Here is an 83,804-nt window from a genome sequence, read left to right as displayed (position 1 = left end):
GGTGTTCAAGTTGGAGGCAGTGGGAGGAAAAACGAAAAAAAAAAGAAGGGAACCTTACCATTTTCCCCCTTTTTTTCTTCTTTTTCACGAATTCCCCCCCCCCCCCCCCCCCCAGGACACGAGAGAGCGTGGGCATGGGCGACATCCGTATCGGCATTTCAGGCTGGCGTTACACGCCATGGCGCGGGGATTTCTATCCCGTGGGCCTGACGCAGAAAAACGAGTTGAAATTCGCCTCCAGAGCCGTGAACAGCATCGAAATCAATGGCTCGTTCTATTCGCTGCAATCGCCTGACCTGTACGCGCGGTGGTACGAAGATACGCCCAAAGGGTTCGTGTTCAGCGTCAAGGGCCCGCGCTACATTACCCATGTCCGCCGTCTCAAAGAGATCGACGAACCCGTCGCCAACTTTTTCGCCTCCGGTGTTTTTCAGCTCAGGGAAAAGCTGGGGCCGATCCTCTGGCAGTTCGCGCCCAACTTCAAATTCGACGCCGAGCGCTTCGAGCATTTTCTGAAACTGCTGCCCCACGACGGTAAAGCCGCGAAGGCCTGCGCCAGCCAATGCGCAGAACGGCTGCAGCAGCCGGGTTATCTGGACATTCCTGCGCGGCTGAAACTGCGTCACGCCGTCGAGATCCGCAATGAAAGCTTCCTGGTGCCGGCGTTTGTCGCGCTGCTGCGCAAGTACAAGGTCGCGCTGGTGGTCGCCGACACCGCCGGCAAGTGGCCCCACGTTGAAGACCTCGCCACCGATTTCGTCTACGTGCGCCTGCATGGCGACAAGGAACTCTACGCCAGCGGCTATACCGATGAGGCGATCAAGCACTGGGGCGATCGCATCGATGCCTGGCAGCGGGGCGCGCAACCCGGAGATGCTCAACTGATCGTGAACAAAGCCCCCCGAGCGCGGAAGTCCCGCGACGTCTACTGCTATTTCGATAACGACATCAAGGTCCGCGCCCCCTACGACGCACGCCGGTTGCTTGAGCGTTTCAAACTCACTGAAAACCTGGAAGTTGCGCCAGGCGATTTGCATGGAGCCACGTTGTGACCAGTGCCCTGATCCCCGAAGACCTCAACGGCCGACGACAAAGCGCGTCGACTTCAATCACGCTCAATGTGCTGACCATGAACATGCACATGGGCTTCGGTTTCCTCAACAAACGCTTCATCCTCCCGGAGCTGCGTGACGCGGTACGCACGGTGTCCGCCGATATCGTTTTCCTGCAGGAAGTCCACGGCGAGCATCAGGACCACGCGCAGAACGTGAAGAACTGGCCGACTACTTCGCAGTACGAATTCCTTGCCGACAGCATGTGGAAGGATTTCGCCTACGGCCGCAATGCCGTGTATCCCCATGGCCACCACGGTAATGCGTTGCTGTCCAAATACCCGATCAGTCGCCACGAAAATCTCGACATTTCCATTCACGGCACCGAAGAGCGCGGCCTGCTGCATTGCGTGCTGGATGTGCCGCATTTCGGTGAGTTGCACGCGGTGTGTGTGCACCTGGGCCTGAAAGAGGTTCATCGCCAGCAACAGCTGAAGTTGATCGCCGATCTGGTGGGTCGCTTGCCCGCCGACGCGCCGGTGATTGTGGCGGGGGACTTTAACGATTGGCGGCAGAAGGCCGATAGCGTGTTGAATCCTGCCGGGCTGCGCGAGGTCTTTGTTGAATCATTTGGTGCGCCGGCGAAAAGCTTCCCGGCGCGCTTTCCGTTGTTGCGCCTGGACCGCATTTACGTGCGCAATGCGCACATCCGGTCGCCCAGGGTGATGTCCAATCGCCCCTGGTCGCACCTTTCCGATCATGCGCCGTTGGCGGTGGAGGTAACGCTATGAGGGGTATGAGAGCGATGGGCGCCATGTGCGGCCTTTGGCGGGACGGCAACTCGGTGGAGTTGCTGATCAATGGCGAAGACTTTTTTGCCCGGGTGTTCGACGCCATTCGTGCGGCGCGCGAAGAGGTGCTGATCGAGACCTTCATCATCTTCGAAGACCGCGTCGGCGAGGGTTTGCAACAGGCCGTGATCGAAGCGGCCAGCCGTGGCGTTCGCGTGATTATCACGGTGGACGACTACGGCACCAGTGACCTGAGCACGGCGTTCGTCAGCAAGATGATCGAAGCCGGCGTGCAGATTCAGCTGTTCGACCCGCGCCCTAAACTGATGGGCATGCGCACCAACCTGTTCCGGCGCCTGCACCGCAAAGTGGTGGTGATCGACGGCGAGACCTCGTTCATGGGCGGAATCAACTACAGCGTCGACCACATGGCCGACACCGGCATCACCGCCAAACAGGACTACGCCGTGCTGGTGCGCGGGCCGATTGTTGCCGACATTTATCGCTCGACCCTGGGCATGCTCGGCCCGGCCGTGCGCAAAACCTTTACGCCGCTCAAGCCGGTGACGCGTCAGGCCGGCAGCGCGCGGATGCTCCTCGCCGAACGGGACAACCGTCACCACACCACCGACATCGAAGAGCAATACCTGCTGGCGATGCGCAGCGCGACGCAGCGCATCACCATCGCCAACGCTTACTTCTTCCCCAGCTACCGATTCTTGCGTGAACTGCGCAACGCGGCCCGTCGCGGGGTGAAGGTGACGCTGATCCTCCAAGGCAAGCCGGACATGCCGTTCGTGCGCGTGTGCTCGCGCCTGACCTACACCTGGCTGTTGCGCGAAGGCGTGATCATCCACGAATACAAACAACGGGCGCTGCATGGCAAAGTCGCGCTGATCGACCACGAGTGGTCAACCGTGGGCTCCAGCAACCTCGACCCGCTGAGCCTGGCGCTGAACCTGGAAGCCAACCTGTTCATCCGCGACCACGCCTTGAACCAGCGCTTGCACGAACACCTGCGCGACCTCGCCGTGGCCCACAGCAAACAGGTCAATCTCAAAGGCCTGGCGAAAGGGCAGTGGTGGCGCGCGCCGATGATCTTCCTCAGCTTCCACTTCCTGCGGCACTTCCCGGCGATTGCCGGCCTGTTCCCGGTCCACGGCCCACGCTTGAAACCCCTGCGCGCACCGGACACCGTGCCGGAGGCCGCCGTGCTTAAAAACGAGCTGCCGGCCGATCAGGAGAAATCCCTATGACCGGCGTCTCCCAAGCGTCCACCCACGAGCAGAAACCGGCCGACTCGGGCAAAAATCGTCCGTGGCTGACGTGGGCCAAGCGCGCTTTCACGCTGTTCTTCTTCATCGCTGTGCCGGTGCTGCTGTTCACCCTCATGAAAAACCTCGACTGGAACGAGGTCATGCACGCGCTGGAGTCCTACAAGCTCAGCACCCTGGCGCTGGGTTTCGTCATCGCTGCGGGCAGTTATCTGACGTATTGCTGCTTTGACGTTCTGGCCCGGCGCTACACCGAACACAAACTGGCGGTAAAACAGATCATCCCGGTGACCTTCGTTTGCTACGCCTTCAACCTCAACCTGAGCTCCTGGGTCGGCGGCATCGCCCTTCGTTATCGCCTGTATTCGAGGCTGGGCCTGGACGTGCCCACCATCACCCGCATCCTCAGCCTGAGCCTGATCACCAACTGGCTGGGCTACATGCTGCTGGCCGGCTTCGTGTTCGCCGGTGACTTCGTCGACTTGCCCGAAGGCTGGAAGATCGGCGACACCACGCTGCAACTGATCGGCTTTGTCCTGTTGGCGGTCTGCCTGGCGTACTTCCTGGCCTGCCGCTTCTCGAAAAAACGCACCTGGACCGTTCGCAAGCAACAGTTTGTCCTGCCCTCGCTGAACCAGGCGATGCGCCAAGCCTTGCTGGGCGCGCTGAACTGGGGACTGATGGCGCTGCTGATCTACGTGCTGCTGCCGGAAAAAGCTTTCTACCCGGCCGTACTCGGAATCCTGCTCATCAGCAGCATCGCCGGCGTCATCGCCCACATCCCTGCCGGGCTGGGGGTACTGGAAACCGTCTTCATCACATTGATGCAACACCAATTCAGCAAAGGCCAATTGCTGGCCGCGCTGATTGGCTATCGGGTGATCTACTTCCTCATCCCGCTGATGATTGCGCTGGTGGTTTATGTGGTGTTGGAAAAGCGGGCGAAGGCCATGCGGAGCAAGAACGAAGGGAATTTGTAGGCGGGCGATCACCGGCGAGTCCCCTAAATCGTAGGAGCCGGCTTGCTGGCGATTGCGGCGGATCAGTCAATATCTCTGCAGCTGGTCCACCGCGTTCGCCAGCAAGCCGGCTCCTACAGTGGGTGTGCATTCAGTCAGTGGGACCGGCTTCAGACGGGAAGCTTTTGATCTGCTTTAAAAGCGCTTGTGATCTTCATACGCAAAAAGTTCAGGCACCGCCAATCGCGACTTGGGTGCAGGCTGAACGCAGGTTTCGCGTAGTGGGTCGAGCCGCATGGATGCGGCGAGAGCGCCGTCAGGACATGGATGTCCGTTCGGCGCGGGCCCACGGAGCGAGACCGGAGTGAAGGAACCCTGACGAAGGAAGGGCCAAACCAGGAGCAAGCACCCTTGGTTACTTGGGGTGCTTTTCCAAGTAACTCGCCGAAGGCGAAACTGTCTGCCCCCAGGCAGACGCTGTTGACGTTAAAGATCAATCCCGCCCAGCGAACATCCTCACGGCATCCACCGCATCGTTCGTCCCCGAACTGATCTGCACGATCGCAGCCCCCGCCTGATCCGCCAGATCCACACCCTTCACCGCCGTGCTCCGCGTATTGTCCATACTCACAATCGCCTGACGTGTCTCGGTCTGAATCACCTGAATCATCTCCGAAATCTCCTGGGTCGACCGACTCGTGCGCCCCGCCAGTTGCCGAACCTCATCGGCCACCACCGCAAAGCCACGGCCCTGATCCCCGGCCCGAGCCGCCTCGATCGCCGCGTTCAAAGCCAGCAAATTCGTCTGATCCGCAATACTGCGAATGGTATTCACGATCGCCGTGATCTGCTCCGACCGCTCCCCCAACTGGCCAATGATCCGCGACGAATCATCAATATTCTGCGAAATCTGACGCATCTCGCTGGCCGCTTGCTGAATCACCTGCGTGCCTTGCTCGGCATATTTCTGCGTCTGCACCGAAATGTGATACGCCTGGGCGGCACTCTGGGAGTCCGCCTCGTGCTTCTGGATACGCGCAGTCACATCCGAAGCAAACTTCACCACCTTCCACAGCTTGCCGCTGGCGTCATACACCGGGTTATAAGACGCTTCCAGCCAGAGCGTCTGGCCCTGCTTGCCGACGCGCTTGAACTGATCACTGAAAAACTCGCCCTTGTTCAACCGACGCCAGAAGTCCTGGTACTCGGCGCTGTTGGCCAATTCCGGTGGGCAAAGCATCTTGTGGTTCTTGCCCAACAGTTCCTGCCGGTTGTAACCCAACAAACGCAACAGGTTGTCGTTGGCGGCGATGATCGTGCCGTCCAGATCGAACTCGATCACCGCCATGGCGCGGTCGATGGCCTGCAATTTGTTGCGCGTTTCGTTCTCGGCCTGAAGCTTGGCGGTCACGTCCATCGCGTACTTGACCACCCGTATGACCTTGCCGTCCGAGTCCCTGACCGCGTTGTAACTGGCCTCCAGCCACACCGTGCTGCCATCGCCGGCAATGCGCTCGAAGGTCGACGACACGAACTCGCCGTTACGCAAGCGCGACCACAACTGCGCATACTCCGGGCTGCGCCCATGCTCCGGCGTGCAGAACATGCGGTGTTCCTTGCCGATGACTTGTTCGGGCCGGTAGCGCATGGTTTTGAAGAAGTTATCGTTTGCCTTGAGCACCACACCGTTCAGATCGAACTCGATGCTGGCCATCGAGCGATTGATCGCCTCCAGCAGACTGGCCTGATGGGCGACGGTCAGTTGCAGGTCCTGGATGATTTTATTTTTGGACGAGTCGAAAAACATGATGGCGGCTCACGCAGGTGGATAAGGGATGGTCCAGATCCATGACCTCGCGAGCGAAAAGAAGCTCAGATGCGTATTCCGTTTGCAGTGCAGACGATCATCACGTAGGTGATGTTAAAAAGCTATGTCAACGTTGTACAGCTCGTCGGGTTTGTACAAGTTGTCAGTTGTCAGTCATCGAAACCGGCCTGCTCGGAGATCTCGTCCACCTTCAGCTCAAGGCGATAGGCGACGGCAATGAACAGCGCCTGGCACAAACACAACGTGGCGCTGAGCGAACGAAACGCGAACGAGCTGCCTTCGTTGACCAGCAGCACCGCATTGGCGCGTTTGGCCAGCGGCGAAAGATTGCTGTCAGTAATGATCAACGTCTTGGCCTGATGATGCTGGGCAATGCGCAGGCAATGCTGGGTTTCTTTGCCATAGGGCGTGAAGCTGATGGCAATCACCAGGTCATTGGCGCGCACGCTGCGCATCTGCTCGCGGTAACTGCCGCCGAGGCCGGAAATCAGGTGGATGCGCTTGTTGGTGTGCTGCAGGTTGTAGACCAGATAATCGGCGACGGCGAACGAGCGACGCACCCCGACCACGTAGATATTGTCGGCGTTGACCACCAGGTCCACGGCTTTCTCGAACGCCTCGTCGTCCAGTTCCAGCGCCAGCCGCTCAAGCCCCGACAGCGTGGCGTTGACGCATTCGCGGGCCAGGTCACCGGCGCTGGCCTTCTGGGATTTGTTGGCGATCATGCTGCGAATGCGTTGCTGGTAGTTCTGCACCGGCGTGGCTTTGTGGGTGTACGCCTCGCGAAACAGCGCCTGCATTTCGCTGAACCCGCTGAAGCCGAAGCGTTGGGAAAAGCGCACGATGGCCGAAGGATGCACCTCGCATTCCCGGGCGATGTCGCTGATGCGGTCGACCATGATCCGGTCGCTCTGCTGGCTCATGTAGCTGGCGATGCGCTTCAGCTGGCGCGGCAGGCTTTCGTATTCGGCCGTGATCAGCTTGAGCAGTGCATCGGCGGTCTCCGGCGCGGCTGTGACGGGCGTCAAACCGTCGGTTCCGGTGTCGGGAGAGCCTGGCTGATCGAGGCTGGGCATGAGTGCGAATCCTTTGGCGGGTGGTGGCGTGGCGGACGGTCTGGGAATTCAGGCGGCCAGTTTTGCAGGCTGCGACCCGCAATGCAAAGTGGAATAAATATTCCACCTGAAAATAATTTAGAAAAATTCATTGATCAAGGCCCGGCGCCGTTCTAGTCTGCATCCACGAACTCGCTTGCAAGCATCGCGCTTGTGGGCAAGGGCATCAGTAATCAAACCCATAACAATAAAAGAAGAGGGGCCGGCATGGGCCAGACTCGTTTTGCCACCGGGCGTCAGCTGGACGTGATTTGTCTCGGGCGCCTGGGCGTCGATCTCTATGCGCAGCAGATCGGTGCGCGTCTGGAGGACGTCAGCAGTTTCGCCAAATACCTCGGCGGCTCCTCCGCCAATATCGCGTTCGGTACCGCACGGCTGGGCGTGAAGTCAGCCATGCTGACCCGCGTGGGCGACGACCACATGGGCCGTTTTCTGGTTGAATCCCTGGCGCGTGAGGGCTGCGACGTCAGCGGCATCAAGGTCGACGCCGAACGCCTGACCGCCATGGTCCTGCTGGGCATCAAGGACCGCGAAACCTTTCCGTTGGTGTTCTACCGCGAGAACTGCGCCGACATGGCGCTGCAACCGGACGACATTGATGAACCACAGATCGCCTCCAGCAAGGCGCTGTTGATCACCGGCACGCATTTCTCCACCGATCAGGTGTTCCGCGCCAGCAGTCAGGCGCTGGACTACGCCGAAAAGCACAACGTCAAACGTGTCCTCGATATCGACTATCGCCCGGTGCTCTGGGGCCTGGCCGGCAAGGCTGACGGCGAGACGCGCTTTGTCGCCAACGACACCGTCAGCCAGCACGTGCAGCGCATCCTGCCGCGCTTCGACCTGATCGTCGGCACCGAAGAAGAATTTCTCATCGCTGGCGGCTCGACCGATTTGCTCAACGCCCTGCGCCGGGTCCGCGAGCTCAGTGCCGCGACTTTGGTGGTGAAGCTCGGCCCCCAAGGCTGCACGGTGATTCACGGGGCAATTCCGGCGAAACTTGAAGACGGCGCGATCTACCCCGGCGTGCGCGTGGAAGTGCTGAATGTGCTGGGCGCAGGCGATGCGTTCATGTCCGGTTTTCTCAAGGGCTGGCTCAACGACGAGAGCGACGAGCGCTGCTGCCAGTTGGCCAATGCCTGCGGCGGTCTGGTGGTGTCGCGGCATGCCTGCGCGCCGGCCATGCCGACGCTGGTCGAGCTGGAATACCTGTTCAACAGCCCGGTTCCGATTACCCGACCCGATCAGGATCCGGTGTTGCAACGCCTGCACCGGGTCAGCGTGCCCCGGCGCGAATGGCAGCCGCTGTTCATCTTCGCCTTCGATCATCGCGGGCAACTGGTGGAGCTGGCGCAAAAGGCCGGGCGCGATCCGGCCTGCATCGGCCCGCTCAAGCAGTTGTTCGTTCAAGCGGTCGCGCGGGTCGAGGCCGATTTGCACAAGCGCGGCATCGCAGCCGATGTTGGTGTGCTGGCGGATCAGCGCTTCGGTCAGGATTCATTGAATGCCGCCAGCGGGCGCGGCTGGTGGGTGGCCCGTCCGGTGGAAGTGCAGGGCTCGCGCCCGCTGGCGTTCGAACACGGGCGTTCGGTTGGCAGTACCCTGCAAAGCTGGCCTCAAGAGCAGATCATCAAGTGCCTGGTGCAATACCACCCGGACGACGAGCCGATGCTGCGCCTTGAGCAGGAAGCGCAACTGCTGGGCCTGTATCAAGCCGCGCTGGCCAGCGGTCATGAACTGCTGCTGGAGGTTATTCCGCCCAAGGATCATCCTTCGACCCATCCGGACGTCATCTACCGTTCCCTCAAGCGCCTCTACAACCTTGGTATTTACCCGGCCTGGTGGAAAATCGAATCGCAGCCCGCCGAGGTCTGGGAACAGCTCGACGCGCTGATCCACGAGCGCGATCCGTACTGCCGGGGCGTGGTCTTGCTGGGGCTGAACGCGCCCGCCGAAACCCTGGCGGAAGGCTTTCGTCAGGCGGCGAAAAGCACCACCTGCCGGGGGTTTGCCGTGGGCCGCACGATCTTTCATGAGCCCAGCCGAGCTTGGCTGGAAGGCGAAATCGACGACGCTGACCTGATCACGCGGGTGCAGAGCAACTTCGGTTTCCTGATCGAATCCTGGCGCGACGCCCGGGCCTGAAGCCAGAACCCGAGGCCTGTGTGTTCAGTTGAACGAGATAACAACAATAAAGGTGCAGCCATGCCCGCTTCTGCAATTCGAATTGGCATCAACCCGATTTCCTGGAGCAACGACGACCTCCCGGCCCTCGGCGGCGAGACGCCCCTGAGCACTGCGCTCAGTGAGGGCAAGGAGATCGGCTACGAAGGCTTTGAGCTCAACGGCAAATTCCCCAAGGACGCCCAAGGCGTCGCCGATGTGTTGCGCCCGTATGACTTGGCGCTGGTGTCGGGCTGGTATTCCGGGCGACTCGCCAGCCGTTCGGCGGCCGAGGAAATCGACGCCATCGCCAGCCACGTCGAACTGCTCAAGCACAACGGCGCCAAGGTGCTGGTGTACGGCGAAGTCGCCGACTCGATTCAGGGCCAGCGCATTCGACTGGTCGAGCGGCCGCGCTTCCACAGCGCCAGCGCCTGGCAGGCCTACGCCGACAAACTCACCGAGCTGGCCCGGTTCACGTTGTCCCAGGGCGTGCGTCTGGCCTATCACCACCACATGGGCGCGTACGTCGAATCGCCGGAGGACATCGACACGCTGATGGACCTGACCGGCGACGAGGTCGGCCTGTTGTTCGATTCCGGTCACTGCTACATGGGTGGCGGCGACCCGCTTCAAGTGCTGAGCAAACACATCGATCGCGTCTGCCATGTGCATTTCAAGGACGTGCGCAAACCCGTGGTGCAACTGGCGCGTAACAACTTGTGGAGCTTTCCGGACTGCATCGTCAACGGCACCTTCACCGTGCCCGGCGATGGCGACATCAATTTCGCGGCGCTGCTGGACGTATTGATGCAGGCCGGCTACCAAGGCTGGCTGGTGGTCGAAGCGGAGCAGGACCCGGCCGTTGCGCCGAGCTATGCCTATGCGAAGAAGGGCTACGAGACCCTGCGCGCGTTGCTGGCCGCCGCACAACTGCATCACCCGTCTGAACAACTGCCTGAACACAGGAGCCTGTGAACATGAATCTCTTGGTCAAGAGCAAAGCAGAAGGGCGCGACGTGGTCGCGCTGGCCGACGGCGTGTTGACGTACGTCGGCTTCTCCGCCCACCGATTGAGCGTCGGCGAACGTCTGCCGGTGAGTGCGGGCGACAAGGAAATCTGCCTGGTGCTGCTCAGCGGCCGCATCAGCGTCAGCGGCGAGGCGCCGGGGCAGGGCGGTTTCAACTGGGAAAACCTCGGCGATCGTCAGTCCGTGTTCGAGGACAAATCGCCCTTCGCCGTGTACCTGCCGCCCGGCAGTCAGGCTGAAGTCACGGCGTTGAGCGCGGTGCAGATTGCCGTGTGCGCCGCGCCGGGCGATGCGTCCAAAGACCTGCCCGCGCGGGTGATCACACCCGACACGATGAAACGCAGCGTGCGCGGCCGGGCGGCCAACACCCGTTACGTCTGCGACATCCTTCCCGATTCCGAACCCGCGCATTCGTTGCTGGTGGTGGAAGTGCGCACGCCCTCCGGCCACTCGTCGAGCTACCCGCCGCACAAACACGACACAGATGATTTACCGCACCAGAGCTTTCTCGAAGAAACCTATTACCACCAGGTCAACCCGCCCCAGGGCTATGTGTTCCAGCGCGTGTACACCGACGATCGCAGCATCGATCAGGCCATGGCCGTGGAGAACAACGATCTGGTCACGGTGCCCAAGGGGTATCACCCGGTCACCGTGCCGTACGGCTACGAGTCCTATTATTTGAACGTGATGGCCGGCCCGAAACGCGCCTGGCAATTTCACAATGATCCGCAGCACAGTTGGCTGCTGGATCTGTAACCCCATTTTTTTGAAGGAGCCCGTCATGAGCAACGCCCCGATCATCGGCCACTACATCAATGGCCAGATTCACGACAGCGCCGAGCGTTTCAGTGATGTGTTCAATCCAGCCACCGGCGCCGTGCAGGCCCGGGTGGCGCTGGCGGAACTGAAGACCGTCGATGAAGCCGTTGCCGCTGCCCAGGCGGCGTTTCCCGCGTGGGCGGATCAGTCGTCCCTGCGCCGTGCGCGGGTTATGTTCAAGTTCAAGGAATTGCTCGACCAGCACCATGACGAGCTGGCGGCCATCATCTCCCGTGAGCACGGCAAGGTGTTTTCCGATGCCAAGGGCGAAGTGGTGCGTGGCATCGAGATCGTCGAGTTTGCCTGTGGCGCGCCGAGCCTGCTGAAAAGCGACTACAGCGACAACATCGGTGGCGGCATCGACAACTGGAACCTGCGCCAGCCGCTGGGGGTTTGCGCCGGCGTCACGCCGTTCAACTTCCCGGTGATGGTGCCGCTGTGGATGATCCCCATGGCGCTGGTCACCGGCAACTGCTTCATCCTCAAACCGTCCGAGCGCGACCCGTCGGCAAGCCTGCTGATGGCGCAGTTGTTGAAACAGGCCGGCCTGCCGGATGGCGTGTTCAACGTGGTGCAGGGCGACAAAGTGGCTGTGGACGCGCTGTTGCAGCACAAAGGCATCGAGGCGATTTCGTTCGTCGGCTCCACGCCCATCGCCGAATACATTCATCAACAGGGCACGGCCCACGGCAAGCGCGTGCAGGCACTCGGCGGTGCGAAAAACCACATGATCGTCATGCCCGATGCCGACCTGGATCAGGCCGCCGACGCATTGATCGGCGCGGCCTACGGTTCGGCCGGCGAGCGCTGCATGGCGATTTCCATCGCTGTGGTGGTGGGTGACGTGGGGCAAAAGCTCATCGACAAGCTGCTGCCGCGCATCGATGCGCTCAAGGTCGGCAACGGCATGAACGCCGATTCGGACATGGGCCCGCTGGTCACCGCGGTGCACAAGGCCAAGGTCGAGGGCTACATCGCCCAGGGCGTGCAGGAAGGCGCGAAGCTGATCGTTGACGGGCGCAACTTCAGCGTGCCGGGAGCGGAACAGGGTTTCTTCGTCGGCGCCACGCTGTTCGATGACGTGACGCCGGAGATGACTATTTATAAGGAAGAAATTTTCGGGCCCGTGCTGGGCATCGTCCATGTGCCTGATTTCGCTTCGGCGGTGGAGCTGATCAACGCCCACGAATTCGGCAACGGCGTGTCGTGCTTCACCAGCGACGGCGGCATCGCCCGGGCCTTTGCGCGCAACATCAAGGTCGGCATGGTGGGCATCAACGTGCCGATCCCGGTGCCGATGGCCTGGCATTCCTTCGGCGGCTGGAAACGCTCGCTGTTCGGCGATCACCATGCCTACGGCGAAGAAGGCCTGCGCTTTTACAGCCGCTACAAGAGCGTCATGCAGCGCTGGCCGGACAGCATCGCCAAGGGCGCGGAATTCAGCATGCCGACGGCGAAGTAACAAGCGCCGAACGCCGATGTTCGTTTGGGCCTGTACGGACACACTGGAGGGTTCGCGTTGTAGGAGCCGGCTTGCTGGCGAACGCGGTTGATCAGTGCCAAATGTGTTGACTGACCCAGCGCATTCGCCAGCAAGCCGGCTCCCACAGATCGCGTAACGAGCCCGCCGACAGCGGAGTCAGCACAGCGGGGCTTCATCACCTCAAATAACAACAAGGTGCAAGCATGACCACGACTCGATTGACCATGGCCCAGGCCCTGGTGAAGTTTCTCGATAACCAGTACGTCGAAGTCGACGGCGTGCAGAGCAAGTTCGTCGCCGGGGTGTTCACCATTTTCGGTCACGGCAACGTGCTGGGCCTGGGCCAGGCGCTGGAGCAGGACAGCGGCGACCTGATCGTCCATCAAGGCCGCAACGAACAAGGCATGTGCCACGCTGCCATGGGGTTTGCCAAGCAACACCTGCGGCGTAAGGTCTACGCCTGCAGCTCCTCGGTCGGCCCCGGCGCCGCCAACATGATCACCGCCGCTGCCACCGCATCGGCCAACCGCATTCCGCTGCTGTTGCTGCCCGGCGATGTCTACGCCAGTCGCCAGCCCGATCCGGTGCTGCAACAGATCGAACATTTCCACGACCTCAGCATCAGCACCAACGACGCCTTCAAAGCCGTGAGCAAATACTGGGACCGCATCAACCGGCCCGAGCAACTGATGAGCGCGGCCTTGAACGCCATGCGCGTGCTCACCGACCCCGCCGAAACCGGCGCTGTCACCCTGGCGCTGCCCCAGGACGTGCAGGCCGAAGCCTACGATTACCCTGACTCATTCCTGCAAAAGCGCGTACACCGCATCGACCGCCGTCCGCCCACCGAAGCGATGCTCAATGATGCCGTGACACTGCTCAAAGGCAAACGCAAACCGCTGCTGATCTGTGGCGGTGGCGTGCGTTATTCCGGTGCGGCTGCCGAGTTGCAGGCGTTCGCCGAGCGCTTCGGCATTCCGTTCAGCGAAACCCAGGCGGGCAAGAGCGCCATCGTTTCCGCCCATCCGCTGAACATGGGCGGTATCGGCGAGACCGGCACCCTGGCGGCCAATACCCTGGCGCGGGAAGCGGACCTGATCATCGGCGTCGGCACCCGTTACAGCGACTTCACCACCGGCTCGAAATCCCTGTTCCAGAACCCTGACGTGCAATTTCTCAACCTCAACGTCGGCGCATTTGATGTGCAGAAACTCGATGGCGTGCAGGTGCTGGCCGACGCGCGCCTGGCGTTGCAGAGGCTGGCGGATCAGTTGGGTGACTACCGCGCGCAATGGGGCGATCAGCCGCGCGAGGCAAGGGCTGTCCTGGACGCGGAAGTGGATCGGCTGTACGCCGTGGAATACCAGACCGAAGACTTCGAGCCGGAAGTCAGCGGCCATCTCGACCCGCAGGTGCTGCGCGATTTCATCGAGATGACCGGTTCATGCCTGACCCAGAGCCGGGTGCTGGGCGTGCTCAATCAGCAATTGCCAGCGAACGCGGTGATCGTCGCGGCGGCCGGCAGTCTGCCCGGGGATTTGCAGCGGGCCTGGCGCAGCACCAGTGTCGACAGTTATCACGTTGAGTACGGCTATTCGTGCATGGGCTATGAGGTCAATGCCGCGTTGGGCGTGAAAATGGCGGCGCCGGAGCGTGAGGTGTACGCGCTGGTGGGCGACGGTTCCTACATGATGCTGCACTCGGAACTGGCCACGTCGATTCAGGAGCGGCGCAAGATCAACGTGGTGTTGCTGGACAACATGGCCTTCGGTTGCATCAATAATTTGCAGATCGGCAACGGCATGGGCAGTTTTGGCACCGAGTTCCGTTATCGCAATGCCGAGACCGGGCAGCTGGATGGCGACTTCGTGCCGGTGGATTTTGCGATGAGTGCCGCGGCCTATGGCTGCAAGACCTACAAGGTCAGTAACGCCCAGGAGCTGGAAGCAGCGCTGGCCGATGCGCGTAGGCAGACCGTTTCGACGCTGATCGACATCAAGGTGCTGCCGAAAACCATGATCCACGGCTACTTGTCCTGGTGGCGCGTGGGCGTGGCGCAGGTGTCGACCACCGGCACGACCGCCGAGGCGTATGAGCGGCAAAAAGCAGCGCTGGCCAAGGCCCGTCAGTATTGAACACAGTCCATGTAGGAGCGTGGCTTGTCCCGCGATCTGCCGGGAACCGGCAGCACATTCAGGCAATGCGATGTGTCTGATGCACCGCATTGGCTGGATTGACGACGACTGCGTCGCCGATCGCGGGACAAGCCACGCTCCTACAGGCAAGGAGATTACACATGAAAATCGGACTCATCGGCTACGGCAAGGGCGGGCGCTATTTCCATGCACCGCTGATTGCCAGCCAGCCTGGCGTGACCTTTGCCGGCGTGGTCACCCGTTCGCCGGAGCGCCGTCAGGACCTGCGCAACGATTACCCCAAGGTCCCGGCTTTCGACAGCCTGGCCGATCTGGTCGCCGCCGGTATTGATGCAGTGGTGATCTCGACACCGCTGGCCTCCCGGCGTGCATTGATTCTGGAGGCTATCGAACTGGGCGTCCCCGTGGTCAGCGACAAGCCGTTCGCGCCGGATGCCCAGGCTGCAAAAGAGCTGGTGGACGCCGCCGAATACCGAGGCGTGTTGTTGGGCGTTTACCAAAACCGCCGCTGGGACTCGGATTTTCTCACCGTGCGCAAGTTGATCGATCAGGGCGTCTTCGGCGACATCAGTCGGTTTGAGTCCCGGGTCGAGCGCTATTCGCCGTCCTCCGTGGGCAAGGAAAGCGGCGGTGGCATTCTGCGCGATCTCGGCAGCCATCTGGTGGACCAGGCGCTGCTGCTGTTCGGGCCGGTGAAGCGGGTGTATGCCGAGCTTGAGTTCGCGACGCCGGAGAAAAAGGTCGATCACGGCTTCTTTATGTCGCTGACCCATGACAGCGGCGTGGTTTCGCACTTGTGGGGTAATTGCCTGCAAAACGCTCAAGGCCCGAGATTTCGGGTCAACGGTTCCCAGGGCTGCTATACCGTGGAGGGCCTCGACGGTCAGGAAGCCGCCGCACTGGCCGGGTTATCCCCCAAATCCGAAGGCGACCGCTGGGGCGTGGAAGAACATCGACGCTGGGGCTGGTTCGAGCAGGGCGAGCACCGCGAGCGGGTCCCGTCGGAGCGTGGCTGCTGGACCGAGTTTTACCGGCAGTGGCAGGAGGCGGTGATGAATCAGGGGCGTAATCCGGTGGATGCAAACGATGCGGTGGCTTCGGCCAAGGTGCTGGATGCCGCGAGGATGAGCGCGATGGAGGGCAGGGTGGTGGTGCTGTGAGAGGTCTGCACGCATCTCACTCCGTAGGAGCCGGCCTGCTGCCGACGCGGTGGGTCTGCACCAGAAATGGAGATGACACACCCGACCCGTAGGAGCAGGCTTGCTGGCGAACCCACGATGGGCCTGTACCCGGGGAGGCGAATGACACACCGTGTTTGCCAGCAAGACGGCGCCTACAGGGAATCGTGTACACCCCCCGATAACTGAGCTTCAGGCGACCAAACATCAAAATAGAAATTAATTCTAAAAGCTGTTGAAGTAGAAATTATTTTCCAATAGAGTCATTTCCAGGTTGCCGACGATCGCCGTCAGTGCCTGGTGCCGGGTCTCCCGGCAGCAGGCCGAACGAGCGACACAAAAACAAGAAAGCCAATCGCAGACAGGTACCGCCGATGAACATCTTCAGATCAGCCGCCAAGGCTTGCCGTCCCTTCTTACTCGCGCTTCCCGCCATTCCCCGAGCTGTTTCCCACGCGCTTTTCCACACTGTAGCCCGCAGATTGATCGACGCTGCCCCCGCATTCGAATCCGCCCTTGAAACCATCGCCCACGTGCTCTGCGTCGAAAGCCGCGGCGTTGTGGTGTGCGGGGCATCGGGTGGCTCGGTCGCGCATCTTTCAGACACGGCGCCAACGGCTCCGCGCTAAACGCCAGCACCTCCAGCAGTCGTTATCCCGCTATTACAACAACAAGAATCTGGAGAAAGACCGTTCATGAATACCACACTCCGTTTCACCTCACTCGCCCTGGCCCTGATGCTCAGCAGCGGCGCCACCCTGGCGGCCGACCTGAAGATCGGCGTGTCCATGTCGCAGTTCGATGACACGTACCTGACCTACATGCGCGAGGACATGGACAAGAAAGTCAAAGCCATGGGCGGCGTCGATCTGCAGTTCGTCGATGGCCGCAATGACGTGAACAAACAGCTCGACCAGGTGCAGGAGCTGATCGGCAAGAAAGTCGATGCGCTCATCGTCAACCCGGTCGACACCGAAGCAACCAACCGCATCACCAAGATGGCCACGGCTGCCGGCATCCCGCTGGTTTACGTCAACCGCCGCCCGGACGATCCGAAGCTGCCCGCAGGCGTCGCCTCCGTGACCTCGGACGACAAAGAGGCCGGGCGCATGCAGATGGAATACCTGGCCAAGAAGATGGACGGCAAAGGCAACGTCGTCATCTTGCTCGGTGAGCTGGCCAACAACTCGACCCGCGACCGCACGGCGGGCGTGAAAGAAGTCCTGAAAAACTACCCCAACATCAAGGTCACCCAAGAGCAGACCGGTGCCTGGCAGCGGCAGAAGGGGATGGACGTCACTAATGACTGGCTGACCCAGGGCGGCGACTTCAAAGCGGTCATCTCCAACAACGACGAAATGGCCATCGGCGCGGCCATGGCGCTGAAGCAGGCGGGCAAGAAAGGTGAGGTGTTTGTGGCCGGTGTTGACGGCACGCCCGACGGCCTGAGTGCGGTCAAGAAAGGCGACCTCTCGGTCTCGGTGTTCCAGGACGCTAAGGGGCAGGGCGAGGGCGCCATCGATGCGGCCGTGAAGCTGGCGAAGAAGGAAACGCTGCCCGAACAGGCCATCGTGATTCCCTTCAAGCTGATCACGCCGGATAACGTCAACACCTTCAAATAACCGCTGACCTCACACCGACTGACACCCGGCAGAGCGCCTTCGTGCCTCTGCCGACCCTGTCACCCGAGGAGCCTGTGACCATGTTCGCTTCCGCAACCGCTTCGGCTTCAACGAACCCGCCCGTCTCCGGGACGGCGAACGACGCCGAGCACCCTTATCTGCTGGAAATCACCAACATCAGCAAGGGCTTCCCCGGGGTGGTGGCGCTGGACAACGTGCAACTGCGCGTGCGGCCCGGCAGCGTGCTGGCGCTGATGGGCGAGAACGGCGCGGGCAAGTCTACGCTGATGAAAATCATCGCCGGCATCTACCAGCCCGACACCGGCGAAATCCGCCTGCGCGGCAAGCCGGTGGTGTTCCAGTCGCCGCTGGCGGCGCTGCAGTCTGGCATCGCCATGATCCATCAGGAACTCAACCTGATGCCGCACATGAGTATCGCCGAAAACATCTGGATCGGCCGCGAGCAGCTCAACGGCCTGCACATGGTCGACCACCGCGCGATGCACCGCTGCACGGCGGAACTGCTCGAACGCCTGCGCATCAACCTCGATCCGGAAGAACAGGTCGGCAACCTGAGCATCGCCGAACGGCAGATGGTCGAGATCGCCAAGGCCGTGTCCTACGATTCCGACGTATTGATCATGGACGAGCCGACCTCCGCCATCACCGAGACGGAGGTGGCCCACCTGTTTTCGATCATTGCCGACCTGCGCGCTCAGGGTAAGGGCATCATCTACATCACCCACAAGATGAACGAAGTGTTCGCCATCGCCGATGAAGTGGCGGTGTTCCGCGACGGCGCCTACATCGGCCTGCAGCGGGCCGACAGCATGAACGGCGATAGCCTGATCTCCATGATGGTCGGCCGTGAACTGACCCAGCTGTTCCCGGAGCGCGATCAGCCCGTGGGCAAGTTGCTGCTGTCGGTGCGCGACCTGTCCCTGGACGGTGTGTTCGAAGGCGTGTCGTTTGACCTGCACGCCGGTGAAGTGCTGGGCATCGCCGGGCTGATGGGCTCGGGGCGCACCAATGTCGCTGAAACGATCTTCGGCATCACGCCGAGTACACGCGGGGAAATCCTCCTCGACGGCACGCCGATCCGTGTCAGCGACCCGCACTTCGCCATCGAGAAGGGCTTCGCATTGCTCACCGAGGATCGCAAGCTCAGCGGCCTGTTTCCGTGCCTGTCGGTGCTGGAAAACATGGAGATGGCCGTGCTGCCCCATTACGTCGGCAACGGTTTTGTCCATCAGAAAGCCCTGCGCGTGCTGTGCGAAGACATGTGCAAAAAACTGCGGGTGAAGACGCCGTCCCTTGAACAGTGCATCGACACGCTGTCTGGTGGCAATCAGCAGAAAGCCTTGCTGGCGCGCTGGCTGATGACCAACCCGCGAGTGCTGATTCTCGATGAGCCCACCCGTGGCATCGACGTCGGCGCCAAGGCCGAGATCTACCGGCTGATTTCCCTGCTCGCCAGCGAAGGCATGGCGGTGATCATGATTTCTTCCGAGCTGCCGGAAGTGCTGGGCATGAGCGACCGGGTCATGGTCATGCACGAAGGTGAAATGATGGGCACCCTCGACCGCGCCGAAGCCACTCAGGAACGGGTTATGCACCTGGCGTCCGGAAACCCTGTTCACTGATTTTCTGGCTGGTGAGCTCTGATTCGAGCACTGCCGACAGCCCGTAATGGGTCGAAAAAGAACAAGAGGCACACATGAAGATGAACGCGATGCTGGAAAACAAACCCGCGCTGGCGCCTCGCAAGCACAAGCGCCGGCTGCCCACCGAACTGAGCATTTTCCTGGTGCTGATTGGCATCGGCCTGATTTTCGAGCTGTTCGGCTGGATCGTCCGGGATCAGAGCTTTCTGATGAATTCCCAGCGGCTGGTGCTGATGATCCTGCAGGTGTCGATCATCGGCCTGCTGGCCATCGGCGTGACCCAGGTCATCATCACCACCGGCATCGACTTGTCGTCAGGCTCGGTGCTGGCGCTGTCGGCGATGATTGCCGCCAGCCTGGCGCAGTCGTCGGACTACACCCGCGCAGTGTTTCCGTCGCTGACCGACCTGCCGGTGTGGGCGCCGGTCATCGCCGGGCTCGGGGTGGGTCTGCTCGCCGGGGCGATCAACGGCAGCATCATTGCCATCACCGGCATCCCGCCGTTCATTGCCACGCTGGGCATGATGGTCTCCGCGCGGGGCCTGGCGCGGTATTACACCGGCGGCCAGCCGGTCAGCATGCTCAATGATTCCTTCACCGCGATCGGCCAGGGCGCCATGCCGGTGATCATCTTTCTGGTGGTCGCGGTGATCTTTCACATCGCCCTGCGTTACACCAAGTACGGCAAATACACCTACGCCATCGGCGGCAACATGCAGGCGGCGCGCACCTCGGGGATCAACGTCAAGCGTCATCTGATCGTCGTCTACAGCATCGCCGGTCTGCTGGCCGGGCTGGCCGGGGTGGTGGCATCGGCGCGGGCGGCCACGGGCCAGGCCGGCATGGGCGTTTCCTACGAGCTGGACGCCATCGCGGCGGCGGTGATCGGTGGCACGAGCCTGGCCGGTGGCGTCGGGCGGATCACCGGCACGGTCATCGGCGCGTTGATCCTCGGGGTCATGGCCAGCGGCTTTACCTTCGTCGGCGTCGATGCCTACGTGCAGGACATCATCAAGGGCCTGATCATCGTCGTCGCGGTGGTCATCGATCAGTACCGCAACAAGCGCAAGCTCAAGCGCTGAGTCGAGCATGCGTTAACCCAAAGGGCCTGTTCGCAGGCCCTTTTCGTTTTTTTCATCGGTTTGAACCGATCACGCCACGGCCGGTCAGACACCATCTGCCTCGTTTCGAGCGCACCTTTGCCGGGCGAGCCTGCATCGAAACCCCGGCGCGACCCAATGCCGCCGGGTATTCAAGCCCTTGTTGGACGAATCCTGATCAATTATGTTGCCGAGTACCGAACCCGGCCTTAGACTGCCGCCCCTCGTAAATTGAGTGCCAAGCGGCGCTTCGAGACTACGGCGCGTTTAATGCCAGGTTGAGGCGCACCTTTGAGATCGCCTTAATGCACGTTTTTTTATAGAGAAATCAATGACCAAGGAAAAGTTGCTGGCGATGCCGGCCGATGACTACATGAACGCCGAGCAGCACGCGTTCTTCGTCGACCTGTTGCAAGCCATGAAAGTCGAAATCCACGAGCGCATCGAGCAGAGCCGTATCGCGATCGAGAGCCTGGACACCCCGGCTGACCCTGCCGACGCCGCTTCCGTGGAAGAAGAGCGTCACTGGCTGGTGAACGTGATTGACCGCGACCAACGCATGCTGCCGCAGCTGGAAATGGCCCTGAGCCGCATCGCTGACGACAGTTTCGGCTGGTGCGAAGACAGCGGCGAGCCAATTGGCCTCAAGCGCCTGCTGATCAGCCCGACCACCAAGTACTGCATCGAAGCTCAAGAACGCCACGAGCAGATCGACCGCCACCAGCGTCAGGCGTGATCCCTCGGGTTCGACCGCCCGCAACGGGTGGTCGAGCCGTTCCCTTGCGCAGCGTTCAGGCGCCGACCCTGTAGCCCCGCCTTCGCAGCAAATTCCGACCGACTACCACCAATGACTCATGGCGCATGGCCGCTATTTGGGCGTTTAATGCTTTCACAATAATGAAAGCAGGGCAGGTCCCGGACATGGATGCGAAAGGTCGTCACGCCGCAACACCCTCTCAACCCGCTCACGCGGCTGCCGACAAGCAGATCGCCGCCGGTTCGCGCTGGCTGACGCTCGCCCTGCAAAGCCTTGGGCTGTGCCTGCTGTTCGCGGCGATGGCCTGGGGCACTGTGTCCGTTTACCTGTGCCTGCCCGTCGCGTTATTGATCCTGTGGTTACCGCCGCTGTTCGCAGGCCGAACGCCGGTGGCAGCAGCAGAGGCGGGCGAAGACAACATGACGCGTCTGACCCGGGATCTGTCCCGAAGCACCAGTCACAACGCGCTGTCTGCTGCGGCCGTGGCATTTTCAGTCAGGCAACTGGCGGGCAAGCTGCAGTCCCAGGTCAACGCCGCCGAGCAGATCGTCAGCAGCGCCGACGTGATGATCGCTACCGAGCGCGCCACCTCGACCCTGAGCCAGCAAGCGCTGACCGCCGCCAGCCAGGCGCGGGAGAGCAGCGGCGCCGGGCTCAACGTCCTCAACGCTTCCATCGGCCTGATGCACCAACTCAGTGAGCGGGCCGACAGCAGCCGCGAACTGATCGAAGCCCTTAGCCAGCGCAGCGAAGACATCCAGCGTGTCACGGCAGTGATCCAGTCCATCGCCAGCCAGACCAATCTGCTCGCCCTCAACGCCGCCATCGAAGCCGCGCGCGCCGGCGAACACGGCCGTGGCTTTGCCGTGGTGGCCGATGAAGTGCGCGGGCTGGCCGGGCGCACGGCGACGGCGACCAGTGAGGTCGGGGAGATGGTCGTTGATATTCAGCAGCGCACCCGTCAGGTGGTCGAGCAGATTCGGCAGCTGTCGGGTGACCTGAGTGGCGGCGTGGCGCAGGTTGAATCCACCGGTCAGCAGTTGGCGAGCATCGCTCAGCTGGCCGTTGGGGTGGAGCAGCAGGTCGGTGAAATCGCGCGGGGCGCCCAGACCAATCAGGAGCAATTGAGCAGCCTGTTCGTTGCCGTCGAGCAAATGCGCAGCGACCTTGCCATCAGCGATGACCAGACGCGGCGCCTGGCGCAGTCGGCGTTGCAGATGGAAGAACAGGCAGAAACCATCAGCGAACGCCTCGCCCAGGTGGGGCTTGATGACTACCACCAGCGCATCTACGACCTCGCCCGGGAAGGCGCCAGCCAGATCGCCGCGAAGTTCGAGCAGGACATCGATCAGGGCCGGGTCAGCCTGACCGATCTGTTCGACCGCTCCTATCAGCCCATCCCCAACACCTCGCCGGCCAAGTACCAGACGCGCTTCGACCGCTACACCGATCAGACGCTACCGGCCATTCAAGAGCCGCTGCTGACGCGGCATGAGGGGCTGGTGTTCGCCATCGCTTGCACCCAGCAAGGTTACGTGCCGACCCACAATCAGGTGTTCAGCCGGCCTTTGACGGGCGACACGGCCGTCGACGCGGTGAACAATCGCACCAAGCGCAAGTTCGACGACCGCACCGGCATTCGCTGCGGCAGTCACCAGCAGCCGGTGCTGTTGCAGACCTACACCCGCGACACCGGGGAACTGATGCACGATCTTTCCGTGCCTATTATCGTCAAAGGCCGACATTGGGGCGGGCTGCGGCTGGGTTATAAGCCGGAGAAAAGCTGAGCGGCAAGTTGTAAGCGGCAAGCTGCAAGCTAAGAGCAGGCGTCTTGTAGCTTGCCACTTGTAGCTTGCAGCTCCGGAAAACTATTTAACCGTCCGATAATGAAGTAGGACGCGTCTGAAGTGCAGTTCCATCGGTTGACGGGACGTTAACTGCGATCATCCTGTGAGTATATGTCCGAATATGTAAATGCCTGTTCGGGGCTCATGTCAGTACTCACGGATGAATCAAATGACAAAGAAAACTATCAGTCACGCGTCGGCCGATTCCCGCACCGACGCTCAGGAAGTTACCGTTCGCTTCGGGGTGTTCTTCGACGGGACCGGTAATAATCGGGTGAACAGCCAGATCGGCGCCGACTGCCAGGCGATGGCGGAGGTCTACGGCGGCGTGCATACAAAAGAATGTGGCGGCCGACACACTGATCCCGGCAGCAGCTACAGCAACAGCCTCACCAATATCGCGAGACTGGCCGGTTTATATAAGCAACAGCGCAAGGCAATTGTTAACGCAGACGGCCTGTATGTGTATGGCGCGGTGTATGTCAGTGGCGTTGGCACGACATCTGGCGGGCGCGATTCCCGCGTGTCGGGCCAGGGCTTTGGTCGAGGCACCACTGGCGTGGTGGCAAAAGTGTCGCGGGGCATCAAGAAACTTGCCGACGAACTCCAGATGTTTGAAACCAATAACCCGGGTTGCGTCATCGGGGCGCTGGAGCTGGACGTGTTTGGCTTCAGTCGGGGTGCGGCGTCGGCCCGCCATCTGGCCAACGAGGTGCTGAAAAAGTCCCGGGGCGCGCTCGACCCGGTTCTCGATCCCCGCAAACTGCCGCTGTCGGACAGCTTCTCATGGGCCGGCGGCAGCGTGCGGTTGAAGGTCATCGGGCTGTTCGACACCGTGGCTGCGGTAGGCGGGATTTCCGATCTGGGCAGCGTTCGCGATGCCGTCAATAAACGGGTTAATCTGTTTCTGCCTCCCGGGTGCGCGCAGCAAGTGCTGCATCTGGTGGCCGGCGATGAGCATCGGCGCAACTTTGTGCTCAATAGCGTCAAGCCCGACTGGCCCCGGGAAATCGTGCTGCCCGGCAGCCATTCGGACATCGGCGGTGGCTACCAGCCCCAGGAAGTGGAGAAAGTGTCGCTGTTCCGGCCTCGCCGCAGTCTGGTCACCGTCAGTACGCCGTACGACGCCACGGACGCCTGGCTGCAGGCCCACGCCGAGCTGTCCACCCTCGACGCCGGGCGCCTGCTCGACCCCACCGACGACAGCGCCTCGCTGGGCGTTGAATGTTTCGAACGGTTCGCCAGCAGCTCACGCGGGGTCAAGACGGTGGTCGCGACGGTGACGCTGGAGCGCCGCGTCTACAACCACCTGGCCCACGTTTACCTGCGGGTGATGCACACGCTGGCCACTGACGAAGGTGTGCCGTTTGTGCCGATCCGTGATTCAGCGGAGATCACCCTGCCACCGGAACTGCGTCCCATCGCCGCCAAGCTGATCAGCCATGCAAAAGGAGAGGGCGGGGTGTTGAACGACGCGGAGCTGAGTTTGTTGCATCAGCGCTATATCCATCGCTCGGCCCACTGGAACAACGCCCGGCGCGATGCGCTGGTGGATGGTCTTTTTGTGCACGCGCCTGCGCGCAACGGGCGGCAGACGTTTTCCAATATCGGCCAGCCTGGTTATCCACACTGAGCGGGCTGCAACGAGCGATCGGGTGACGATAATGGTGGATCAGGAAAAAAAAGGGCGGCCTCGAGGGGCCGCCTTTTTTACACGTGCGCCGGGTCAGGTCGGCGTGTGCAGCAATACGTTCAGCTCGTCAACGATAGGCGCCCAGTCATCATCCAGCTGGATCTTTTCCTTGAGCAGTGCCGCTTGATTGTCTGTCCAGAAATCGGCTTCGGACACCTTCACGCCTTCCGGCAATTGATGCGCAGCGACGAATCCATCGATGCTGGCCTGATCGGACTCCAGCCCCATTTGTTCGAACAAGAGCTCAAGCGACGGCGTCATGATTTCCATTTATTTCTCCCGAACGGGTCAAGGACCCGGATTGGCGTGTCAGTGAATAACCTTCTGTTGCATGGGAGTGCGCGGGGCCGGCAAGAGTTCTAACTGATTGCCTGAAGGTGTGGGCCCGGGGGGGGGGTCGGTATGGGGGCAGGTCGGAAACACAAATGCTGCTGGCTGGCGCGCATTCTGTAGCAGCGCGCTTGCACGCGAAGAGGCCGGTACATTCGACACATCTTCAGCGCCTGTGACAACGCTTTCGCGGACAAGCGCGCTCCTACAGTTGATCGTGTTCGGCCACAGAATTCCGAGGCGCACTCAGCCTCCTGTAGGAGTGAGCCTGCTCGCGAAGAGGTTGGTACATTCGACACATCTTCAGCGCCGGTGACAACGCTTTCGCGGGCAAGCGCGCTCCTACAATTGCCCGCGTTCGGCCACAGAATTCCGAGGCGCACTCAGCCTCCTGTGGGAGTGAGTCTGCTCGCGAAGAGGCCGGTACATTCGACACATCTTCAGCGCCTGTGACAACGCTTTCGCGGGCAAGCGCGCTCCTACAGTTGATCGTGTTCGGCCACAGAATTCCGAGGCGCACTCAGCCTCCTGCAGGAGTGAGCTTGCTCGCGAAGAGGTTGGTACATTCGACACATCTTCAGCGGCCCGAATGCCGCTTTCGCGAGCAAGCGCGCTCGTACAGTTGATCGTGTTCGGCCACAGAATTCCGAGGCGCACTCAGCCTCCTGTAGGAGTGAGCTTGCTCGCGAAGAGGTTGGTACATTCGACACATCTTCAGCGCCTGTGACAACGCTTTCGCGGGCAAGCGCGCTCCTACAATTGCCCGCGTCAGGCATCAGATCGTCAGTGAATTCAGTTAGCCAGTGCAGGCGCGAGTTTTTTATGTGGGACCGGCTTTAGCCGGGAGGGCGTCAGGTGTCACGCCGAAGATTTGAGGGTGTTCAAAGCGGCCTCTTCCCGGCTGAAGCCGGTCCCACCAAAACATCCCACGACGTCTTGTTGTGTCGGGCCAGCCCCACCGAAACATCGTATGGCCGCAAAAACCACGTCACTCCGGACGAATGGGATATAGCCCGTATAGACTGACTGCCGGTAGAATCCTTGTTCACGCCAGCGTCCGGCTTCAGGGCGCACCATTTCTCGTTTCTTTCTCGCCCGGTCCGCTGTCCGGGCGAGTTCCTATCAGGTTGGGAGTTTGTACATTGGCAGTAGGTAATCTGGATACCCACGCGTTATTCGTGCTCGGCGACGTGCGCGCGAAGTTGGTAAAGCTGTTCCAGGCGCGATTCGTTTATGTCATCGAACAATCCCCTGAAGGCATTTACATGTCGGAAATCGACACCGAAGCCGCACTGGTGGTCGATGACAAACCCGGGCTTGAACTGAAAGTGGGTGACCACTTCCGTGCCGCGGTATTGCCCAGCCGAGAAGGCGGCAAGTTCGAAATCCGCTTCCGCGACATCAAGATGACCATCTACGGCCTGGGCGAATATGCTTTTGTCGACGTGCCTGAAGGCCATGGCATCGTCTTCAAAGAGTCCCACAGCATTTTCATGGTGTTCGCCGCCCACGAACAGATTCAGTCCGGCCTGAGCAAAGTCCTCAAAGCCGCCACCGCCAAAGCAGCCAAATGGCGCAAGGGCGAGCTGACGTTCAAGGCCAGCGAGTAACAACAACGCTTCAAAAAAACCTGCACAAGGAACGCGCCCACATCCCCCCACGCGACAAGCGATGGGTGGCGGGCATGCGTGCGTCCGGTTATCGCCGACGGCATAGCATCAATGCCCCTGCTGTCTGCCATCGCTGACTTCAGGAGGCACGTCGTCACCGGCCATGCGCTTGCGGAACAGCCCGGTGCGCGCCAGCAGCAACGTGGTGACCGGCACGGTGATCGCCAGCAGGATCGGGATGAGCCAGGCGTGAAGCACAGGACCGTCCTTCAGCGCCGAGAAGTAGACGATCGACGCCAGCGCCACGCACCACGCGCCGAGGGTCGAGGCCAGTGCGGGCGGGTGCATGCGCTGGAAAAAGTCCTTCATGCGCAACAGACCCAGCGCGCCGATCAGGCCGAACAGGCTGCTAAGGACCAGCAGCACGGCGGTCAGGACTTCGATCCAGAACGGCAACACCTGCAACGAATTCATTCGATCACCTCGCCGCGCAACAGAAATTTGGCCAGCGCGAAGGAGCCGACGAAGCCGAACAGCGCGATCAGCAGCGCCGCCTCGAAGTAAGTGTCGCTGGCATAACGAATGCCCAGCACCAGCATCATCAGCATGGCCAGGATGTACAAATAGTCCAGCGCCAGCACCCGGTCCTGGGCCGACGGGCCTTTGAACAGGCGGATCAAGGTCAGGACCATGGCGAGGGTGAACGCCGACAGCGTAAACAGAATCGCGTTGGTGAGCAGGGCGCTCATTGGAAAATCTCCATCAGTGGCCGTTCGTACGTACTTTTGAAGTGCTCGATGAAGGCCGCTTCGTCGTCCAGATCGAACACATGCATGAGCAGCACGCTGCGATCCAGCGCCAGTTCAGACCAGACCGTTCCCGGCACCACTGTGCAAATCATCGCCAGCGCCGCCAGACCGTGGGCGTCGTGCAGGTCCAGCGGGACCTTGACGAACGCCGAGCGTGGCGGACGGCGACCGGCGCACAGCACGCCCCAGGCTACCGCCAGATTGGACGCCACCACATCGCGGCCCACCAGCAGGAACAAACGGAGGGCGACGCCGGGGTTGTGGATCCGCGCAGGGGAGGGGCGCAACGGCGCAAAGATGTAGGGCGCGAAAAAGCCCATCAAGGCACCCAGCAGCAGATTGCCCGGGCTCAGCGACAAGTTGAGCAACAGCCACAACCCCCACAGCGACAGCGACAACAGCGGCGCGGGAAACAGACGCTTCATGGCTGCACCTCCGCCGCTGCCGAAACGGGGCCCGGTATCGGCCGTGCCGCCATCACCGAGAGCACGTATTGCTGCGGATCATGCAACGCCTGGGCGGTGTCCTGGGTGTAATGCAACAGCGCCTGAGCCTTGAATGTCAGCACAACGGCGCAGCCCACCAGCAAAGCGATCGGCAGGCATTCGTTGAGCCGCAGCAGGGGCGCCGCGTGTTCCTGGGGCGTCCAGAACCGTTTGATGCCGATACGCACGAAGGCAAACAGCGACGTCAGCCCGGAAATAATCAGCAGTGCCACCAGCGTCCAGCTGTCGCCACGAATGGCTTCGTCCTTCGCCACATCAAGTCCCAGCGGATTGAGCAGGGAACTGATCAGCGTCAGCTTGCCGAGGAAGCCCGACAGCGGCGGCATGCCGATGATCAGCAGCGCGCAGGCAATGAAACTCAGGCCCAGGAACGCCATGGTCCAGGGGATGACATGGCCGACCACGGCTTTCTGCTCGTCATCCAGGTTGGTGCCCGGCACCGGATGCAACGACTCCAGCGCCTTGGGCAACTGATCGGCGTCTTCGTCGAGGGCGATGTCATTGGCCGAGCGCGAGCGTTCGATCAACTCCGCCAGCAGGAACAGCGCACTGAGGGCCAGGGTCGAGCTGACCAGATAAAACAGAGCACCCGCCGTCAGGCTCGGCTGCGCGAAACCGACCGCCGAGAGCAGAATCCCCGCCGACACCAGAATGCTCAGACTGGCCATGCGCTCGAGGCGCTGGGCAGCGACCACGGAAATAGCGGCCACGGTAACGGTGGCCATGCCGCCCCAGATCAGCCAGTCCCCGCCGAAGAACGCCGACGCGCCGGCCTGACCGGAAAACAACAGCGTCCACAACCGTAGCAGCGTGTAGAAGCCAACCTTGGTCATGATCGCGAACAGCGCTGCCACCGGTGCGCTGGCGGCGGAATAGGCCGGCACCAGCCAAAAATTCAGCGGCCACATGCCGGCCTTGGCCAGAAAGGCCACCGCCAGAATGGCCGCGCCCGCGTGCAGCAAGCCCAGATCGCCCTCCGTCACCTGAGGGATTTTCACCGCCAGATCCGCCAGGTTCAGCGTGCCGGTGACACCGTAAATCAGCGCGGCGCCGATCAGGAACAGCGACGAGGCCAGCAGGTTGATGGTGATGTAGTGCAGGCCCGCCGACACCCGCGCCCGTCCCGAACCGTGCAGCATCAGGCCGTAGGACGCGGCCAGCAGCACTTCGAAGAACACGAACAGATTGAACAGGTCGGCGGTGAGAAAGGCGCCATACAGCCCCATCAGCTGAATCTGAAACAGGGCGTGGAAACTCGCCCCCGCTCGGTCCCATCGCGCCAGGGCGAAGAGCAGGGCGCAGAAGGCGACGATGCCGGTCAGCACCAGCATCAGGGCCGACAGGTGATCAACCACCAGCACGATGCCGAATGGCGCCTCCCAGTTGCCCGGCAGGTACACGCCGATGGAGCCGGTGGTGCCGGTTTTCTGCACCCACATCATCAGCGTGATGGCGATGGCCAGGCCGAGCCCGGTGGAAAACAGGTTGATCCGCGCTTTCAGCGGACGGTGTTTCTCGCCAAGCCACAGCACCAGCGCAGCGGTCAGCACCGGCAGCAGGATCGGCGCGACGATCAGTTGGTTCATCACACTCATTCACCCAGCTCCCGACCGTCGACATGGTCGTTGCCGGTCAGACCGCGCGACGCCAGCAGCACCACCAGAAACAGCGCGGTCATGGCGAAGCTGATGACGATGGCCGTCAGCACCAGTGCCTGGGGCAGGGGATCGGTGTAGTTGAGCAAGTCCTGGGGCACGCCGTCCTTGATGATCGGCTCCTTGCCGATGAACAGGCTGCCCATGCTGAAGATGAACAGATTGACGCCGTAGGACAGCAGGCACAGGCCCATCACGACCTGAAAGGTCCGTGGACGCAGGATCAGCCACACGCCGGAAGCGGCGAGCACGCCGATGGCAATGGCGATGACTTCTTCCATCAGATGGCTCCTTGTGAAATCGGGCTGTCGGCCGGGACTGGTTCAATGGGTGGCGGCAACGAGGTCGGGCGATGGCTGCGCACCGATTGGTGAGCCAGTGCCGTGAGGATCAACAGGGTCGAGCCGACCACCACCGCGTACACGCCGATGTCGAAAAACAGCGCGCTGGCGATGTGCAGGTCGCCCAGGATCGGCAGGACCACGTGCGCGGTGTGGGTGGTCATGAACGGATAACCCAGGGCCATCGAGCCCAGCCCCGTGGCCAGCGCGAAGAACAGCCCGGTGCCCATCCAGCGCAACGGCCGCAGGCTCATATTGGCCTCGACCCACTGGGTGCCGGCGACCATGTATTGCAGGATGAATGCCACCGACATGACCAGCCCGGCGACGAATCCGCCACCCGGCTGGTTATGCCCGCGCATGAACAGGTACATCGAGACCACGAAGGCCACCGGCAACAGCAGGCGCACCAGCACCGCCGGCACCATCATGAAGCCCAGCGCGGTATCGGCGGCATGACGCGGGTTCACCAGATCGGTAACCACGTCACGGGCCAGCAAACGCTGTTGCGCCGGCAGGGCGATGCTTTCTTTCGGCGGCCGGAAGCGGCGCAGCAGGGCGAAGACCGTCAGCGCCACCACGGCCAGCACGGTGATCTCGCCAAAGGTATCGAAGCCACGGAAGTCCACGAGCATGACGTTGACCGCGTTGGTCCCGCCGCCCTGGGCCAGGGCGCGGCTCAGGTAAAACTCGGAAATGGCGTTCGGCGTCGGCCGCGTCAGCATCGCGTAGGACAGCACTGCCATGCCGCCACCCACCGCCACGGCGAGGACGAAATCGCGGATCCGCCGCACCTTGGCCCGGCGTCGCGCCTGGGACGGCGGCGGCACGTTTTCGTTGCGTCGCGGCAGCCAGCGCAGGCCGAGCAGGATCAACACCGTGGTGACGACTTCCACCGCCAGTTGGGTCAGTGCCAGGTCCGGCGCGGAAAACCAGACGAAGGTCACGCAGGTCATCAGCCCGCAGACGCTGACCATGGTCACGGCCGCCAGACGGTGGTACTTGGCTTGCCACGCAGCGCCGATGGCGCAGGCAATGGCGATCAGCCAGAGCATCACGAACACGCCGGAACCCGGGATCTTCGGTCGATCGCCCCAGCTCAGCCCGCTCTCGTACATCGGCACGAAGCCGGCGACCAGCGCGGCCAGTACCATCAGAAACAGCTGCGCCTGCAGGCGACGGGTCGTCAGCAGCCCCACCAGTCGCCGCGCGCCGCGCATCTTCAGCACCAGCACGCGCTCGAACATGCGCTTGCCGTTCAGACGCCACATCAGCGGCGGGCCATTGACCTGCTTGCGCTTGATCGGCCCGCGCAGCAGCAGGTACAGAACGATGCCGGCGGCCATGGCGATCAGGCTCATGATCATCGGCGCATTCAACCCGTGCCAGATCGCCAGGCTGTATTCGGGGAGCTCACCGCCCACCACCGGTTGCGCCGCGGCGGCGAGCAATGGGCCGACGGAGTGCGTGGGAAAAATGCCGACGATCAGGCAGGCCAGCACCAGCAATTCCACCGGCAGGCGCATCCAGCGCGGCGGCTCGTGGGGCGTGTGGGGCAGGCGCGTGGCTTTCGGGCCGAAAAACACATCGACGGTAAAGCGCAGGGAATAGGCCACGCTGAAAATCCCGGCGATGGTGGCGATCACCGGCAGGGCGATTTCCACCCAGTCGGTCGAGGTGATGAACACCGTTTCCGCGAAGAACATTTCCTTGGAAAGGAAGCCGTTCAGCAGCGGCACCCCGGCCATTGACGCGCTGGCGACCATCGCCAGCGTCGCGGTGTAGGGCATCAGCTTGATCAGCCCGCTGAGTTTGCGGATGTCGCGGGTGCCGCTTTCGTGGTCGATGATGCCCGCCGCCATGAACAGCGACGCCTTGAAGGTGGCGTGGTTGAGGATGTGAAACACGGCGGCGACGGCGGCCAGTGGGCTGTTCAGCCCCAGCAGCAGGGTAATCAGCCCCAGGTGACTGATGGTGGAATAGGCCAGCAGGCCCTTGAGGTCGTTTTGAAACATGGCGGAATAGGCGCCGATCACCAGCGTGGCGGCCCCTGCGCCGCTGACGATCCAGAACCACTGTTCGCTGCCCGACAGCGACGGCCACAGGCGCGCGAGCAGGAACACCCCGGCCTTGACCATGGTCGCCGAGTGCAGATATGCCGACACCGGCGTCGGTGCCGCCATGGCGTGGGGCAGCCAGAAATGGAAAGGGAATTGTGCGCTCTTGCTCAGCGCGCCGATCAGAATCAGCGTCAGCAGCACCGGGTACAGCGCGTGGGCGCGAATCGCATCGCCCGAGGCCAGCACGCGATCCAGGTCATAGCTCCCGACGACGTGCCCGAGCAGCATCATCCCGACCAGCAGCGCGAGGCCGCCGGCGCCCGTGACCATCAGTGCCATGTAGGCGCCGCGTCGAGCGTCGGCGCGGTGGTGCCAGTAGCCGATCAGCAGGAACGAGAAGACGCTGGTCAGCTCCCAGAAAAACACGATTTGAATGAGGTTGCCGGACATGACCAGCCCGAGCATGGCGCCCATGAACGCAAGAAAGAATGAAAAGAAACGCGGCACCGGGTCGTCCGGCGACATGTAATAACGCGCATACAGCGACACCAGCGCGCCGATCCCCAGGACCAGCATCGAGAACAGCCAGGCAAAGCCGTCCAGGCGCAGGACGAAGTTCAGGCCCAGGCTGGGCAGCCAGAAAAACTCTTCTCTGATGACCCCGCCATGGGCGATCTGTGGATACCACAGTGCGACCTGCACCGCGCCGATCAAGGCGATCAGGCCGGCGAGAATGGATTCACTGTTGCGTGCGTTGTGCGGCAAAAGCGCCGCCAGACAGCTGCCGATGAAAGGCAGAAGCAGTAGAACTATCAGGGACATAGGTTTCTAATCTGCGAATAAATGTCAAGGATCATACGTGCCGGGTCCGGGATGACCAAACGCCAAGATGTCGCAGAATCCTACAAAGTTTGTAGGCAGCAGCGTAGTTCATGCCTATTGACCCACCGGATTGCCCTGCGTATCCGGCTGCCGGATTTGGCGTACTTCATCAATTAAGCGACAATGCCGGCCTGTTTCCGGAGCGCCCCATGTCTGATTCCATTAAAAGCCCCGCCGTCGATGCCGTGCTCGACGCCACCGGCCTCAATTGCCCCGAGCCGGTCATGATGCTGCACCAGAAGGTGCGTGACCTGCACCCTGGCGGCCTGCTCAAGGTGATTGCCACCGATCCTTCCACCCAGCGTGATATCCCCAAATTCTGTGTGTTCCTCGGCCACGAGCTGGTGGACAAACAGGCGGGCGACGGCGAGTTCCTCTACTGGATCCGCAAGAAGCTCGACTGATTGGCTGCATACCGGCTGACGCTTTTCGCGTCACGCTGGCTCGACAGGGCGCTGGCGCCTACACTGCGGCCACTCCAGGAGCCCTGACATGCGCATAGTTGCCGACGAAAACATTCCCTTGCTCGACGCCTTCTTCGCAGGCGTCGGTGATATCCAGCGTTACCCGGGCCGCACCCTTGACCGCGCCGCCGTCGCCGAGGCCGAGATCCTGCTGGTGCGCTCGGTGACCCGGGTCGACCGCGCCTTGCTCGAAGGCACGCCCGTGCGCTTTGTCGGCACCTGCACCATCGGCACCGATCACCTTGACCTCGACTACTTCAAGGAAGCCGGCATTCAATGGTCCAGCGCCCCGGGCTGCAACGCCCGTGGCGTGGTGGACTACGTGCTGGGCAGCCTGCTGACCCTGGCGGAGATCGAAGGTGTCGAACTTGCCAGCCGTACGTACGGCGTGGTCGGCGCGGGGCAGGTCGGCGGTCGCCTGATCGAGGTATTGCGGGGCTTGGGCTGGAACGTGCTGGTTTGCGACCCGCCGCGTCAGGCCAGGGAAGGCGGCGATTACGTCAGCCTCGACGAGATCATCGCCCGCTGCGACGTGATCAGCCTGCACACGCCGCTGGATAAAACCGGCGACGCGCCCACCTGGCACCTGTTCGACCGCGCCCGCTTGGAGCAGCTCAAGCCCGGCGCCTGGCTGATCAATGCAGCGCGTGGCCCGGTGGTCGACAACACCGCTTTGCGCCATGTGTTGCTGGAGCGCGAAGACCTGCAAGCGGTGCTGGACGTCTGGGAGCAGGAGCCGACGGTCGACGTGGAACTGGCCGAGTTGTGCGTCATTGGTACGCCCCACATCGCCGGCTACAGCCTCGATGGCCGACAGCGCGGCACGGCGCAAATCTATCAGGCGCTGTGCGCGCACCTTGGCCAGCCGGCGAGCATCAGGCTTGAAGACCTGCTGCCCAAGCCCTGGCTGGCCGGGGTTGATCTGGATGCCGCCACGGAGCCGGTCTGGGCGCTGAATGCGCTGTGTCGCGGCGTATACGATCCGCGCCGCGACGACGCGGATTTCCGCCGCAGTCTGGTAGGGGGGGGCGACAGCCAACGCCTGGCCTTCGACGCGCTACGCAAGCATTACCCGCCCCGCCGGGAAATCGACAGCCTGCAGGTGCGCATCAACGGCGAGTCGGCGGCCCTGCGTCAGATCGTCGAGGCCTTGGGCGCAACGTTGATCGCCGATTGATTCACACGGTGTATTTCTTGATGTAAGACCACAACGTTTCGGGCAGTCGTTGCGGAACGTGCTGCCAGAATCGGCGCATCTTCGGGAGTGCGTTATAGGCCTCTTGCCACGCCTCCTCGCGATCTTCAGGGCGCGTCACCGGGGCTTCGATCAGTCCGATGAAGCTGGCGAAGCTGCAAGGGATCGGCAACGCCTCGCTACGCTCAATCCGGTGCACCTGTTCCTGCACGGTGATCGCCACACCTTTTTCGTCGGTGAACACGTAAGGGGTCAGCGAACTGACACGATCACAGCGGCTGCTGCACAGCTTCTTTCGGTTCTTCAGTTCACCGAAGCCTCGCTCGTACAGATTGATCGTAGAGCCACTGACCCTCATGCAGGCCTCTTCGAACGCGTTGAGAATGACCTCGGCGTTTTCGATGCTCGTTTCGATGGTCGCGATATCGACGAAGCGCTCCAGGGTCCCGGCTTCCAGCGCGTTGAAGGCGCGCTTGATGGTTGAGAGGTGAACGAAGTCCTTCTTGCATCCGATCAAATGAACGTCGAACTGGTAGTCAGCCAGTTCCTGGCCCGAGATCACCGTGGCGAACGCTTTGGTGTCCAGCGCGGTTTCCATCACGATGTTGAACTTGTTGCTGTGGGCATAAGCGAAGATGCGGCTGCACAGCTCCCAGATGAACGCCTCCGTATGTTTGTACCGGCGGGTCACGTCCTGATCGGCGAAGTCCGCATAGCGAGGGTGCAGCTCGCGGAAGTTTTCCTGGTACAGATGCACGTAGTTGCCGTAGCCCGGTGTTTTGAGGAGCGTATTGTTCAGCATGTACGTCTTGCCCGAGCCCTGCACGCCGGCGACCACCAGGATCTTCGGTGCAGGACTTCCATCGTCTGCAATGTCTTTAGGCACATCAAACATGGTGCCTACGATCGCCTCGAATACGGCATCCAGTTCTTTTGGCGTGTAGGCGTAGTGTGTTTCGGTCATGGCGGTTCTTCCTTGAGTTAAGTCGGATTGACTGTTGAAAGTCTCAAGGACGTAATCGCAGTGCCCGGCAATGAGCAACTGGATAAACGCGCTGTGTATTGCAGAATGTTTATAACGCCCATAAAAAACCCGGCGCCATGGCCGGGCTTCAATCAAAGCTGCACATCAATCTTGTTTTTCGGGCTGCACCCAGTATTTCTCGCATTCCTGGCAGGCGGCCTGGACCATTTCTTCAGTAATCAGAATTTCCTGCCCGTTTCTGTCGAGAATCGCGCCACCCAGTTGCAGTTCGGGTTGAGGGCGGAACACGGGTTCTTGATTGCTGCTGCTTTGCAAGCTCATGGGCTGTCTCCTCATCATGTAAGAGCGCGTCAATAGTAATCACGCCGGCATGACCGCGCCGTGACAGCATTCCTTGACTGACGACGGTGCGCGGAGTTCAGCGAAAGCTGACGAGCGTGTGCGAGAAGGGAGGTGTAGGCTCTGCGGCTGATTCGTCTCGTGAGTGTCCTCCATGGCTTCAGTGTTCTCAGGCCGTCAGCGGCATGCCATTCGCCTTGCCCTGCGCATGATCGCGCCGTACCGCAAGCAGGCCATCGGCGCGTTGCTTGCACTGGTGGTCACCGCGGCCATCACGCTGTCGATGGGGCAAGGCATCCGGCTGATGGTCGATCAGGGTTTCATGACCCGTTCGCCGACGCTGCTCAACGAAACCATCGGCCTGTTCATGGGGTTGGTGGTCGCCCTCGCCATCGGCACCTTCGCGCGCTTTTATCTGGTGTCGTGGATTGGCGAACGGGTGGTCGCCGATCTGCGCAAGCAGGTGTTCGACCATCTGGTCAGCCTGCACCCCGGCTTCTACGAGAACAATCGCAGCTCGGAAATCCAGTCGCGGCTGACCGCCGACACCACGTTGCTGCAGTCGGTGATCGGTTCGTCGCTGTCGATGTTCCTGCGCAACGCGCTGATGGTCATTGGCGGGATCATCCTGCTCTTTTTCACCAATCCCAAGCTCACCAGCATTGTCGTGGTTGCACTGCCGCTGGTGATCGCGCCGATCCTGATTTTCGGGCGCCGCGTGCGCAGCCTGTCGCGGGAGAGCCAGGACCGGGTGGCGGACGTCGGCAGCTACGTGTCCGAGGCCCTGGGGCAGATCAAAACCGTTCAGGCCTACAACCATCAGCAGCAGGATCGGCAGCGTTTCGCGCAGACCGCCGAAGACGCGTTCGAGACGGCGCGTAAGCGGATTCTGCAACGCTCGTGGCTGATTACCCTGGTGATCGTGCTGGTGCTGGGCGCGGTGGGTGTGATGCTGTGGGTCGGCGGCATGGATGTGATTGCCGGCCGCATCTCCGGCGGCGAGTTGGCGGCGTTCGTGTTCTATAGCCTGATCGTCGGTAGCGCGTTCGGCACCCTCAGCGAGGTCATCGGCGAAATGCAACGGGCGGCGGGTGCGGCAGAGCGCATCACCGAATTGCTGCAGGCGCGCAGCGAAATCACTGCGCCCGCGAGCGATCTGCTCACGCTGCCCACGCGTATCAGCGGCCGCCTGGCGCTGGAAAACCTGAGTTTCGCCTATCCTTCAAGGCCGGAGCGCAATGCCGTGGACGGCTTGAGCCTGACCGTCGAAGCAGGGGAAACCCTGGCCCTGGTCGGGCCTTCCGGCGCGGGCAAGTCGACGCTGTTCGACCTGCTGCTGCGCTTCTATGACCCGCAACAGGGGCGCGTGCTGATTGAAGGCATGCCTGCCGAACGCCTTGATACGCTGGATCTGCGCCGTTGCTTCGCCTGGGTGTCACAGACCCCTGCGCTGTTTTTCGGCTCGGTGGAGGACAACATTCGCTACGGCAACCCGGCCGCCAGCGTCGAGCAGGTGGAAGCGGCAGCACGGACTGCCCATGCCCATGAATTCATTCAGCTGCTGCCCCAGGGTTATCAGACCCATCTGGGTGATGGCGGCATGGGCCTGTCGGGCGGGCAGCGTCAACGGCTCGCGATTGCCCGGGCCCTGCTGGCCGATGCGCCGATTCTGTTGCTCGACGAAGCCACCAGCGCACTGGATGCCCAGAGTGAATACTTGATTCAGCAGGCGTTGCCGACGTTGATGAAGGGCCGCACGACCCTGGTGATCGCCCACCGATTGGCGACGGTGCAGAACGCGGACCGGATTGCGGTCATGGATCAGGGGAAATTGGTGGCGGTGGGAACCCATCGGGAGCTGATTGCCAGCAACCCGCTGTACGCGCGGCTGGCAGCGTTGCAGTTCAACGCCGGCGTGGAGCAGGCCGGGTGAATGCCGACCTGCATCTGCGCTTCAGTCTTTGCGGTATTCGCAGAGGTAAGCGGTTTCTTCGGTCGCCTCGACATCGAATTTGACGTTCGCCGGGATCTTGAAATCCGTGCCGGCCTTGAAGGTCTCCCAATCATTGGCGCCCGGCAGCAGGACCTTCAACTCGCCTGAAATCACGTGCATGATTTCGCGGTCGCCGGTGCCGAAGTTGTATTTTCCTGGAGCCATGACGCCGATGGTCGCGTCGCCTGCTGCTTGCTTGAAGGCGATGGATTTGACGGTACCGTCGAAATACTCGTTGACCTTGAACATGGCTGATCTCCTTGGGAAGGGCTGGAAAAGGCCGGACAGTATGCCGAACGTACAAAAGGCCGTCATCCGCTTTGATAAATGCGTCACGACCTAGCCGGGAATCACCAACGGTAACAGCCGTGCGGTATTGCGCGCGTCCGACAGTGCCCGGTGTTGCTGGCCATTGAAATGCATCCCCGCCAGTTGCAGCGCGGTGTTCAGGCCGCACGGCTTCTGCAGGTGACGGGCTTTGGCAAAGCGTTGTTTCAGGTTGATGTGGGGCAGTGTGGCGAGTTCGCTGGTGAGCTGGTGCTGACGCCAGTCCTGTTGCAGCTGCTGACGGTCATAATCGCCCCAGCTGGACCAGGCGACCAGTCGCTCGCGGTGTTTGGCGATCCAGCGTTCGAACTGTGGCCATACGGCCGGCAGGGTCAGGGCGCTGTCGATGAAGCTCTGCTGAATGTGCGTCAGCTCGCGGCAGAAGGGCGTCAGCAACGGCCGGCGCATGGGCCGTACGTAGCGTTCGAAATGGTCGATTTCGCGCCCGTCCTGATTGACCAGGGACGCACCGATTTCGATGATTTCCATTTCCGCTACCGGCCATCCGCCCTCTTCGGTGGTGGCCTCCAGGTCTATCACCAGCCAGTAGGACATCTCGAACTCCTGTTTCATAACCTGCGGCAGCGCTCTGGAGCGTAGCCACATCACGGCCCTCACGTCCAACTGCCCGGCGCAGATGATCCATGATTGGGACTCGCGGCAGGCAGGAAGGTTTGCGGGGTCAGCGTCTTTTGTAGTGTCTGACTGGCATATGGCCGGGACAGCGCTTGCCTGGCCCACGCGCCTCGGCATAAATTGCAGGCGCATTGGGTCCTCACATAAAGCGCCGCGCGGTCGATAACGCAGAGGACATGGACAGCTTCAGCGGCTTTAGCAGGCCCGGCTTCAGCCGGAAACGGGCCGCAAGAGGCCTCAATGGAAAGGGGGCAGTAAGGCGCAAGGAGGGCGGGAGTTGGAACGACAGGGGCGATTTAGCCTCCGTTTGACCGTTGTCTAATTGATCGCGAACGCATAGCTTACGTACTCCGTTTCGCCTGAGGTGCCTTGTCTTGATGTCCACGCCGATGCGGATGGCTTTTAAAACCCTGCTGTTCACGACCACCACGCTGTGGGCCTGGCAGGCCGGTGCGACGCAGATCGTGCGCATTGGCGCGGCGCATTTCCCGCCGTATACGATTCGTCCCGAACGCGGTGAAGACACCGGTCTCTTGCCGCAGATGATCAGCGCACTGAACGCGATGCAAAACGACTACCGGTTTGAAGCGGTGCCCACTTCCATCCCGCGCCGGTTTCGCGATTTCCAGCAGGCGCGCTTCGACATGGCCATTTTCGAAAACCCCGCCTGGGGCTGGAAAGGCATTCCCCATGAAGATGTCGATATGGGGCTGGAAGACGCCGAGGTGTTTGTCGCCCATCGCTTGCAGGGCAGGACCCAGACGTATTTTGATGAGTTGCACGGCAAGCGCCTTGCGCTGTTCAGCGGCTATCACTACGCGTTCGCCCGTTTCGATGCCGACCCTAAATACCTTGCCGACAACTACAACGCCACGCTGACCTATTCACACGACAGCAATCTGCTGATGGTGCTCCGTGACCGTGCGGATATCGCGCTGGTAACGCGCTCCTACCTGAGCACGTTCATGTCTAACAACCCGCAGGACGCCGACCAGTTTCTGGTCTCGGACCGGGTGGATCAGGTGTATCGGCACTACGCCCTGTTGCGCCCGGATGCACCGATCAGCGGCGAACGCTTCAGCGAACTGCTCAAGAAGCTTCGGGAGAACGGGGAGATGTTCAAGATCTTTCAGCCGTTCCGTATCGCCGTGACGCCACAGTCCACTCATCACGCGGTGGCTCAGGGCGAGGGCGCGACCAGCGATTGACGAAGGCACGTATTACCGCCTGAAGAAGCGCGGCGGGAAATTAGAAGGGCGCGGTGCAGGAGCGCTGGCAACACGCTCCCGCAATGGGATTTGACCGAATCGTCTGGCGCGGGAAACTCAGCGGTCCCGCGCTTCTTTTGCGTCCATCTCGGCATTGCGCTCGTGGACGCGCTTGAGCTGTTCATCGGTCAGGGGCAGTTTCTTCGCTGAATCCTTGAGCATCAGCAGACCGCCGACGATCGAGCCGATTGCAACGACCAGAATTAACCAGGCATACCAGGGCATAACGCTCTCCTTCTTGTGATAAAGCTTGGAGCAGCGACGCTGTCCAGTGGTTCAATTGTAGGAGATGCTCGACGCCTGGCGCGGTCGGGCAGGCATTTACCGATTGCCGGGTCCCGCCCTGGGGGATGTTCGGCTACAATGCGCGCCGATTTCGACTTGCCAGAGAACCCGCTCATGTCCGCCTGCCAGACCCCCATCATCGTCGCCCTGGATTTCCCGACCCGCGAAGCCGCGTTGAATCTGGCTGATCAGCTGGACCCCAGGCTGTGCCGGGTCAAAGTGGGCAAGGAGCTGTTCACCAGCTGCGCATCGGACATCGTCGAAACCCTCAATGCCAAGGGCTTCGAAGTGTTCCTGGACCTCAAATTTCATGACATTCCAAACACCACGGCGATGGCGGTCAAGGCCGCTGCTGAAATGGGCGTGTGGATGGTCAATGTGCACTGCTCAGGCGGCTTGCGCATGATGGCGGCCTGCCGTGACGTGCTGGATCAGCGCACCGGCCCCAAGCCACTGTTGATCGGTGTCACCGTGCTGACCAGCATGGAGCGCGAGGATCTGGCCGGGATCGGTCTGGACATCGAGCCCCAGGAACAAGTCCTGCGTTTGGCAGCGCTGGCTGAAAAAGCCGGGATGGACGGTCTGGTGTGCTCCGCGCTGGAAGCCCAGGCGCTCAAAGCGGCGCATCCGTCACTGCAACTGGTGACGCCGGGCATTCGTCCGGCCGGCAGCGCGGTGGACGATCAGCGTCGGATTCTGACGCCGCGACAGGCGCTGGATGCAGGCTCCGACTATCTGGTTATTGGCCGCCCGATCAGCCAGGCGGCTGATCCGGCGAAAGCGTTGGCTGCGGTGGTGGCAGAGCTGGCGTAAAGCACGCCATCTGCTGCTGGACTCGATCCTGCAGGAGCGCGCTTGCCGCGATCGCGGTATGTCAGCGAAACAAATACCGCCTGACACACCGCGTTCGGCAGTAGCGCGCACCACCGGTTTCGAAATCAGAAACCGCTGCGTTTCAGGATTGAGTCCATGCTTTCCTTGGAGGGCCGACCGTAGAACTTCAGCAATTCCGAAGCCCGGTTGGTGAAGAACCCGTCCACGCCCTGTTCGCTGATCGCCTTGAAATCCACCGCGTCATCCACGGTGTACGGGTGAACGATCATCCCGCGATCATGAGCCATCTTGTTCATCCACGGCTGCACCAGGTCACTGTAGCTCTGGTCCCCGCCGTTCTTCAGCGCTGCCGACGGCCCGGTACCGACGGCGCCGTGGGCTTTGGCCCAATCCATCCAGGTGGCGAATTCTTCTTTGGATTTCACCTGCTGGCTGGCGTAGAAGCTGGCTTTGTCCTTGGCGCCCGAATCCTTGAACGTCTTGCCCGACGCCGTTTCGATGGAGCCGTCACCCAGCCACAGCAGCAGCACTTTCGGCGTGTCGGGCATGCTCTTCTGCAGCAATTCCAGGCTTGGTTTTTCAAAAGTCTGCAGCACCACGCGGCCCGGCATGTGGGCGACGTTGACGTAGCCTTTCTCGGCGGCAGGACGCTGGCTCAGCCAACCACGCTGATCGAGCTTCTTCTTCAAATCCTCTTCAATGCCCGGAAACTGCGCCGGCACCTTGGTTTCGATGTACAGACCGGGCTTGTTCTTGCCGCCTTCGGCGATGTCGATGACTTCGTCCAGCGTCAGAATCTTCAGCCCGGCGTAGGCGGCGCGGGCGCGATCGGGGTAGGCCTTGTTGAACCACGAGCCGGCGTCCAGACGTTTGATTTCTTCCAGCGTAAAAGTATTCAGCGGGTCCTTGGCACGTTGCGGGTAGACCTCCGCGATATTCGTCGTGCGCTCCAGCGTGTTGTCGTGCAGCGCGATGAGCACGCCATCCTTGGTGCGCTGGATGTCCATCTCCAGGTAATCCGCGCCCAGTTCACGGGCCAGCGTGTAGGACGGAACCGTCTCTTCGGGCGCATTGAACGATGCGCCGCGATGAGCAATCACCGCCGGCCACGGCACGCCGATCTTCGCCGCCAGCGCCCGACCCGGTTCCTTGCCGACGTCTGCGGCCGCCATGGCCACGGCGGATGACAACAACACACCGGCAATCGCGGCGCCGCTCAACGTTCTGGATAATCCTTTCAACATGGTTCTGACGTTCCTTTTGTGCAAGTCCGTTCATGGCGCAGCCGTTGCCGCACCCCGTGGCACAACGTTTTTATCGTGACGAAATCAGGTGTCCCAGGGCTCAGACCTTAAACAGCAACCGGTATGGCGGGCAACCGGGATTGTCGTTGCGAGGGGGATTGCTGTCGGTTACAGGCGTTAGCGCGCTGCCAGTTTCCGGGATTTTTATGACATTGAGGTGCCGACGGACGCTAACCGGGGCCTACGTCTCGGCAACTTTTTTGCGCGGTCGCCCGCCTTTCGATCCGTTAGCCTTCGAAGCGGTGGCTTTTGCCGCACTGACGCGCCGCCCGTTCCGCGCCGCGATCAGGCTACCGGCAACGCCCATGAGCGACTCGCTGGCCGAAATCATGCCCGAGATCGACATATGCAAATCGCGATGATCGAGGCAGATGGCCTTGCCGCCGAATCCCAACTCCATCTGCCTGAGCTCGCTGACTGAGAGCTCGCGCAGCTCGGGGTAATTGGCGACAGGGAGGAGGAGGGCTGTCTGGTCGGAAAAACCGATGGCCAAGGCATTTAGCTCACTGAGAAAACGTAATGTTGTCGGCTGAATGTTGGGCGCATTTCGTTTGCGCCCCTGGTCGATGGCCTGGTTAAGAACCCGCTGGGTAACGGGCTGATCATCAAGCTCCTGCGATTTAATAGTCTTCATAACTCAATCTCCAGTGGCTCGACGTGTCCGGCGAGGTACAGCTGCGTTTTGTACGTGTAAGCGTCATAGGTGCCTTTTACGATTTTTGATATCTGCGGCTGATCAAGGTGGTTAGAGACGGCTTCATCAGATCGTGAGCTCCATCCCATATTCTCCAGGCAGAGCGTGCTGCGGCTACGCCACCAGCAGTCCCTTGCCTTGCGCAGGTTATCCCGGCGCTTGATGACGCGACGTAACTCTTCCAGCACACGGACGCATGGCTCGTTTTTTTCGGGAGTAACGTCCCAAAGCTTCACGCCGTTATGCCAGAAACTGAATAAAAACCGCGCGTTCCACCTGCCAGTGCCAACGTGAACATGAGGCGGACAGTGCTTATCTCTAGTAAAAACCGCAATCACGAAGCCTTTATGACTGCACACCCTCATCTTTAACCCATCCGTTAGGTTTTTAGTTTACGCACCGATGATCTGTTTTGCGAAGATCCTGATGGTGCACATTCGTCCAATACGATTAATGGTCCAGCTGGAGCCAACGGAGTTGAACGTGGATCAGCGCAATGAGCCAGAACTCAACAGCAACAAAAGTTGACCGGGGGCCTCAGAGGGGCGTGCACCGTTCCGGCTCAGGATTTTTTTATGGTTGGCAACCCTGCCCAACCGCTCTAACTCGCGCTACTGTCAGCACCAGACATTTCGTGCAGCGGAGCGATGATGAAGACGGTGTTGGTGCTGGTTGAAAGCGTGAATATGTATTTGCCGATTCTGGAAAGCAGCGGCTTTCGCCTGATTCTGGCGCCGACGCCGGCGATGCGTGCGGAGGCGATGGCGAACGGGGGGGAGGAGATTGATGCGGTGTTGACCCGTGGGCCGCTGGGGTTCACCGCCGAGGAAATGGCCGCGCTGCCGAACCTCGGCATCATCTGTGTGATTGGCGCGGGCTATGAGCGCGTTGATCTCGAAGCCGCCGAGGCGCGGGGAATCGTGGTGACCAACGGGGCAGGGGTGAACGCCCCGACGGTGGCGGACCACGCGATGGCCTTGCTGCTGGCGGCGGTCCGCGACATTCCCCAGGCCGACGCTTCGGTGCGCCGCAACGAATGGCGCAAGGTCACACGGCCTTCGTTCGCCGGCAAACGCCTGGGCATTCTCGGTCTGGGCTCGGTCGGGATGGCCATCGCCAAACGCGCGCTGGGGTTCGACATGGTCATCCACTATCACAGCCGCTCACCCCGCGCGGGCGTGGACTTCAACTACTGCGCGACGCCGCTGGCGCTGGCCGAAGCGTCGGACTTTCTGGTGGTGGCAACGCCGGGCGGCGGTTCAACGCGGCACCTGATCGACAAGGCCGTCATCGAGGCGTTGGGCGCCGAGGGCTTCATCGTCAACATCGCCCGGGCCAGTGTCGTCGATACCGATGCGCTGATCGACGCGCTTCAGCACGGCCGCCTGGCCGGGGCGGCGCTGGACGTATTCGACGACGAGCCCCACGTCCCCGATGCCCTGAAAGCCTTGAACAACGTGGTCCTCACGGCGCACCTGGCGGGATTGTCGCCGGAAGCATCCCGCGACACCGTGCAAAGGGTCGCCGACAACCTGCTGGCGTTTTACGCGGGCCAGCCGGTGCTGACGCCTGTTCACAGCTGATACGCGGTGGGTGCGGCGATATCGACCGCAGAACGCTCTCTGACAACAAAGGAATCGCCCATGTCTTCATCTTCTGTATTGAAAGTCGCTCTGGTCACGGGCGCCGGCAGCGGCATTGGCCGTGCCGTGGCGCTGCAATGGCTGGCTGACGGCTTTGCCGTGGTGCTGGCCGGTCGCCGGCCTGAACCCTTGCAGGCGCTGGTCGAACAGGCCGAGGCTGCCGGGCAGCGGGCGCTGGCGGTGCCGACCGACGTACGCGACCCGGCCAGCGTTGAGGCGCTGTTTGCGACCATTGAAAGCACGTTCGGGCGACTGGACGTTTCGTTCAATAACGCTGGCATCGGCGCACCGGCAGTGCCGATGGATGAGCTGTCGGTGGAGCAGTGGAAGAACGTCATCGACACCAACGTCACCGGGATGTTTTTGTGCGTGCGCGGAGCGTTTGGCCTGATGCGGCGTCAGGTGCCCCAAGGCGGCCGGATCATCAACAACGGCTCGATTTCGGCGCACACGCCACGGCTGTTCAGCTCGCCTTATACCTCCAGCAAACACGCCGTGCTGGGCCTGACCAAAAGTACGGCGCTGGACGGTCGGCAGTTCAATATCGCCTGCGGTCAGATCGACATCGGCAATGCCCTCACAGAAATGACCGATCGCATGACCAAAGGCGTGTTGCAGCCCAACGGCGATCTGCAGGTCGAGCCGACAATGAACGTGCAGCATGTGGCCGAAGCGGTGAGTTACATGGCCGGGCTGCCGCTCTCGGCCAACGTACTGAACATGACTGTCATGGCCAGCAGCATGCCTTTTGTGGGACGTGGCTGATTGACCGGGGCGGCTCGTTGCGTTGAGTTGCGTTGTTTTGTCCAAAAGCTGGCGGGATCCGTCCAACCCGGCTGAAGGATCAATCGCCATACTCAATCCATACCGAGCCACCTTCAATCGAGGACACTGCCATGACCGAGTTCGTTATCGCCCCCGTTGCCACGCCGTCCCTGGCTGTCGCCGGGACGTCTAGCCGCTTTCCGATTCGTCGGGTTTTCTGCGTGGGCCGCAATTACTCCGATCACGCCCGGGAAATGGGCCACGACCCTGACCGCGAGCCGCCGTTCTTTTTCATGAAGCCGGCCGATGCCGTGGTGCCCGCCGAAGGCCAGATTGCCTACCCGCCGCTCACCGAGGACTTGCATCACGAGATTGAACTGGTCGTGGCGATCGGCAAGGACGGCGTGAACATCGACCCGCAGGACGCCCTGACCCACGTCTGGGGCTATGGCGTCGGTCTGGACCTCACGCGCCGCGACTTGCAGGCGCAGGCCAAGAAAATGGGCCGGCCGTGGGAATGGGCCAAAGCCTTCGACGCCTCCGCGCCCGCCACACCGTTGCGCCCGGTCAGCGAGATCGGCCATCCGGAAGCCGGCGCGATCTGGCTCGACGTCAATGGCGAAGGCCGCCAGCGTGGCGATCTGTCTGACCAGATCTGGGCTGTCCGGGACGTGATCGCGTACCTGTCGCAATCGGTTGGGGTGAAGTCTGGGGACCTGATCTATACCGGCACGCCAGCCGGGGTGGGTGCGTTGCAGCGCGGCGATGTGGTCACCGCCGGGATCGAAGGGATTGCCGAACTGAGGGTGACGATTGGCTGACCTCATGTTGACGCCCGCCTGAGAATCGTTTGGTTCGGCTGCCGCCGTTGCCCTACCATGGGGCAGTCCGAACCGGCGATTTCAGGTGTTTCAGCGATGGCCTATCCCTCCCGCATCCAGACCTATGGCATGCATCAGCGCAGCGACCGCATGGATTTCTACATCCGTGACAAGTCCGCCCGACCCGCGCTGACCGCGCCCCACCGCCATGAATATTTCCAGATCCAGATCAACCTCGGCGGCGACACCGTGCAGCACATCGGTGGCGCGGTCAGGCCGTTTCCGCGCAACACACTGGCATTCATCCTGCCCCATCGCCTGCACGTGATTCCGCACCCGGAAGACGGCAACTTTGTGCTGATCAACTTTTCTCAGGAATTTCTCCTGCAGCATCTGCAGTGCGATCCGATGGACCTTGAAGATGTGCCTGTGGCCGAGGCGCCCGAGCTGGCGCCGTTCCGGTTTCAGGAGCATCTGGATTTCACCCTCGATGACGCTGACTTCGCCGAGGTGACCGCGCTGTTGAGGCAGATGCGCGACATGGACCGCGCCAGGCAGTTGGGCTCCGGCGCGATCCTGCGCGGTTGCCTGCTCCAACTGATCGGCACGGTGTGCAATCGCTACGAAGCGCAATTGCTGGCGCTGTCGGCGAACAAGGCCGAGCGGCGTGGACGGCGCGATGCGATGGGCCGGGTGATCGACTACATCCGCGCGCACATCGCCGATCCGGCCATGACCCTCACCGATGCTGCGGCGGCGGCTTTTCTGTCGCCCAATTACCTGACCCACCTGCTGCGCAAGGAAACCGGCAACAGCTTTTCCGAACTGGTCCTGGAGCGGCGCATGCGGCTGGCGCGCACGCATTTGATGAACAGCAGCAAACCCTTGAGCCACATCGCCGAGATCTGCGGGTTTACCGATGAAGCCTATTTTTCACGGCGCTTTCGCAAAGCCCACGGCATGCCGCCGGGGCAGTTTCGTCGGGAGCAGCGGGGTGGTTGAGGAGGTAAGGATTCGCTGCCCAGAGCCTGCGAGCGCCGGGTAGTGTGGGTCGTACGTCAAACCCGTAGGAGCCGGCTTGCTGGCGAACGCGATTTGCCTGTGAAATATCCCGCGACTGACCGGCCGCTTTCGCCAGCAAGCCGGCTCCCACAGAGATACTGCGTGATGATCGTTCCCACGCTCCACGTGGTAAGGCAGCCCCAGACGCTCTGCGTCGATCATGCATGAGGAGGTGACGCGGAGCGTCACGCGATGCATTCCCACGCGGAGCGTGGGAACGATCAAGTGTCGTGAACACTGCGTGCTTTGAGTGGGACCGGCTTCAGCCGGGAAGGCGTCGGAACAGCTGGCATCGATCCGGCGCCGTCCGCCTACAGCTCAACGCGACCCCTGTAGGAGCGCGCTTGCCCGCGAAGACCTAGTGTCAGACGGTGGAGATGCGTCGGATGGGCGGGCCTCTTCGCGGGCAAGCGCGCTCCTACAGTTTAAGTAGCGGCGTAGCCGATGCCTTCAACTACAGCTCAATCGCCTTGGTCAGCTCGCTGAACAACGCCGACACCGACCGCAGCGCCCGGCAATCCGGGCGCGTCAGCAGCCACAGCCCGGTGTCATGCCCCTCGAGCGGCTCGCTTATGGGATGAACCTCGCTGTCCCGAACCATGAAATCCGGCAGCGCTGCCACACCCATGCCTGCGCGCACCAGTTGCGCCACGGCCAGCATGGAGCTGCAGCGGTAGGCGAGGTTCACGCCGGGCAGATGCTGCCGGCGCCACATCACGGTCGGGTGATCGGGAAGGAAATCGTCGGGGGCGATCCAGGCCATGTCTTCGAGGGCCAGATCACCGCCGCGCCGCACGTAGGCTTCGCTTGAACAGACCCGATACGCAACCGTGCCCAGGCGAGTGCCAACCAGATGCTCGGGCGGCGTGTTGGTCAGACGCAGGGCAATGTCGGCGTCGCGGCGGCTCAGGTTGGCAAAGGTGCTGGAGGTGTTCAGTTCCAGGCGCAGGCCCGGGTAGTCCGGCATGAAGCGGCTCAAGGCGGGGAGCAGCAGGCTTTGCAAAACGGCTTCTGTGCAGGTCAGGCGCACGGTGCCGCTGACAATTTGCCTGCCCTGCTCGAGGCTCAATTGCGCGAGGGCCAAGGAGTTCTCGGCACTCTCGGCCTGCTGAGCGAGCGCCAACGCTGCGCTGGTCGGTACGTAGCCGGCGCGGCTCTTGTCGAAGAGCGCCGTGCCCACCGCCTTCTCCATTCGACGCACCGCGCGGAACACCGTCGAGACATCGACCTTCAGCAGTTCAGCGGCCTTGGCCAGCGTCCGCCCCCGCACCAGGGCGAGGATGAGGGTCAGGTCGGCATGATTGATTCGATAGTGCGCAGCTGCATTGATCACTTGCCCGAACGCCAATTCTGATTGCAGGACGACAAGCTTATAGTCGCCCCCGGACCTCACGCAAAGCGTTTTGATATCAGGGAGCACACATGACTCAGCAGCAGAACATCCGCATCGCATTGGTGGGCGATTACGACCCGAGCGTGCCGGCGCATCAGGCGATTCCGGTGGCGCTGGACAGGGTGGCGAGCGAAACCGGGCTCAGCGTGCAGGCGACGTGGGTGCCGACGACGGATGTTCGGGATGGCGCGAGCCTGCAGGCGTTCCATGGCATCTGGTGCGTGCCGGCCAGCCCTTACCGCGACATGGACGGCGCGCTGACGGCAATTCGCTTCGCCCGGGAGCGGCAGGTGCCTTTTCTCGGGACGTGCGGCGGCTTTCAGCATGCGTTGCTGGAGTACGCGCGCAATTGTCTGGGCTGGGCCGATGCCGAGCACGCCGAGACGGCGCCGGAATCGGAAAACGCAATCATCACACCCTTGAGCTGTTCGCTGGTCGAGGCCTTTGCGCCGATTCGTCTGCGGCCGGGTTCGCGGATTGCCGCTGCATACGACGGGCTGGAAACCCAGGAGCGGTACCGCTGCCGCTACGGTTTGCGCAAGGAGCTGGAAGCGGAGGTTTTTGCCGGCCCGCTGAAGGCGTCGGGCTATGACGAAGACGACGAGGTGCGCGCGATGGAACTCGACGGCCATCCGTTTTTCGTCGCCACGTTGTTTCAACCGGAACGCGCCGCGCTGGAGGGCAGCACCCCGCCGCTGGTGAAGGCGTTTGTGATGGCCTGCGCGGCGGAGTTGATTTGACATGGTGATGGCAGACACCTTTGGCGCGCCGTATTACGCCGTAATTTTCACCTCGGTGCGCACTGAACTCGAAGCCCAGGAATATGACGACGCGGCCCGGCGGATGCTTGAACTCGTTCGCCAGCAGCCGGGGTTCCTCGGCGTGGAATCGGCACGCGGCGGCGATGGGCTGGGGATCACGGTGTCTTACTGGGCGAACGAAGCCGCGATCCTGGCCTGGAAGGAGCATCCGGAACACCGGGAAATCCGCGAGCGCGGCCGCTCGACCTGGTATCGGCAATGCACCACGCGGGTTTCCAGGGTGGAGCGGGAATACAGCTTCGGACGTTGATACTCGATCAAGCCCATTTCGAGGTGGTTATGCCACCGCCGAGGAATGTCGGTCGTACACAAAATCCGTAATTGGATGGACTCGCCCAAGCCGAGGCGTCAATGCGCCACGGTGGCAGTCTAAACAGCCAACGACAGCGAGGGCGAGTCCATGAAAAAGCATACGACGGTTAATCAGTCTCTGTCTTCATCCGATCTCCCGGCATGCACCACCGTGGCGATTGATCTTGCCAAGCGGGTCTTTCAGATCGCTGGCGAAGATGCCTTGGGCCAGGTGCTTTATGAGGAGCGGATCAAGTCACGAGAAGCCTTCTACGCATTTTTGTGCAAGCTCGAACCGCACGTTGTCGTTCTCATGGAAACCGGCCCGGGCGCTCAAGCCTGGGCGCGGCAGCTGCAAGATCAGGGCAATCTGGCACGCATACTTCCAGCCGGGCGCGTTGCTGATCATCGCAGCGGCGCCAAGAATGATCGCAACGATGCGCTCGCAATACTGCGCGCGGGCCGCGACAGCAGAATTTCGGCGGTGCCCATCAAAAGTGCCGCAGAGTTGGCCATGCAGGCATTGCACCGTATTCGCCAAGGTTACGTGCGTCGGCGCACAGCAGTGGGCAACCAGATGCGCGGTTTGCTGCTCGAGCACGGCGTCGCCATGGCGCAAGGCGAGGTGGCGATCAGCCAGAAAGTACCTCGGGTACTGGAAGACGCTACCCAGCCGTTGCCGGAGATGTTGCGCGAACTGATCGACGAGTTGCTGGGCGAATGGCGCCATTTGGGCGAGCGAGTCAGTGTATTGACCGGGCGTCTGGAGGTGGCTGCCAAACAGGACAAGACTGCCGTGCGGCTGATGACCATACGCGGTGTCGGGCCGATCATTGCCACCGCGATAGTGGCCAAGCAAACCCGTCCAGAGCGATTTGCTGACGCCCGCATGTTTGCGGCCTACTTCGGCCTGGTGCCCGATCAGAACAGCTCAGGAGAACAGGTTCGCCTGGGCAGAATGAGCAAGCGTGGTGATGGGTACATCCGCAGCCTGGCGATACAGGGTGCTCATGCGGTGTTGAGGCAGCTGCGGCATGACTCAGACCAGCCGGATGACCGCCGGCTGTTGCACTGGCTGAACCGTCTGGGCAGCAAAGAAGCCGCTGTGAGGCTGGCGAACCGCAACCTGCGCATCATCTGGTCACTTTTACAGAATGATCAGACTTACTGTCGTGAACCGGCCAAAAGGCAGGAGGCGGCGATGAGTCACTGATCCAAAGCGTTCTGCCACCGGGGCGCAAAAGCGCTCCTGCCCCTGCTAGAAAACATTGACCCCAGGTAAGACCGTCGCGGATTGATGCCTTGGCTCCTACTGGCCCTTGAGGCCTAACTGTAATAGGCATACCGCGAGCTCAACCAATGTTGGCCAGAAGCCCAAAGCGGCTTCCTCGAACAGGCCTTATACATAGATGCAACCGGGTGGCGGTGTTTAAAAGCGGGTAGACAGTGGAGGCGAGTCCATACATAGGAGCCGGCTTGCTGGCGAACGCGGTTAACCCGTGGCATGTCCAGCGACTGACACGACGCCTTCGCGGGCAAGCGCGCTCCTACAGGGGGGGGCGGCGTCTGAGGAATGTCGGTCGTACACAAAATCCGTAGGAGCCGGCTTGCTGGCGAACGCGATTAACCCGTGGCATGTCCAGCGACTTACACGACGCCTTCGCGGGCAAGCGCGCTCCTACAGGGGGGCGGCGTCTGAGGAATGTCGGTCGTACACAAAATCCGTAGGAGCCGGCTTGCTGGCGAACGCGATTAACCCGTGGCATGTCCAGCGACTGACACGGCGCCTTCGCGGGCAGGCGCGCTGCTACAGGGGGGGGCGGCGTCTGAGGGATGTTGGTTGTACACAAAATCCGTAGGAGCCGGCTTGCTGGCGAACGCGTTTAACCGTGACATCTCCGGCGACTGACACGACGCTTTCGCGGGCAAGCGCGCTCCTACAGGGTTTGCGACGGCTGAGGAATAGTGGCCTGCAGCGGGAAGCGCGGGGAGGCTGTCCTCCGCGCACCTGGATTTCCGACTCGGTCAGGGCATGACCGGCGGGATGTACGCCAGCGTTGTGCCCAACACCCACAACAGGAACAACACCAGCGGCGTATGCACCAGCAGTTGCACGAACGAGAAGCCGATCAAATCCCGCGCCTTCAGGCCCAGTACGCCCAGCAGCGGCAGCATGTAGAAGGGGTTGATCAGGTTTGGCAGCGCTTCGGCGGCGTTGTAGATCTGCACCGCCCAGCCGAGGTGGTATTTGAGGTCGTTGGCGACCTGCATCACGTACGGGGCTTCGATGATCCATTTGCCGCCGCCGGACGGAATGAAGAACCCGAGAATCGCCGAGTACACGCCCATCAGCAGCGCATAGGTGTCGTGGGACGCGATGCTGGTGAAGAAGGTCGAGATGTGGTGCGCGACGGTTTGCGCATCGCCGCCCTTGACCGTGGTCAGCAGCGCGGCGATCGAGCCGTACAACGGAAACTGAATCAACACGCCGGTGGTGGTCGGCACGGCGCGAGCCACGGCATCAAGGAAACTGCGCGGACGCCAGTGCAGCAACGCGCCGACCATGATGAACAGGAAGTTGTAGGTGTTCAGGCCGGAAATCGCGGTGATTGCGGGCTTGGTGCTGAACTCGTTGTACAACCAGCCGGACGCCAGCGCGACCATCAGAATAATCAGCAGCGGGCTGTATTCCAGCCACTCGCCAGGCCGGGTGCGCGGCGGCAGCGGCGGCAGGCTGAAGCTTGGATCGATGCCGCACTCCTTCGCATCGCGGGCGTTGGCCGGACCGGGCGCCGTGGCGTAGGCAACGATGATCGAGACCACCACCAACGCCAGCAGCATCACGCCGGACTGCCAGAGGAAGATCGTCTGGGTGAAAGGAATCACCCCGGTGATCGCCAGGATCGACGGCGGCAGGCTGGCCGGGTTGGCTTGCAACTGCGCGGCGGACGACGACAGGCCCAGCGCCCACACCGCGCCCAGACCCAGATAAGCCGCGGCACCGGCGGCGCGGTAGTCCATTTTCAGATCGGTACGACGGGCGAGGGCACGCACCAGCAGGCCGCCGAAGACCAGCGACAATCCCCAGTTGAGCAAGGAGGCCACCATGCTGATCAGCGCGACCCAGGCCACGGCCGAACGGCCGTTTTTCGGGATGCGCGCCAGGCGGTCGATCAGCTTGACCGCCGGCGGCGAACTGGCGACGACGTACCCGCCGATGACCACGAAGGCCATTTGCATAGTGAAGGGGATCAGGCTCCAGAAGCCGTCACCGAAGGCTTTGGCGGTGTCGGCGGGCTTGGCGCCAATGACCAGCGTGGCGAGGGTGACGATGACCACGGCCAGGGCGGCGAACACCCAGGAATCCGGGAACCAGCGTTCCGCCCATTTGGCGCAACGCAGGGCAAAGCGGGCGGAGCGGCTTTCTTCGATGTCGGCGGCCACGTGTATTACCTCTTGGAGTTATTGTTCAGGTTTTTTGGACAGCGGTTTCAACTGTTGGCGGTGACGCGAAAAAAGCACCGGCTCAGATGCAGCAAAGCCCCTTCATCGCTGAAGGGGCAGGGCGGTCTGACCAACGGTGCGGGTGTGCGGAAGCTCAGGGTGTTGCCGAAACATGGAGCACGACGCGGATCCTGCAGGAGCGCGCTTGCCCGCGAAAGGGGTGTTCAGACACTGCGTGGGTGTCTGGCCATCTGCGGTTCGCGGGCAAGCGCGCTCCTACAAGTACCGCGCCATCGCCGTTAAAACGTCATTTCCACCACGTCATCCGGCACGATCAGTTTGCCGGCGGTCTTGGCGATAATTTCATCGACCGTCACGCCCGGTGCCGTTTCACGCAGCACGAAGGCGCCGTTTTCGATCTCCAGGTAAGCGAGGTCGGTCAGCACTTTCTTGATGCACCCGGCACCGGTCAGCGGCAGGCTGCAGCGCGACAGCAACTTGGATTCGCCGTCCTTGGACGCGTGGGTCATGGTGACGATGATGTTCTCGGCGCCGGCCACCAGGTCCATCGCGCCACCCATGCCCTTGACCAGCTTGCCGGGGATCATCCACGAAGCGATGTTGCCTTCGACGTCCACTTCGAACGCGCCGAGCACGGTCAGGTCGACGTGGCCGCCACGGATCATGGCGAAGGACTCGGCCGACGAGAAAATCGACGCGCCCTTGCGCGCGGTCACGGTCTGTTTGCCGGCGTTGATCATGTCGGCATCGATGGTTTCTTCGGTAGGAAACGGGCCCATGCCCAGCAGGCCGTTCTCCGATTGCAGCATCACGTCGATGCCGTCCGGGACGTAGTTGGCGACCAGGGTCGGGATGCCGATGCCCAGGTTCACGTAGAAGCCGTCTTGCAGTTCGCGCGCAACGCGCTGTGCCATTTGTTCGCGGGAGAGTGCCATGGTCTTGGGTCTCTTTTATTCTGTCCGGCCTGCGGGAACCCCAGCACCGGAAATACATAGGGGGAAATCGGTTCGAGTACGACGCTGACGTCAGGCTTTTCTGACGGTTCGCTGCTCGATGCGCTTCTCGAACGTGCCCAGGATCACGCGATCGACATAGATGCCGGGGGTGTGGATTTCGGTGGGCAGCAGCACGCCGGGTTCGACGATTTCTTCGACTTCCACCACGGTGATCCTGCCGGCAGTGGCCACCACGGGATTGAAGTTCTGCGCGGTGTGACGGTAGACCACGTTGCCGAAGTGGTCGGCTTTCCAGCCTTTGACGATGGCGAAGTCACCGGTGATGGCTTCTTCCAGAATCACATTGCGGCCGTTGAACTGGCGGGTTTCCTTGCCCTCTGCGACGGGGGTGCCGTAGCCGGTGGCGGTATAGAAGGCGGGAATGCCGGCACCGCCTGCGCGCATTTTTTCGGCCAGGGTGCCTTGGGGGGTCAGCTCGACTTCCAGCTCGCCGCTGAGCAACTGGCGCTCGAACAGGGCGTTTTCACCGACGTAGGACGCGACCATTTTGCGGATCTGCCGGTCTTCCAGGAGGATGCCGAGGCCAAAGCCGTCGACGCCGCAGTTATTGGAAACGACTGTCAGGCCTTTCACGCCCATGCGTTTGATTTCAGCGATGAGGTTTTCGGGGATGCCGCACAGTCCGAAGCCGCCGGACAGCACGGTCATGTTGTCGGTGAGCCCGGCGAGGGCTTCAGCGTAGGTTGCCACGCGTTTATCGAGTCCAGCCATGGTGAGATCCCGCCTTATTTGTAGTTGTGTCCGACAATCTAAGCATCGGAGAGCGTTGGCCGCATCTTCTCTCGCAGGCACTGATTTGTTAATTTTGTTTTTTTGATCAATTGATAAGTAATCCAAATATATGAACGTGAAACAGCTTCGGGCGTTTCTGGCGGTGGCGCAGTGCTTGAGTTTCGCCCAGGCGGGGGAGCGGCTGCATGTGTCGCAACCGGCGTTGAGCCTGACCATCAAGGCGCTGGAGGAAGACCTGGGCGGGCAATTGCTGACCCGCACCACGCGCAGCGTCAGCCTGACCCCCGAGGGCGAGGCCTTGCTGCCGCTGGCCCGACAGTTGCTCGCCGACTGGGACAACACCGAAGAACTCCTGCGTCAGCGGTTCACCTTGCAAATGGGCAAGGTCTCGGTGGCCGCCATGCCGTCCTACGCGGGCAATCTGCTGCCGATCGCGCTGAAGGTGTTTCGCGAGCGCTACCCGCGGGTGAACGTGGCGGTGCACGACGTGATCAACGAGCAGGTGGTGGAAATGGTCGGGCATCGGCGCGTGGAGCTGGGCATTGGCTTCGAGCCCGAGGCGGGCAATAACCTGATCTTCACGCCGTTTTACATGGATCGTTTTGTCGCCGTGGTGCCGAAGGATTCGCCACTGGCCGCACGCCGCGAAGTGAGTTGGGACGAACTGCTGCGCCACGACTTCATCACCCTGCAGCGCCCGTCCGCCGTGCGCTTGTTGCTGGAGCAGGACCTGCAGAGCCAGCACGGCAAACTGTCGGTGGCGTTCGAAAGCCATCAGCTGTCGACGGTGGGCCGCATGGTCGCCAACGGCCTGGGCGTGAGCGCGGTGCCGTCGCTGTGCATCGCGCAGATGGAAGAACTCGGCGCCCGCTGCATTGCCCTGGAAGGCCCGCGCATCGAGCGTCGTATTGGGTTGATGACTCAGGCGGACCACCAATTGTCGGCGGCTGCCCAAGGGCTGCGCGAGGTGCTGATCGAATGTGCGCGGGGGCAAATCGGCCAGATCCTGTGAAAATTTAACTGCGACGCAATGCCGCATCCGGTATCGTTTGGCCGGTTGAAACAAATTGTTTCAAACCATCCTGAGATAAAAACCGAACGAGAAGGGGTTCCGCGTTGGATCTGTCGTCTGCTGCCTGGGTGTTTCATGACACTCGCCTGATCATCTGCTGCCTGATCGCCATTGCCACCATCATCGTGCTGATCAGCGCAACCAAGCTCCCGCCGTTTCTGTCGATTCTGGTAGGCACATTCATCGCAGGGATAGGCGCGGGATTGCCAGCGGAGGCAGTGGCGAAGGCGTTCAGCAAGGGCGCGGGCGGGATTCTCGGTGAAGCCGGGATCATCATAGCCCTCGGTGCCATGCTCGGTGCACTGATGGCTGAATCGGGCGCGGCGGATCGCATTGCGTCGACGCTGCTGGGGCTGGGCAAGGGCAAGATGCTGCCGTGGGTCATGGCCCTGGTGGCGATGGTCATCGGCCTGCCGCTGTTCTTCGAAGTGGGCCTGGTGATGATGGTGCCGATCATCTTTGTCATGGCGCGGCAGTCGAATCAGCCGCTGTTGAAAATCGCCATTCCGGCGTTGGCCGGCATGACCACCTTGCACGCGCTGATGCCGCCGCACCCGGGGCCACTGATTGCCGTCAGCGCGTTGCACGCCGACCTCGGCCTGACCATGTTGCTGGGGTTTTGCGTGGCGGTGCCGGCGGTGATTCTGGCCGGTCCGCTGTACGGCAACTGGCTGTCAAAGCGCATGCACATTGAGGAACCGGCGGAGCTGGGCGAGCTGTTCTCGGCCAAACCCAGCGCCACGCGCCAGCCGAGTTTCGGCATTTCGTTGCTGATCATTCTGCTGCCGGTGATTCTGATGCTCGGCAGCACCCTGGCGAAAATCGCCATGGAACCGGAAAGCAACATCGCGCTGACGCTGAAATTCCTGGGTGAACCGCTGGTGGCGTTGGGCATTGCGGTGCTGGCGGCGACGGTGTGTCTGGGCTGGGCCAACGGCATCTCCCGCGAACAAGTGGGGGGCACGCTGCGTAAAAGCCTGGCGCCGATTGCCGTGTTGCTGTTGACCATTGGTGCCGGCGGCGGCTTGAAGCAAACGCTGCTGGACGCCGGTGTCAGCCAGACCATCAGCAAAGTGGCCGAAGGCGCACACATGCCGTACCTGCTGCTGGCGTGGTTGATTGCCGTCGCGCTGCGTCAGGCCACCGGTTCGGCCACCGTTGCAACGACCACCACGGCGGGCATTCTTGCACCGATGATGGCCGGGCTGGCGCCAGTGGAAGCGTCATTGGTGGCACTGGTGATCGGGGCGGGTTCGGTGTTCTTCTGCCACGTCAACGACGCGGGATTCTGGATGGTCCGCGAATACTTCGGCCTGCAGTTGAAGCAAACCATCTGGGTCTGGTCGGTACTGCAGACGATTGTCTCGGTGGTGGGGCTGATCGGCACGTCGCTGCTGTGGCATTTCCTGGTCTGACCACTCCCCAGAACAAACGCTGAAGCCTTAGTGGGCGTGAGCAGCCATTATGGAATGGTGTTTGCCCCAAAATTGATGACGGTCATGCTGGCTTCTTCCCGGCTGAAGCCGGTCCCACTGAATGCTCCGTGCGCACCCTGTGGGACCGGCTTCAGCCGGGAAGCTTTTGATCTTGACCTTCGAATGCAAAAAGCCCAGTCACCGCTAAACGCGACTTGGGTGCAGGCTGAGCGCAGGCCTCGCGCAGTGGGCCGAGCCGCATGGATGCGGCGAGAGCGCCGTCAGGGCATGGATGCCCGTTCGGCGCGGGCCCACGGAGCGAGACCGGAGTGAAGGAACCCGACGAAGTCGGGCCCAACCGAGAGCAAGCACCCTTGGTTACTTGGGGTGCTTTTCCAAGTAACTCGCCGAAGGCGAAACACGAGGCCGTTAGGCCGACGCTCTCTACACCTAGATAGATCGCCGAACACCCAATTGCGCGCCAAACCCGATAGCCACTATCAAGACGACTGATTTCTGCTGGAAAGGCCCGGCGCGTAGCCTTGGCTTCATTCCAGAAACGAGCCGAATGGAGGCTCCCAATGAACCGTCTTCTTGTCCTCTCCCTGTTATTCTCCGCCTCCGTTCTTGCCGGTTGTGCCGCTGGCAATCATCCCGAGCTGCGCCCTTACAGCGCTGAAGAAACCCACCAGCTGGCCCTCGAAGACCTCAATCGTCGCGGCTTGTCCTACGACGAATTCCAGGCCCGCAAGGCGCAACTGATGGAGCAGCCACAACTGCAACGCGCCCACGAGTTTGATAACCGTGGCGAATACAACGCCGACGTCAGCGTTGCTTCGAAAGCACGTCAGGGTTGAGCCGGAAAACTTACAACGCCAGTTTCAAATGCCCGCCCGCTTCCTTGTGACGCGCATGGGTCCGGTGTTGAAGACCCAGTAAAAAGTGATCCAGACCGTCATGCAGTCGCTGGGTCAGCAGTTCATCCAGCTCACCGCCCAACGGGTTCTCGCCGTAGCTGATCTGGCTGTCGATGGCGAACACCCCGTGCAGCACTTCCTGGCATTTCAGCGCCGACAGCACCGGTTTCAGCGCGTAATCCACCGCCAGCATGTGCGCAATGCTCCCACCCGTGGCGATCGGCAAGACCACTTTGCCGTGCAGTGAACGCTCCGGCAGCAGGTCGAGCAGCGTCTTCAACGCCCCCGAAAACGACGCCTTGTATACCGGCGTGCCGATCAGCAAACCGTCCGCTTTAGCCACTGCTTCGATGAAAGCCACCACTTGGGGGCTGTCGAACCGGGCGTAGAGCAAGTCTTCGGCGTTGAAATCCTGAATGCGCACACCGTTCACCTCCACGCCACGGTCCTTGAGCCAATGGGCCGCATGCTGCAACACCACGCCCGAGCGCGACCGGGTGGAAGGGCTACCTGAAATCGAAACTACCAACATGTGTTGTTTCCTTGGGGTCAGTCACCCGAGGTGCCAGGCACCGAGCAGGCCGCGATCAACGCGAAAATAATGGGCGTGAAGACCCTCTGCCGGTACTAAAGCAGCATGCGTGCCAGCGCTCGCCATGGGCTGCCGCCCCCGTAAATCCAGCGAATACGCACCGTTGCAACTCCCCAGGTGTTGATTCACACCCTCCCATCTGTTGATTCACTGTTGCCCACGCAACACCTGCCCTTATCAAATCCAGCCCAAAAAAAATCCCCGCAGTCGGACCACTGCGAGGATTTCCCTGTTGCTCTGCTGTCAGCTTGAAGCTTCAAACTTGCCGCTTGAAGCTGCCTGCCCCATCAATTCCTGAACATCGCACCCGTCTGGATGATGTTGTTCGAACCCAGCAACTGGCTCACGTAACGGCTCCAGCGGGTGATGTTGGCCGGGCCGACAAACACCACGTCCTGGGCCGCCAGCTCGAAGCCTTTGGCCAGCGCATAACTGGTCGGCTTCTTCGCTGCCAAGTGATAAACCGTTGCGCCGTGGGTGGCGTCCTGTGCACGAATCACATACACCGCATCGCCATCGGCTGCGTCAGGGCTCAGGCCGCCAGAGGTGCCGAGCGCTTCCAGCAAGGTCACGCTGGTGGTGCTGAACGAGATCACCTGCGGGCGCTGAACTTCGCCCAGCACGTAAATCTTGTTTTTCGAGTTGCTGTTGAGGTGCAGGTAGTCGCCGTCTTTCAGGAAAATCTTGCTGATCTGCGAATCCTTGCGGTTCAGCGAGTCAACGTCGATCACGTAATCCTTGCCGTCGCGACGCAGGGTCAGGCCGGCAAGGTTGGCGTCGGTCGAATCAAGACCGGCCTGGCTGATGGCCTGAACCAGGCTCAGCGGAATGTTGGTGATCGGTTGCGGGCCAGCCGATTTGAAGGCACCCGAGAGCAGGACGCGCTGGCTGTTGTAACGCAGCACTTTGACGTCGACTTTCACTTCGGTGTACTGCGGCGCCAGGCCCATGCGCAGCTGGTCGCGGATCTGCGAAACGGTCTTGCCGGCGGCCTGAATACGGCCCACGTACGGGAAGAACACGGTGCCGTCGTTCAGCACTTCGCGGCTGTTGGCATCCAGTTGTTCCTGGGAGCCCGGCGCGGTCAGTTCAGGGTGTTCGAACACGGTCACCAGCAAGGCGTCGCCCGGGCCGACGATGTATTCAGGCGTCTTGTAGTTCAGCAGTTCCGGGGGCAGCGGTTTGGCCGCTGCGTCCGCCGTTTTCTGCTGCTGGGCAAGGGTGGCGGGGGTGATGTTGATCAGCGTGACCTTGGGACCGTCGGGGTCTTGGTCGGTGACATCGCTGTAAGACATGTACTGACCGGGGGCGAATGCGCAGCCTTGCAACACCAGACTGGAAAGCAGCACGACCGCTAACGTTACTTTCATATGAATGTTCCTTCTAATCCTAATAGGTGCGTACTGGCACCGCAGTGATTTCTTTGCATCCCTTACTTACACCGAACATCGGATCACATTCGCTCATGCACCCGTGCACCTCCTGCCGAGCTTACTAGCCCTTGGCCATGTTTGTTGTGTTAGGCAGATTTTCTTTTAAAAGGCGTTCTTGTTGACGAAGCCTTTGAAGAGCGTCAGGAGGATGATTTTCAAGTCCAGCCAGACCGACCAGTGCTCGATGTACTGCAGGTCGAATTCAACGCGTTTCTGCATCTTGTCCAGCGTGTCGGTCTCGCCGCGCCAGCCGTTGATCTGTGCCCAGCCGGTGATGCCCGGCTTGACCTTGTGCCGCAGCATGTAGCCCGACACCTGCTTGCGGTACTGCTCGTTGTGCGCCACGGCGTGGGGGCGCGGACCGACGATGGACATTTCGCCGCGCAGCACATTGAAGAACTGCGGCAGCTCGTCCAGCGAGGTACGCCGCAGGAACGCGCCCAGCGGCGTGATGCGGCTGTCGTTGCGCGTGGCCTGGGTCACCACGGTGCCGTTCTCCTGCACGCTCATGCTGCGGAATTTCCAGACCATTATCGGCCGCCCGTCCAGGCCATAACGGCGTTGACGGAACAGCACCGGGCCGGGGGAGGTGAACTTGATCGCCAGGGCGATCAGCATCAGCGGCAGGGCAATCATGGTCAGGATGATGCTCGACAGCACGATGTCTTCCAGACGCTTGACCACGCTCCAGGCGCCGTCCATGGGCGAGTCGAAAATGCTGATGCTCGGCAGGCCGTTGATGCTTTCGCTGCGGGCGTGCAGCAGCTCGAACATGAACACATCCGGGATCACGTAGACCGACGCGGTGGTGTCGCTCAAGCCTTTGATCAGTGCCTGCAACCGTTCTTGTGCGCCGAGTTCGAGGGTGATGTACACCTTGTCGATCTTGCCGTCGCGGGCGTCCCGGATCAGTTCATCCAGATCGCCCAGCACCGGAATGCGTCGGCCGATGCGTGCCAGGTCGATCTGCTGCGGCGCTTCGTCATAGAAGCCGAGCAGGTTCAGGCCCATCCACGGTGCGCGTTCGATGGACATCGCCAGGCGTTCGCCGCAATGGCCGGTACCAACAATCGCCACGCGCCGGGTGTTGAAGCCCTGGGCACGCAAGGTGTGCAGCACGCTGCGAATCGCCAGACGATAACCACACAGCGCCAACAGCACGGCGGCAAACCAGGCCATCTGGCTGTTGTCCGCCAGATGGTCGGGCTGCAACAGCAGGTAATCGACGAACAGCAGCAGCACGAAGGCCAGGCCCCAGTAATTGGCGACCTTCAGCAGCTCGCGCAAAATCCGCTCGCCACGCCACGAGCCATACAGCTGGTGGTATTCGGCCAGCCAGTGAAAAGCCACCGCCGCCAGCAGAATCTGCATCCAGGCTTCGCTGCTCATCGGCGTGCCGGTGAGCAGGTTGACGCCGTAACCGCCGACCGCGATGACCGCCAGATCGAGCAACCGGTGAGCGACGGACAGCGACGATGAATGGGCATGCAGGATGCCCCTTAATGGTGTGCGCATATTCTTGGCTCGCTCAGACGGATTTGATCGGAACAACGCGGGCGGAGAGGTCGCTGCTGACCAGCGTCGGCGCGATCTGGACCGGCCGGGTGTGCGCAGGCTGGCGGCTTTGACGGGCAGCCGTCAGACGGGTCTCGACGAACTGGCGCATTTCCAGTTCGAAGCGGGCTTCGCTGAAGCGCTCGGCATTGGTCCGGCAGGCTTGTGCGGTGATGCGTGAACCGTTGATCTCGAACGTCTCGATGGCGGCCATCAGCGACGCCACGCTCTGCTCCGGGTAGAGCACGCCGGTGGGCTGTGGATGATCCAGGCCGCAGACCGTTTCCACCACGCCGCCCTTGGCGAACGCGATGACCGGCGTGCCGCAGGCCTGGGCCTCCACCGGGCTGATGCCGAAATCCTCTTCGGCGGCAAACACGAATGCCTTGGCGTTGCTCATGTGTTCCTGCAGCACCGCGAACGGCTGATAACCCAGCAGCGTGACGTTCGGCGCGTGGGCAGCAGCGGCCTTGGCCTTTTCCATTTCCGGACCGTCGCCGATCACCACCAGGCGCTTGTTCGGCATCGCCGCGAAGGCGTCGATGATCATTGGCATGCGCTTGTACGGAACCATGCGCGAAGCGGTGAAGTAGTAATCCTGCTTCTGTTCCTGCAGCGCGAAACCGCGGGTGTCCACGGGTGGGTAGATCACCGTGGATTCGCGACGGTAGGCCTTGGTGATGCGCGCGCCGATGAAGTGCGAGTTGGCGATGAAGTCATCGACGCCCGCAGCCGTGCGCTGATCCCACATGCGCATGTAGTGCAGGATCATCCGCGCCACTTTGCCTTTCAGGCCGGTGCTCAGGTTTGCCTCTTTGAGGTACTGATGCTGCAGGTCCCAGGCGTAGCGGATCGGCGAATGCACGTAGCTGACGTGCAACTGGTCCGGCCCGCACAGCACGCCCTTGGCCACGGCGTGGCTGCTGCTGATGATCAGGTCGTAACCGGACAGGTCCAGCTGCTCGATGGCCATCGGCATCAGCGGCAGGTAGCGCTGGTATTTGGTCTTGGCCTTGGGCAGGCGCTGGATGAACGTGGTTGTCGCGACCTTGCCGCCCAATTGGGCGCGGTCCTGGTCGCTGAGGAAATCGATGACGGAGAACAGATCCGCCTCGGGCCAGATATTGATCAGCGATGCCAAAACCCTTTCGGCACCGGCGTACGTCACCAACCAGTCGTGGACGATTGCAATTTTCATTGGAATTCTCTGCTTTAACGGCTGAAGGACGCCCGGCACGTCGAGCGAAGCTCGCGAGGGCAGTCCCACAACCTTTCCATGTTCGCAGGCGCTAAATCAGACGCTCACAGGCTGCGTCTTGGCGTTGCGGTTATTGAGGCGTTTTCCGAGCTGGATGAAAGGGTGTTCGATGTAGCGAAAGCACAGATGGGCGGCGCCCAGGGTCAGCACCGTCGCGACCAGCGCCACCAGCAGGCCCGGTGCCTCGGTGCCGCGCAGCAGGAATTCGCTGAGCATGCCCATCGACGGGTGCAGCAGGTACAGCGAGTAACTCACTGCGCCCAGCCAGACCAGCGCCGGGTGGTTCAGGCGCACGCTGCGGGTCAGCAGCACGAAGCTGACGATGGCCACGGCGTAGGTGAAGCAGTAACGGCCCCAGGTTTCGCCGGTGCCCATGTCCTTGCTGTAGGCCATGATCAGCGTCGGCGGCAACAGCACGGCGAAGGCCACGAACAGCATCTTCAGGTTCCGCGTCAGCGCCGCGCTGTGCTCGGCCAGCAACCACTGGCGCCAGACCGAGCCGAAGAACATCAGCGACAACGCCAGGGGCAGCGCCACCGGCAGTTTGTGTTCGGTCAGCGCGCGGGCAATGCCCATCGCCAGCGCGGCGAGCAGAAACACCAGGGAACAGCGCGCCCTAAAGGCCAGGTCGTAGAGCTTGCCGGCGATGAACAACGCCAGGCACAGCCCGTAGAACACCAGTTCGATGAACAGCGTCCAGTACAGACCGACGACGTCGTCGAAGCCCAGTGCCGCCTGCACCATCGTCAGGTTGGCGACGATCTGCGGCCAGGACGGCAGCGGCGCGCCGGTCAACTGAAGCATCAGCACAAACAGCACCAGTGACAGCCAGTAGGCCGGGTACAAGCGCATGAAGCGTGAGATCAGGAAGCGTCGGGCGCCGTCAGGCACCGGCTTCAGGCTGTAGGGAATCACGACGCCGCTGATCATGAAAAACCACAGCACCCCCAGCTTGCCGGGGTCGATCAGGTAATCCAGCACCCAGACGTGACCGATGACCGGTGCGTACAAATGGGTGAAGACCACCATCAAGGCGGCGATGCCGCGCAACGCGTCGAGATAGGCAAGGCGTTTCATGGCAGTGCCTCAGTTGCTGGAAGATTCGCGACCCAGGGCGTCACTGCCCTGGCTGCTGCGCCGGTCTCTGGCCGGACTCAGCAGCGCGTCGATGCGTTGGGAAACCTGCCGTGCCGACTCTTCCCAGGAAAACCGCGCGACGTTGTTCAGCCCCCGTCGGCGCAGGGACAGGCGTAGCGGCATGTCCGTCAGAATGCGTTCCATGGCGGCGGCCATGTGGTCAATGTCCAGCGGGTCGAAATACAGCGCGCTGGCCTGCAGCACTTCAGGAATCGACGCCGCATTCGCCGCCAGCACCGGGCAACCGCACGCCTGAGCTTCCAGGGGCGGAATACCGAAGCCTTCGTACAGCGACGGAAATACAAAGGCCGTTGCGCCCTGGTACTGGCTGATCAGTTCTTCATCGCTCAGGCGCCCCAGAAAACGGATCCGCGGGTCACGACTGGCCAGGCGCTGCAGGTTGTCGTCGCTGAAGATGCCGCTGGCGCCACCGACGATGCGCAGTTGCAGATCATCGTGGCCGCGCAGCAGCAGGAACGCCTGAATCATCCGGCTGAAATTCTTGTGGGCGCTGGGCGAAGACACCGCCAGCAGGTAGTCCTGTTGCTCTTTGAGGGGAGGGCCCGGTTGAAACGCACCGCTCACCGCATTGGGCACCACGAAGATTTTCTTTTCCGGGAATGTGTAGAACTGCGAAATCTCTCCCTTGGAGAAGGCGCTCACCGTCAGCAGCGATTTGATCCGCGACAGCATGATCGGCGTCATGGTCCGGTAGAGCAGACGGAACGTGCGCGTGTAGCTTTCCGGGTGACGCACATAGGTGACGTCGTGGTGGGTCGCGATCTGGTTGCGGTAAAACAGCGGTGCGGTGCTGCACAGGGAAATCAGCAGCGGGTTACCCTGACGGCGCAGGTACAGCGGCAGGTCCAGTTGTTCCCACAGGTGGCCGGTGTGGCTGCCGATGCATTGCACATCGAGAGCTTTGGCGCTCTCGTGCATCTGAATGCCGTGGGGCGCCACAAACACCACGTCGTCGCGCAGTTGTTTGAGGGCCAGGCAGATCTGTTCGGCGAAGCGCTGAACGCCGCGCAATTCCTGAGTCAGAAAACGTGCATTGATCACAATCATTGTGGTCGACCTGTAAAAGAGATAAAGGGGTCGTGCGCAGAAGCCGTCAGCGCGCTCAGTTAAGAGCCGTCAGCGCCCTGGATGAAGGGGCGCCCGGAAGGCGGGCCGGAATAAAAAAGGCAGAACTCAGGGCAAGGCAAACAGTGCAGGGCGTGTGCCCAGGCTTATTATTTTCGGGAAGTCATCGATCGGCACTTGCGCCGAGCAACGCCCGTCGTTGCAGTTCCACGGGATGCCGCTGTCGACCAGCCCGCTTTGCGGCTGGCGGGTGTCGATGTACTGCACGTTGCCGCGCAGCACGCTGCTGGCGTCGACCTTGATCGATCGCGGCAGCCCGGCGGTCCAGGCGACCATGATCTGCTCCGAACCCTTGGCGAACCGCAGCAGGTATTGCGAGTCGATTTCGCGACTCTTTTCAGCGTCGTAACGGAATTGATGCAGCGTCGGGCTGATGGCCTTCAGCGTCAGGTAGGCCTGCTTGACGCTCAGGTCCTGATCGAGCAGGCCGAAGTTCTGCTCCGGATCAGTACGGTCGGGCCCGTCGTTGAGCAGGCCGTTCCACCACATGCCTTTGATGTTGGGCATCGTCTGCGCCAGAAAGAAACTACGCGCCAGGAATGCCGCCTGGGTCTTCTCATCACCGCCGCAACGCCCCTCGTTGCTGGGCCAGCCCATTTCGGTGAGGTACAGCGGCACCGGGCCTTTGTTGCGATTCTTGTCTTTCAGGTCCTCGCTGATCCGCCGCAGCCAGGCAATCCAGTTTTCCGGGGTGTTGCGCTCATCCGAACGGCAATACACATAGGGATGAAGCGACAGCCCGTCGACATGGTTGAGCACCCCCGACTCCACCAGCCGATCGGCAAACCCCAGGTCCATGCCCTGACTGGTCACGGCGCCGGCCAGAATCACCATCGGCCGCTGATTGGCGCGAATGCGCTGGGCGGTTTGTTCGATGAGGACGCTGTAGTCCCTGGCGAATACCGGGTCGACCGGGTTTTCCTTGTCCCACTCGTTCCAGATTTCGTAGAAGTCCACGCTGTCGGTGAGCTGGCGGGTGACGAAGCTGGCGTAGTTGCCGTAAGCGTCGCGCACCGAGGGTTTCCGCGGTTTGGCGTAGTTCTCGTAAAACGGGTTGCCGTAGCCCAGCACCAGCAACGGTCGCAGGCTGTGTTCCTGGGCGGCGCTCAGGAACGACTGCCATGAAGGCTCGATCTTCAACAACCCTCGTCGGGGCTCGGCGCTGGACCAGTAGGCATCGTCGCGCACCGAGTCGACACCCGCCGCTTTCAGCAGCTGCAACGCGCGGGCTGAGGTGCCGGGTTTGTTCATCAAGTGCGTGTCGACGCCGATGATGAACGCTTCGTCAGCCCGCGCGATGCAACTGATCAATAAACCCAGCAACAGGACCGCCGCGGGTCGTCGTAGCCGGGTCAGGTAAGGGATGAGCATGGCTTGTCTCAATGAAGAGGCACGGTCCGGAGCGCTTGCTCAGGTAGGTCTCGGGCCGTCGGCGGTAAGGTCGGCATCGCGTACGGGCATGCCGCTGTGGTCAAACCGGGTGGGGCAGTGTGTGCCGGTTGCGCCGGGCAACGTCGTCCAGCAGCGTCTGGGCAAAAATGCTTTGGTAACTGTCGAGCATCAACTCCAGGTTCAGTAATGACGCCACGCTGACCCGCGCCTGACCGCTCAGACGTGCCAGCAATTCCGGGTTCTGGTGCAAACGCAACATCGCCTGGCCCAGTGAGTCGGGATCCTGCGGGTCGCACAGCAAACCGTTGAGCGGGTCCTGAATGATCTCCGGCAAACCGCCCATGCGGCTGGCGATCACCGGCACCGAGTGGGCGCAGGCTTCGACGGCGACCATGCCGAACGGCTCGTTCCACAGCGAAGGCACCACGGCAACGTCGATCTGGCGGTAGAACGCTTCAGGGTTCTGGTACCCGACAAAACTGATCTTCGACGACGTCGCCAGCGCCTTGAACGTGGCCTCGTCATCATTCTGGCCACGGCCGGCGATCTGCAGGGTGGCGTCGAAGGGCAGTCGCTGAAATTGCTCGATCAGCCAGGCCACGCCTTTCTGATGGGACAGCGTGCCCATGTAGCCGAAGCGCAACGGTGCTTTCTTCGCCAGGAGGTCCGCTTGCCGCCGCTGATGGGGCGAGGCGGTCGGCGGCGTGAACGGGCTGGCGTTGTGCACGACGTACGGGCTGGCCGCGCTGAAATAACCGCGCAGCTGCAGCTTCTCAAGAATGAAGCGGCTGACCCCGACCACTGCCGCGACTTGCGCCGAGCGCGCGTCGTGGCCCTTGCGAAAGGTCTGGCAACTGCCGCATTGCTGCTGGCAGCACTGGCCGCGTTTGAACATGTTGCTGCTCGGGCACATCAGGTACATGTCATGCAGCACCTGCACGATCGGCAGCTTTGCAGCGGTGATCTCGTCCCAGACCGACACCGACCAGCCGGCCAGGTTGTGGCAGACCACCAGTTGCGGCTGCTCGTTGCCGATGACCTGTTTCACGTAGCTGCGCATCGCGCCGTTGTAGCGGTCGCGCAGGTGCCAGCCCAGGCGCGCCAGGCGGCCAGGCCGTTGTGCACCGAAATGCCAGTAGAAGTTACGCAGGCCGGCGCGGTAGACCTTGACGCCGTTCACCGCTTCAACGCTCAAGCCCGCGTCGGGACCGGTCACCAGCACGCTGACTTCACAGCCGCGCTGCTGCAGGCCTTCGACGGTACGCTGAAGAATGATTTCCGCGCCGCCTCCAATGTGAGGGGCATACAGGCTGCTGATGAACAGTATTTTCATAATGGATACGACTGATTCAGGCCCAGTACCCCGGACTCACCGTCACGGATGGCTTGTTCGATCAGGCCAAGGCGCTCCTCGGCACCGCGTCGCTTGGCGATCAGCCGCAGCAGCCGGAAGAACACCCAGCGGTTGAGGCCGTACAGCAGCGACGAATTGGCCCAGATGTTTTTGTCGAACCAGGCCTGGTTGCGCGCGCCGTAGTAGGCCCGCAAGTCCGAGCCGCCCAGCAGGAAGCTCTCGTAAATGTTGTTGGTGCGCGCCTTGATGTTCCACGAGCTTTCCAGGTCGTCGAGCAAGGCATCCGGCACCAGGAAGATCCGGCCGCCGCCTGCCGTGATGCGCCAGGTGTATTCGCTGTCGTCGGCGTACAGCATCAACGCGTCCAGTGGCAGGCCGATACGGCGATACAGATTGCGGTGGGCGAGCAGGCCGCCGTACGTGGCGAACGGCAACTGCACCATTGGCAGTTTGCTGTGCGGGCTTTGCGGCGCGCCCCACGGCAGCCGGCGCCAGATCTTGTACGGCAGCTGCGCGATGTGAAAACCGAAGAAACTCGAGCGGCGCTGGATGGCGAAGCGGTTCGGCACGCCGGCGGCGATGTCCGCCTGATGGGTCGGACGAAAGCCCAGCACGGCGGCCTTGTCTTCGCCGTCGATGCGCTTACGTTCTTCGAGCACCTGATGCAGCGTGGCGATGGCGTTGATGGTCGGCGCGTTGTCGTCGTCCATCAGCCAGATGTGCTCGGCACCGGCGTCCAGTGCGGCCTGAATCCCCACCGAATAGCCCCGCGCGGAACCGGTGTTCTCATGCATGTAGATCACGCTGACCTGATTCGGCCAGGTGCGGCGAAGGGTGTCCAGCGGCGCGGTGGATGCGTTGCTGACGATGATCACGCGATCGATCAGCGGGCTCTCCAGCGAACGGCTGACCAGCGTGTGCAGGTAGTTGAAACGGTCACCATAGGTGAGCGTCACCAGCGTGGTTTTCTGGGTCATGGCGAGTTCCGGGCGAAGGGGGGTCAAGAGGCTGAAAAGCATCAGCCCCGTGGGAATCAGGATGTGTGGAAAGGGATGGACGACGCTAAAAGGCGGTGGGGCTTCGTCAAAGCCTGGGGATCAGGCCTGCGCTTGCATGCGCGACAGGCTGCTGACCGGCAGGGTGACCTTCTGCTCCCGCTGCAGCAGGTTGAGCAGAATCACCGCACGTTCATCACCGTCGGCCGCGAGGAAGATCGCTTCGACGTCGTTGAAGCCCTCGGCCGTGATCCGCACCGTTTCACCTTCTTGAAAGGCCACCCTGGCCGGCGGTGCCAGCAGACGCTGACGGATCTGCTCGATCAGCTCATCCTGCACCGGAACCGGCATGCCGCCGAAGGTGACGATGCGCGCCACGCCTCGGGTCGAGCGGATCGGGTACCAGTTGTCGCTGGCCTGATCCATGTGGATGAACAGATAGCCGGGGAACAGCTCTTCTTCGGCCGGTGCCCGTGAGCCGCGTTTTTTCTCGCCGTGCTTGACCGGGCGGTAGCACTCGAATTGCTGACGTTGCAGGTGCTCTGCGGCACGTGCTTCCTGGCGGGGTTTGGTCTGGATGAGATACCAGCGCGCGGAGCCACAGGCGCTATTGACGACTTCAGACATACACTTCACTCCACTGCGATCCGGTGAGACCCGGTCAGGACAACGTCAGGTTTTTGCGCCAGCCCGTGCATCATGCCCGGCCCCGCGCAGGGTGGATTCTTGTCCAGCCCGTATTCGGTCAACATCTGCTGCACCTGCTCGACGCAGTTGAACATCAGCACATCGATGATCGACAAGTTGGCGACGAAAGGTTGCCGGAACTGCCGATACACCACCGGGTTCATCCGGAAGAACCGCACCAGCAAACCGTTGCGGGCGAAGTGGTCACGGTCATAGATGACCGATCCGCCTTCCGGAGTAATGAACGTGGTGGCTTCAAACGTGTGAGCGATGCGGATGATGCGCTCCTGCTTGTCCGCAGCGCTACCCAGTATAAGGTCCGAGCTGCGCAGGATCGGCGTCACGATGTGTAGATAAGCACACATTTCACGGATTGCGTGTTCGGCATACAGCGCGATGTTCTGCTGCGGGAAACGGATCAACCGCTCCAGCAGCGGCATGACCTGCGCAAAGTACGGCGCCTCCCGGTAACTCTCGGCGAGCAGATCGATCAGCCGCAGCGCCTCATCGCTGAAGTGCTCGCACAGTTGGCGCTGATTGATCTGCAACTGAAAGCGGTCTTTCTTCAACGGGAAGGTGATCAGCTTCGCTTCGTCGTTGTGCAGGATGCGGTTGCGATTGACCCAGCCGGACCGCACATACTGCAGATCGTCTCCCAGGACGAACACGTCTGCGGCGGCAATGAGCTGAAAGTAACCCAGGTACGGAAACAGATAGGGCTGCATCACTGCAAGGGTCCTGGCCATGTGTATCTCCTTGGCGTGCGTGTCGATTTACTTGCGGACCGTGGTGTAGTCGTAACCGTACGCGGCGCAGTCGTAGTCGGCGGTCGACGCCTTGCGCAGGACACCGTTGAAGATCGCACCCTTGATCAGAATGCCGTTGTGCATCAGGCGGCGCTTGCACGCTTCGATTTCCTTGGCCGTGCTCAGGCCGAAGCGGGTCACCAGCAGGCAGGTGCCCGACTGACGGCCGACCAGGGTGGCATCGGTCACCGCCAGGATCGGCGGGGTGTCGATGATCACCAGGTCATACAGCGGCGACAGCTCGCTGATCATTTTGTTGAAGTTGTCGTGCATCAACAGCTCGGACGGGTTGGGCGCCGCGTAACCGCAGGAGATGAAGTCCAGGTTGCGCACTTCGGTGTGGTTGATGACTTCCTTGCTGCCCAGACGCGCGGCGAGGGTGTCCGACAAACCGTGCTTGGGCGTCAGGTTGAACATCTTGTGCAGGTAGCCTTTGCGCATGTCGGCGTCGATCAGCAACACGCGTTTGCCGGTCTGCGCAATGATCACCGCCAGGTTGCTGGAGACGAACGACTTGCCCACGCCCGGCGTCGGGCTGGAAATCATCAGCACGTTGTTGCGGGCTTCAAGCATGGCGAAGTGCAGGCTGGTGCGCAGGCTGCGCAACGCTTCGATCGCCAGTTCGGTCGGCGCGCTGACGCTGAGCAGGCGCGGTTCCTTGCTCGCCGAACGGCTTTGGGCGGCTTTCTCCATGCGTTCCTGCAGGCGCGAATACGGCAGCGACGCATACACCGGCATGCCCAGGTTTTCGATGACTTCCGGGTTGTCCACGCCGCGATAGAACGCCTGGCGCACAAACACGGTGGCAACGGCCAGCAGCAGACCGATCAGGGCGGCAACCAGCACGATGATCTTGCGCATCGGCTTGACCGGCTCTTCGACGTTGGCGTCGGCGTTGTCGATGATGCGTACGTTGCCGATGCTGCCGGCGCGCAGAATGTCCTGCTCCTGGCTCTTGTCCAGCAACAGGGTGTAGGTCTGCGAGGTGACCTGCATGTCGCGGTTCAGACGCAGCAACTCTTGTTGCGTGGCCGGCAGGGCTTCGATCTTCTTCAGCAGCGCGGCTTTCTGGGATTCAACCTGGCCGATCTGTGTCATCAGGGCGCGGTAGGTCGGATGCTCCGGGGTGTACAGACGCTCGACGTCGACGCGCTTCATTTTCAGGTCCGACAGGGTGCCTTCCAGCTTGACCACCTGATCCAGAACCGACTTGGTTTCAACGCTCAGGTCAACCGACTTGGCGCCCATCTGGAAGTTGTTCAGCGCGATTTCCGACTGTTCCAGCTGCTTGCGCACGGCGGGCAGTTGCGAACGCAGGAACTCCAGACGCTGGGCAGCTTCGGCCGAACTGCGCTCGACGTTCTGACGCACATACAGACGGCTGACTTCGTTGAGGATGCGCTTGGCCAGTGCCGGGTCGGGGTCCTGAATCGACAGATAGACGATCCCGGAATCCTTGCCCGCTTCCATGATTTTCAGACGGTCCTGATAATCCAGCGCGGTGGTCAGGGTGCGTTGACGCGCCACGGTGAACTCGGTGCCGGGACGGGCATTGAGCGCAGCCACCTGGATTTTGATGCCGCTGCCTTCGACGGTCTGACCCACCGGGCCGCTGAGCAGCTTGTTGCGGTCTTCGTCATACAGGGTGAAGGTGCCAGGCTTGCCTGCCACCATGGTCATCTTTTCGCCCAGCAGTGCGTCCGGCACCTCCAGCTGGAAGACGTCGAGTTTCTCGCCGCCCCAAGCGTAGCTGTTCAGTCCGAACATCGGATCGGCCAGCGCGCCTTCACGCTCCGGCTTGAACCGACGCGCCATGTAGCTGCCCAGCCCCGGGATGTATTTGGGCTTTTGCACGATGTACAGCTTGAGGTCATCAACGACCTTGCCCAGCACTGCGCGGGATTTGATCAGCTCGATCTCGGTGGTCGCCTGGGAAACCGACAGCGGCTTGCTGGAGACTTCGGTGCGGCCCTCGATGCCGACTTTGCGCGGCTCGATCTGAATCATCGCGTTGGCCTGGAAGATCGGCGTGGCCAGAATCGCGTAGGTGGCGCCGAGCAGGACGCAGATGCCGACAATCGACGCAATCAATCCTTTGTGATCGAAAAGTGTGCGCAAGATAGTCGCCAAATCGATCCGGGAGTCCTGGACCTCGTCCAGAGAAGTACGGTTCATAGCGGTCATTTATCTTGGATCTCCTGACTGAAGATAAGGAAGCCAGTCGTCGACACAACGCGAAAGCAGCTCGTAGGTCTGTTCAAAGGCTAGTTTCGGGCGCCGGTAGGGATCGGCTATTTCCAGCTCTTGTTGCCATTTGCCAATCAGAAACGTCTTGCCGCGTACCTCGGGGGCCAGCTTGAGGACGCTCTGGGTCTGACGATGCTCCATGACCAGAATCAGCTCTGCTTCGTGGAGCATCTGCCGATCGATCTGACGGCTTCGATGTTTGTGGGCGGGGACGCCGTTGACCTGCAGGACGGCCTGAGCCAGCGGATCGATGGTGGAACTGAGCATGGCGTGAATACCGGCCGACGAGATCTGGATGCGCGCGTTCGGCACGCGTTGTCGGAACATGGCTTCGGCCATGGGGCTGCGACAGATATTGCCGACGCAGACCACCAGTACGTTATTGAACATGACCTTTGCTGAGGCTCGTCATCAGTCTCTTGCTGATGTTGGTGCTGAAGTTCTGCCCGACCGCCAGGAGCGTCTGCATCTTGCGTTTCGGGGTGATCGCCGACAGCGAGTACTCGACCAGCTCCATCAGAAAATGCTCATACAGCTCCTGATTGCCGAGTCGGTTGTAGTAGTTGGCCAGCGCGCCGGAGGTCTGCAGCGCCATGTGCAGCTTGCGTTTGTTGGAGCGCATCGAAAACACGCCGCCCGGGTGCAAGCGGTACATGGCCGGCTTGACCTCGCCCATGAATTTGCCCTTGCCGTAGGCACCGAGCAGCGACCACCAGACCAGATCGTTGAGTGGCGCCGCCCGCAGCTCGGGCGGCAACGCATCGAACACGTTGCGGAACACCGTGGTCAGCGTCGACACCGGCCGCGCCTTCTGCAGCTCCAGCGCCGTGGCATCCCCGCGCAGCTTGCCTTGCAGCTGAATCGGGTACTGGCCGCTGATGTCGAAAGGGATCGCGTCGTGGTAGGTCAGCACGTAATCCGGGTTGTTCTCGAGGAAATCCACCTGAATCTGCAGCTTGCGCGGGTCAGTCCAGTAATCATCGCCTTCGCAGTAGGCGATGTAGCGGCCCCGGGCTTCGCCGAACAGACGCGGCACCGGCGGGTTGTTCTGCGAGTACTGATTGGTCTCGTGATAGAAGGGGCGGATCAGCGTCGGGAAGCGTTTGACGTAATCGGCAATGATGCGGGCGGTGCCGTCCGTGGAGGCATCGTCGTTCACCAGGATTTCGAAGGCGAACGTGGTTTGCTGCATCAGAAAGCCTTCCAGCGTCTGTGCGACGTAGGCTTCCTGGTTATAGGCTGGGCAGACGATGCTGACCAAGGGCGCGGCGGACGGCGAAGAGCTCGTCTTATTGCTAATAGCATCCATGGCTTGGGTACTCGCAGTTAAACACTGGGTTTGCTGAACAGAACGGAAATCTTCATCACCAGCGGTTTGTAGCTGGCGGCCACAATCAGCAGCGTGAGCAGGCCGCAGACGGCCAGACCCAGGAAGATGCTGAGGCGGTTTTCATTGGCGATCAGGCGCAGCAACGGCTCGGTGATCGCCAGGCCCACGCCGGTCATCACGCTGATGCGGATGATGTCGCGCAGCCATTGGCTGTGAATGCCCGGGGCCAGTCGTTGGTGGACGATGACCGGCCAGATGGCGAAGGACACCACCCGCAACACGAACCAGGCAATTGCCGCGCCGTAAGCGCCATAACCGCGAATCGCCAGAAACATCACCGGGACGGTGACCAGCGCCGAAACGATGCTGTACCAGACGTGCAGGTGCATGCGCCCATAGGCGTATTGCAGATAAAACTGGAACGCGCTGACCGCCATGATGGCGCTGCCCAGCGAGTACCACGGCAGAATCGTCCGGCTCCAGTCGGCGGCAGGGCGATCGCCCGACCAGGCAAACACCATTTCGTCGGCGTGCAGCGCGATCAGCGCCGCGAGGGGAAACAGGAACGTGCACACAAACCGGTTGGCCGCCAGATACAGCTGATGCATGTCATCCCGGCGCCCTTCGGCCATCAACACGGTGAGGCGCGGCAGTAACGTCTGCGCCAGCGGGTTGGAGAGCATCATGATCCCGGTGGTGATCAGCGCCACCAGCGAGAAATAACCGTATTCATCGAGCGGCAGAAGCTCGGAGAGCAGCACCTTGTCGATCTGGGTCAGCACGATCCACAGCACTGCGGTGCCGGACATGCTCGCCGCGAACGGGATGATCGGCTTGACCAGATCCCAGTCGAAACCGGTCAGCGGCGACGGCGTCGGCATTTGCTGATAGGCACGGGCCGCGAAGATCAACGCTTCTATCAAGCCCACCAGCGCCTGGAATTCGAAGAAGTGCACCGGGTCGTTGGAAATCGTGCTCACCAGCAGCAGGCCGCCGAAGTAGCGCAGCGTGGCGATGATCACGTTGGCGATGTTCAGCCATGCATGCTGTTCAAGGCCTTGAATCCCGCTTTTATAAAGCGTGGAAAACAAGCGCAGGGCGATGACGATGCCCATCAGCCCAATGCACTGCACCAGCGTCTCGGTGGACAATTGCTGAGCATTGAGCCAATGCACTGCAATCCATTCGCTGCCGGCGTACATCGCCACGCAGCAGAAACCCGCCAGTGGCAGGAAGATGATCTCGAATGAACGCAGCAGGCGACCGGTGTAGCGATCCAGTCCATCGCTGCCCTGGCGGTGCGCCACCGCCCTGACCAGACTCGGTGACAACCCTGCGTCCAGCAATTGCAGCCAGGCCTGCAGCACCGAGAAGAACCCGATCAGCCCGTATGCCTCGGCGCCCATGTGGCCGAGGTAGAACGGCATGATCAGGATCCCCACGAGCAGCGTGTAGGCCTGGCCTGCATAGCTCAACGCAGTGTTGCGTATGACTGAGCGCTTGGTTGGCATCGAAAGTCCTTCCGGCGAAACGGGGTGAATGGCGCGATGGTGTTACATGACCTGCGCGAGTGACGGCACACGGTACGGCGAGTGGGCGGCGCTGGTTTCGGCGATCACCGTGTTGATCACGCGGTCCTGATCGTCGCGCAGCAGGCCGGGGTAAATCGGCAGACACAGCACGCGCTCGCTCAATGAACGCGAAGCGGTTTGCGCCGCTTGCGGCTGCAGGTATTCAAGGGTGTCCAGCGACGGATAGAAGTAGCGGCGCGGGTTGATGCCGTTGGTGTTCAGCGCCGAACGCAAACGCAGCAGCTGTGGTTCGTCGCGCAAAGCGATCGGGTAGTAGCTGTGGTTGAGCTCGCTGTTGTTTTCCGGCCGCTGCAGGTCGACGTAGTCGCCCAGGCGGGTGGTGTAGCGGTCAGCAATTTCAGCGCGTTCCTGAAGAATGTTCTCGATGTCGTCGAGAATGCACAGGCCCATCGCGGCGGAGAATTCGTTGAGCTTGGCGTTGATGCCGATGCCGTCGATCTTGTCGACGTCGACGATGCCGAAGTTGCACAGCAGGTGAGCGCGGCGCGCCGTTTCGTCATCGTTGGTGATGATCGCGCCGCCTTCGATGGTGTGAAACAGCTTGGTGGCGTGGAAGCTCAGGGTGCTGACGTCGCCCCAGTTGAGCACCGACTGGCCGGCGTGACGCACGGCAAAGGCGTGGGCGCCGTCGTACACGACTTTCAGATTGCGCCGACGGGCGATTTCTTCGATGCGCTCAACGGCGCACGGGTTGCCGAAGACGTGGGTGCCGACAATGGCGGTGGTGTCGGAGACGATGCGGCTTTCGATGTGCTCGGGCGAAATGTTCCAGGTCTGCGCGTCGATGTCGGCGAAGATCGGGCGAATCCCTTCCCACTGCAGCGAACTGCTGGTGGCGACGAAGCTGAACGGCGTGGTCACTGCGCTGCCGCTCAAACCCAGCGCGCGGTAGGCGACTTGCAAGGCGAGGGTGCCGTTGTTGGTAAGGATGACGTGCTTGACGCCCAGATAATCTTTCAACCGCTGTTCGAGCTCGCACACCAGCGGCCCGTGGTTGGTCAGCCAGCCGCGCGCATAAATGCCCTCGACGTAGCCTTTGAACTTGTCGATATCGCCCAGGTAGGTCTTGGTGACGTTGATCATCGAATTCTCCATTTCAGATGCGAAGCTTTTAAAAGGCTTTCGGGGCAGTGATGCGGCGGCGCCTGTCTGGCGTCGGGCGGTCAACGCCAGGTTCGAGCGAAATCAGTTCGGGGTGGACGCCGGCGGCGGGCTGCCTGCCTTGCTGCTCATCCGCCGCGCGCGGCCCTGATTGATTTTCAGGATCAACCGGGTGGCGAGGCTGCCTGCATGGGGGTCGCCGAAGTGGAAGAGCGCGGTGGCGCGCTTCACGTCCGGCCGGCAGGCCTGGTTGGCGTGCAGGCTGCGATAACCCCAGAAGAAATAAACGCTGCCCGGCTCCAGGCGCAGCACATACGGCTTGAGCCAGTTGCGTTGCATGCCTTTGATGATCCAGCCGCGGGTGATCTTGTTCTGCAGCAGGGCTTTCTCGATCACGTTGAACACCACCCATGAGCGCACCCGGCGGATGTTCGGAAACAGCATCAGGTCGCCGCGTCCTTCGCCTTCGCTGGGGATGAACACCGGGATCAGCGCGGTCACCAGGCTGGCGTCGTAATGGAAGCTGTTGGATTCGCGCTTGCCCTGATTGCCCTGCACGCAGCGCAGCACCGGAAAGATGCGGTCGCTGGCGGCGTCACGGTGAGCCGCGTGCTTATAGAGGCGACCGAGCAGCGTTTTGAAACGCGGATCAGACCAGTAGCTCGCCAGCAGGCTTTCGCTCAGTGCCGCTTCGCCGTGGTAGGCAAAGTATTCGCCCTTGTGTTTGCGCGCCTGCTGGTCAGTCCACGCCCGCAACTGCTGCAGGTCCGCGTCAGGCACGGCCGCGTTCAGTTTTGCAAAGCCGTTGGTATCGATTTCGTCAGCCAGACGCTGAACCAGCTGCTCATCCATGTCGAAAGATAAAGGCATTGCATCAGGCCCTCGGAGAGAGTGAGGAGTGCAGGGCAGGGGGCGAATTGCGCTTCAGGCACGCTACCGCCCGAATCTGCAGATCCTGCCGTCGTACTACATAAGGTGTGCATTCAAACGGTGGCTTCATTCAGCATTGGCTGACTAAAGCGTTGGGCAAAGCTACCGCCCGACCGAGCACATTCAGTCATTCGAAAAAGCTTTCTTTGAACCAAAAACTGCCCACCGGCGCTGATTTCACACCGTTTGATTCTTTAACTTCCAGGGCAGTCGCAGGGTAATTAAGTCGGAATGCTCTCGGCGCGCAGCTCTAGGGCCGCACTGCAAAAACGGGAAAACATTGGACATGCCTATATATCGACGGAGGCGGACTTTCTGTCAAATTATTTCGCCATCATTCTGTTAAATTTTTGATAAGCGGATGATCAGAATGGCTAAGTCATTGATTTTAAAAGGAGTCAATAAAACATCGCCGCCCTCTTGTGGTGCGCGACGCTTTTTAGGCGCCCGCCACGACGCGCTCTTCGGCAACCAGAAATGACGAGGAAGACATTTTTCCAACGTCAGAACTTGGGCGCAGGGAGGGGGCAACGGTTTTATGGCGCTCGATTATTCAACGCGTCATTCAAACGTAATGACACGCAGCGGTAATTATTAGTCGAGTTTGAATGGGTCAATTAAGCAAGCATGGCAGTGTTGCACTTTTATAGATAAAACTGTGTTCGGTTATATATAAATCAGCGTGGCTAAGTAAGTGATCAGTCCGCAGATCCCATCGGTACGCAATGCATTTGCCCGAGCGCGCCGTTGCCGCGTCCTGGGTGGAGGCGGCGCTGCGGTTGCTCAGGCTTGATCGCTGCTCCATTATCCGGGTCTGCGATGCAAACAATTCGGGTCACCAGGAGATTCAATGAATACGCAGTCGAAAACCACTGGAGTGGCGATGCAACGCCTTGCGCAGGCGCGCGCCCTGATGAGCCGTGAAGGCATCGACGCCTGGCTGGTGCCGTCGGCCGACCCTCATCTCTCTGAATATCTGCCGGGTTACTGGCAAGGCCGGCAGTGGCTGTCCGGCTTCCACGGCTCCGTCGGCACCCTGATCATCACCCGGGACTTCGCTGGTCTGTGGGCCGACAGCCGTTATTGGGAGCAGGCGAGCAAGGAACTGGCAGGCAGCGGCATTGAGTTGGTCAAGTTGCAGCCGGGTCAGACGGGCCCGCTTGAATGGCTCGCCGACCAAGCCAAGACAGATTCCGTCGTCGCGGTGGATGGTGCGGTACTGGCCGTGGCGTCGTCGCGTACGCTGGCTGCCAATCTGTACGAAAAAGGCGCGCGGCTTCGTACCGACCTCGATCCATTAACGGAGCTGTGGGATGACCGTCCTGCGTTGCCGGCCCAGGCTATTTATGAGCACGCGGCGCCCCACGCCACCGAAACCCGCTCTGACAAGCTGAAAAGACTGCGCACGGTGATGGCCGAGCGCGGCGCGGACTGGCATTTCCTCGCCACGCTGGACGACATCGCCTGGCTGTTTAACCTGCGCGGCGCGGACGTCTCCTACAACCCGGTGTTCATCTCCTTCGCCCTGATCGGCCCGAACAGCATCAACCTGTTCGTCGCGTCAGAGAAGGTCGACGCCGCGTTGCGCAGCACTTTGGAGCAAGACGGCATTACCCTGCACGAGTACACGCGCATTGGCACCGCGTTGCGTAACGTGCCCAAAGATGCGCGGCTGCTGGTGGATCCGGCGCGGGTCACCTGTGGTCTGCTGGATTACCTCGACAGCGAAGTCACGCTGGTCGAAGGCCTCAACCCCACCACGCTGTTCAAATCTCAGAAAAGCGCCGCTGACACCGGGCATATCCGTCAGGCGATGGAGCAGGATGGCGCGGCGCTGTGCGAGTTCTTCGCTTGGCTGGATTCAGCGCTGGGCAAAGAGCCCGTCAGCGAACTGACCATCGACGAAAAACTCAGCGCAGCGCGGGCCCGTCGGCCGGGCTACGTGTCCCAGAGTTTCGCCACCATCGCCGGCTTCAACGGCAACGGGGCCATGCCTCACTACCGCGCCACCGAAGAAGAGCACGCGCAAATCGAAGGTGATGGCCTGCTGCTGATCGACTCCGGCGGTCAGTACCTGGGCGGTACGACGGATATCACCCGGATGGTGCCCGTCGGCACTCCGACGGTTGAGCAGAAGCGCGACTGCACGCGCGTTCTAAAGGGCGTGATCGCGCTGTCCCGGGCGCATTTTCCCCGAGGTATTCTTTCGCCATTGCTTGACTCGATCGCTCGCGCGCCGATCTGGGCCGAGGGCGTTAACTACGGTCACGGCACCGGTCACGGCGTCGGTTACTTTCTCAACGTGCACGAAGGTCCGCAGGTGATTGCCTATCAGGCTGCCGCCACGCCGCAGACCGCGATGCAGCCGGGGATGATCACGTCGATCGAGCCCGGCACGTATCGGCCGGGGCAGTGGGGTGTGCGCATTGAAAACCTGGTGATCAATCAGGAAGCGGGCAAGACCGAGTTTGGCGAGTTTCTCAAGTTCGAGACCCTCACGCTGTGTCCGATAGACACGCGCTGCCTTGAAATCGGCCTGCTGACGCAAGATGAGCGTGAATGGCTGAACGAATACCACGCTCAGGTCAGGCAGCGCCTCAGTCCACTCGTGGAGGGCGCCGCGTTGGCCTGGTTGGAAGGTCGGACAGCGGCAGTTTGACCCGGAATGCTACCGCCCTTTTTGGCGGTGGCATTACTGGCGGGTTATCGGGTTAGCGCTTCCCGGACGAAATCGAGTCGGTCCTGACCGAAATAGAGCTCGTCGTCGACGAACATGCTCGGGGCCCCAAACACGCCTCGTGCAACGGCTTCTTCGGTATTGATTTTCAGCTGGTCCTTGACGCTGGGGTTGCTGACCCAGCCAAGGATTTCTGCCGGATCAAAACCAGCCCTCATAAGCGCATCTGACAACGCCTCAGGATCGTTCAGGTCCCGCGCGTCTACCCACATCGCCCTGAAAGTGATTTCCAGCAATTCAATGAACCGTTGTGGCTGGAGCATCTGTGCCGCAGTTAACACGCGCATCAGGCTCAGCGTGTTGATCGGGAAGTGGGGGTTGAAGGTGAGTGGGACTTGGTAGCGCTTGGCGAACCGTGCCAGATCCTTGATGGAGTAACGCGCTTTTGCAGGCACGTCGTTGGGCGATGCATTGCCTGTCGCTTTTAACACCGCGCCCAGCAAGATCGGGCGGTAGATCAACGTCGCTGACGTCTCATCACAGATCTTTCGCAATTGGATGTAGGCCAGGTAACTGGTCGGGCTGCCCACATCGAAGTAAAACTCCACGCTTCGGCTCATCGTTGCATTCCTTCTTCTTATATAGGTAAGGGCACGTCCCAAGTGATTCGCAGACGCCCGGGTCTACCAGCGTTCGTTCCAGGGGCGCAGGTCCAGCTCGAACGTCCATGCGTCCCGGGGCTGGCTGTGCAGGTACCAGTAATTCTCTGCGATGTGTTCAGGGTCGAGGATGCCGTCCTCATCCTTCAGTGCGTAGCGTTCGGGAAACTGAGTGCGGATGAAGTCAGTGTCGATCGCGCCGTCTACCACCACGTGAGCCACATGAATGTTCATCGGCCCCAGTTCACGCGCCATGCTTTGCGCCAGTGCCCGTAGCCCGTGCTTGGCGCCGGCGAAGGCCGCAAAATGGGCAGCGCCGCGCAGGCCTGCAGTCGCCCCGGTGAACAGAAGGGTTCCGCGTTTGCGTTTGGCCATTCGCAGCGCAACCTCCCGGGCATTCAGGAATCCGGAGAAGCACGCCATTTCCCAGATCTTGAAATACTTGCGCGTCGTCTCTTCAAGAATGCTGCACGGCACATTGGCGCCGATATTGAAAACGAACGCCTCGATAGGGCCGATCTCGTTCTCGATCTGCTCAACCAGCGCTACCACGTCGTCTTCCTTGCGTGCATCCGAGGCGAATCCGTGGGCTTCGCCGCCGCTCTGCCGAATCGAGTCCACCAGAGGCTGAAGCTTGTCGGCGCTCCTGCGAGTGACGCACGCCACGTAACCCTCCCGGGCGAAGCGTTTGGCAATCGCGCCTCCCGTTGCGTCGCCTGCACCTATAACCAGAACGACTTTCTTGTTATTCGAGGTAACGGTCATCGCGATTCCTTTATTAAACGATCGTTTACTTAACGGACGTTATGCTAGGGTCGCGAAGGCGTCAAGGCACTCATTCAAGTAAAAAGGGGGAACAATGCGCTATTCGGCCGACCATAAAGAGCAAACTCGGCGCGCCCTGCTGGACAGCAGTGCCTCTCTGGTTAAGGAGAAGGGCTTCGCGCCGATGGGAGTGGACGGTCTGATGAAAGCCGTAGGCCTTACCGGCGGGGCTTTCTATAGCCACTTCTCTTCGAAGGATGATTTGTTTCAGGCAATCGTCGAGCGCGAGTTGAGCCGCAGCCTGGCGTTACTCGGTGGCGATGAAAAACTGACCAGGGACAGAATCAAGCAGTGCCTGCGGCATTACCTGACACTGTCGCACGTCCAAAACCCGTCTGGTGGATGTGTCATTCCTGCACTGGGCGCCGAGATTTCCCGCGCAGAAGGACCCGCCCGTCTGCGTGCCGAACACTGTTTGTGCGAATTACATAAGGTATGGGCTGAAGTGCTTGGGGACGAAGATCTGGCTTGGGCAGCCATCGCTCAGTGCGTCGGCGCACTGACGATTGCGCGAATGATGGCGAGTCCCGAGCTGCAGCAACGGGTGGTGAACGCCAGCCATGACCTGCTGTGTCAGCAGGTGGATGCGCTGTAGGCATCTGACTAGGGGTTAGTCGGCTTCTTGCAGATGATGATCATGCTGCGGCTGGTGTAGCCCGCCGGATTGAGACCGAGCGGATAGCCCCCTGTGTCTTCGGTGCCGTCACCGGATTTGGCGATCACACGGTACTGCTTCGACACGCAGGAGTTGGTCGCCATGTCATAGCACTGCTCCCAAGAGGACGACAGGCCCGAGCAGTTGATGTGAATACCGCGTTTACCCATGACTGGTTTAGACGTCGCTGCGCATCCAGCGACAGCCAATGCTGCCAGTGTCATCAAAAAGTACTTCATTCATATCCTTACCTGACCGGCACGTTGCGGTCAGTGACTATCCAGAATTCGCATGCTGCCGCCGACGATCGGGTCCTTGTGGAGCAAGGGCACCCTGTCAAGGCGTACGGGCTAAACATCGCTCAATAGTGAGACAAATGCCAGTGACATCGTGTATCACGCCGATGGCTGCGCTGCTTCTCGTTGCTCCGAGCCCTGCGGGGACTGGTCCACGAGGGCTTGCCCTCCTTATAAGAACCTATGGATGGAGGTCTGTTAAGTAGCAAAGGCGCCAAATAGCAGTGCTCGGTAGTTAAGTTGAAATAAGTGCTTGACGCCCCTCCGGATGTGTCTATAATTCGCCCCACTTCCGGCGCAGACGAAAAGGAAAACTCCTTGGTAATCAAAGAGTTGGACGAAGTAAGTAGCGAGGGATGCTTAGGTTCAGATGCTTGAATCGACAGCGGTGAAAAAGGCAGTTGACAGCAGGTTGTAACGCTGTAGAATTCGCCTCCCGCTGACGTGAGACGCTAAGTCGAACGAAGCGCAAGTGGTTGAAGTTGATAAGGAAACTTTGAAAACTTCTTAAAATAACCGCTTGACAGAAACAAGAGACGCTGTAGAATGCGCGCCTCGGTTGAGACGAAAGATCTTAGCCACCCGCTCTTTAACAACTGAATCAAGCAATTCGTGTGGGTGCTTGTGCTGTAAGACTGAAGTCGCAAGATTATCAGCATCGCAAGTTACTCCA

At 61.4% G+C, this 83,804-nt stretch carries 74 protein-coding genes and 2 pseudogenes; 34 read left to right on the top strand and 42 right to left on the bottom strand.

The annotated features are described in order from the left end of the window. The first annotated feature begins 134 nt into the window (after window positions 1-134). From ACQKEN_RS18970 to ACQKEN_RS18955, 4 genes are read left to right on the top strand one after another with little or no spacing between them, the layout of a single operon-like run. Window positions 135-1,052, top strand: a complete 918-nt coding sequence (locus ACQKEN_RS18970; protein WP_427687858.1) for a DUF72 domain-containing protein — start codon at window positions 135-137, stop codon at window positions 1,050-1,052. Then, complete coding sequence (locus tag ACQKEN_RS18965; RefSeq protein ID WP_427687856.1) at window positions 1,049-1,843, top strand: endonuclease/exonuclease/phosphatase family protein; 795 nt, start codon at window positions 1,049-1,051, stop codon at window positions 1,841-1,843. The genes ACQKEN_RS18970 and ACQKEN_RS18965 overlap by 4 nt, the downstream gene beginning before the upstream one ends. Before the next feature lie 5 nt (window positions 1,844-1,848). Beyond that, the gene (gene clsB, locus ACQKEN_RS18960; protein ID WP_427687861.1) at window positions 1,849-3,099 is read left to right on the top strand and encodes a cardiolipin synthase ClsB; all 1,251 of its coding nucleotides are present in this window, start codon (window positions 1,849-1,851) and stop codon (window positions 3,097-3,099) included. Further along, the gene (locus tag ACQKEN_RS18955) at window positions 3,096-4,097 is read left to right on the top strand and encodes a lysylphosphatidylglycerol synthase domain-containing protein (protein ID WP_427687854.1); all 1,002 of its coding nucleotides are present in this window, start codon (window positions 3,096-3,098) and stop codon (window positions 4,095-4,097) included. The genes clsB and ACQKEN_RS18955 overlap by 4 nt, the downstream gene beginning before the upstream one ends. 472 nt (window positions 4,098-4,569) lie before the next feature. On the opposite strand, the pseudogene ACQKEN_RS18950 reads toward ACQKEN_RS18955, so the two are convergent. The 3 genes and pseudogenes from ACQKEN_RS18950 to ACQKEN_RS18940 form a co-directional block, all read right to left on the bottom strand. Next, window positions 4,570-5,001, bottom strand: a pseudogene (locus tag ACQKEN_RS18950) (methyl-accepting chemotaxis protein); the annotation flags it as partial. 105 nt (window positions 5,002-5,106) lie between these two features. After that, window positions 5,107-5,790: pseudogene (locus ACQKEN_RS18945) on the bottom strand (PAS domain-containing protein); the annotation flags it as partial. Between the two features lie 263 nt (window positions 5,791-6,053). After that, a complete protein-coding gene (locus tag ACQKEN_RS18940) occupies window positions 6,054-6,980 on the bottom strand; it encodes a MurR/RpiR family transcriptional regulator (protein WP_427687852.1) in 927 nt (308 codons plus the stop codon). 246 nt (window positions 6,981-7,226) lie between these two features. Between ACQKEN_RS18940 and ACQKEN_RS18935 the strand changes: the two genes are divergently transcribed. The 12 genes from ACQKEN_RS18935 to ACQKEN_RS18880 all read left to right on the top strand — a co-directional run bounded on the left by ACQKEN_RS18935 (window position 7,227) and on the right by ACQKEN_RS18880 (window position 24,475). Beyond that, window positions 7,227-9,164 carry a bifunctional 5-dehydro-2-deoxygluconokinase/5-dehydro-2-deoxyphosphogluconate aldolase gene (locus ACQKEN_RS18935; protein ID WP_427687850.1) on the top strand — a complete coding sequence of 646 codons (1,938 nt, stop codon included), beginning with the start codon at window positions 7,227-7,229 and terminating at the stop codon, window positions 9,162-9,164. Between the two features lie 60 nt (window positions 9,165-9,224). Continuing rightward, entirely contained in the window at window positions 9,225-10,160 is a 936-nt protein-coding gene (iolE, locus tag ACQKEN_RS18930; RefSeq protein ID WP_427687848.1) for a myo-inosose-2 dehydratase, read from the top strand. Window positions 10,161-10,162: 2 nt separating this feature from the next. Then, the gene (iolB, locus tag ACQKEN_RS18925) at window positions 10,163-10,972 is read left to right on the top strand and encodes a 5-deoxy-glucuronate isomerase (protein ID WP_065986211.1); all 810 of its coding nucleotides are present in this window, start codon (window positions 10,163-10,165) and stop codon (window positions 10,970-10,972) included. Between the two features lie 25 nt (window positions 10,973-10,997). Beyond that, entirely contained in the window at window positions 10,998-12,497 is a 1,500-nt protein-coding gene (locus ACQKEN_RS18920; RefSeq protein WP_427687845.1) for a CoA-acylating methylmalonate-semialdehyde dehydrogenase, read from the top strand. Window positions 12,498-12,721: 224 nt separating this feature from the next. After that, window positions 12,722-14,653, top strand: coding sequence for a 3D-(3,5/4)-trihydroxycyclohexane-1,2-dione acylhydrolase (decyclizing) (gene iolD, locus ACQKEN_RS18915; protein ID WP_427687843.1), 1,932 nt, complete (start codon window positions 12,722-12,724; stop codon window positions 14,651-14,653). Window positions 14,654-14,814: 161 nt separating this feature from the next. Further along, window positions 14,815-15,834 carry a Gfo/Idh/MocA family protein gene (locus tag ACQKEN_RS18910; RefSeq protein WP_427687841.1) on the top strand — a complete coding sequence of 340 codons (1,020 nt, stop codon included), beginning with the start codon at window positions 14,815-14,817 and terminating at the stop codon, window positions 15,832-15,834. Window positions 15,835-16,547: 713 nt separating this feature from the next. After that, window positions 16,548-17,474 (top strand): sugar ABC transporter substrate-binding protein, encoded by a 927-nt coding sequence (locus ACQKEN_RS18905; RefSeq protein WP_427687839.1) that lies wholly within the window; start codon window positions 16,548-16,550, stop codon window positions 17,472-17,474. Between the two features lie 80 nt (window positions 17,475-17,554). Beyond that, a complete protein-coding gene (locus ACQKEN_RS18900; RefSeq protein WP_427687838.1) occupies window positions 17,555-19,117 on the top strand; it encodes a sugar ABC transporter ATP-binding protein in 1,563 nt (520 codons plus the stop codon). An 80-nt stretch (window positions 19,118-19,197) separates the two neighbouring features. Next, window positions 19,198-20,220: an ABC transporter permease gene (locus tag ACQKEN_RS18895; RefSeq protein ID WP_427687860.1), complete on the top strand. Its 1,023-nt coding sequence runs from the start codon at window positions 19,198-19,200 to the stop codon at window positions 20,218-20,220. A gap of 349 nt (window positions 20,221-20,569) precedes the next feature. Then, window positions 20,570-20,974, top strand: a complete 405-nt coding sequence (locus ACQKEN_RS18890; RefSeq protein ID WP_122537744.1) for a TraR/DksA family transcriptional regulator — start codon at window positions 20,570-20,572, stop codon at window positions 20,972-20,974. A gap of 125 nt (window positions 20,975-21,099) precedes the next feature. Next, entirely contained in the window at window positions 21,100-22,782 is a 1,683-nt protein-coding gene (locus tag ACQKEN_RS18885; RefSeq protein WP_427687836.1) for a methyl-accepting chemotaxis protein, read from the top strand. Window positions 22,783-23,011: 229 nt separating this feature from the next. Further along, entirely contained in the window at window positions 23,012-24,475 is a 1,464-nt protein-coding gene (locus ACQKEN_RS18880; protein WP_427687834.1) for a T6SS phospholipase effector Tle1-like catalytic domain-containing protein, read from the top strand. 93 nt (window positions 24,476-24,568) lie between these two features. On the opposite strand, the gene ACQKEN_RS18875 is transcribed toward ACQKEN_RS18880, so the two are convergent. Beyond that, the gene (locus ACQKEN_RS18875) at window positions 24,569-24,805 is read right to left on the bottom strand and encodes a DUF2789 family protein (protein ID WP_427687832.1); all 237 of its coding nucleotides are present in this window, start codon (window positions 24,803-24,805) and stop codon (window positions 24,569-24,571) included. 1,202 nt (window positions 24,806-26,007) lie between these two features. On the opposite strand from ACQKEN_RS18875, the gene ACQKEN_RS18870 reads away from it, so the two are divergent. After that, entirely contained in the window at window positions 26,008-26,475 is a 468-nt protein-coding gene (locus ACQKEN_RS18870) for a hypothetical protein (protein WP_427687830.1), read from the top strand. A 108-nt stretch (window positions 26,476-26,583) separates the two neighbouring features. Here the strand turns inward: ACQKEN_RS18870 and ACQKEN_RS18865 are convergent, their stop codons facing one another. The 6 genes from ACQKEN_RS18865 to ACQKEN_RS18840 are packed head-to-tail and all read right to left on the bottom strand — an operon-like array spanning window position 26,584 to window position 32,668. Beyond that, window positions 26,584-26,949 (bottom strand): Na+/H+ antiporter subunit G, encoded by a 366-nt coding sequence (locus tag ACQKEN_RS18865; RefSeq protein WP_427687828.1) that lies wholly within the window; start codon window positions 26,947-26,949, stop codon window positions 26,584-26,586. After that, window positions 26,946-27,224, bottom strand: a complete 279-nt coding sequence (locus ACQKEN_RS18860; protein ID WP_133776504.1) for a K+/H+ antiporter subunit F — start codon at window positions 27,222-27,224, stop codon at window positions 26,946-26,948. The genes ACQKEN_RS18865 and ACQKEN_RS18860 overlap by 4 nt, the downstream gene beginning before the upstream one ends. Continuing rightward, window positions 27,221-27,709 (bottom strand): Na+/H+ antiporter subunit E, encoded by a 489-nt coding sequence (locus tag ACQKEN_RS18855; protein WP_427687826.1) that lies wholly within the window; start codon window positions 27,707-27,709, stop codon window positions 27,221-27,223. Before ACQKEN_RS18855 ends, ACQKEN_RS18860 begins: the two co-directional genes overlap by 4 nt. Next, a complete protein-coding gene (locus ACQKEN_RS18850; protein ID WP_427687824.1) occupies window positions 27,706-29,385 on the bottom strand; it encodes a monovalent cation/H+ antiporter subunit D in 1,680 nt (559 codons plus the stop codon). Before ACQKEN_RS18850 ends, ACQKEN_RS18855 begins: the two co-directional genes overlap by 4 nt. Next, window positions 29,382-29,726 (bottom strand): Na+/H+ antiporter subunit C, encoded by a 345-nt coding sequence (locus ACQKEN_RS18845; protein WP_065986226.1) that lies wholly within the window; start codon window positions 29,724-29,726, stop codon window positions 29,382-29,384. Before ACQKEN_RS18845 ends, ACQKEN_RS18850 begins: the two co-directional genes overlap by 4 nt. Beyond that, the gene (locus ACQKEN_RS18840) at window positions 29,726-32,668 is read right to left on the bottom strand and encodes a monovalent cation/H+ antiporter subunit A (RefSeq protein WP_427687822.1); all 2,943 of its coding nucleotides are present in this window, start codon (window positions 32,666-32,668) and stop codon (window positions 29,726-29,728) included. Before ACQKEN_RS18840 ends, ACQKEN_RS18845 begins: the two co-directional genes overlap by 1 nt. A 209-nt stretch (window positions 32,669-32,877) precedes the next feature. Between ACQKEN_RS18840 and tusA the strand changes: the two genes are divergently transcribed. Both tusA and pdxB read left to right on the top strand, forming a co-directional pair. Continuing rightward, window positions 32,878-33,132, top strand: coding sequence for a sulfurtransferase TusA (gene tusA, locus ACQKEN_RS18835; RefSeq protein ID WP_074892403.1), 255 nt, complete (start codon window positions 32,878-32,880; stop codon window positions 33,130-33,132). An 88-nt stretch (window positions 33,133-33,220) separates the two neighbouring features. Continuing rightward, window positions 33,221-34,369, top strand: a complete 1,149-nt coding sequence (gene pdxB / locus ACQKEN_RS18830; protein WP_427687820.1) for a 4-phosphoerythronate dehydrogenase PdxB — start codon at window positions 33,221-33,223, stop codon at window positions 34,367-34,369. A 1-nt stretch (window position 34,370) separates the two neighbouring features. On the opposite strand, the gene ACQKEN_RS18825 is transcribed toward pdxB, so the two are convergent. Further along, a complete protein-coding gene (locus ACQKEN_RS18825) occupies window positions 34,371-35,351 on the bottom strand; it encodes a zeta toxin family protein (RefSeq protein WP_427687818.1) in 981 nt (326 codons plus the stop codon). 165 nt (window positions 35,352-35,516) lie between these two features. After that, window positions 35,517-35,693 (bottom strand): PA1571 family protein, encoded by a 177-nt coding sequence (locus tag ACQKEN_RS18820; RefSeq protein WP_166650608.1) that lies wholly within the window; start codon window positions 35,691-35,693, stop codon window positions 35,517-35,519. 172 nt (window positions 35,694-35,865) lie between these two features. Between ACQKEN_RS18820 and ACQKEN_RS18815 the strand changes: the two genes are divergently transcribed. Further along, window positions 35,866-37,644, top strand: coding sequence for an ABC transporter transmembrane domain-containing protein (locus ACQKEN_RS18815; RefSeq protein ID WP_427687816.1), 1,779 nt, complete (start codon window positions 35,866-35,868; stop codon window positions 37,642-37,644). A gap of 21 nt (window positions 37,645-37,665) precedes the next feature. On the opposite strand, the gene ACQKEN_RS18810 is transcribed toward ACQKEN_RS18815, so the two are convergent. Beyond that, window positions 37,666-37,953, bottom strand: a complete 288-nt coding sequence (locus ACQKEN_RS18810; protein ID WP_065986230.1) for a pyrimidine/purine nucleoside phosphorylase — start codon at window positions 37,951-37,953, stop codon at window positions 37,666-37,668. A 90-nt stretch (window positions 37,954-38,043) separates the two neighbouring features. After that, on the bottom strand, window positions 38,044-38,586 hold the full coding sequence (locus ACQKEN_RS18805) for an exonuclease domain-containing protein (protein ID WP_427687814.1): 543 nt from the start codon (window positions 38,584-38,586) through the stop codon (window positions 38,044-38,046). A 458-nt stretch (window positions 38,587-39,044) separates the two neighbouring features. On the opposite strand from ACQKEN_RS18805, the gene ACQKEN_RS18800 reads away from it, so the two are divergent. Then, a complete protein-coding gene (locus ACQKEN_RS18800) occupies window positions 39,045-39,875 on the top strand; it encodes a substrate-binding periplasmic protein (protein WP_427687812.1) in 831 nt (276 codons plus the stop codon). 117 nt (window positions 39,876-39,992) lie between these two features. Here the strand turns inward: ACQKEN_RS18800 and ACQKEN_RS18795 are convergent, their stop codons facing one another. Beyond that, the gene (locus ACQKEN_RS18795; protein ID WP_065986232.1) at window positions 39,993-40,160 is read right to left on the bottom strand and encodes a DUF2897 family protein; all 168 of its coding nucleotides are present in this window, start codon (window positions 40,158-40,160) and stop codon (window positions 39,993-39,995) included. A 174-nt stretch (window positions 40,161-40,334) separates the two neighbouring features. Between ACQKEN_RS18795 and pyrF the strand changes: the two genes are divergently transcribed. Then, window positions 40,335-41,033, top strand: a complete 699-nt coding sequence (gene pyrF / locus ACQKEN_RS18790; RefSeq protein WP_427687810.1) for an orotidine-5'-phosphate decarboxylase — start codon at window positions 40,335-40,337, stop codon at window positions 41,031-41,033. A gap of 125 nt (window positions 41,034-41,158) precedes the next feature. On the opposite strand, the gene ACQKEN_RS18785 is transcribed toward pyrF, so the two are convergent. The 3 genes from ACQKEN_RS18785 to ACQKEN_RS18775 form a co-directional block, all read right to left on the bottom strand. Then, window positions 41,159-42,298, bottom strand: coding sequence for a glycerophosphodiester phosphodiesterase (locus tag ACQKEN_RS18785; RefSeq protein ID WP_427687808.1), 1,140 nt, complete (start codon window positions 42,296-42,298; stop codon window positions 41,159-41,161). Between the two features lie 241 nt (window positions 42,299-42,539). Then, complete coding sequence (locus ACQKEN_RS18780; protein WP_427687806.1) at window positions 42,540-42,992, bottom strand: DUF2442 domain-containing protein; 453 nt, start codon at window positions 42,990-42,992, stop codon at window positions 42,540-42,542. Continuing rightward, a complete protein-coding gene (locus ACQKEN_RS18775) occupies window positions 42,989-43,288 on the bottom strand; it encodes a hypothetical protein (protein WP_427687804.1) in 300 nt (99 codons plus the stop codon). The genes ACQKEN_RS18780 and ACQKEN_RS18775 overlap by 4 nt, the downstream gene beginning before the upstream one ends. A 414-nt stretch (window positions 43,289-43,702) precedes the next feature. Here ACQKEN_RS18775 and ACQKEN_RS18770 point away from each other — a divergent pair, with 414 nt between their 5' ends. From ACQKEN_RS18770 to ACQKEN_RS18755, 4 genes are all read left to right on the top strand, one after another. After that, window positions 43,703-44,635, top strand: coding sequence for a 2-hydroxyacid dehydrogenase (locus ACQKEN_RS18770; RefSeq protein WP_427687802.1), 933 nt, complete (start codon window positions 43,703-43,705; stop codon window positions 44,633-44,635). Between the two features lie 60 nt (window positions 44,636-44,695). Further along, complete coding sequence (locus ACQKEN_RS18765) at window positions 44,696-45,460, top strand: SDR family oxidoreductase (RefSeq protein WP_427687800.1); 765 nt, start codon at window positions 44,696-44,698, stop codon at window positions 45,458-45,460. Window positions 45,461-45,591: 131 nt separating this feature from the next. Beyond that, entirely contained in the window at window positions 45,592-46,281 is a 690-nt protein-coding gene (locus ACQKEN_RS18760; protein ID WP_427687798.1) for a fumarylacetoacetate hydrolase family protein, read from the top strand. A 96-nt stretch (window positions 46,282-46,377) separates the two neighbouring features. Continuing rightward, a complete protein-coding gene (locus ACQKEN_RS18755) occupies window positions 46,378-47,283 on the top strand; it encodes an AraC family transcriptional regulator (protein ID WP_427687797.1) in 906 nt (301 codons plus the stop codon). 514 nt (window positions 47,284-47,797) lie between these two features. On the opposite strand, the gene ACQKEN_RS18750 is transcribed toward ACQKEN_RS18755, so the two are convergent. Next, complete coding sequence (locus tag ACQKEN_RS18750; RefSeq protein WP_427687795.1) at window positions 47,798-48,676, bottom strand: LysR family transcriptional regulator; 879 nt, start codon at window positions 48,674-48,676, stop codon at window positions 47,798-47,800. Window positions 48,677-48,765: 89 nt separating this feature from the next. Here ACQKEN_RS18750 and ACQKEN_RS18745 point away from each other — a divergent pair, with 89 nt between their 5' ends. The 3 genes from ACQKEN_RS18745 to ACQKEN_RS18735 all read left to right on the top strand — a co-directional run bounded on the left by ACQKEN_RS18745 (window position 48,766) and on the right by ACQKEN_RS18735 (window position 51,061). After that, window positions 48,766-49,476: a CTP synthase C-terminal region-related (seleno)protein gene (locus tag ACQKEN_RS18745; RefSeq protein ID WP_427687793.1), complete on the top strand. Its 711-nt coding sequence runs from the start codon at window positions 48,766-48,768 to the stop codon at window positions 49,474-49,476. 1 nt (window position 49,477) lies between these two features. Further along, entirely contained in the window at window positions 49,478-49,807 is a 330-nt protein-coding gene (locus ACQKEN_RS18740; protein WP_427687791.1) for an antibiotic biosynthesis monooxygenase family protein, read from the top strand. A gap of 150 nt (window positions 49,808-49,957) precedes the next feature. Continuing rightward, window positions 49,958-51,061, top strand: coding sequence for an IS110 family transposase (locus ACQKEN_RS18735; protein ID WP_427687789.1), 1,104 nt, complete (start codon window positions 49,958-49,960; stop codon window positions 51,059-51,061). An 812-nt stretch (window positions 51,062-51,873) separates the two neighbouring features. On the opposite strand, the gene ACQKEN_RS18730 is transcribed toward ACQKEN_RS18735, so the two are convergent. The 3 genes from ACQKEN_RS18730 to ACQKEN_RS18720 all read right to left on the bottom strand — a co-directional run bounded on the left by ACQKEN_RS18730 (window position 51,874) and on the right by ACQKEN_RS18720 (window position 55,040). After that, window positions 51,874-53,292: a short-chain fatty acid transporter gene (locus tag ACQKEN_RS18730; protein WP_346625330.1), complete on the bottom strand. Its 1,419-nt coding sequence runs from the start codon at window positions 53,290-53,292 to the stop codon at window positions 51,874-51,876. Window positions 53,293-53,591: 299 nt separating this feature from the next. Beyond that, the gene (locus ACQKEN_RS18725) at window positions 53,592-54,248 is read right to left on the bottom strand and encodes a CoA transferase subunit B (protein WP_074892416.1); all 657 of its coding nucleotides are present in this window, start codon (window positions 54,246-54,248) and stop codon (window positions 53,592-53,594) included. A 90-nt stretch (window positions 54,249-54,338) separates the two neighbouring features. After that, window positions 54,339-55,040 carry a CoA transferase subunit A gene (locus ACQKEN_RS18720; RefSeq protein ID WP_423574951.1) on the bottom strand — a complete coding sequence of 234 codons (702 nt, stop codon included), beginning with the start codon at window positions 55,038-55,040 and terminating at the stop codon, window positions 54,339-54,341. Between the two features lie 130 nt (window positions 55,041-55,170). Here ACQKEN_RS18720 and ACQKEN_RS18715 point away from each other — a divergent pair, with 130 nt between their 5' ends. The 3 genes from ACQKEN_RS18715 (at window position 55,171) to ACQKEN_RS18705 (ending at window position 58,405) form a co-directional block, all read left to right on the top strand. Continuing rightward, window positions 55,171-56,073: a LysR family transcriptional regulator gene (locus ACQKEN_RS18715; RefSeq protein WP_427687786.1), complete on the top strand. Its 903-nt coding sequence runs from the start codon at window positions 55,171-55,173 to the stop codon at window positions 56,071-56,073. Window positions 56,074-56,177: 104 nt separating this feature from the next. Beyond that, window positions 56,178-57,548 carry a gluconate:H+ symporter gene (locus ACQKEN_RS18710; RefSeq protein WP_427687785.1) on the top strand — a complete coding sequence of 457 codons (1,371 nt, stop codon included), beginning with the start codon at window positions 56,178-56,180 and terminating at the stop codon, window positions 57,546-57,548. A gap of 581 nt (window positions 57,549-58,129) precedes the next feature. After that, a complete protein-coding gene (locus tag ACQKEN_RS18705; protein ID WP_427687783.1) occupies window positions 58,130-58,405 on the top strand; it encodes a hypothetical protein in 276 nt (91 codons plus the stop codon). 10 nt (window positions 58,406-58,415) lie between these two features. Here ACQKEN_RS18705 and ssuE read toward each other — a convergent pair whose 3' ends face one another. From ssuE to ACQKEN_RS18620, 17 genes are all read right to left on the bottom strand, one after another. Further along, a complete protein-coding gene (ssuE, locus tag ACQKEN_RS18700; RefSeq protein ID WP_427687781.1) occupies window positions 58,416-58,997 on the bottom strand; it encodes an NADPH-dependent FMN reductase in 582 nt (193 codons plus the stop codon). Window positions 58,998-59,344: 347 nt separating this feature from the next. Further along, entirely contained in the window at window positions 59,345-60,427 is a 1,083-nt protein-coding gene (locus ACQKEN_RS18695; RefSeq protein ID WP_427687779.1) for a polysaccharide biosynthesis/export family protein, read from the bottom strand. Between the two features lie 165 nt (window positions 60,428-60,592). Next, entirely contained in the window at window positions 60,593-62,005 is a 1,413-nt protein-coding gene (locus ACQKEN_RS18690; protein ID WP_427687777.1) for an undecaprenyl-phosphate glucose phosphotransferase, read from the bottom strand. A 13-nt stretch (window positions 62,006-62,018) separates the two neighbouring features. Next, window positions 62,019-63,242: a glycosyltransferase family 4 protein gene (locus tag ACQKEN_RS18685; RefSeq protein ID WP_427687775.1), complete on the bottom strand. Its 1,224-nt coding sequence runs from the start codon at window positions 63,240-63,242 to the stop codon at window positions 62,019-62,021. A 96-nt stretch (window positions 63,243-63,338) separates the two neighbouring features. After that, window positions 63,339-64,379, bottom strand: a complete 1,041-nt coding sequence (locus ACQKEN_RS18680) for an acyltransferase family protein (RefSeq protein WP_427687774.1) — start codon at window positions 64,377-64,379, stop codon at window positions 63,339-63,341. A gap of 9 nt (window positions 64,380-64,388) precedes the next feature. Next, window positions 64,389-65,507: a glycosyltransferase family 4 protein gene (locus tag ACQKEN_RS18675; RefSeq protein WP_427687772.1), complete on the bottom strand. Its 1,119-nt coding sequence runs from the start codon at window positions 65,505-65,507 to the stop codon at window positions 64,389-64,391. A gap of 126 nt (window positions 65,508-65,633) precedes the next feature. After that, window positions 65,634-66,956, bottom strand: coding sequence for a hypothetical protein (locus ACQKEN_RS18670; protein ID WP_427687770.1), 1,323 nt, complete (start codon window positions 66,954-66,956; stop codon window positions 65,634-65,636). A 100-nt stretch (window positions 66,957-67,056) separates the two neighbouring features. Next, window positions 67,057-68,310 (bottom strand): glycosyltransferase family 4 protein, encoded by a 1,254-nt coding sequence (locus tag ACQKEN_RS18665; protein WP_427687768.1) that lies wholly within the window; start codon window positions 68,308-68,310, stop codon window positions 67,057-67,059. Then, window positions 68,307-69,308, bottom strand: coding sequence for a glycosyltransferase (locus ACQKEN_RS18660; protein WP_133776473.1), 1,002 nt, complete (start codon window positions 69,306-69,308; stop codon window positions 68,307-68,309). The genes ACQKEN_RS18665 and ACQKEN_RS18660 overlap by 4 nt, the downstream gene beginning before the upstream one ends. Window positions 69,309-69,428: 120 nt before the next feature. Further along, complete coding sequence (rfaH, locus tag ACQKEN_RS18655; protein ID WP_074892431.1) at window positions 69,429-69,953, bottom strand: transcription/translation regulatory transformer protein RfaH; 525 nt, start codon at window positions 69,951-69,953, stop codon at window positions 69,429-69,431. A 5-nt stretch (window positions 69,954-69,958) separates the two neighbouring features. Further along, a complete protein-coding gene (locus ACQKEN_RS18650; RefSeq protein ID WP_427687765.1) occupies window positions 69,959-70,759 on the bottom strand; it encodes a WbqC family protein in 801 nt (266 codons plus the stop codon). Window positions 70,760-70,786: 27 nt separating this feature from the next. Continuing rightward, on the bottom strand, window positions 70,787-73,003 hold the full coding sequence (locus tag ACQKEN_RS18645; RefSeq protein WP_427687763.1) for a polysaccharide biosynthesis tyrosine autokinase: 2,217 nt from the start codon (window positions 73,001-73,003) through the stop codon (window positions 70,787-70,789). Beyond that, on the bottom strand, window positions 73,004-73,456 hold the full coding sequence (locus tag ACQKEN_RS18640) for a low molecular weight protein-tyrosine-phosphatase (protein WP_427687761.1): 453 nt from the start codon (window positions 73,454-73,456) through the stop codon (window positions 73,004-73,006). Then, window positions 73,446-74,375: a glycosyltransferase family 2 protein gene (locus ACQKEN_RS18635; RefSeq protein ID WP_427687759.1), complete on the bottom strand. Its 930-nt coding sequence runs from the start codon at window positions 74,373-74,375 to the stop codon at window positions 73,446-73,448. The genes ACQKEN_RS18640 and ACQKEN_RS18635 overlap by 11 nt, the downstream gene beginning before the upstream one ends. Window positions 74,376-74,392: 17 nt before the next feature. Further along, a complete protein-coding gene (locus ACQKEN_RS18630) occupies window positions 74,393-75,907 on the bottom strand; it encodes a lipopolysaccharide biosynthesis protein (protein ID WP_427687757.1) in 1,515 nt (504 codons plus the stop codon). A 42-nt stretch (window positions 75,908-75,949) separates the two neighbouring features. Beyond that, window positions 75,950-77,071, bottom strand: a complete 1,122-nt coding sequence (locus tag ACQKEN_RS18625; RefSeq protein ID WP_427687755.1) for a DegT/DnrJ/EryC1/StrS family aminotransferase — start codon at window positions 77,069-77,071, stop codon at window positions 75,950-75,952. A gap of 102 nt (window positions 77,072-77,173) precedes the next feature. Beyond that, a complete protein-coding gene (locus tag ACQKEN_RS18620) occupies window positions 77,174-77,959 on the bottom strand; it encodes a hypothetical protein (protein ID WP_427687753.1) in 786 nt (261 codons plus the stop codon). A gap of 910 nt (window positions 77,960-78,869) precedes the next feature. Between ACQKEN_RS18620 and ACQKEN_RS18615 the strand changes: the two genes are divergently transcribed. Next, window positions 78,870-80,678: an aminopeptidase P family protein gene (locus ACQKEN_RS18615; RefSeq protein WP_427687751.1), complete on the top strand. Its 1,809-nt coding sequence runs from the start codon at window positions 78,870-78,872 to the stop codon at window positions 80,676-80,678. A 44-nt stretch (window positions 80,679-80,722) separates the two neighbouring features. On the opposite strand, the gene ACQKEN_RS18610 is transcribed toward ACQKEN_RS18615, so the two are convergent. Further along, window positions 80,723-81,316: a 2-hydroxychromene-2-carboxylate isomerase gene (locus ACQKEN_RS18610; RefSeq protein ID WP_427687749.1), complete on the bottom strand. Its 594-nt coding sequence runs from the start codon at window positions 81,314-81,316 to the stop codon at window positions 80,723-80,725. Window positions 81,317-81,379: 63 nt separating this feature from the next. Then, window positions 81,380-82,120 carry an SDR family oxidoreductase gene (locus ACQKEN_RS18605; RefSeq protein WP_427687747.1) on the bottom strand — a complete coding sequence of 247 codons (741 nt, stop codon included), beginning with the start codon at window positions 82,118-82,120 and terminating at the stop codon, window positions 81,380-81,382. Window positions 82,121-82,214: 94 nt separating this feature from the next. On the opposite strand from ACQKEN_RS18605, the gene ACQKEN_RS18600 reads away from it, so the two are divergent. Then, window positions 82,215-82,775 carry a TetR/AcrR family transcriptional regulator gene (locus ACQKEN_RS18600; protein WP_427687745.1) on the top strand — a complete coding sequence of 187 codons (561 nt, stop codon included), beginning with the start codon at window positions 82,215-82,217 and terminating at the stop codon, window positions 82,773-82,775. 8 nt (window positions 82,776-82,783) lie between these two features. Here the strand turns inward: ACQKEN_RS18600 and ACQKEN_RS18595 are convergent, their stop codons facing one another. Beyond that, on the bottom strand, window positions 82,784-83,074 hold the full coding sequence (locus tag ACQKEN_RS18595) for a hypothetical protein (RefSeq protein ID WP_427687743.1): 291 nt from the start codon (window positions 83,072-83,074) through the stop codon (window positions 82,784-82,786). Window positions 83,075-83,804: the final 730 nt, after the last annotated feature.

It is taken from the genome of Pseudomonas sp. NPDC078416, assembly GCF_050268485.1.
Classification (GTDB): Bacteria; Pseudomonadota; Gammaproteobacteria; order Pseudomonadales; family Pseudomonadaceae; genus Aquipseudomonas.
Note: the sequence above shows the minus strand (reverse complement) of the source record. Positions and strands in the feature narration are given on the sequence as shown.

Coding starts and splice junctions, on each gene's coding strand:
- ACQKEN_RS18970 (WP_427687858.1), top strand. CDS start 135: ATGGGCGACATCCGTATCGGCATTTCAGGCTGGCGTTACACGCCATGG.
- clsB (WP_427687861.1), top strand. CDS start 1,849: ATGAGAGCGATGGGCGCCATGTGCGGCCTTTGGCGGGACGGCAACTCG.
- ACQKEN_RS18955 (WP_427687854.1), top strand. CDS start 3,096: ATGACCGGCGTCTCCCAAGCGTCCACCCACGAGCAGAAACCGGCCGAC.
- ACQKEN_RS18940 (WP_427687852.1), bottom strand. CDS start 6,980: ATGCCCAGCCTCGATCAGCCAGGCTCTCCCGACACCGGAACCGACGGT.
- ACQKEN_RS18935 (WP_427687850.1), top strand. CDS start 7,227: ATGGGCCAGACTCGTTTTGCCACCGGGCGTCAGCTGGACGTGATTTGT.
- iolE (WP_427687848.1), top strand. CDS start 9,225: ATGCCCGCTTCTGCAATTCGAATTGGCATCAACCCGATTTCCTGGAGC.
- iolB (WP_065986211.1), top strand. CDS start 10,163: ATGAATCTCTTGGTCAAGAGCAAAGCAGAAGGGCGCGACGTGGTCGCG.
- ACQKEN_RS18920 (WP_427687845.1), top strand. CDS start 10,998: ATGAGCAACGCCCCGATCATCGGCCACTACATCAATGGCCAGATTCAC.
- iolD (WP_427687843.1), top strand. CDS start 12,722: ATGACCACGACTCGATTGACCATGGCCCAGGCCCTGGTGAAGTTTCTC.
- ACQKEN_RS18910 (WP_427687841.1), top strand. CDS start 14,815: ATGAAAATCGGACTCATCGGCTACGGCAAGGGCGGGCGCTATTTCCAT.
- ACQKEN_RS18905 (WP_427687839.1), top strand. CDS start 16,548: ATGAATACCACACTCCGTTTCACCTCACTCGCCCTGGCCCTGATGCTC.
- ACQKEN_RS18900 (WP_427687838.1), top strand. CDS start 17,555: ATGTTCGCTTCCGCAACCGCTTCGGCTTCAACGAACCCGCCCGTCTCC.
- ACQKEN_RS18895 (WP_427687860.1), top strand. CDS start 19,198: ATGAACGCGATGCTGGAAAACAAACCCGCGCTGGCGCCTCGCAAGCAC.
- ACQKEN_RS18890 (WP_122537744.1), top strand. CDS start 20,570: ATGACCAAGGAAAAGTTGCTGGCGATGCCGGCCGATGACTACATGAAC.
- ACQKEN_RS18885 (WP_427687836.1), top strand. CDS start 21,100: ATGGCCGCTATTTGGGCGTTTAATGCTTTCACAATAATGAAAGCAGGG.
- ACQKEN_RS18880 (WP_427687834.1), top strand. CDS start 23,012: ATGACAAAGAAAACTATCAGTCACGCGTCGGCCGATTCCCGCACCGAC.
- ACQKEN_RS18875 (WP_427687832.1), bottom strand. CDS start 24,805: ATGGAAATCATGACGCCGTCGCTTGAGCTCTTGTTCGAACAAATGGGG.
- ACQKEN_RS18865 (WP_427687828.1), bottom strand. CDS start 26,949: ATGAATTCGTTGCAGGTGTTGCCGTTCTGGATCGAAGTCCTGACCGCC.
- ACQKEN_RS18860 (WP_133776504.1), bottom strand. CDS start 27,224: ATGAGCGCCCTGCTCACCAACGCGATTCTGTTTACGCTGTCGGCGTTC.
- ACQKEN_RS18855 (WP_427687826.1), bottom strand. CDS start 27,709: ATGAAGCGTCTGTTTCCCGCGCCGCTGTTGTCGCTGTCGCTGTGGGGG.
- ACQKEN_RS18850 (WP_427687824.1), bottom strand. CDS start 29,385: ATGAGTGTGATGAACCAACTGATCGTCGCGCCGATCCTGCTGCCGGTG.
- ACQKEN_RS18845 (WP_065986226.1), bottom strand. CDS start 29,726: ATGGAAGAAGTCATCGCCATTGCCATCGGCGTGCTCGCCGCTTCCGGC.
- ACQKEN_RS18840 (WP_427687822.1), bottom strand. CDS start 32,668: ATGTCCCTGATAGTTCTACTGCTTCTGCCTTTCATCGGCAGCTGTCTG.
- tusA (WP_074892403.1), top strand. CDS start 32,878: ATGTCTGATTCCATTAAAAGCCCCGCCGTCGATGCCGTGCTCGACGCC.
- pdxB (WP_427687820.1), top strand. CDS start 33,221: ATGCGCATAGTTGCCGACGAAAACATTCCCTTGCTCGACGCCTTCTTC.
- ACQKEN_RS18825 (WP_427687818.1), bottom strand. CDS start 35,351: ATGACCGAAACACACTACGCCTACACGCCAAAAGAACTGGATGCCGTA.
- ACQKEN_RS18820 (WP_166650608.1), bottom strand. CDS start 35,693: ATGAGCTTGCAAAGCAGCAGCAATCAAGAACCCGTGTTCCGCCCTCAA.
- ACQKEN_RS18815 (WP_427687816.1), top strand. CDS start 35,866: ATGGCTTCAGTGTTCTCAGGCCGTCAGCGGCATGCCATTCGCCTTGCC.
- ACQKEN_RS18810 (WP_065986230.1), bottom strand. CDS start 37,953: ATGTTCAAGGTCAACGAGTATTTCGACGGTACCGTCAAATCCATCGCC.
- ACQKEN_RS18805 (WP_427687814.1), bottom strand. CDS start 38,586: ATGTCCTACTGGCTGGTGATAGACCTGGAGGCCACCACCGAAGAGGGC.
- ACQKEN_RS18800 (WP_427687812.1), top strand. CDS start 39,045: ATGTCCACGCCGATGCGGATGGCTTTTAAAACCCTGCTGTTCACGACC.
- ACQKEN_RS18795 (WP_065986232.1), bottom strand. CDS start 40,160: ATGCCCTGGTATGCCTGGTTAATTCTGGTCGTTGCAATCGGCTCGATC.
- pyrF (WP_427687810.1), top strand. CDS start 40,335: ATGTCCGCCTGCCAGACCCCCATCATCGTCGCCCTGGATTTCCCGACC.
- ACQKEN_RS18785 (WP_427687808.1), bottom strand. CDS start 42,298: ATGTTGAAAGGATTATCCAGAACGTTGAGCGGCGCCGCGATTGCCGGT.
- ACQKEN_RS18780 (WP_427687806.1), bottom strand. CDS start 42,992: ATGAAGACTATTAAATCGCAGGAGCTTGATGATCAGCCCGTTACCCAG.
- ACQKEN_RS18770 (WP_427687802.1), top strand. CDS start 43,703: ATGAAGACGGTGTTGGTGCTGGTTGAAAGCGTGAATATGTATTTGCCG.
- ACQKEN_RS18765 (WP_427687800.1), top strand. CDS start 44,696: ATGTCTTCATCTTCTGTATTGAAAGTCGCTCTGGTCACGGGCGCCGGC.
- ACQKEN_RS18760 (WP_427687798.1), top strand. CDS start 45,592: ATGACCGAGTTCGTTATCGCCCCCGTTGCCACGCCGTCCCTGGCTGTC.
- ACQKEN_RS18755 (WP_427687797.1), top strand. CDS start 46,378: ATGGCCTATCCCTCCCGCATCCAGACCTATGGCATGCATCAGCGCAGC.
- ACQKEN_RS18745 (WP_427687793.1), top strand. CDS start 48,766: ATGACTCAGCAGCAGAACATCCGCATCGCATTGGTGGGCGATTACGAC.
- ACQKEN_RS18740 (WP_427687791.1), top strand. CDS start 49,478: ATGGTGATGGCAGACACCTTTGGCGCGCCGTATTACGCCGTAATTTTC.
- ACQKEN_RS18735 (WP_427687789.1), top strand. CDS start 49,958: ATGAAAAAGCATACGACGGTTAATCAGTCTCTGTCTTCATCCGATCTC.
- ACQKEN_RS18725 (WP_074892416.1), bottom strand. CDS start 54,248: ATGGCACTCTCCCGCGAACAAATGGCACAGCGCGTTGCGCGCGAACTG.
- ACQKEN_RS18720 (WP_423574951.1), bottom strand. CDS start 55,040: ATGGCTGGACTCGATAAACGCGTGGCAACCTACGCTGAAGCCCTCGCC.
- ACQKEN_RS18715 (WP_427687786.1), top strand. CDS start 55,171: ATGAACGTGAAACAGCTTCGGGCGTTTCTGGCGGTGGCGCAGTGCTTG.
- ACQKEN_RS18705 (WP_427687783.1), top strand. CDS start 58,130: ATGAACCGTCTTCTTGTCCTCTCCCTGTTATTCTCCGCCTCCGTTCTT.
- ssuE (WP_427687781.1), bottom strand. CDS start 58,997: ATGTTGGTAGTTTCGATTTCAGGTAGCCCTTCCACCCGGTCGCGCTCG.
- ACQKEN_RS18695 (WP_427687779.1), bottom strand. CDS start 60,427: ATGAAAGTAACGTTAGCGGTCGTGCTGCTTTCCAGTCTGGTGTTGCAA.
- ACQKEN_RS18690 (WP_427687777.1), bottom strand. CDS start 62,005: ATGCGCACACCATTAAGGGGCATCCTGCATGCCCATTCATCGTCGCTG.
- ACQKEN_RS18685 (WP_427687775.1), bottom strand. CDS start 63,242: ATGAAAATTGCAATCGTCCACGACTGGTTGGTGACGTACGCCGGTGCC.
- ACQKEN_RS18680 (WP_427687774.1), bottom strand. CDS start 64,379: ATGAAACGCCTTGCCTATCTCGACGCGTTGCGCGGCATCGCCGCCTTG.
- ACQKEN_RS18675 (WP_427687772.1), bottom strand. CDS start 65,507: ATGATTGTGATCAATGCACGTTTTCTGACTCAGGAATTGCGCGGCGTT.
- ACQKEN_RS18670 (WP_427687770.1), bottom strand. CDS start 66,956: ATGCTCATCCCTTACCTGACCCGGCTACGACGACCCGCGGCGGTCCTG.
- ACQKEN_RS18665 (WP_427687768.1), bottom strand. CDS start 68,310: ATGAAAATACTGTTCATCAGCAGCCTGTATGCCCCTCACATTGGAGGC.
- ACQKEN_RS18660 (WP_133776473.1), bottom strand. CDS start 69,308: ATGACCCAGAAAACCACGCTGGTGACGCTCACCTATGGTGACCGTTTC.
- rfaH (WP_074892431.1), bottom strand. CDS start 69,953: ATGTCTGAAGTCGTCAATAGCGCCTGTGGCTCCGCGCGCTGGTATCTC.
- ACQKEN_RS18650 (WP_427687765.1), bottom strand. CDS start 70,759: ATGGCCAGGACCCTTGCAGTGATGCAGCCCTATCTGTTTCCGTACCTG.
- ACQKEN_RS18645 (WP_427687763.1), bottom strand. CDS start 73,003: ATGACCGCTATGAACCGTACTTCTCTGGACGAGGTCCAGGACTCCCGG.
- ACQKEN_RS18640 (WP_427687761.1), bottom strand. CDS start 73,456: ATGTTCAATAACGTACTGGTGGTCTGCGTCGGCAATATCTGTCGCAGC.
- ACQKEN_RS18635 (WP_427687759.1), bottom strand. CDS start 74,375: ATGGATGCTATTAGCAATAAGACGAGCTCTTCGCCGTCCGCCGCGCCC.
- ACQKEN_RS18630 (WP_427687757.1), bottom strand. CDS start 75,907: ATGCCAACCAAGCGCTCAGTCATACGCAACACTGCGTTGAGCTATGCA.
- ACQKEN_RS18625 (WP_427687755.1), bottom strand. CDS start 77,071: ATGATCAACGTCACCAAGACCTACCTGGGCGATATCGACAAGTTCAAA.
- ACQKEN_RS18620 (WP_427687753.1), bottom strand. CDS start 77,959: ATGCCTTTATCTTTCGACATGGATGAGCAGCTGGTTCAGCGTCTGGCT.
- ACQKEN_RS18615 (WP_427687751.1), top strand. CDS start 78,870: ATGAATACGCAGTCGAAAACCACTGGAGTGGCGATGCAACGCCTTGCG.
- ACQKEN_RS18610 (WP_427687749.1), bottom strand. CDS start 81,316: ATGAGCCGAAGCGTGGAGTTTTACTTCGATGTGGGCAGCCCGACCAGT.
- ACQKEN_RS18605 (WP_427687747.1), bottom strand. CDS start 82,120: ATGACCGTTACCTCGAATAACAAGAAAGTCGTTCTGGTTATAGGTGCA.
- ACQKEN_RS18600 (WP_427687745.1), top strand. CDS start 82,215: ATGCGCTATTCGGCCGACCATAAAGAGCAAACTCGGCGCGCCCTGCTG.
- ACQKEN_RS18595 (WP_427687743.1), bottom strand. CDS start 83,074: ATGAAGTACTTTTTGATGACACTGGCAGCATTGGCTGTCGCTGGATGC.